This is a genomic window from Bradyrhizobium sp. (assembly GCF_035309285.1).
GTDB lineage: Bacteria > Pseudomonadota > Alphaproteobacteria > Rhizobiales > Xanthobacteraceae > Bradyrhizobium.
Genome location: NZ_DATGFH010000122.1, coordinates 1 through 83,255 on the forward strand (window position 1 = coordinate 1; position 83,255 = coordinate 83,255).

The following is an 83,255-nucleotide window of genomic DNA, read 5'->3' on the forward strand; positions in this document are numbered from 1 at the left end:
GCTCGAGAACATCACGGTCGAGCATCTGGAAGGCGCCGGCTGCTACGGCCATAACCCGGCCGACGACGTCGCCCTCGACGCGGTGCTGCTGGCGAAAGCCGCCGGCGGCAGACCGGTGCGGGTACAATGGTCGCGCGCGGACGAGCTGACGCACGGCCCGTTTGGCGCGGCGATGGCGATCGAGATCGAGGCCGATCTCGATGCGAAGGGCGAGATCGTCGAATGGCGGCATTCGATCTGGAGCAATGGGCATGCGGCGCGCCCGGGCCGCGGCACCAAGCCAACGCTGCTCGCTGGCTACGAGATCGAAAGCCCGTTTCCGATCGCGATCTCGGGCAATCCGCTGCAGGCCAATGGCGGCGGCGGCGACCGCAACTCGGTCCCGCTCTATGACTTCCCGGCTTGGAAAATCGAAAGCCATCGCCTGCTCACCATGCCGGTTCGCACTTCGGCGCTGCGCACGCTCGGCGCGCAGAGCAATGTGTTCGCGATCGAATGCTTTCTCGACGAGATCGCCGCCGGCCTCGGCGAGGACCCCGTCACGTTCCGCTTGCGGCATTTGAAGGACGAGCGCGCTCGCGACGTGATCCGGGCGGTGGCGAGGCGCACGAACTGGAAACCCGCACCGAGGCCCGGCACCGGCTATGGCATCGGCTATTCCCGCTACAAGAACAGCGGCGCCTATTGCGCGGCGATCGCCGAGATCGAGGGCGATGAAGAGATCCGCGTGAAGAAGCTGACGCTCGCGGTCGACGTTGGCGAGGCCATCAATCCCGACGGTGTGATCAACCAGATCGAGGGCGGCGCGATCCAGGCCACAAGCTGGGTGTTGAAGGAGCGCGTGCGGTTCGATCGGGCGCGCATCACCAGCAATAGCTGGACCGAATATCCGATTTTGCGCTTCTCCGAAGTACCGCAGGTCGAGGTCGAGGTGATCCAGCGCTCGGAGATCGACCCGGTTGGCGCGGGCGAAGCCGCGCACGGGCCGGTGACGGCCGCAATCGCAAACGCCGTGTTCGACTGCCTCGGCGTGCGCGTGCGCAGGCTGCCGATCACGCGCGACAGCCTGATCGCGGCGATGGAACAGTCTTCATGAGCCATCTGAATATTCTGAGCGGCGGTGCGGCGCACAGCCTGATCGCAAGCCTCGCGCCCACCTTCAAGGCGAAGACCGGCTTCGAGATCAAGGGCGAGTTCGGCGCCGTCGGCGGCATGGCGGAGAAATTGCGCAGTGGGGTCGCCACCGACATCATCATACTGACGTCGGCGTTGGTAGCGAAGCTCGTCGAGGAGAAGCTGGTGGTCTCCTCCTCGATCAAGGATGTCGGGTTGGTCGAGACCGCGCTCGCGGTGCGGAGCGGCGGTCCCAGAGTGTACGCTCAAAATGCGGATGCCTTGCGCGCCGCATTTTTGGCAGCGGATGCGATCTTCGTGCCCGACACCAAGGCGTCGACCGCCGGCATCCATGTCGCAAAGGTGCTGGCGCAGCTTGGCATCACCGATGAGGTGATTGCGCGGCTGAAGATCTATCCGAACGGAGCGACTGCAATGCGCGAATTGGCGGCTTCCACCGCAAAGCATCCGATCGGCTGCACGCAGTCGACTGAGATCATTTCGACCAGCGGCGTGGAACTCTGCGGCGCACTGCCCAAGGGATGCGAGCTCGCGACCATGTACACGGCAGGCACCACCACCAGCGCCGCGCATGAGCGCGAAGCGCAGGCGCTGATCAATCTGCTCACCAGCGCCGAGGCGCGCGACGCTCGCGCCCTTGCCGGCTTCCTATGATTTGTGGAGCTGCGTGAGTCCGGTCGGAGGCCCGTCGACCGCGGTCCAGCCGCCATCGACAAACAATGTCGAGCCTGAGACGTAGCTTGCTGCATCTGAGGCAAGATAGGCCACTGCCGTCGCAACCTCGTCGGCGCTGCTCCAGCGGTTGAACACGGTGTGTCCAGCATAGAGATTGTAAATATCCGGCCGCCGCTTGAACGGCCCGGTCAGCGCGGTTTCGGCGATGCTCGGCGCGATCGCATTGACACGCACGCCGGCGCGCCCGACTTCGGAGGCAAAGCCCTTCACGAGCAAGCCGATCGCAGCCTTGGTCGAACCATAGACCGCAAGCCCCGGCTCGATTGTCACCGCGCGCACGGAGGAGCAGGCGATCAGGCTCCCGCCCCTTTGCTCGACCATGATGCCGCCGAAGGCCTGGAAAAACCACACCGTGCCCTTGACATTGAGATTCACCACGCGATCGAGGTCTTCCTCGGTGTAGTCGAGGATGGTCTTGCGGATGTTGAGGCCCGGCGTCGTCACCGCGATGTCGATCCGCGGGAATTGCCCGCGCGCGACCTTCGCCAACTCCGCCACGTCGCTGCGGCTTGCGGCGTCGCAGGCGGCCGCGAACGCCGATCCACCCCTCTCGCCGATGCCGGCGGCGGTCGCCTCCGCGCCAGCAGCCTCGCGATCAGCGCAGAGCACGCTGGCGCCGAGCGAAGCCAATGCCTCGGCGGAGGATTTGCCGATCCCGGACGCCGCACCCAGCACCACGGCCGTTTTTCCGGAAAGATCGAACAGTTTGCGATAGTCGGTCACGTCAAAGCTCCTTGCAGACTCTCAAAATAAGTCCGCTTGCCCTCATCTGCTTATTCATATACTAATATATTAGTCTAGGGAGCAAGCATGCGCGCACGCGCGAGCAAAAAAGCCGAGGCCTCGGCGCCCGCGGTCATCGTCCGCCGCAACGGCCGGCCGCGCACGGCGACGGCTGCGTCGCGCATCTACGCGGACTTGCGCGCCGAGCTGGTCTCGCTTGCCCGGCGGCCGGGCGAAGCGATCTCGGAGGGCGAGATCGCGCAATCCTATGGCGTCAGCCGCACGCCGGTTCGCGAAGCGATCCTAAAATTATCGGACGAAGGCTTGATCGAAATCTTCCCGCAGTCCGGCATCAATGTCTCCCGTATTCCGATCAGAGCGCTGCCGGAAGCGATCGTCATCCGCAGGGCGCTCGAGGAAACCACCACGCGGCTGACTGCCGAGCATGCGACCGCGAGCCAGATTCTGGCGTTGCGTTCGATCGTGCAGCGGCAGCGCGAGGCCGATGCCGCGCACGATCGCGAAGCGTTTCACCAGGCCGACGAATTGTTTCATGCCACCATCGCCGAGATCGCGAAATATCCCGGCATCTGGAAGCTGATCCTGCAGGTGAAGGTCCATGTCGATCGATTCCGCCAACTGACGCTGCCGCAGGCGGGACGAATGGCGACCGTCATCGCCGAGCATGAGCGCATCCTGTCCGCAATCGAGGCGCATGATGCCGACGGCGCGGCGAAGGCGATGACCAAACATATCGAGCGCCTGCTTGGCGATATCGAAGGCATCAAGGACATCAATCCGGAGTTTTTTGACGACCGAGCATGAAGACTGAACGGCCGCCGGGCATATGGCCGGCGGCTTGAGACATCAAACAACGATACAAGGGAGGGACTGCACATGAAGCGACGTGATTTTCTCAAACTGAGCGCAAGTGCTGGCGTAGGTCTTGGCGCTGTTGCGACGCTGCCCCCATTCTCGGCCGCATACGCGCAGGCGAAAACCGTGTTCAAGGCCGCCGACGTGCAGCCGGCCGGCTATCCGACGGTGGCGGCGACCGAAAACCTCGGCAAGAAGCTCGACGCCGCGACCAAGGGCCGGCTCACGGTGCAGATGTATCCTTCGGCGCAGCTTGGCGCCGAGAAGGAAACCATCGAGCAGACCCAGATCGGCGCGATCCAGTTGCTGCGCGTCTCGGCCGGCGCGCTGGGGCCGATCGTCGACGACATCAACGTCGTCAACATGCCCTTCGTGTTCAAGAACACGGCGCATGCGCGCAAAATGATGGACGGACCAGTCGGGCAGGCCCTGCTCGACAAGATCACTGCCAACGCCAATGCCGGACTGGTCGGGCTGTGCTGGATGGATGCCGGCGCGCGCAGCGTCTACAACACCAAGAAGACGGTCAAAACCATCGACGACCTCAAAGGGTTGAAGATCCGCGTCATCGGCAATCCGATCTTCATCGACATGATGAACGCGCTCGGCGCCAACGGCATTGCCATGGGCTACGACCAGGTGTTCGGCGCGCTGCAGACCGGCGTGATCGACGGCGCCGAAAACAACCCGCCGAGCTATGTCTTCAGCAATCACTACACCGCAGCCAAGCACTTCTCGCTGACCGAGCACCTCATCATTCCCGAAGTGCTCGCCTTCTCCAAGAAGGCCTGGACGGCGCTCTCGGCCGACGACCAGGCCTTGATCAAGAAGTTCGCGCGCGAAGCGCAGATGGAAGAGCGCGAGCTCTGGAACAAGTACGAGCAGGCCGCGATGGAGAAGGCCAAGGCTGCGGGCTGCGAGATCGTCGAGATTGCCGACAAGGCGCCGTTCCAGGCCGCAGTCAAGCCGGTGTGGGACAAATACGGTCCGAAGTACCAGGACATGATCAAGCGCGTCCAGGAGATCGCCTGAAAGCGCAATCTCTTAATCCTGGAGTCCCGACATGGCCGCGTTGTATCGCCGCATCATGGATTATCTCTATCTGTTGTGCGTGCTCGTCGGCTGCATCGCCCTGGTGTTGATCTCCGCGATCATCCCCTGGGCGGTGTTCACCCGCTACGTGCTCAACAGCGCGGCGTCATGGCCGGAGCCGCTGGCGATCCTGCTCACCATCGTGCTCACCTTCATCGGTGCCGCGGCGGCATACCGGCTCAATCTGCACATGAACATCTCATACTTCGCCGACAAGCTGCCGCCGCTGCCGCGGCGGCTGCTCGATCTCGTGGTGCAGCTGCTGATGGCTGTCATCGCGCTGTTCATGGTGATCTGGGGCGAGAAGCTGGTCGAAGTGACCTGGTACAACACCATCGCCGACTTCCCCTTCCTCTCCGTCGGTATCACGTATATGCCGATTCCGGTCGGCGGCGCGTGCCTCCTGCTCTTCATCATCGAGCGCATTGTCCTGGGCGCCCCACCCGATCCGATCGCCCACCACTCCGAAGCCGCGCCATTCGAATGAGCGGTTGAAAGGCCAATCCATGGACATCCTGATCCTGCTCGGAACGATGGTGGTCTGCTTCCTGATCGGCATGCCGATCGCCTATGCGCTGGCGATGGCGGCGATCGTTGGCGCCATGTGGATCGGGATTCCGCTGGAAGCCTTGATGCTGAAGATCTCCGACGGCGTCAGCAAGGTCGCGATGCTGACCATTCCCTTCTTCGTGCTGGCCGGTGCGATCATGGCCGAAGGTGGCATGGCGCGGCGGCTCGTTGCCTTTGCCGACGTGCTGGTCGGCTTCACCCGTGTGCGCGGCGGCCTCTCGGTGGTCAACGTGCTGGCAACGACCTTCCTGAGCGGCATCTCCGGCTCCGCGGTGGCCGATACCTCGGCGATCGGTTCGGTGATGATCCCGCAGATGGAGAGGACCGGCTATCCGCGCGTGTTCGCGACCAACCTCACCATCTCCTCCTCGGTGCAGGCGCTGCTGGTGCCGCCGAGCCACAACGCGGTGCTGTATTCGCTCGCAACCGGCGGCACGATCTCGATCTCGGCCCTGTTCATGGCCGGCGTCTTCCCCGGCCTGCTGCTCGGCTTCTCCCTCATCATCCTGTGCCTCGTGATCGCCTATCGCGAGGGCCATCCGCAGGGGCAGAGCGTGCCGGTCAAGGACGCGATCAAGATCTCGATCGACGCGGCCTGGGGACTGGTGACGCTCGTCATCATCCTCGGCGGCATCCTGGGCGGCATCTTCACCGCGATCGAAGCGGGCGCCGTCGCCTGCATGTGGGCGTTCTTCGTCACCATGTTCATCTACCGCGACTATCGCTGGCGCGACCTGCCGGTGCTGCTGCATCGTACGCTTCGTACGGTCGCGATGGTGATGACGCTGATCGCCTGCGCCTCCAGCGTCGGCTACATCATGGCGCTGACGCAGATGCCGGCCAAGCTCACGGCGTTCTTCCTGTCGATCTCATCGAACAAATACGTCATCCTGTTCATGATCAACATCCTGCTGCTGTTGCTCGGGACGCTGGTCGACATGGCGCCATCGATCCTGATCGCAACCCCGATCCTGCTGCCGGTGATGCAGAATTTCGGCGTCAATCCGGTGCATTTCGGCATGATCATGCTGCTCAATCTCGGCATCGGGCTTTGCCATCCACCGGTCGGCTCGATCCTGTTCGTCGGCTGCGCGGTAGGCAAGGTCTCCATCGAGGAGGTGATGCGCCGGATCTGGCCGTTCTACGCGGTGATGTTCATCGTGCTGATGTTCGTCACCTACGTTCCTGAAATCTCGCTGTGGCTCCCGGGGCACGTCCTGCGCTAGACTCTCGGCGCAATGTTTCCCCGGAAGGCCCTTCATGAAAATCGTCGACCTCAGTCGCGAGCTTTATCACCGTACCCCGAGCTATCCCGGACATCCGCCCATCATCCACGGCGTGTGGCAGAACCATGCCGATGGGCTTGCCGCCTCCGGCAACGTCTGGGGGCTGGCATCGATGTTCATCTCGATGGCCGATCACGGCGGCACGCATATCGATGCGCCCCGGCATTTCGGTCCGAAGGGCATCTCGATCGACCAATACCCGCTCGAAAAATGCATCGTGCCGGGCATCTGCCTCGATCTGCGCCATATCACGCCGAAGACGGAGATCACGGCTGAAGACCTCGAGGCCGCCGTGAAGAAGGCCGGCGTCGGCGTGCCGAAAGGCGGCACCGTGCTGCTCTGCACCGGCCATCACCAACGCACGTTCCCACGCAAGGAATATTCGACCGACAATCCCGGTGTGAATGTCGCTTCGACCGAATGGCTCGCCAAGCAGGGCATCGTCCATTTCGGCATCGACTCGATGCGGCCCGGAACCGATAGTGCCGAGAATCTCCTGGTGCACAAGACTTGCCTTGAGCTCGATATCACCCATATCGAGAGTCTCTGCAACCTCGAGGCTCTGCTCGGCGAGGGCCAATTCACCTTTATCGGGTTGCCGATGAAGTGGCGTGAGGGTACGGCTTCTCCGATCCGCGCGGTGGCAGTGTTCGGCCTTTGAGACGCGGGCCGCAATTGCGCTAACCTTCATCGAGACAATCGGGAGCAAGCGCAATGGCGCGAAAGCTGATCGACATTTCCGTGCCGTTGCAGAACGACGTGCCGGCCGACCCGCCGGGCAATCATCCGACCATCCAGTATATCGATCACCAGCAGGGGCTGCCGCGCATGCTGCAGTTCTTCGAAGGTTTGAAGAAGGAGGACCTGCCCGATGGTCAGGGCTGGGCGGTCGAGCAGGTGTCGCTCTCCACCCACAACGGCACGCATCTCGATGCGCCCTGGCACTTTCATCCCACGATGAATCGCGGCGAGCGTTCCTGGACCATCGACGAGGTGCCGCTCGAATGGTGCTTTCAGTCCGGCGTGAAGCTCGACTTCCGGCACCTGCCGGACGGCTATGTCGCAACCGCCAGGGACGTCGAGAACGAGCTCAAGCGCATCGCACATACACTCTCGCCGCTGGAGATCGTCGTGGTGAATACCTCGGCCGGCGCCAAATACGGTCGGCCCGACTACGTCAATTCCGGCTGCGGCATGGGCTATGAAGCGACGATGTATCTCTTGGAGCGCGGCGTGCGGTTGACCGGCATCGACGGCTGGAGCTGGGATGCGCCGTTTGTCTACACCGCCAAGAAATATGCCGAGACCAAGGACGCGAGCCTGATCTGGGAGGGCCACAAGGCCGGCCGACATATCGGCTATTGCCACATCGAGAAGCTGCACAATCTCGAACTGTTACCTTCCACCGGCTTCACGGTGTCGTGCTTTCCCGTGAAGATCGAACGCGCGTCCGCCGGCTGGACGCGCGCGGTTGCGATCATCGACGGTTGAGTGTTTGCGGGGCGACCGGTCTATCCGCGCGCGCACGATCCGCGATGAATTTTTCACCGAATGATCAGAAAATCGGCGCGCGCGGGGCGCGCTTCAGTCGTCCGTGCCGGCGCCGGCCTCGGCGAGTTCGCGAAGCGAGGCAGTATCGAGCACGACGATGGCGCCGTGCTCGAGCCGGACCCAGCTCCGTGCCGCCCACGCGCGCAACTGCTTGTTGATGCTCTCACGGGTCATGCCGACCATCTCGCTGATTTCCTGCTGGGTGATGGCGATGGTCTGGCTTGTGGGCTCGAGCTTGCGCTTTTCGGTCAACCCGAGCAGCGCGCTTGCGAGCCGGCCCGGCAGATCCTGCAGGATCACCTGCTCGACCTGGTCGCTGGTCCAGCGCAACCGCGCGCACAGCAGCTCGATGAACTTCATGGAGAGTGCCGACTGGCTGCGCATGAACGGCAGAAAGTCGCGGCGGTCGATGACATAGATCTCGCAATTGGTGTTGGCGATCGCGTCCGCGCTCCGCGTCTGGCCGTCGAGCACGCTCATCTCGCCGAAGGTCTCGCCAGGACCGATCAGATTGAGGATGGCGTTACGGCCGTCTGGCGAAGAGATGCTGATCTTCACCGTCCCCGAGATCACCGCGTACAGGCTGTTGCCCGGATCGCCCTTGGAAAAGATGGTCGCGCCGCGCTTGAGGACTGTGTGCTTGGCGTAGCGCCCGAGCTGCTCGAGCGCCTCGTTATCGAGGTCGCTGAAGATCTCATGCTTGCGCAGCACCGACACTTTGCTGCTCGGTGGGCGGCGAGCATCTCCTGTGTTATCGTGCGGCACGCCGGTTCGAACTCCACAAGGAACGCCAAGTCCGTTCCTTCCGTAGTCAACGGCGGTCGCAATTTCAACCGGAAACCGGTTTTTGAGGCGCAGTCGGGGGCCAGAGGACGGACCAGAAGCCAGCCACCGCACAGCACAATGCCACCCGGGGCAGGCCGACCAGCAAATTCCGTGAGATGGATTTGGAGGCTGCAAAGACAGGGATAGGCTTGCGGGCAGAACGCCCAAGCGCTGGCAAGTCCGGGCCGCCGATGCGGACTTGTGCTGACATGCTGCCGAAACCCCAGCGGCCCCCAAAACCGGGCGGGTCCTGCCGGTTTTGGTACGACAGAGATGTCCGATTATCGACTATTTAAGCGAATTGTTCGGGCAGAGGATATGCATGCCGATATGAACATGGCCCTTGTGGACAAAAGTCCGTATGTGCAGGTCGTGCGTCTTGTCGACATTCTCTCCGACCTTCAGCACCATCGGCAGCGGATGGGCCGACTTGAGGTTTGAGGAGATCACCTCGGTCAGCCGGTTGCGGATGTGCTCGGGAATGTCGCCGGAATGTTTTTCCCAATTCTTGTGTCCGGCGGTCGATCCAGACTCATCCGCCCAGTCATCGGCTTTCGGCACGATGTGTTTGGTGTAGCCTTGGCCGAACTTGTAGGGCCCATGCTGCTTCTCGTATTCGGCAAACTTCTTGGCCGTCTCGCCAATGTTTTTCGGGCTGTATAACTCGTTGATCTTCTTTTCGAACTTGCCGCTATAAACCACTCCAGACATGCTTTGCTCCTGCCACATGCGGCTAAAATCGCCGTGTTCCAAAACACCTTTCAAAACCTCGAAAGGAGACTTCTAGCACTTTCCAGTTGAGCGGTCATTTTTGATCGATCAAAAAGTGCTATGGCCTGGAAAAGCTCCTCCTGAGCCTCAGCCATCCTTCCGGAATCGGCCAACAGGCGGCCGAGCGCGCTCCTTGCAAGCCCAAGCAAGGGCCGCGCTTCGATCCTTGAGGCCAGCTCAATGACCTGCTTGAAGCAGTCGATCGCTTCATCGGCCCCCGCCCCTTTCGCCGCCAAGGCGTTGGCCTCAGCGAGCGCGGCGAGCGCCTCGATGCCGACATAGCCCCTTTGCTTGGCACCTGCACGACAAGCGCGGGCCAACGTGATAGCTCGCAAGCTGTCACCAAGCTGGTTATAGGCCGAACTGAGATAGGCAGGGATCACAACCATGCTGCTCTGGTGGCCTAGGGACTCCGCCTCCTCCTTGGCCTTGAGCAGCAAAGCTTCCGCGCCCGTCGCGTTGCCCATCTGTGTATGGACGTTGGCAAGACTTCCCATCACGAGCGGCAGAAACTGCCGTACCTCATTGTCCTGCGCCAATTTGAGAGCGTGACCAAGCTCCTCTTCCGCTGTCGGCAAGTTGCCTCGCCACAGCTCGAGCACGCCATGGGCGTAGCATGCTGAAATGAGGTCGTATTGTCTGCCTTCGGCCTGCGCCAGTTGGCGCGCATCATCTGCACATTTCTCCGCGCACTCAAATTCGCCAAGCCAGACGTAGACGATCGATTTCATCATGCAACATAGGACAAGCAGATTTGACGCCGTAACTCCGGGCGGCACATCGCCAGGCGCTCCAGCGAAGCGCGTGCTTGCCTTTTCCAACCACCGCTCGGCCTCGCGAAATCTTCCGGCGAGAAAGTGAGATTGTCCCAGGCCAAATTCGACGAAGCCAAGCCAGGTTCTATTTGCCAACTGATTGACAAGCGCAAGGGCCTCCTCTCCTGCAGCAATTCCTTCATAGGGAGTGCCGTAGAAATTCAGCGCCGCGGCCCGCATCGCGATCGACGCCAGCCGACGCCCCTCGTCCTGCATTTTCTCGGAACGTTGTTCGGCTTCGCGGCAAAGGCCGAACCACTCCTCCATCTTGCCGAATGGACCGAACACAACCCGCGACTCGATCCGCAAATCAATCGCCCGTCGCTCGCGAACAGTCGACTCCGGCTGCTTGTCGACCGCATCCATGGCGATCTGGAAGTATTCCGTTGCATCGCGAAAGGCCGAACGGGCGAACGCTTTTTTCGCCGCGAGGTGCCCGTAGCGGTCGGCTTTGGCCCAATCCTGCGCCTTCACCGCGTGTTGGCACAACGCCTCGACGACTTCTTCCTCGCGTCCTGCGGCGCCAGTCTCCATTGCCGCCAGAATGCGCTGGTGCAGTTCGCCCCGTTGTGAGCGCAAGATCGAGTCGTAGGCCACCTGGCGAATGAGATCGTGAGCGAACACATACTCGACCGAAGCCAACCATCGTGACTCTACCAGGAAGTCCAGGATCTCGAGCGACCACAGCCGGCTCTGCAACGGCGCCATCGGCATTCCCGTCACCGCCGCCAGCAATTGCGGCGAAACCAGCGGGCCGACCGCCGAGGCAAGCTGCAGCAAGGTCTTGTCCTCGTTGGGCAGGCGGTCAATGCGGGAGGCGATCACGCCCTGCACCGTGGGAGGAATGCCCAGTGCCTCCCAGGCAGCCTTCGAGAGCGACGCAGCTCCGTTGGCCGGCGGCAGGCCACCCGCAATGAGCTGCCTTGCGACTTCCTCGATGAACAACGGCACCTGTCCGGTGTGACGCAGCACATGTCCCTTGATGTCATCGAGGTGGGCGCCCACGCCAAGCATGCCGTCAAGCAATGCCGTCGCCGCTTCGGTATCGAGTGACCGCAGCCAGATCCGCCGGACGTCAAGCCGCGCCAGCCACCCCGGCGTATTCTCCGTCCGCCAGGTGAGCAGCACCAGAAGCGGGCGGTGTGCGGCGAGCGATAGAACGCCTTCGATGGCGGCTTCGCTTTGTCCGTCGATCCAGTGAAGGTCCTCCAGCAGCAGCACGGTTGGCCGCGTTGCCACGACCTTGTCGATGGCGTTGAGGACGGCGTCGCCGATCACCCGCCGCCGCAGCAAGGGCTCAAGTTCGCCCCAACGCGCATCGGTGACCGATTGATCGAGGATCGCTTGAAGCGCGGCCGGCCAGAGATCGGAGTGCGGCGGCGGCTCTGCGGCCGACACCGTAGCCGCATCGGTCAGCGCAAGATCGCCCGCCGCCAGGGCGCTCTGCAGCAGCTTCTTGAACAGCGCAAAGGGAACGGCCTGCTCGAGCGGATTGCCGTCGGCCTCCAGGACTTGCCAGTTCTGTTGGCGCAGGCCGCCAAGGAATTGATGCGCCATGCGGGATTTGCCGATGCCCGCGGTGCCTACCAGTGCGACGACCCGCCCGGACGCGGCATCGACCTCGCCTGCCGCTCGCTGCAACTGGAGAAGCTCGTCGGCGCGCCCGACAAAGGAGGAGAGTCCTTTGGCCGAGCGGGCATGCCAGCGCGTCAGTCCGCTGATTTCCACAAGTTCGTAGCATGGCACCGGCGCGGGAAATCCTTCCAGCCGCTTTGGCGGCAGGGCATTGAAGACCGCGAGCCCGGATGACAGGTTCTGGCAGGACTCCGACGCGATGATCTGACCGGCCTGGGCGGCGCCTTCGAGCCGCTTGACCAGATGCACCGCGGGCCCGCCCGCTTCGTAGATTGAGGAGAGATCGGCCTCGATGACGTGGGTCACCACGTAGCCAGAGTGAATACCGACCCTGACCTGAAGTGCGGGATCATTCAATAGCTTGATGCGCCGAACGAGCTCCAGGCCGGCCTGGCAGGCCATCACCGCATGATTGTCGTCCGCATGCGGCGCGCCGAACAGGGCAATCAGGCCGTCGCCGCCTTCCTTGCTGACGATGCCCCGGTTGCGGCGAACCGCGACGCGCATGGCGTTGAGCGCAGGCTCAAGCCGCGAGATCGCGGATTCGGGATCAAGCTCCGAAATCAGGTCGGTCGAGCGCTGCAGGTCGGCACAAAGAACGGTGAGATATTTCCGCTCGCCCGCAATCCGAACGTCGGCCCGCGGCCGGGACAGGTGGTCCGGCACGACGGCACCGCAGAACGAACAATAGAGGTCGCCAGCTTTCAGGGTCGATGAACAGACCTGGCAAAACACCCCGAGCTTCCTCCAACCATCCGGGCCAGACTAGCGAAAGATCTTGGTAGAACAAGCGCTTGGGCCTGTGATCTCTGTGGGCTCATCATGCGCAGCGTGCAGGTTGCCACCATGCGAATGATTATCGGTTGAACCGAACCGGATGAGTACAGGGAGACAACGGTAGTACACAACGGTGCATGCACGCTGCGATGTCGGGACGCCCGGCGTCGCCAATGACGCCGTTGCCGCCACACGCGCGGGAGCGATTTCACTTGCTGCTGATTCCCATCTCCCTTGTTACGCGTCCATATTTCGCAAGCTGATCGCGGGTGATCGCACCCAGCTCCTCCGACGAACTGCCGCGCACGACCAAGCCCAATCCATCAAGCTTGCGCCGAACACCGGGTCGCTAAGCACCTTCAGAATCTCGGCATTGAGGCGAGCTACGATCGCCTTTGGCGTTCCGGCGGGTGCGACAATCGCAAACCACGAATTGAAGAACAAGCCAGGCAGCCCGGATTCGTCGATGGTCTGTACGTCGGCAAACTGCGGTAGCCGCTTCGGCGTGCAGACCCCGATCAAGCGAAGCTGACCGCCGCGCACCAGCGGCGCGACGAGCCCCAGCCCCTGGAAGCCGACGGGGACCTGGCCGGCTGAAGCCCGCCCTCGGGCTGACCCGACGGATCATGCGCAAGCGAAGAGCTAATGCGCGATGATGAGTTATCGCGCGGTTGGTCGCTCACAGTAGTTTGCCATCCGGACCGAAGAACGGATGCGGCCCGTCGAATTTCCCGATCGGGACCTGGTGCGTTACCACCTGTCCCAAGCCGTCGTCCTCGAACCATGTGTGGAGGTGGAATGCGGGCTGCTCGATCCGGAATGAAGGCGCGCGCAACTGGGCAAGATCGAGATCGACGGCGTGATTGGGAGCGGGGCATATCGTACAGGGCACGCCCGCAAACATCGTCAACGCGGCGCGATGGATGTGGCCGGTCGCCACGATCTGCACCCGCGGATGGCGCCGGATGATCGCCGCCAGCTTGTTTGCATTGCGCAGATTCTGTCGATCCATATGCCAGATGCCCGCGATGAATGGCGGATGATGCAGGAATAGCAACGCGGGCCGCTCCGGTGACGAGGCGAGCGTTTCGCTGAGCCACTCAAGCGTCGGCGCGTCAAGCTCGCCATGCGGCTTGCCGGGGACGCTGGAATCGAGCAGCACGAGATCGAGCGGGCCTTTCTCGATCTTCTGGTTAAGCGCGCCGGATGCAAAGGCATGGGGAGCGTCTGGGAACGCATTGCGCATCAATTCGCGGCTGTCGTGATTGCCGGGAATAGCGGCAACGGGCAGCTTCAGCGGCGCGAGCAGGCGCTTGAGATGATCATATTCCTCCACGGTTGGCGTGTCGGCCAGATCACCCGAGATCACCAGGAAATCCGGCGCCGGTTCGAACGCATTCAATGTCGCCACACAGCGCTCCAGCGCTTTGGCGGTGTCGACGCGGCCATAGGCGAGCTTGCCCGGCGGCTTGATATGCAGGTCGGAAATCTGGGCAATGCGAAGCTGTTTCGGCATCGGTCAGGTCAATCCTCAAGCGGTAACAGGCGGACAGCTTCCGGCGGGATCGACAGGCCCACGCGGTCCCCGGGTTTGGCCTGCACGGTGTTGGGCGCATCGATCGTCAACGGCTTGTCCGCGGCGCCGCTGACGACGAGGCGCTGACGGTCGCCGTTGAAGGCGACGCTGCTGATCGTGCCCGTCAAGGCCGCGGCGTCCACTTCGGCAAGCCGGATCGATTCCGGGCGGACCATGGCGACCACGACCGCCCGATTGACGTGGCTGGTGATGGGCTGTCGTCCACCCGGCAACAGCAAATGACCGTTCTCGACCGATGCCTCGATGATGTTGGCCGCGCCGATGAACTCGGCCACAAATCGGTTGCGCGGCGTGAAGTAGATCTCGCGCGGCGTACCCACTTGGGCAATTGCGCCCTTGCTCATGACGACAATTCTGTCGCCGAGCTCCATGGCTTCCGACTGATCATGGGTCACGTAGATCGCAGTGATGCCAAGCGCGCGCAATAGCCGATTGAGCTCGCCGCGCAAGCGTTCGCGCAAGGCGGCGTCCAAGGCAGTGAGCGGCTCGTCGAGCAGCAAGACGCCGGGGCGGATCGCAACCGCCCGTGCCAGAGCCACACGTTGCCGCTGGCCGCCGGATAGCTGATCGATCCTGCGGTTCTCGAGACCGGAGATATTGGTCAGCGCGACCAATTCGGCGACGCGCTCGGCGCGCTCCTCTTTGGGTAAGCCGCGCACCTTCAGCCCGTAGCCGATGTTTGCCGCTACGCTCATGTTCGGAAACAGGGCATAGGACTGAAACACCATGCCGACGTTGCGCCTTTCGATCGGCACGGAAGTCATGTCCTTGCCGTCGAACAGCACCCGGCCGCCCTCGTCCGGCACTTCGAGGCCGGCGATGATGCGCAGCATCGTGGTCTTGCCGCAGCCGGAGGGGCCGAGCAGCACCAGCGTTTCGCCGCGCGCGATGTCGAGCGTTGCAGGCAAAAGCGCGCGCGTACCATCGGCAAAGGTTTTGCCACAACCGTCGACGTGCACAGCGACACCGTGTCCGGCTGTCCCGTTCATCGCACGCGCTCCTTCTCGGCGAAGAGCTGCATCGCCACCAATAATGGAATGATCATGATGAAAAAGATCAGCGTATAGGCGGAGGCGACTTCCAGCCGCATTGACGCGTAGCTGTCGGCAAGGCCGATCGGCAGCGTCTTGGTCAGCGGCGTGTGCAGCATCCAGGTCAGGTTGAACTCGCCGAGCGAAAGCGTCACCACCATCAGGCTGCCGGCCAGGATGCCGGGCACGGCATTGGGGATGATGACGTCGCGGAACCGGCGCCAGGGTGAGGCGCCAAGGGAAGCCGCGCCCTCATCCAGCGTCTCAATGTCGACGGCGGCGAACACCGCCATCACCGATCGCACCATGAAGGGCATGGTGAAGACGACATGCCCGACCATGATAAACAGCCAGGAGCGTCGGAATTCGCCGAAGCCACCATAGGTAAGGAGCAGCGCAAGCGCGATCGCGAGCCCAGGGATGGCAAGCGGCAGCGTGATGAGCTCCTCAATGATCCGCGACAGCCGCCCTCCCCGCATATGCAGAGCATAGGCGCCAGGTACGCCGGCCAGCAACGTCACCGCCAGCGTCGCAAAGGCGATGACAAAAGAAAGCAGGATCGTCTCGGCATAGAGGTCCCAGACCTGCGCCACCCATTGCAGGGTGACGCCGGATTGAATGCCGCGGAAATAATTCACGGTGACGCCGGCCATGATTGAGAGCCATGCCGGCACCACCAGGAATGCGGCGACGATCAGGGTGAACAGCAACTGGCCGGCGAAAATCAGACGATCGCGCATGATCTCATCCGGCTGCGGCGACCGCGCTGCCCGAGAACGAACGGGCCAGCGCCAGGAAGAACCAGGTGATGAGGCCGAGCCCGACCGACAGCGCCGCGGAGGTCGCGAAATTCGCAGCCAGCGTGAACTCGGTATAGATCAGCATCGGCAGCACATCGATATTGGTCGCGAGCGTAAACGCGGTGCCGAACGCGCCCATCGCGGTCGCAAAGGCGATCGCGCCGGAGGCAACGAAGGCCGGCGCCAGCGCCGGCAGCACGACATCGCGCTGCACCGCCCAGGGGCCTGCGCCGAGCGAGCGAGCGGCTTCTTCGAGCCCGGCATCGAGCTTCTGCACCGCGGCCATGATGGTGAGGATCACACGCGGAATGGAGAAGTAGAGGTAACCGAGGAAGAGCCCGTAGATCGAATAGGCAAAGACCAGTTTCTCGCCGATCAGATGACTGGATAGGTCGCCGATCATGCCCTGGCGACCGGCGAGCAGGATGATCATGAAGCCGACCACAACGCCTGGAAAAGCGAGCGGAAAGGTCAACATCGCGATCAGCACCGCGCGGCCGGGAAAACGATGCCGCTGCAGGAACATGCCGGCAATGGTGGCCACGATCAGCGTCACTGCGGTGGTCGCAGCCGCCAGCAACACCGTGTTGATCAAGGTCGCGCGGTAGCGCGGCTCCGTCAGGATTGCGAGATACGCGGCAAGCCCCTGCGGTCCTTCCGCGCCGGTCACGACAAGGCGCGCCATCGGCAGCAGGAAAAAGGCCACGGTGACCACCGCGAGCGGCAGCAGGCATAGCCGGATAAAGGACCTATTCGACATCAGCGATGGCGCCCCAAGCCCTTAAAGCACCGAGGGCACCTTACTGCAATCAGTGGACCTCGGCGAGATAACGGTCGACAAAGCCTTTCTCGGTGTTTTCCATCTCGCCCCAATCGACGGCCTTGGCACGGGCGTAGTCGCTGTCGGGCAGGAACTTGCTCTTCACCGCCGCAGGCAGTTCGATCGGGCGCGCGGGGCGCAGATAGGCGTTGGTCCAGATCGCCTGACCCTTGTCGGACAGGAGATAGTCCAAGACCTTCTTGGCCTTGTCCTTGTCGGGCGCGTTCTTCACGAGGCCGACAACATAGGGAAACACCACCGAGCCTTCGCAGGGGATGACGAACTCGAAATTGCCCTTCTCCGAATACTTTGCGCGGTAGGCATTAAAGTCATAGTCGAAGAGGATCGGGATCTCGCCCGAGACCACGCGGGCGTAAGATGTCTGCTTCGGAACGATCGGGTCGTTCTTGTGCAATTCCTTGAAGTAGTTGATCGCGGGATCGAAGTTCTTTGATGAACCGCCGAGGGCGAGGTTGACCGCGACAGCGCCGACATAGCCGACCGCAGCCGAGGTCGGATCGAGATAGCCGACCATGCCCTTGTATTCGGGCTTCAGAAGGTCCTTCCAGCAGGCCGGCACCGGCTTGCCGCCGAGCGCGTCCTTGTTCACGAACAGCCCGAGCGTGCCGGAATGAATCGTGGTCCAGTAGCCGTCCGGGTCCTTCAGGCCCGCCGGTACCTCGTCCCATTTCGCCGGCTTGTAGGGCTCAAGGGCACCTTGTGCTTTCGCCTTGATGCCGAAATTGACTCCGAAATAGCCGATGTCGCCGACCGGATTAGCCTTTTCAGCGAGAATCTGCGCCAGCGCCTGGCCGGAGTTCTTGTTGTCGAGAGGGATGTCGTAATGCAGATCAGCCTTGATAGCCTTGAGCATGGAGGCCCAGTCCGCCCATTCCGGCGGACAGTTGTAACAGATGACGTCAGCCGCTTTGGCGGACTGCCATGGCGCAAGGCAAGCCAGCGCCAGCAGGAGCAAGGCAAAACGGATGGTCTTCATGAGAAAGCTCCGGTTTTTCGGGCAAGATCGCCGATGTTCCACTCCAACTATAGGCCGCGCACGAAGGATTTGCGACGGCGCTGTTTTGCCCTGCAACAAGGCTCGGGGGTGCATACTGGGCCGGACGTGCCTTGCGATGCGACGATAGTTGCAGATATCCTCTCGCCGCAGGGAATGCCGCCAGAAGACGTCCCGTTCAAACGGAGGAAGTTCATGAACCCGCCGGTCAATGCGCCCGCGATCAAGATCGTCAAATCAGTCCGTGAGCAGGTGAGCCCCGAAGAGTGGGACGCCCGCGTCAATCTCGCCGCCGCCTACCGCCTCGTCGCGATGTACGGTTACACAGAGATGATCGCGAACCACATCTCCTGCCGCGTGCCCGGCCATCACGACCAGTTCCTGATCAACCCCTACGGCATGCTCTATGAGGAGATCGACGCGTCCTGCCTGATCAAGGTCGATGTCGAAGGCAACACGCTGTTCAACGTCACCGACTACAATGTCAACGTCGCGGGCTTCGTCATTCACAGCGCCATCCACATGGCGCGTCACGACGTCGATTGCGTTGCGCATACGCACACACCGGCCGGCATGGCCGTGTCGGCGATGGAATGCGGGTTATTGCCGCTGGCGCAGACCTCCATGCGCTTCGTCCATATCGCCTATCACGACTTCGAAGGCATTGCCGACGATATCGGTGAGCGCGAGCGGCTCGTGCGTGACCTCGGCAATCACGAGGCAATGATCCTGCGCAACCACGGTCTGCTGGTGGTCGGCCGCACCATTCCCGCGACGTTCAACCTGCTGTACCGCATGGAGCGGTCGTGCGAGGTGCAGGTGATGGCGCTGTCCTGCAACACCAAGCTCATCATCCCCTCGACCGAGATTCTTGAAAAGACGTTCGACAGGGTGAAGCCGTGGCCGGACAAGCCGAATCGCAACGGCGATCTCGCCTGGCCCGCGCTGCTGCGCAAGCTCAACCGCGTCGACGCCTCATATCGGAATTGATTGACCCACGGGTGGTACAGCTAAAGCGCGATAGCTGCCCGCTATCGCGCTTTAGCTTTTTTGTTTGAGCATGATCTGTTCGGAAAACCGGTGTCCGCCCCGCTTCAAGTGCTGGGCAGGCTTTTCCGGATCATGCTCTAACGCGGCACTACCGCGGTAGCTTCGATCTCGACCCGTGCGGCCCTCTCGACCAAGCGCACGACCTGCACCAGCGCCATCGCGGGATAGTGGCTGCCGAAGATCTCGCGATAGATCTTGCCGAGCTCTTTCAGATTCGACAGATACTCGTCCATATCGACAACATACCAGGTCAGACGCACGAGGTGCTCCGGCCGTGCGCCGCCTTCCGCGAGAATCGCTGCGATGTTGCTGAGCGTCTGATGGACTTGCGCGACAAAGCCGTGCGCGAGCTTCTCCTGTCGGTCCCAGCCGATCACGCCGCCGGTGACCACAATGCGGCCCTCGGCGGCCATGCCGTTGGCGTAGCCCTTCGGCGCGGGCCAGCCGCTCGGCTGCAGGACCTGCGCTGAGGCCGATCTCTCCCCTTTCGCGCTCGTCTCGATCGCGAGGCTGGGCGCTTCCGTCGTATTCACGAAAATCTCCGTTGATCTATTCTGCGGCGACGCCTCGCGACGTCGCCTGGGCCTGCGCCATCTGGCGCAACGCATACCGTTTCAATTTGCCGGTTTCCGTCTTCGGCAACTGGGTCACGAACTCGACAGCGCGCGGATATTTGTAAGGGGCGATCTCGCGCTTGACATGCTCCTGCAAGGCAGTCGCCAGAGCCTCGCCGGCGCTCGCGTTGGCAGCGACCACGACATAAGCCTTGACGATCATGCCGCGGGCTTCGTCCGGCGCCCCGACTACGCCGCATTCGGCGACGGCGGGATGCGAGAGCAACGCCGCTTCCACTTCGGGGCCAGCGATGTTGTAGCCGGAGGAGATGATCATGTCGTCGGCGCGCGCAACAAAGGAGAAACGTCCCTTCTCATCGCGCACGAAAGCATCGCCGGTCAGATTCCAGCCGTCCCGCACGTAATTCGCTTGCCTGTTGTCGGCGAGATAGCGGCAGCCGGTCGGTCCGCGCACGGCAAGCTTGCCGACGGTGCCATTGGGCAATTCCCTCATCTCGTCGTCGACGATCCGGGCCTCGTAGCCGGTGACGGGATGTCCCGTCACACCCGCCGCCGCATCGCCCTCGCGGTTGGTGATGAAGATATGCAACATCTCGGTGCTGCCGATGCCGTCGAGGATGGTCTTGCCGGTCTTGCGGGTCCAGGCCTCGAACACCGGGGCCGGCAAGGTCTCGCCGGCGGAGACCGCCAGCCGCAGTGATGAAAGATCGGCGCCCTTGTCCATAGCCGCCATCATCGCCCGATACGCAGTCGGCGAAGTGAAGCAGATGGTCGCCTTGTAGGTCTCGATGATCTTGACCATCTCTGGCGGCGCTGCATTTTCCAGGAGCGTGGCAGTGGCGCCGAAGCGCAAGGGGAAGATCGCAAGGCCGCCGAGCCCGAAGGTGAAGGCCAGCGGCGGCGAGCCGACAAAGACGTCGTCGGGCGTAACCCTCAGCACTTCTCTCGCATAGCCATCCGCGATCGTCAGGAGATCGCGATGGAAGTGCATGGTCGCTTTCGGCTCACCGGTAGTGCCCGACGTGAAGCCGAGAAGCGCGACATCGTCGCGGCCGGTCTTCACCGCCTCGAACTTGACCGGCTTGTTCAGCGCCACACGGTCAAGCTCGGCGTCATGGTTCGAGGTGCCGTCGAAATTGACGACCTGCTTGAGGAAGCGGCTCGTCTTGGCGCAGGCGACGAGTTCGTCGGCGGTGCGGCTGTCGGTCAGCGCCAGCGCGATCTCGGCCTTGTCGACGATCCTGGCGAGCTCACCCGCACGCAGCATCGGCATGGTATTGACCACCACGGCTCCCGCCTTGGTCGCAGCCAACCATGCCGCCACCAGCGCCGGGTTGTTGCCCGAGCGGATCAGGACGCGATTGCCGGGCTTGACGCCGTAGTTCTCGACCAGTGCATGCGCGAGCCGGTTCGACCAATCCGCCAGCTCCTTGTAGGTACGCTGGCGGCCATTGCCGATCAGCGCGATATTGTCGCCCATCCCGCGCTCGACGATACGATCGGTGAGCTCGACGGCAGCGTTGAGATAATCCGGGTATTGAAACTCCGGCCGATCGCGCAAAAGCTCCGGCCATTGCTCCGGCGGCGGCAGGTTGCGCCGCGCAAAATCGTCGACATGCCCTGAAGGGCCAAGGTTCAAAGTTCTACCCAACATTTGTCCCTCGCTTTCTGAAAGGCCAGGACCAAAGTTCGAAAACGCCCGGCAGGCGCTTTATCCTTAAATATTTTATACTTAAAATATCTGGACGCAAGAGGGCAAATCCGGCTCGTCCAAAGGGGATTTTCGCACCCGACCTAGCGCCGCGCCAGGGCTTTCAGCCGCAACACCATCGGCGAACCCCCTTCCGCCAGCGGCGCAATCGCGGTGAAGTGATTGGCTCCGCCGATCGTTCCCGACCGCGTCGCAATTCCCGCCGCTCCCCAGGACTCGGCGATGGTGCGGCTCTGGCGGTGATATTCCGCGCTCTCCTTTTCGCCGACCACGGCATCGAGGATGCCCTGTGCCGGCGGTCTCCAGAACAGAGGGCTGGCGGCTTTGGCGCTTTCGCCATCGAGCCCAAGCGCCTTGTTGATTGAGGTTTCGACCAGCGGCACCAGGTCGAACAGGCCGGAGATGGCATAGGCCGCAATGACCAATTCCGTCGGCAAGGAGGTGTCGAGCGCAGGCCAATCGGTTGCCAGCATGCAGGCCGCCAGATGCCCACCCGCCGAGTGGCCGCTGATCACCAGCGGCCGACCAAGCCGCGCCAACTCACGTGCCGCGGCGCGCATCTGCTGAATGATGGTATCGATGCTGACCAGCGGACCGAGATCGTAAGTGGGCACCGCAACGTCGATGCCGTGGCTGTTGAGCCCTCTTGCGCAATGGCTGAACGAAGAGCCGTCGAGTGCCTGCCAATAGCCGCCGTGGATGAAAACGACGACCGGCCCCTGGCCATCGCCGGCGAAGAAATCGATGGTGTTGCGGCTGCCCGGTCCGTAGCGCATCGACCGCGGCGCGCGCTGCAGGCGGTAAGCGGCAGCATCCCTCGCCCAGCCGGCCATAAGCGCGGGGTTCTCGGGAACCCGCGCCCGGTTGTTGTATTCGACCTCGTAGTCGATCCCGCTCACGCGACTTACGGTGCTCGGCGGCTGGCGCTCTTCTGCGCCGAGCCCTTGGCTTTTGCCAGCAGTCGCATCAATTCGCGGACATCCTTCGGCGTCAGATCCGCGAAGATATCGGCGATCCACGCTTCGTGCTCGGCAGCCATGCGGCGAAATTCAGCGCGGCCAAGCTTGGTCAAACGGATGACCTGCACGCGGCGGTCAGATTCCGAGGTGCGCCGGTCGAGGTGGCCGGATTCAACCAGGCGCTCCACGAGCCCGGTCACATTACCGTTCGAGACCATCATGCGCTTGGAGACGTCGGAGAGCGTCATGCCCTCGGGCGCTCGGTCGAGCTGGGCCATCAGATCGAACCGCGGCAACGTGACATCGAACCGTTCGCGCAGGCGGCTACGCACGGTGCCCTCAATGAGCGTCGTGCAGGTCAAGAGGCGAAGCCACAACCGGAGCTCGTCGCCATGGTCGTTTTCAACGGCCTTGGTCTCGGAATCAAGGATCATGCTTGCCATTGCTACTACCCGAAAAGCTTTTTGCCAAAAAACGTCACGGCCCGTGCTCGCCCCGGCTTTGGCCATCGTTTTCAGCTTCAAATAATTTGCGGCATATCGCAAGTCAAACGCGGCGTTGCTCGTCATATTTCTTTAGGTTTCAAACAACTGGCCTGCAGCTTGCATGCGACATTCCTCGACCTCTTTCCCGGGGGCAAACTCGATCCCGCCTCGCTTGCAGCGATGACCATCGTCAGAATAAGCTTGGATATGAAGCGTAAGTCAGAGCTGGCTGCGGATATACGTGGCCGCCGGTGAGGAGGGATCAATGAAGCAGCGCTTGGGATTGGCTGGACTCGTGGTCTTGCTGGGATTTGCAAGCGGCTCGGCCGCCGCGCAGGATAAGATCAAAATCGGCGTGATCGTAACGCTGTCGGGACCGGCCGCAGCGCTGGGCCAGCAGGTACGCGATGGCTTTGCGCTCGGAGTGAAGGATCTTGGCGGCAAGATGGCCGGCAGGGACGTCGAGATCATTGCTGTCGACGACGAGTTGAAGCCCGACGCCGCCGTCACCAAGGTCAAGGGTCTGCTCGAACGCGACAAGGTCGATTTTGTCGTCGGGCCGATCTTCTCCAATATCCTGCTGGCGATCCACAAGCCCGTCATCGACACCAGGACGTTCCTGATCAGCCCGAACGCCGGTCCCTCGAGCTATGCCGGCAAGGAGTGCAGCCCGTTCTTCTACGTGACCTCCTACCAGAACGACCAGGTCCACGAGATCCTCGGCAAGGTCGCGCAGGATCGCGGCTACAAGCGCGTCTACCTTCTTGTGCCGAACTATCAGGCGGGCCGGGATTCCGTTTCAGGCTTCAAGCTCGACTACAAGGGCGAGATCGTCGAAGAGTCCTACGTGCCGCTCGGGACGCTGGATTTCCAGCCCGAGCTTACCAAAATCGCTTCGCTGAAGCCCGATGCCGTCTTCACCTTCATGCCGGGCGGCATGGGCGTGAACCTGGTGAAGCAGTATCGCCAGGCCGGTCTAGCCGACAGCATCCCAGTGCTATCGGCGTTCACGGTCGATGAATCGACATTGCCGGCGCAACAGGATGCGGCGCTCGGGATGTTCGGCGGCGCCGATTGGGCGCCCAATCTGGACAACCCGCAGAGCAAGAAGTTTGTCGCCGGTTATGAGGCGGCTTACAAAATCGTGCCGGGCACCTACGCAATGCAGGGTTACGATACGGCGATGCTGATCGACAGCGCCGTGAAGGCCGTCAAGGGTGACCTCGGCAACAAGGACGCCGTGGCGGCCGCATTGAAGAAAGCCGACTTCACCTCGCTGCGCGGCGGCTTCAACTTCAACACCAACGGCTATCCGATCCAGAATTTCTATCTGACCAAGGTGGCCAAGCGTCCGGACGGGAAATTCCAGACCGAGATCGTGCAGACAGTGTTCGAGAACTATGGCGATCGCTATGCCAAGGACTGCACGCCCGGCAAATGAGCGAGGAAGGAAGTACAGTATGAATACCGAAGTCGCCGGCATCACCCGCGCCAACGAAGGCATTCAGGGCATCACCTGGAATATCCTCGGGCAGACCTATGTGCCGAAGAACCGCACCGAGCACAGCTTCTCCTGGCACGCGACGTTTCCGCCCGGCACCTTTGTGCCGCCGCACATCCATCCCGACCAGGATGAATATCTCTACATCCTCGAAGGCCGACTCGACTTTTTTCTCGATGGCGCGGACGAGTTCGCAACCGCCGGCGATACGGTGCGCCTGCCCATGGGCAAGCCGCACGGCATCTTCAACAAGTCACAACAGAATGCGAAGACGCTGTTCTGGGTGTCCCCCACCCGCCGGCTCTACGACCTGTTCTGGGCCATTCACAACATGAAGCAGCAGAACCCCGAGGATGTGGTGAAACTCGCCGCCGAGCACAATATCCACTTCCTGCCGCCGCCTCCCGGCCAATAGGCCAGGCTATCGCGACACCACACGCGCCGCAAAGCCTGCCTTCGCAGCGTAGCCACGTACGATCGCTTCGCGCGCCTCGTAATTCAGGATCGTGTCGACGTCGGTGAAGCCTTGCGGCGCAAGCTGCTCGACCGCATCGATCACGCCCTCCGGCCCGCCGCGGCGGTTGGACGCGACGATGTCCGCGGTCATCGGCAACCGTTGGCGCTCATAGGCCGCCAGCGCCTGGCGGGGATGCTCGGACCGCGCCAGCGCATCGGCAAGGCAGCGTGCGTCGAGGATCGCCTGCGAGGCGCCGTTCGAACCGACCGGATACATGGGATGCGCGGCGTCACCGAGCAGCGTAACCCGGCCGCTCGACCAACAGGGCAAGGGATTGCGGTCGCAGCAGGGATACTCCCAGAACTCCGGCGTGGCGTTCACCAGCGCCGTGAAGTCGACCTGCGGGATCGAGAAGCCGTTGACGTAGGGCATGAGCTCGTCTCGCCGGCCGAGCCGCGACCAGTCTTCCCGGCGCGCCGGCGGCGCAGTGCCGTCGCCGATCCGCACCAGCACCGCCCAATTGGTGAGCCGGCTCGCCGGGCTCGAGCCCTCCGCGATCGGATAGACCACAGCCTTGGCGTTCAGGCCGCCCGCAATGATCATCGAGCGACCGGTAAGGAAGACCGGCCAGTCCGTCGCGCCGCGCCACAGCATCAAGCCGTTCCAGCAAGGCGGCCCCTCCTCCGGAAACAGCGTTTCCCGCACCTTGGAATGAATGCCGTCGGCGCCGATCAAGATGTCGCCGCGCGCGGTGCGGGTATGCGCGCCGCTTCGATCGAAGAAATAGGCGGCGATGCCGCCTTCATCCTGCGTAAATGACCCGAGCCGGCAGCCAGTATGGACGGCATCCGCGCCGAGCCGCTCCATCACGGCCTGATGGATGACGCCCTGCAGGCGGCCACGGTGGATCGAGAACTGCGGCACGTCATGGCCGGCATCCAACCCGCGCTTTTCGTGCCAGACCTGCTGGCCGTGACGGGTCAGATAAAACAGCTCATAGGTGCGGACAGCGACCTGGTCGAGCCGATCCAACAGGCCGATGGCGGCGAGCTCGCGGATCGCATGCGGCAACGTGTTGATGCCGACGCCGAGCTCGCGGATGGAATCCGACTGCTCGAAGAGCTCGCAGTCGATGCCGCGCGCCCGCAGCATGAGCGCGGTGGTGAGGCCGCCGATACCGCCGCCGACGATAATCGCCTTCATGGCCCAAACTCCACTCAACACAAAAAAGGACGCCGCCTAGCGTCGCACGGTCCCTTATTCGGCCGCAAGCGGCTTTGTGGCCGCCGCCTTGAGCTCGGCCCGCGTCTTCGGCTTAGCCTTAATTTTGAGGTCCTCGAAATCCTGGCGATCGCGCAAGCTGTTGCGGAATATCTGCTCCTTCCCTGGAAGGTATTGCGGCGGGCAGAAGATATCGGTTGCGCCGTACCAGGCGGCGGCCTTCATCGTGAATGCAGGATCGACCAGATGCGGCCGGGCGAGCGCTACGAGATCGGCACGGCCGGCAGCGAGGATAGTGTTGACCTGGTCGGCCGTCGTAATGTTGCCGACGCACATGGTGGCGACCCGCGCCTCGTTGCGGACCTGATCCGAAAACGGCGTCTGGAACATGCGGCCATAGACCGGCTGCGCATCGCGCACAGTCTGGCCGGTCGAGACGTCGATGAGATCAACGCCTTGCTCGGCAAAGGCCCGAGCGATCTCGACCGCGTCGTCTCCCGTGATGCCCCCCTCTGCCCAGTCGGTTGCCGAAATGCGCACCGACATCGGCTTGTGCGAAGGCCAGGCTGCGCGCATCGCCTCGAACACGTCCAGTGGAAAGCGCAGACGATTCTGGAGCGAGCCGCCGTATTCGTCGGTCCGCTTGTTGGTCAGCGGCGAGATGAAGCTCGCAAGGAGATAACCGTGAGCGCAGTGAAGCTCGAGCATATCGAAGCCGCAGCGCTCGCCGCGTTCAACTGCGGCCACGAACGCCGCTTTCACCGCATCCATGGCGGCGCGGTCCATCTCGCGCGGCACCTGACTGTCGGGAAAATACGGAATCGGCGAGGCTGAGATCACGTCCCAGCCGCCCTCGTCCAGCGGCCGGTCCATGCCCTCCCACATCAGCTTGGTGGCGCCCTTGCGGCCGGCATGGCCGAGCTGCAGCGCAAATTTCGCCGCCGAATTGGCATGGACGAATTCGACGATACGTTTCCAGGCCGCTTCCTGCTCGTCATTCCACAACCCGGCGCAGCCCGGCGTGATCCGGGCGTCGCGGGCAACACAAGTCATCTCGGTGAAGATCAGGCCGGCACCGCCAATCGCGCGTGAGCCGTAGTGCACCAGATGAAAATCCGTCGGCACCCCCTCCTTTGCCGAGTACATGCACATCGGCGAGACGACCGCACGGTTCTTGATCTCCATCTCGCGCAGCCGCATCGGCTGGAACATCGGCGCGAGCGGCCTTTCGACATTGACATCAAAGCCCTTGGCGCGAACCTGTTTTGCAAAAGCCTTGTCGACATCGGTGACAAAATCCGGCGCTCGAAGCGTCAAATTGTCGTAGGTGATAGCCTTCGACCGCGTCATCACGCCGAACGCAAATTGCACCGGATCGAACTTCCAGAAGCGATCGACATGCTCGAACCAGACGAGGGAAACGTCAGCAGCATGCTGGGTTTTCTCGACCTCCTCGCGGCGCCCTTCCTCGTAAAGCTGCAACGCAGCCCCAATCGTCGGCGCGTGCTCCATAGCCTCCGCTAGCGCGATCGCGTCTTCCATGGCGAGCTTGGTGCCCGAGCCGATCGAGAAATGCGCGGTAGCCTTGGCGTCGCCGAGCAGCACCATGTTGTCCTTGACCCAGCGCTGGCTGCGGATCATCGGAAAATTACGCCACATCGAACGATTGGTCAGAAGCTGATGCCCGCCGAGGAACCAGCCGAAAATCTCCGCCATCCGTTCGGCGGACCGCTTTTCATCCAGGCCCTTCAATCCCGCCCGCTCGAAGGTCGCGGGATCAGTCTCGAAAATCCAGGTCGAGCGGCCTGCCTCATACTGATAGGCATGCGCGATGAACGGGCCCCACTCGGTCTCCTGGAAGATGAAGGTGAAGGCGTCGAGCGGACGGGTCGAACCCATCCACGCGAAATAGTTGGAGCGGACGTCGACCTCGGGCTGGAAATGCGCGACGTGCTTGTCGCGGAAGCGGCTATTGATGCCGTCGGCGAGGACGATCAGGTCGGCATCGGCGAAGCGCTTTTCATCCTCGATCTCGACCTGGAACAGCAGGCTGACGCCGAGCTCGCGCGCGCGCTCCTGCAGAATGAGAAGCAGCTTGCGCCGCGAGCAGCCGCAAAACCCATTGCCGCCAACTCGATGCACCGTGCCGCGGAAATGCACTGCGATATCATCCCAGTAGGCGAACTCCTGGGTAATGCGGCGGTAGCTCGGCGGATCGTATTTCTCGAAGTTGTCGAGGGTGGCATCGGAAAACACCACGCCGAAACCGAACGTGTCGTCGGCGCGGTTGCGCTCGTAGACCACGACCTCGGCCTCTGGCCGCTGCTTTTTCAGCAGGATCGCGGCGTAAAGGCCGGCGGGTCCGCCACCGATGATCGCGATTTTCATGAGCGCCTCCGGGGAAACGGCAATCTGAAATATTTTAAGCTTAAAATATCTATTGGCAAGTCCCCGACCGGCGCATTTTGCTCAATTTCCCTGGAAGACCGGCTTCACCTTGTTGGAGAAGGCGACGAAGGCGCGCTCGAAATCGGCCGTCGTCATGCAAAGCGCCTGCGCCACCGCTTCCGCCTCGATCGCCTCCTCGACCGACATTGCCCATTCCATGGCCAGCATCCGCTTGGTCATGGTGTTGGCGAAGGTCGGACCTTCGGCGACCTGCCGCGCCAACAATTGCACTTCCGGCAAGACACGCTCGGGCGTGACGATGCGGCTGAAAAAGCCCCACCGCTCGCCCTCCTCCGCGGTCATGAAGCGGCCGGTATAGAGCAGCTCCGAGGCGCGTGACTGGCCGATGATACGCGGCAGGATCGCGCAGGCGCCCATGTCGCAGCCGGCGAGCCCGACCTTGTTGAACAGGAACGCGACCTTGGCGCCCGCTGCTGCCAGCCGCATGTCGGATGCCATCGCCACGATCGCGCCTGCGCCGGCACAGATGCCCTCGACGGCAGCTACGATCGGTTGCGGACAAGCCCGCATGGCCTTGACGAGATCGCCAGTCATGCGGGTGAAAGCGGTCAGTCCCTTGGTGTCCATCTTCACCAGTGGGCCGATGATCTCGAAGACGTCGCCGCCGGAGGAAAAGTTACCGCCGGCACCGGTAACCACGATCGCCTTGACCTCGTCATCGAAGGCGCAGGCGCGGAAAAAGTCGGTCAGCTCACGATAGCTCTCAAACGTCAGCGGATTTTTCCGCTCCGGACGATTAAGCGTCACCGTCGCGACGCCTTCCACCACCGCCAGCAGGAAATGCTTCGGTGAGTAATCGGCGAGTGGCACGGTAACGGGGTTAGCGGGTCGGTTCATGGAATCTCCCTTGGACGACTGTCTTGATCTTCAAACCTCGCCGCCGGCAACCGCAATCGCCTGTCCGGTGATAGCGCCGGCGCGCTCGCCGCACAGCCATACCACGGCGTCAGCGACCTCTTCCGGCCTGACCAGACGACCCTGCGGATTGTGCTTGGCGAGCTCAGCCACCGCCTGCCCATGGCTGCGGCCGGTCTTCTTCATGATGTTATCGATGCTGCCGGCGACGAGATCGGTATCGGTGAACCCGGGGCATACGGCATTCACGGTGATTCCCGTATTGGCAAGCTCCAACGCCAACGAGCGAACCAGACCGAGCACGGCATGCTTGGCGGCGCTGTAGGCGCTCACATACGCATATCCCTTCAATCCCGCCGTCGACGCGACCGCGATAATCCGTCCATGCGGCCGATCCCTCATCGAGGGCAGGGCAGCCTGGATCGAATAAACCACGCCCATGAAATTGACGTCCATCATGCGCTGGAACAGCGCTGAATCGGATTTCGCAAAGGGCGCGGATTCGGCAATGCCGGCATTGGCAATCAAGATATCGATGGGCTGCCGTGCCGCGGCTCGGGCGATCGCCGCGCTGATGGCCGGCTGATCGGCGACATCGGCGATGTCAGCGAAATGCGCATCGCCCGCAGCCACCGCCTCATTGAGCACCGCGCTCTGGCGGCCAAGCACCGTGACAGTCGCGCCAGCACGCGTCAGTTGGCCGGCGATGGCCCGGCCGATGCCGCGACCGCCACCCGTAACCAGCGCATGCAGCGAACGCGGTAGTCCGGACATTCGCTTGAACTCCTGATAAAACTCACGGGCATCGAGGTTTCCGCATATATTTTATACTTGAAGCTTTTGCAAGAAAGCGGCAGGCCTGTTAGCATCATCCAATGACGACGCCCATGAAAACGAGGGATGGCCGCTTTGCCTATGAGGCGGCAGGCGATCCCGCCAAAACGCCGCTCGTGTTCCTGCACGGCATTGGCGGCGCCGCGCGGGCCTGGCGCTCGCAAATCTCGGTTTTCAGCGCTCGCTATTATGCGCTCGCCTGGGACATGCCCGGCTACGGCGGCTCGGCGCCGCTTGATGCCGTCAGCATCGCGACGCTGGCCGACGCTTTGCAGGATTTTTTGCAGCAGACCAGTTCATCCCGGCCTGTGCTCGTCGGACATTCCATTGGAGGCATGATCGTCCAACAATGGCTCACCAGGCATCCGCGCAGCGCCGCGGCCATCGTGCTCGCGCAAACCAGCCCGGCCTTCGGCAAGCCCGACGGCGACTGGCAGAAGCAATTCATCGAAGCCCGGCTAGGTCCCCTCGACCGCGGCGAGACCATGAAAACGCTGGCGCCGTCACTGGTGAAGGAACTGGTAGGAGACAATTCCGATGCCGACGGAATGGAGATTGCGCGCGACTGCATGGCGAGCATTCCCGAAGCCAGCTATCGGGCGATGATACTGGCGCTGCTCGGCTTTGACCAGCGCAAGGCGCTCGGCAACATCGCCGTGCCGGCACTGGTGTTATCGGGGTCGAAAGACAAGAATGCGCCGGCACCGATGATGGCGAAGATGGCGACCTATATTCCGTCCGCGTCTTATGTCGAATTGGAGGGCGCCGGCCACCTAGCCAATCTGGAGCAGCCGAGAGCTTTCGATGCAGCACTCGAACAATTTCTTAAGACCGTCGAGGTGACAGCATAAATGACGGCACCGGTCAGCAAGAGTGCAACCGCAATGGCCAAGGTCGCGCTCGACGCGCCGATCTTCGATCCGGGCGCGTTTCGTCTGAGCAATGAGCAGGCTGATATCATCTCGCGGGCGCGCGAACTCGGTCAGAGCGTGTTCGCCGGCCGCGCTGCGGCCTATGATCGCGACGCGGCATTTCCGACTGAGAATTACAGGGATTTGCATCGCGCCGGACTGCTCGGCATCTCTATTCCGAAGAGGTATGGCGGGCTGGGCGCCAACTACCAGACCTATGCCCTCGCCGCCGCCGAGATCGGCCGTTATTGCGGCGCGACCGCGCTCACCTGGAACATGCATGTCTGCTCGACGCTGTGGTCCGGGCCGCTCGCCGACGATCTCGACATGGACGCCGGTATGCGCGCCGAGCACGAGCGCCGCCGCGCGATCCACTACAAGCGTATCGTCGATGACGGCGCGATCTATTCGCAGCCGTTCTCGGAAGGCGGCGCCGCTGCCGCTGGCGGCGTCGCGTTCGGCACGGAAGCACGGCCGGTCAAGGCCGGCTGGGTCGTCAACGGCAAGAAGATCTTTGCATCCCTCTCCGGCCACGCCGACTACTATGGCGTGCTCTGCACCGAGATTGCGGAAGGAGAAAAGGCGTCTCGCCGCAATACGCTGTACCTCGCCGTACCGGCCAAGGCCGACGGCGTCTCCGTCGTCGGCGATTGGGATCCGTTGGGCATGCGCGGAACCGTATCGCGAACGCTGCTATTCAAGGATGTGTTCGTAGAGGAAGATGCGGCGCTGATGCCGCGCGGCGTGTATTTCCAGGCCGCGCAGCGCTGGCCGCACATGTTCCTGACGCTGTCGCCGACCTATATGGGTCTCGCCCAGGCAGCCTACGATTTCACGGTGCGATACCTGCGCGGCGAGATGCCGGGCATGCCACCGGTCAAACGGCGGATGTATCCGACCAAGCAGATCGCGGTCGCGCAGATGCAGATCAAGCTGGAGCAGATCAAGGCGACCTGGTTCCAGGCGGTCACCGAGGCCGGCCCCAATCCGAGCAAAGAGCAGGTGCTGCGCGCCTACGCCGCACAATATTCTGTCATGGAAGGTGCCAACGAAATCGCTACCCTGGCGATCCGTACTTGCGGCGGCCAGGCAATGCTGAAATCGCTGCCGCTGGAGCGGGTCTATCGCGACAGCCGCTGCGGCTCGCTGATGCTGCCCTGGACCGCCGAACTCTGCCTCGATCGCATCGGCCGCGAAGCGCTGTACGAGGCAGGCGAAACGGACGACTGACGGTGGATCTCTCAGGTCTGATCGAGCGCAATGCGGCTTTTGCGCCGGACAAACCCGCGCTGCATTTCGAGGGCGGGACGCTGAGCTATGCGGCGTTCGCGGCAAGGATCGAACAGACCGCACGCGCCTTGAAATCCGAACTCGGCGTAAGCCCGGGCGATCGCATCGCGATCCTGAGCTTGAACCGACCGGACTATTTGGTGTTGCTCTATGCTTGCGCGCGGCTCGGGGCAATCCTTGTACCGCTCAATTGGCGGCTTGCGGTCGCCGAGCAGGAGTTCATTCTTTCCGACGCCGCGGCAAACGTTCTGGTGCTGGAGCAGGCGTTTGCCGCCGTGTTGCCCGCACTCGAGAAGAGCCTGCCCGAAACGGCGGTAGTTGGACTCGATTTCGTACCCGGAAGCGGCACCGCGTTTGATGCACTGCTCGCGCAAGCGAGCGGCGACGGACGCAACCCGCACGTAGACCTCTCCTGTCCGCTCCTCATCGTCTACACTTCCGGTACCACCGGAAGGCCGAAAGGCGCCGTGCTGCGGCAGGAAGCGTTGCTGTGGAACGGCGTGATGAGCCAGCACATGCATGGCCTCACCTCCGATGATCATGTGCTGACCGTGCTGCCTTTCTTCCATGTCGGCGGCCTCAACATCCAGACCACGCCCGCACTACAGCACGGTGCGACGGTCACGATCCACTCTCGCTTCACTCCCGACGCGACGCTCGCGTCCTTCGAGCGCGATCGGCCGACCTTGACCGTGCTGGTGCCCGCCATCATTCAGGCGGTGACCGATCATCCCGGCTGGGCCACGACCGATCTCTCGTCGCTGAAAGCGATGTCGACCGGCTCGACCATCGTGCCGCCGCATCTGATCCAGCGCTTTGTCGCCCGCGGCGTGCCCGTACTGCAGGTCTACGGCTCTACGGAGACCTGCCCGATTGCGGTCTACACGCGGCTTGGCGGCGATTTATCCCGCGAAGGCTCGACTGGTCTTCCCGGCCTTTGCTGCGAGGCCATTATCATCGACGACGTCGGCAATGAATTGCCGCCGGAAGCGGCGGGCGAGATCGCGGTGCGCGGTCCGAACGTGTTCTACGAATATTGGGGGAATGAGGAAGCCACGTGCGAGGCATTGCACGACGGCTGGTTTCGCACCGGAGACATTGGCCGACGGGATGCGGACGGCTATTTCTGGGTGCACGACCGCAAGAAGAACGTGATCATTTCTGGCGGGGAAAACGTCTATCCTGCAGAGGTCGAGCGCGTGCTGCTGGAGCATCCCGACGTTGCGGAATGCGGCGTGATTGGACGCGCCGACGCGCGCTGGGATGAGGTGCCGATCGCCTATGTGATCCGGCAAAAAGGTTGCTCGGTCGATGCGGAAAGCCTGCGAACACACATGCAGACGCAATTGGCGCGGTTCAAGATACCGCGAGAGATCATGTTTGTGGAGGATTTGCCGCGAACCGCGTTGGGGAAGGTCCAGCATTTCATGCTGAAGCAGATCGACGCTAAGACGCCTGAGAGGGGGGACGTCACTTGAAGATCGCGGTTTTGGGCGGGGGAAACGGCTCTTTTGCAGCCGCGGGGGATTTTGCGCTGCAGGGCCATGAGGTGCGGCTGTGGCGGCGAGACGCCGATCAAGTCGCGGCGCAACGGGCTGCGGGCTCCCTTATCCTGGTCAAGGATGTGAATGGCCGACACGATGCAAAGCTGGCGCTGGTAACGACCGATATCTCGGAAGCCGTGCGCGATGCCGAGCTGATCCTGTGCCCTGCTCCGGCTTTCGCGCAAGCAGACATCGCAAAGCAACTCGCGCCGTATCTGAGGGACGGCCAAGTGGTGTTCCTGCCGCCGGCCACCTTTGGCTCGATGATCTTTGCGCGCGCCGCTTACGACGCCGGTAACCGGGCCGACGTGAGCTTTGCCGAAACCGGGACGCTGCCCTGGCTGGCTCGCAAGCATGGCCCGTTTGAAGTGGCCATCACCATCCGCGCCAGGCGGCTTCCGGTTGGGGTATTTCCGCTAGCGAACGCCGATCATGCGCTTGCGGTGATCTCCCGGGCCTTTCCCGGCGTGATCGAGCGCTGCGGCGATGCGCTATCGGGCGCGCTGATGAACGCCGGCCCGATCATTCATCCGCCGCTGATCGTGATGAATGCGGGCCCGATCGAGCATTTCGAGCGCTGGGACATCCACAAGGAAGGCACGCAACGCGCCATCCGCCGGGTCACGGATGCGCTCGATGCCGAACGCATCGCCGTGCGGGAGGCGCTCGGTTATGCCGCACCACATTTTCCGCTGGCACATCACTATGCCAAGGAAGGCGAGATCTGGATGTACGGGCGCGGCTCGCATGACCGGCTCACCGACTCCGGCGACTGGCGCGAGCGGTTGGTCCTGACCGAGCACCGCTACATGCTTGAGGATTTGCGGCTGGGATTGTCACTGCTGGTCTCGGTCGCCGAGCTCGCTGGCGTCGCCACGCCGCTGGCAAGGGCCTTTCTCGCCGTCGGCGGCGCAATCTGCGCCGAGGATTTCATGAAGACTGGCCGCACGCTCGCGAGCCTTGGCTTTGGCGGTCTGCATCACGCCGAATTGCAAACGTTGCTGCACGAAGGATTTGGCGAATGAGAGCCGCACGTCCCGCCATCGCCTGCCTCGGCGCGGGCCGCATGGGCCGCGGCATTGCCGTTGCCTTCGCCTACGCCGGTCACGCCATCGCCATGATCGACGTCAAGGCGGGACGTTCCGTCGAACAATTCGCAGAGCTCGAAGCCGAGGCCTTGGGTGAAGTTAGAAAGACGTTGGCCAGCCTCTCGCGGTTCGGGCTGCTGAAACAAAGCGAAGCGGATTCCATCATGGCGCGTGTCTGCGTGGTTCCAGCGAGCGCCGGCGACGCCGTGCTTGCCGGCGCCGGCATGGTGTTTGAGGGCGTGCCCGAAGTGGCCGAACTGAAGCGCGAAGTATTGGCCGCCGCATCGAGATTGGTCGGTCCCGATATCATTATCGCGTCCACGACATCGACGATCCTGGTCGACGATCTCTCCACCGCGATCGAACACCCCGAACGCTTCCTCAATGTGCACTGGCTAAACCCTGCCTATCTGATTCCGCTCGTCGAGATTTCGCCGGGGAAAACGACTGATCCGAATGTTACTGCTCGCGTGAAGACCTTGCTTGAGAGTATCGGCAAGGTGCCCGTGGTGTGCGCGGCGACGCCGGGCTTTATCGTACCGCGCATCCAGGCGCTCGCCATGAACGAGGCCGCGCGCATGGTCGAAGAAGGCGTTGCGAGCGCCGAAGAGATCGACAGGGCAATCCGCTACGGGTTTGGCTTCCGCTATGCGGTGCTGGGCCTGCTGGAGTTCATCGACTGGGGTGGCGGCGACATCCTTTATTACGCCAGCCGCTATCTCGAGGGCGCGCTCGGCAGCGACCGCTACCGGGCGCCGGATGTGATCTCAAATAACATGCGCGATGGCCGGATTGGCCTCCGTACCGGCGCCGGCTTTCTCGACTATTCGTGTCTCAACGTGGACGAATATCGTGAGATGCGGCTCGCCGAGTTGGTCAATATGCTCCGCCATTTCGGCTTGGCACGGCCGCCGGTCCTTTAACCGTTTTTTGCGCATGATCTTATCGGAAACCGGTGCCCACTTTTACGGATCATGCGCTAGCCGAACACATCTTGCAGGACACCGTCGCGCACAACCGCGATGCCATCCAGCTCGATCGTCGTTCCCATGATGGGCAGGTCGAAATGGCCAGCGGTATAGCGGCCGGCGAATTCATTCGCGCCGGTCGAAAACAGGAAGTTGCCGGACACCGCGCGCAGCTCCGTGCCGTTGGTATCGCGTTGGTCATACATGGAGAGCGCCTCATAACGAGCGCCCGGATTCATACCGAATCCGACATGCGACACCGCATAAGCCTCGCGGTCGCCCCAGGCGGCCAGATACGCCCGCATCATCGCGGCATCAGCGCCCTCGCCTTCGAGATCGGTCACATAATCGTCTTTCAGGGTCATTTTGACCGGAGAGGTCAGATAGCGTTTGAAGGTGAGATTGATATCGCCGGCCGCCATCACGAGTATGCCATTGACGGCGCCGCTTTTCGGAAAACTGACCACGATGCCGCCCGGCCAGTGCGCCAGCGTGCCGGGCTTGTCGGTCCAGCCCCAAACACCGACACTCGAAGCGCCGACCATGTCGACGTCAAGTGCGGTGCCCGCCTTCGATGTCACGCGCATCCGCTTGGTCCCGCGGAGCATCTTGGCCGCCGCACGCACTCGCTTTTCCAGTGCACTGTCCGGCGCCATGCGTTCCAGCGCTTCCGGATGCTCGTTCGAAATGACAAGGATCCGCGCGCCGGCCTTCAGGATATCCGGCGTCTCCGGTGCGTGCATCAGCCCTTCAATGGTGCAATCGACGACGAAGCCCGCCTGCTGCAGCGCCGTCACGACCGGCGCCAGCCGCTGAATTGCTTCACTCGCGCCGGTGGAGCGGATGGGCACGATCTGCTTGTTACGCGGCGTCGGCACCACGACATGAAACGGCCTCGCGCCCATCCGCAGTAGCGCAAGTTCAGCCAGGTGCACGTTGAGCGCACGGGACTGTGTCTCCGACAAGATCGCAGCGGTGTCGCCTGCCTTCACCGCGCAACGTTCGAACACTTCGCAGAACGCGTCGATCCATTTCGCCTCGATGCGGTCCGCGAGCATGTTGTCTTCTCCTAGGCTTCCGGAAATCTACGCAGCAAGCACGATCGGCAATTCGAACAGGTCGTTCAAGGTGAGGCTCAGCAACGCGATCACCGGTGCTTTTCGTCGAACCATGGCCAATCCGCAGCACCATCGTGGGTCACCGCGCCACCAGGCGCCTGCCCCACCAGCTTTGCATATTTTGCGAGCCCGCCCGCCCGGTGCCGCGGCGGCCGCGGTTTCCAGGCCTTGCGCCGCTCGGCAAGCTCGCTCTCTTCGACCAGCAGATCCATGTGCCGCGCCGCCGCGTCGATCCTGATACGGTCGCCGTCACGGACCAGCGCTAGCGGCCCGCCGACAAACGATTCCGGCGAGACGTAGCCGATACACATGCCCCGCGTCGCGCCGGAGAAGCGGCCGTCGGTGATCAGCGCAACCTTTTCTCCCATACCCTGCCCGTAGATCAAGGCGGTGACGCCCAGCATTTCTCGCATGCCGGGACCACCAACGGGGCCTTCATTTCGAATAACAAGCACGTCGCCAGCGGCGTAACGGCGTTGACGAACTGCGTCGACACAGCCCTCCTCATCCTCGAACACGCGCGCCGTGCCTTCGAACAGGAGATTCTTCAAGCCCGCCACCTTGATGACGGCGCCATCAGGACAAAGATTGCCTTTCAGCACAGCAACGCCACCGTCCGGCATGATCGGCTTGCTAGTGGGAAAGATCACCTCGCCATCCGGCGCGTTAGCGCCGCTATATTCCTCGGACAGCGTCCGGCCGGTGACGGTCAGGCAAGTGCCATCGATATGGCCGCTTTCGATCAGCGCACGAATGACTACCGCTGTACCGCCGATATCATAAACATCCTTGGCAGTATATTTTCCGCCCGGACGCAGGTTTCCGATCAACGGCGTACGCGCAAAGACTTCGCCGACATCATCGATGGTGAAAGCGATGCCGGCCTCATTGGCGAGGGCCGGCAAATGCAACGCGGCGTTGGTCGAGCCGCCGGTTGCAGCGACGATCGCAGCACCATTTTCCAGCGCTTTGCGTGTCACGATCTCACGCGGCGCCGGCCCGCCGCGGGCCAGCATCTGCATCACCAGCCGCCCTGCCCGGCGCGCGATTTGCGCGCGCTCCGGATAGACTCCTGGGACCATCGCAACGTTGGGAATCGTGAGTCCCATGGCCTCGGAAACCATGGCCATCGTGTTGGCCGTGAACTGGCCTGCGCAGGCGCCGATCGTCGGCAGGCACGTTCGCTCGATTCCGGTCAGCGTTGTCTGATCAATCTCGCCGGTCATGAAACCGCCAACCGCTTCATAGGAATCGAGCACGGTCAGGGTCTTGCCCTGGAACCGGCCGGGCAGCGCGCTGCCGCCATAGATGAAGATCGAGGGCACGTTGCAGCGGATCATGCCCATCATCACGCCAGGTAACGTCTTGTCGCAGCCGCCAAAGCCGATCAGCGCGTCATACGCAAGGCCGTGGACAACGGCCTCGATCGAGTCTGCAATCAGCTCCCGCGAGAACAGCGAGAACTTCATACCCTCGTGGTTCATGCTGATTCCGTCGGAGACCGAAATCGTGGCGAACTCGCGCGGCGTGCCGCCGGCCTCGGAAATGCCCTCCTTCGCCGCCTCGACCTGGAAATCATGAGTCATGTTGCAGGGCGTCTGCTCGCCCTTCATGCTGACCACTCCGATCATGGGTTTTGCGAGCGCAGCGTCGTCCAGCCCCATTGCGCGCATGAAGGCGCGATGTGGCGCCCGGTCGAGGCCGTCGGTCGTTACCCGGGATCGCCACTTCATCATCCGCAGTGCCTCCCGCAGGCCCGGCGCCTTCCGGTGCCGAACAGGCCCCTCCATCAATTCCTGAAGCACAACCTTTCATGGTTCAAACAATCAGGCAAGCTATTGACGGGCTGCTTGTATTCGCCCGACACCGCAGGAATATTTGGCTGAACGCTTTGGGCCACTAGACCTTCGAATACGGAGAGGCGAATGATCGGAATGGGAGCCGGCGGACGGCAGGACGAAAAACTCGGTTATCTTGGGCTTGGCATGATGGGATTTCCGATGGCCCGGCGCCTGCTCGCTGCCGGTCACGAGGTCACCGTCTGGAACCGTTCAGTCGGCAAGGCCAAGGCGTTGACCGAAGCCGGCGCGAAGCCCGCGGCCAATCCGCGCGAAGTTGCAGCATCTTCTTCCATCATCTTCATGTGTGTGACCGACGCGGCCGCGGTCGAGGATGTGGTGTTCGGCACCGAAGGATTTGCGTCCGTACCAAGCGCCGATAAGCTGGTGGTCGACTTCTCGTCGATCCATCCGGACAAGGCCCGCGCGGTGGCGGTGCGCCTGAACGACGCGAACGGCATGAAGTGGATCGATGCGCCGGTTTCGGGCGGTACCAAGGGCGCGGAGGAAGGTACGCTGGCGGTGATGGCTGGCGGTGACACCGCCGATATCGAGCGCGTGCGGCCCTATGTTCTTACGATGGCGCGGCGGCTCACCCATATGGGTCCGACCGGCGCCGGGCAGATGACGAAGCTCTGCAATCAGGTGATCGTCGGCTGCGCCATGGCGGTGCTAGCGGAAGCCACGCGGCTTGCCGTCAACTCGGGGATCGACGCGGGACGGCTGCCTGAAGCGCTGGCCGGCGGCTTTGCCGATTCCATCCCACTGCAGTTGTTCGTACCGCGAATGGTGCAAGGCATCCACTCGCCGCCGCTTGGCCATATCGCGACCATGCTGAAGGATCTGGATACGGTGGCCGAAGTCGCTCACGACACGTCGACCCCGGTGCCCATGGCTTCGCTTGCCGCGCAACTGTTCAGGTTGGCCAAGGCCGCGCGCGGCGCCGATGTCGACGCACTCGAGATCTACAAGATTTCGGCGTCGCAAAGAGGTTGATGTCCGGCGCGAACTCTTTGCCGCAGAGAAACCGATTGCGCCGCCGCCTGGAGCGACTAGTCTCCAGGCCCAGCCATAGGAAACATTGCCATGTATAGCCCAGCGGGCGTCGAGACATCCCCCGAATTTCCTGTTCCCGAACGGATGAAGGCTTGGGTACTTGGGGGTCCCGATGAGCTATTCCTGCGTGACAAGCCAACGCCAATACCCGGACGCGCCGAGGTTCTGGTCCGCATCGACGCGGTCGCGATTTGCGCCACCGACCTCGAAATCATCCACCGCGGATCGCCGGCAAGCATTCAGGGCGGCCTGCCCTTCAACAAGAACTTCACGCCGGGCCACGAATATATGGGCACGGTCGCAGCTCTCGGGCCACATGTCGACGAATTCGAGATCGGTCAGCGCGTTACGGTTGAAATCCACGCCGGCTGCGGTCAGTGCAAGCGTTGCCGCCAGGGCATGTACACCTCTTGCCTGAACTACGGAAAGCCCGAGAAGGGCCACCGCGCCAACGGCTTCACGACCGATGGCGGCTTCGCCGAATACGCCGTCAATCACATCAACACCATCATCCGTGTGCCGGACAGCATGAGCGACCCGGAAGCCACGCTCGTGGTCACCGCTGGCACGTCGATGTACGGCCTCACCGAGCTCGGAGGGCTGGTCGCGGGCGAGAGCGTGGTGGTGATTGGCCCCGGCCCGATCGGATTGCTTGCAGTGGCCGTGGCGAAAGCACTTGGCGCGAGCCCGGTGGTGCTGACGGGAACGCGTGACCGGCGGCTTGCGATCGGCACGGAACTTGGCGCGGACCGCGTCGTCAATATCGGCAACGAAAATCCGGTCGATATCGTCAAGCAGCTTACGGGCGGGATCGGCGCGGACTACGTGATCGAATGCGCTGGCTCGGAGGCGACCATCGACCAGGCGATTCACATGACCAATCGCGGCGGAAAGATTTGCCTTGCCGCCTTTCCGCATGAACCGGTGATGACCAACATCGCGAACCTTGTCCGCAACAACATCTACGTCTACGGCATCAGGGGCGAAGGCCGCAGCGCGACCCATCGCGCCATGGAGCTAATGGCGGAAAAGCGCTTCGACGCGACAAAGATCCATACGCACACGTTCCCGCTTGCCGATCTGCCGACAGCGCTGCGTTATGCGCGGGACCGGGTCGAGGATGCGATCAAGGTGGTGGTGACCGCCCGGGAAACCAGCGCGATCGCCAGTGCGGCGGAGTAAAGCGATCAGATTCGCCCGAGCACGGTCAGGACAAGCTGCGGCGTCAGCGGAATCTCGGTAGTTGTCACGCCGAACGGCCGCAAGGCGTCATTGACGGCGTTGGCGACCGCGGCCGCGGCACCGGCCGTGCCGGCTTCACCCGCGCCCTTGGCCCCAAGCTCGCTCTCTGCTGTAGGCGAGACCACGTGGCCGACGTCGATGTCGGGCATCTCACCCGGCATCGGAACCAGATAGTCCGCCATGTTGGCATTCGTGAGTTGTCCGCGCTCATCATAGATGCACTTCTCGAATAGCGCCGCGCCCAACCCCTGCACCACCCCACCCCTGATCTGTTCATCAACCAGTTGCGGATTGACGACGGTCCCGCAGTCCTCGACCACCCAATGCTTGAGGAGCTTGATGAAGCCGGTGTGGGTATCGACCTCCAGCCAAGACGCCTGAACACCGTTGGTAAAGGCGAACGGATATTCGCGCGGGACGTAGTGTCGTGTCGCCATCAGCTCCGGCTGGATGCCCGGCGGCAGCGTATCGGGTCGGAAATAAACGATGCGTGCGAGCTCCCGGAGCTCGATCCGCGCCGCCCGATCGTTTGAATTCACGACGACGCCATCGGCTATATCAAGCTCGGTGGGCGCCGATTGCAGGATTGCAGCCGCAACGTCCAAAATGTTCTTCCGCAATATCTTGGTCGCCTGCAGCGCGGCCTCGCCGCCAATCCCAACCCCGCGCGAAGCCCAGGTGCCGCCACCATAGGGCGTGTTGTCGGTATCGCCGAGAATGACACGCACGCGCCTCATCGGGACGCCGAGCACGCTGCCGACGATTTGCGCCGTCATCGACTCCGAGCCCTGCCCTTGCTCGGTGATGCTGGTCTGGCAAATCACCGAGCCCTGAGCGTCCAGCCGAACAGCAACACCGTCCTGCGACGATATCTTTGCACCGCCGACCCCGTAAAATGCAGCACTCGGATTGGTGATCTCGATAAAGCTGGCGATGCCGATGCCCCGATGGATGTTCCGCCTGCGCAGCTCTGCCTGCTCGGCCCGTAAGCGGCCATAGTCCATCATCTGCACCAGCTTTGCGAGCGAGGCGTGATGTGAGAGCTTCTCAAATCGCAAGCCTGTCGGCGACGCGCAGGGATAGGCCTCATCGGCAATCAAATTCCGTCGCCGGATTTCGACCGGATCCATGGCGATCTTCATCGCGGCAAGGTCAACCAGACCTTCCGTCACGGAGCAGGCGATGGGATGGCCTACTGCGCGGTACTGGCACATGACATTCTTGTTTTGGAACACGGCACGAGCGCGCGCTCGATAGTTCTTGGTGACATACGGTCCACCGACAAGGCTGACGACCTGGTTCGCCTCGATCGCACTGGTGCGTGGATACATCGAATAAGGCCCGATACCGGTGAGATCGTCTATCTCGAATGCTGTGATCGTTCCGTCACGCTTAACGCCGATTTTTCCCTTGCAGCGATGGTCGCGGGCGTGGATGTCGGTGTTGAAGCTCTCAACCCGATCGGCGACAAATTTGATCGGCCGGCGCAGCAACTTCGATAACGCATAGGTCGCCATCTCATCGGCATAGATGTGCACCTTGATACCAAAGGAGCCGCCGACATCCTTGCAAACGACGCGCACCTGGCGTTCCTCGAGCCCGAGGTGCAACGCGGCGATGTTCTGCACCATATGCGGCGCCTGGCTGCCCTGATAGATCGTGAGCCGTTCTTCAGCCGAGCTCCAGTCGGCCACGACCGCGCGCGGCTCGAGCGTTACGCCGGTGTGCCGGCCGAAGATGAAATCTGCTTCCACCACCTCGTCCGCGTCGGCGAAAGCCTGATCGACAGCTCCGGCCTCGTGGATGCGCTCGAAGGCTAGATTGTCTCCGAGCTGCAGATGGATAACCGGGGTCTGCGGATCGAGCGCCGTCCGCATCTCCGTTGCGGCCTCAAGCTCCTCGTACGCGACCACGACCGCCTCGGCCGCATCTTCTGCCAGCGCCCGGGTGGTCGCAACGACTGCGGCGACCGCCTCACCCTGCCAACAGACACGATCGATGGCGATCGCATGTTGGGGGGCGGATTTCAGTCCTTTCAGATGTGAGAGCACGCCAACCCAGGGCGTGATGACCGCAGCAAGCTCCTTTCCGGTAACGATCGCGATGACCCCCGGCATTTGCTTTGCAGCGTGCGCATCAAGGCTAATGATCCTTGCATGCGCATGAGGCGAACGCAGGAAGACCACATGGGCCATCCGGGGCAGCACCATGTCGCTAACATATTGGCCTCGCCCCTGCATGAGCCGGTCAAGGTTCGGTCGCGGGACCGTCTTGCCGATATACGAATTCGGCCGATCAAGCACGGAAAGCGATTCCGGCTTTGTTGATGATGCGGTCATGATACCCGCTCCCTCCGCGATCGAGCCGTGGACTCGACAGCGTCGATAATGGCCTGATAACCGGTGCAGCGGCAGTAATTGCCGGACAGATGCTCACGGATTTGCTCGCGGCTTGGATCGGCGTGCTGCGTCAGCAAATCCTGGGCAGCCATCAGCATGCCCGGCGTGCAATAGCCGCATTGCAGGGCGTTGCGATCGCGAAACGCAGCCTGGAGGTCGGCGACCTCGTCGCTGTCCGACAGACCCTCGATGGTCTGCACCGACCCGCCATGTGCCTGCACCGCAAGCATGAGGCAGGCGCGGACGATCTCACCGTCCAGGCGCACCGTGCAGGCACCGCACACGCCGTGCTCGCAACCGACATGCGTACCAGTCAGGTGCAAGTGCTCTCGCAGAAAATCGGCCAGGTTGACGCGTGGCAAGACCTGCACGTCAACCCGTTCGCCGTTCACTTCGAGCGAGATTTGCATCGGCGCGGTCACGCCAGGCCCTCCGCGAGCTCAGGCCGATCGAGCAGCGTTGCTACGCAGCGGCCAAGCAGGACCTTTGCCAGATGCCGACGCATTGCGCTCGAAGCCTGCTGGTCATCCGGCGGATCTAGTTCTTTGCCCAGCGCGACGGACACCTGCGAAATCAACGCGGGCGTGACGAGCGTATTCAAGAGGTGATTTGCCGCTCCGGCCAACACCGGCCGGTCGCCGACGGCGAAGAAGGCAAGCCAAAGAGAGCTCAGGGCGTTGCCTTCGATCACCGCCTGTGCCGCGAGACCGGTGATAGCATAATCGCCATGTCGGCGCGCAAATTCATGGAAGAAGTGGGCTGAATTTTTCTGCGAGACCGGTAGCTCGATGGCGACCAACAGTTCCTCGACCGACAATGCCGTCTGAAAAATCCCCTGGAAAAAGTCGGCCGCGGCAATTCGTCGCTCGCCGTCTCTCCCTCGAACCACGAGGGTAGCGCCTAGGGCGAGCATGCAGGCTGGAAATTCGGAGGCCGGGTCGGCATGCGCAAGGCTGCCTCCAAGCGTTCCGCGGTTGCGTATCGCGGGATGGGCGACGTGTGCGACCGCCTCCGCCAGCAACGGCGCGTGAAGGGCGACTTCGGGGGAACGCTGGAGATCGACATGGCGTGTCAGCGCGCCAATACGAAGGATATCGCCATCGACAGCTATTCCTCGCAGCTCGGCGATCCCAGCGATATCCACGATCAGTTCCGGAGCAATCAGGCGCAGATTCATCGCCGGCATCAGGCTCTGTCCGCCAGAAAGAACTTTCGCCTTATCGCCATGCTCAGCCAGCAATGCCAGCGCATCGTCCACGCTGGTGGCGCGCACATAGCCAAAAGCCGCAGCCTTCATGGACGATGCCTTCCGAAAACGTTTGCGGTTTTCGGATTAGAAGGCCGCAATCCGGCAAAGGTCAAGCTTGTTTATCGACCGATTATTTCGCTACACTCGACCTCGGACCCGTCTTGTCAGACTGAGCGACGTGCGGCCTGGCCAATAGAGGATAAACGCCTGGGGAGGCGCTAATATGAATGTAGGTTTCTTTACGATGCCGATCCACCCGTTGGAAAAGGATTGGCGTGTCTCCCTGAATGAAGACCGCGAAGCGTTCCTACTCGCCGATGAGCTTGGATTTACCGAAGGCTATGTCGGCGAGCACGTCACCGACCAGGCCGAAAACATTACTTCCTGCGTCGCTTTTCTGGCGTGGATCGCGGCGGCAACGAAGCGGATCAAGCTCGGGACCGGCACCATCAACATGCCAAATACGCACCCGGCGACGGTCGCCGCATCGATCGCGATGCTCGACCACATGCTTGAAGGTCGCTTGATTTTCGGGATCAGTCCCGGCGGCCTGCTGTCGGATGCCGAGCTTTTTGAAAACCTGGATGCCGACCGCAACGCGATGTTCCTCGAAGCGATCAACGATGTCCTGAAGATCTGGGAGAGCGAGGCGCCCTACAACATCCAGGGCAAATACTGGAATATCTCGACGGAAAAGACCATGATGAAGGACATCGGTCAGGGGATCATCGCGCGCCCCTTGCAGCGGCCGCACCCGCCGATTGTCGTTACTGCGGTTGCGCCTTTTTCAAAGGGCGTCACGGAGGCCGCCGCGCGTGGTTGGGATCCGATCTCCGCCAACTTCCTGATGCCAGCCTGGGTCAAAAGCCATTGGCCAAGATATGTCGAGGGCTGCGAACGCAGCGGTCGCAGCGCCGATCCTGCCAACTGGCGCGTCGCCAAGAGCGTCTTTGTCGCCGAGGATGCAGCGGTCGCCAAGGCCTATGCCACCGATCCCGACGGGCCCTATGTCTATTACTATCGTTCGCTGTTCGCAAAACTGAAGAAGGGCGGCCGGATCGAGCTGTTCAAGACCCGTCGCGATCAACCCGACGATGAAGTCACACTGGAGTCAATCTGCGAGCGGCTCGTCATCTGGGGCACGCCTGAAAGCGTCGCCGACCAGATGCTGGCTTTCCAGGAGGAAGTGGGTAAGTTCGGAACGCTGCTTTATGCCGGCAAGGATTGGAAGGATCGCGAACTGGGGCGCCAATCCATGATCCTGATGGCCGAAAAGGTCATGCCGCGCATCAACGCTGGCGCATCAGGCCGATCCAAAGCCGCACAATAACTTCGCGGCCAATAGAAGAGGCGCGACGTGGCTCTCAGTGACCGCATTCCCTATCAGGCTCAAGTCGACCGGCCGAAGCTTGAGCTGCCGGGCGGCAAGAAGCTTGCGGTCTGGGTCATTCTCAACGTCGAGGAATGGCGGATCGAGAACGCGATGCCGCGCGTCGTGCTGAGCCCGCCGATGGGACAGCCGCTGTTGCCTGACGTGCCCAACTGGTCGTGGCATGAATATGGGATGCGCGCGGGATTCTGGCGGCAGTTCAAGGCTCTGACTGATCGCAGGATACCGGTGACGCTGGCCCTCAATGCCAATGTCTGCAACACCTATCCGCGCGTCGCATCCGCAGCGCTGGAAGCCGGCTTCGAATTCATGGGGCACGGCTTCGTTCAGGGCCCCATGCACAAGCTTGAAAATCAAGCCGACGCGATCAAGCTCGCTGTCGAGACCATCGCAAAATTCGCCGGCAAGCCGCCCCGGTCCTGGGAGAGCCCGGGCCTGACCGAGACGGACGCAACTCTCGATCTACTGCGCCTCAATGGTATCGAATATGTTGCGGATTGGGTGATCGACGACCTCCCCCAAGACATCGCAACGCCGCATGGCGCCATCACGACCATCCCCTACTCGGTCGAGACCAACGACATTGTCATCCATGCGCTGCAGCATCTGCCGTCCGAGCAATTCCTGAAGCGATGCACGGACCAGTTCGACCGGCTATATCTCGAGGGAGCCGAGAACGCGCGGATCATGGCCATTTCGATCCACCCCTACATCACGGGTGTGCCGCATCGCATCAAATATCTGGAGGCGTTGCTCGACTATGTCATCGGCCATGACGGGGTGGCGCTGATGACGGCAAGCGAAATCGGCGACTGGTATCGCGCAGCGATGAAGGCCTAGCATGACAAGTGCGGTGCCTTAGCCAATGACTTTTACTGGCGCGCGAACAGAGCCGCCTACACGGCCTCTGCCAAACACCCGATCATAGCCGGCGAGGAACGCATCCAGTGCATCGCAGATCATCTGCTCCTTGTTCTCGATCACCTGGGATTCGTAGATGTACTTGCGAACGCCGTAGTAGAAAATGCCGCTGTGAAACACCCAGGCGAGTTCGAGTTCTGGTGCAGTCGGCTTGCCCTCGGCCGGAAGTCCCATTTCGTGACGGCATTCCTTGACGATGCGCGTCAGAATCTGCTCACGCACGACGCCGACATACCAGCGGTTGATGTCGAGCCCCTTCAGCCCCGAATAGAGATAAATGCGCATCCATTTGCGCTTGAAGATGACGTTGGTGTATCCGCGATAGAACTCCAGCAAGCGGTCCCGCAGCGGCCGCGAACGGTCCGTGAGAAGCTTCTCCCAGCCAGTGTCGAGCGGCTCGAGATAGACCGTGCGATATACTTCCTTGATCAGATCATCCTTGCTGGGAAAGTAGCGATAAAGCAGCGGCTGGGTTACGCCGAGCCGGCGCGCGAGGTCGCGCGTACCGCCACCGAATCCCTCTTCCGAGAAAAACTCGGTCGCCTTGGCAACGAACTCCTTGCGGCGATCATCCGGCGAAAGCCGCTTCTGCTTGGGTCGCGCCTGCCCGGGTGAGGCCTTCTTCTTCATGACGTCGTATCGGTTGTGCGGCGATCATCCACCCCTAGGAACCGACCATAGCCGCCGCGAGCAAACAACAGCGGTTCCTTCCGGTTGTAAGAATAGGCCTCGACCGCGCCGAGGAAGATGACGTGGTCGCCGCCGTAATAGCGATCGGCGGCCCGACACTGGAAATTCGCGACACTCCCGGCAAGCAATGGCGCGCCGCCAAGGCCCGGTTTCCAGTCGACACCGGAAAATTTGTCGTCCGAAGATTTGGCAAACCTGTTCGCAAGCGCCTGCTGGCTCACGCCCAGCACGTTGACGGCAAAATGGCTTGCGTTCTGGAACGCATTAAGGCTCGACGAATAGAGGACCAGACTCCAAAGCACCAGTGGAGGATTAAGCGACACCGAAGCGAACGAATTGCAGGTCAACCCATATGGTTTTCCGTCGGCGCCGGCGGCCGTGATGATGGTGACGCCGGTGGCGTAGGCGCCGAGCGCGTTACGAAAGTCTCGCGGGTCGATCGGGGAGTGATCGCTGGCCAATTCGTTTGCAGGATCGGGATTGATCGGGTGCTTCGGCGCGTCGTTCATTCGCTGGCCTCAAAGCGTCAGGTTTTCGGACGGGAGGCCAAGCGCCACGCGGCCGTAGTTTGTCCCGGCCGCATCGAAGTTGAACGCAAGGTGTGAATTGATGGCATGGGCATCACGGAATTGCCGCTGTAACACGCCGGTGATAAACAATCCACGCGCGCCGCTCGCGGAAAACAACAACGACACCGCCTCAGTACAGAGATTGACCGAAAAAGCGCCATCGCGGCGCAGCCGCGTCTTGGCGGTCATGTCCAGAATATAGCCGCGCCTGGCGTCTGCCATCGCCTCAATGCAACTCGATCGCATGATCCGACGGGCTGCATCAATCTTGGCGGACGCTTCCGCAATCTTGATCTGCGTGCTCTGCATATCGGCAAGCCTGGTCCGGTTGTAGGTCGACGCGCGGTGCCGGGAGACTTCGATGTAGTCGTCGAGACACGCCTGGGCGTTGCCGAGCGCCACGCCGGAAAGCACATAGGGAAACAGCGAAAATACCGGCAACGCATAAAGCGCGCTGGGATTGACGGCACTCCCGGGGGTCGGTCCGCCGCCAAGGTCGCTCACCGCAATCGAGAGCGCATCGGGCACGAAAGCGTCGCTGACTTCGACATCATTGGATCCGGTGCCTTGCAGCCCAACCGAATTCCAAGTGTCGACGATCGTGTAGTCGCTCTTGTGGACCAAGAATATCCGATACTCGATTCCGTCGGCTTCATCATCCGATGAAACCACGCTGGCGAGCATATCCCACTCAGAGGAAGCAACCCCCGAGGAAAACGGCCAACGGCCGCGTAGGTGGTACCCGCCGTCGACCTTGCGCGCGCGACCGGCGGGAAAGATGAAGGACGAGGCAATCAGTGCATTCGGGTCCTTGTCCCATACCACGTCCTGGGCGCGCTTCTCGAACAAGCCCAGCATCCAATGATGGCTGGCGAGGTTGGCAAAATTCCAAGCTACGGAAGCGTCGCCCTTCGCCAGTAGTTCGGCGCAATCGACCAACGCAACATAGTCGAATTCAGAGCCGCCAACCCGCTTCGGTTGAACGATTCTGAATAGACCTGCATCATGTAGATCACGCTCGGTCTCGGGCGGAAGTCGCCGCAGTTCTTCGGTGCGCGCAGCCCGATCGCGGAGCCGCGGAATAAGCGCCTTCGCGCGGGCAGTCATCGCCGCATAAGCGCGATCATCCGAGCCCGCTATTGCGTGCTGGCCCGTGACCGACTTCTGACCGACGCCAGCCATTTGGCGTTCCTCGCTTGCTTGCCGCCGGATCACCGCATGATCGACAACTCGAAACGCGCTTGACCGGCCAAAGTTAGTTCGCGATTGTTTATCGCACGATCACCAATTAAGGCGCGGCCGGCGTTGCCCGTCAATCAGAAATCATCGGGTGGAAGCAGGTAACCATGGACAAGACCGTAGGAATTGTAGGCCTCGGCATCATGGGGGGTGCTATCTCACGCAACCTCGTCGAACGCGGATGGCGCGTGATCGGCTTTGACATCGACCCGGCAAGAAATGCCGAGCTCGCCCAAGCGAAGGTAACCATCGCAGGCAGCGTCGCCGAGCTTACTCGCGACGCACCCGTCATCATGACCAGCCTCGCGTCGCCGGCCGCAGTCGAGAGGGTTGCACAGGAAATCGCGGGTTCCGGGCAAGCCTCAAGGATTGTCATCGAGCTCAGCACGCTCAGCCTTGCCGACAAGGTCCGCTTCGAAGCGATGCTCCGGCAGGCAGGACACCTCGCGCTCGATTGCCCACTCAGCGGAACCGGGGCTCAGGCGAAGCTTCGGGATCTCGTGGTCTATGCCAGCGGCGACAGCGAAGCGATCAGGAAGTGTATGGGCTTGTTTGCCGATTTTGCGAAGCAAAGTGCCGATCTCGGGCGCTACGGCAATGGCAGCCGGATGAAGTTTGTTGCCAACCACCTGGTCGCGATCAACAACGTCGCCACCGCGGAAGCGATGTTGCTCGCCGAGCGAGCCGGGCTCGATCCAAGGATGGTGGTCGACGTGGTCGGCCCGGGCGCCGGCGGCTCGCGGATGTTCCAGCTACGCGCTCCAATGATGGTTGAACGCGTCTACGAACCGGCAACCATGAAGGTTTCAGTCTGGAAAAAGGACATGGGGATAATAGCCGAATTCGCGGACGAGGTAGGCTGCGAAACGCCGCTGTTTGCGATGACACAGCCTGTCTACGCCGAAGCGATGGCCATGGGATTGGGTGAGCAGGACACCGCCTCGGTCTTCGAGGTCTTGAAGAAGACGATTGTCAAAAACCGCTAAATCCAGCGCGACGTTGACGGCAAGACCGGGTGTCGCACCGCACCAAAAGGAGCGTCATACCAATTGATGTGGCGAAACGGACGCGCGGGCGTTCTCCGGCGTAGTTATCACTTGATCATTAACGGCTTCCATCGGATAAATTGCGCAATCAATAAAGCTCAGCAGATCGTCATTCGCACCGATCCTAGGGGAGGATTTCATGACGATGTCGCGACGACAGTTTGTCAACGGGGCTGCTGGAGCTGGCACAGCCGGCATGGCTGCTCCCAAGCTTGTTCTCGCCCTAAGCAGCGCCCCAATCCGCGTCGGGCAGCTGCGAGCCAACTATCTTGAGCAATAGATCGGCTTCTCCGGCGGGAAAGATCCCGCAAGCCGCCAAGAACAAGGTTGGCCGACGATGCAGTTTTGGATCATCCAGGGCCTCAACAGTCTCTCACTTGGCGGTTTGCTCTTCCTGCTGTCGTCCGGGTTTTCGCTGATTTTCGGCCTCATGCGCCTCGCCAACCTGACGCACGGCGCCTTCTTCATGCTCGGCACCTATTTCGCCGCGACGGCGCTCCGCTCCTTCCAGGGCTTGGACATCTGGGTGACCGCGCTAGGCGCAGGCGTCCTGGTTGCAGCGATCGGTGGTCTGTTTGAACGGTTGGTACTGACGCGGCTGAGAGGCAATCCGCTTGGGCAGGTGCTGGTCACGCTTGGCATGTCCTTCATTATTTCCGATGCCTGCTTGATGATTTGGGGTGGCGATTCCATTCCCGTTCCGACGCCGCAAAACCTGCAGGCACCGACACGCCTGTTCGGTTTCGTTTTTCCAACCTACCGCCTGGTGCTGGTCGGGCTGGCGATCGTCGCGGCAGTTGCACTGTATCTTCTGCTGGAACGCACAAGATTGGGAGCCATGATCCGTGCAGGCGTCGATGACCGGCAAATGGCGCGAGCGGTCGGCATCCCGGTTGCGAAGCTTTTCACGATCGTGTTCTGCCTCGGCGCAGGCATTGCAGGCGCAGCCGGCGTACTCGGTGGCCCAATCCTTTCAGCTTACCCTGGCCTTGACGCTGATATGCTGCCGCTCGCACTGATCGTCGTCATCCTCGGAGGGATCGGCAGCCTACTCGGCGCATTCATCGGCAGCTTTCTGATCGGCTTCATCTACACTTTCGGCACCGCGCTGTTTCCGGAACTGGCCTACATTATCCTGTTCCTGCCCATGATCTTCGTCCTTGCATTTCGGCCACAAGGGCTCTTTGGGCGCGTCGGTACATGAAGTGGCTAGGCGCAGTCCTGCTCGGCGGATCGCTGCTCCTGCCGCCGTTCCTCGCCGGAGATTTCTATATCAATCTGGCGAGTCAGATCCTGATTGCTGCGATCTTCGCGCTCAGCCTCAATTTGCTGGTCGGCTTTGGCGGCATGACATCGCTGGGACATGCGTCCTATCTTGGTGTCGCCGCCTATATCTCTGCATTGATGACCAGCCGATATGGTTTCGGTCACGCTACTGCCGCGCTTATCTCGATCTCCGGTACAGTTGCGATGGCCGCGGCCTTCGGTGTGATCGCGCTTCGTGCTAGCGGGCTTGGCTTCCTCATGATCACCCTCGCGTTGTCGCAGGTGCTGTGGGGCCTTGCTTACAGAATGTCCGATGTGACCAACGGCGACAATGGCATCACAGGTCTGACCCGACCCGCGCCATTCGGTATCTCGCTCGAAACTCCCTTTGCGTTCTATTGGTTCGCGCTGATTGTGGCTACGATCGCCTTCCTGATGATGACGATCTTCGTCTCGTCGGCGTTTGGGTCTTCGTTGAAAGGAGTGCGCGATCAACCGCGCCGCATGGCAGCGCTCGGTTTCAATCCCTGGCTGATCCGCTGGATCACCTTCATCTATTCCGGCTTCTGGGGCGGCGTCGCCGGTCTGCTGTTCGTCTACTATAACGAGTACATCCATCCGAGCTTGCTCTCGACCACCAGCTCAGCCGAGGCTTTACTTGGCGTGATTGCGGGCGGCTCCGGAACGCTGGGCGGTCCGGCCGTCGGCGCTGCTCTGGTGTTGCTCCTGAAAAACTACGCCTCGGCCTACATCGAACGCTGGAACATGCTTCTCGGCCTCGTGTTTCTTTTCATCGTCCTGGTGATGCCGGCCGGCATCGTTCCGGGCGTTAGCCGCCTGATGTCCGGATTGCGGCGAGGCTCATGATGACCGCGCCTGGATCCGAGTACGCCCTCGAGGTGCTCAACCTGAACAAGGCCTTTGGCGGCCTGGTGGTCACCCGGGATGTGTCTCTCAAAGTTCGGCCAGGCGAACGCCGATTGATCATCGGGCCCAATGGCGCAGGCAAAACCACGTTGTTCAATCAAATCAGTGGGGATTTGCAACCGAATTCTGGATTTGTTCGACTGTTCGGTGCAGATATCACTTACCTTCCTCCGTACAAGCGCGCGCATTGCGGGTTGTCGCGCACCTATCAGATCATCACTCTATTTGCCGGCGATACGTTGGAGCATAACGTCTCGCTTGGCCTGTTGGGGTTGCAGCGGACACGCTGGCAGATGTGGCGGCCAATGTCAGCCTATCGCGATCTTGCAACAGAAGCCCGCCGAACACTTGACACAGTTGGGCTTCTACATCTGGCAGACCATCCGATCTCCGACATTGCCTACGGCGAGAGGCGACGGGTCGAGCTGGCGGTGGCGCTCGCTCAAAAGCCACGCGTATTGCTCCTCGACGAACCGCTCGCCGGACTATCCAACACCGAACGCTCGACAGTCCAATCACTGATTGCATCGATTTCGCGTGAAACGACCGTGATCATGATCGAGCATGATATGGATACCGCGCTCAACCTCGCCGAGACCGTAACTCTGCTTAATTATGGCCGGGTGATTGTAGACGGCGACCGCGACGCCGTGATCACCGATGAACGAACGCGGGAGGTGTACCTTGGCACCTGACGCGCTCAATTTGACCAACGTCCACGCATTCTATGGCGACAGCCATATCCTGCATGGCATCAGCTTCTCCCTAGCTCCCGGTAGCGTACTGGCACTGCTCGGACGAAACGGCGCCGGCAAGACCACTTGTATCTCCACCATCATCGGCCTCCTTCGGCCACGAGAAGGCGAAATCCGGCTGCATGGCGAGCCGATCGCGGGCCTCAGCCCCGAACGTATCGCCCGTCTCGGCATCGGTCTTGTGCCTCAGGGCCGCCGCATCTTCCCCTCGCTCACGGTTCGCGAAAATCTGGTGGTGGCCGCGCAGCGACGCGAGACCGGCACGACACCATGGACTTTGGATCGCATCTACGATCTTTTCCCACGGCTACGCGAGCGACATACGCAGCTTGCCGGAACGCTCTCCGGCGGCGAGCAGCAGATGCTGGCGATTGGCCGGGCCTTGATGGGAAATCCGCGGGTGCTTTTGCTGGATGAGCCGTCGGAAGGTCTCGCGCCACTGATCGTGGCGGAAGTCGGCCGGACCATCAGCCGCTTGAAGACGGAAAGGCAATCCATCGTCCTGGTCGAGCAGAATCTCAAGCTCGCGCTCGACGTCGCCGACTCTGCCGTCATTCTCAACACGGGACGCAGCGTCTTCACGGGCACGACTGGCGAGCTGCAGAAAAATGATGACCTGATCGCGCAGAATTTGGGCATACACCATGCACGCTAATCCGACAGTTCACCTACGAGCGGAGGGCGACCAATGAAAATCGGCGTATGCGGAACAGGACGAATGGGCTCTGCGATCGCGCAGCGACTAATGGCGATTGGACACGAGGTCGGCGTCTGGAACCGCAATCAGGCCAAGACGAAGTCACTGACCAAGGCGGGCGCCAGGGCGTTCCCGACGCCAGCGGCGCTTGTTGAAGGCTGTGACGCGGTCTTCGTCATGCTCCTCAACGATGCGGCCAGCGAAGCGGTCTATCGTGGTCCGGACGGCATTCTGGCGGGAAAGCTGAGCGGCAAGCTTGTGATTGACATGAGCACGGTTCGCCCAGACACCATGCAAGCCATCGGAGCGTCCGTCGGACGGCACGGGGCAACATTTGTCGAGAGTCCTGTAGGTGGCAGTGTCGGCCCTGCAATAGAAGGCAAGCTATTCGCCTTGGTTGGTGGCGAAAAGGGTGATGTCGCCCGCGCGATGCCAGTGCTGGAACAATTGTGCCGTCGCATCGAACACGTCGGCGCGCTCGGCGCCGGTGCGACGGTGAAACTCGCTATCAACCTGCCGCTCTTGGTCTATTGGCAAGCACTCGGCGAATCCTTGACGATCTGCAAGTCACTCAACCTGCCGCCCGACCGCCTCATTGATATCCTGTCCGATACCGCGGGTACGCCAACCGCGATGAAAGGCCGTGGCGCCGTGATCGCGAAAGTATTGGCTGGCGAACCGCTCGGCCCAACAGCCTTCGGCCTCAGCGCCGCCAAAAAGGACCTCGCGACCGCGGTTCAATGCGCGCGCACGCTCCACGCCGAGCTTCCAGTCGCGACGAGTGCCCTCGCCTGCTTCGAGGAAGCCGAAGCAGCTGGTCTAGGCGATGCAGATGCCACAGCAATTTCAAGCCACTGGCCGCAACGGCAGACCGTATCGAAATCGTGATACCCACTAGCTGCCCGCTCAATCCCCAGGAAGCACAGGTCAAACATGATCGACAGCAAGAACCGTTACGGTCGCACCGCTGCCCGCATTCACGATGCCGACAGTCTCGCCCGCCGCCCCTCCTCAACGACGATCGATATCCATGCGCACATCGTGGTTCCGCAGGCCGCTGCAGTGGCGCAGTCGCATGTCGACATAAGCCGGATTCCGCTCGCTTATTTCGCCGACGACGCCACCAAGGAGGTCAACGCGCAGCAGGAGAAGGACCTCCGCGAGGTGATGACCACGATGGATCGAAGATTGAGCCACCTAGACCGGATGGGCATCGACATTCAGGTCGTGGCCCCTGCGCCGGGCCAGTGCTATTACACCGTCGATCCCAGGATTGGAGAAACGGCCCATCGTCTCGCCAATGATGGCGTTGCGGAATATTGCTCTCGCAAGCCCGACCGGTTTGTTGGGCTTGGCGTCGTCACCCTACAAGAGCCTGAGTTGGCGGTGCGTGAGCTCGACTACATCATGGGCACGTTGAAACTGAGGGGTGTCGAGATCCTCACCAACGTTGGCGGCCAGGAGCTATCCGATCCGAAATTCCAGCCATTCTTCGCACGAGCCGAGCAACTCGGCGCCTTCATCATGATGCATCCGAACGGATTCACCCACGGCGAGCGGCTGACCCATTTCTACTTCAGCAATGTTTTGGGGAATCCTCTGGACACGACGCTGGCCCTGCACAACCTCATCTTCTCGGGAACGCTCGCGCGGTTTCCAGAGCTGAAGTTGATGGCCGTCCATGGTGGCGGCTATCTGCCAAGCTACTCCGGGCGCATCGATCACGCCTGGGGCGCGCGGCGGGATTGTCATGCCGAGCTCCCGCTACCTCCAACGACCTATCTGCGCCAAGTCTATCTCGATACCGTCGTCTTCACCTATCACCAGTTGGCTTATTTGATCGACGTCTTTGGTCCCGACCGCATCGTCATGGGTACTGATTATCCGTTCGACATGGCCGAGTACAATCCAATCGGTCATGTCGCGGGCGTCGACGGCATGGACGAGGTCACACTGGCGCAGATCACTGGCGGAAATGCGGCGCGCGTCTTGGGCCTCGATCTCTGATCCCGGCAACAAGCTCAGCGCGCCGCTGCCGCTTTCTTGTAACCGGGCTGTTCGTAGGGATGCGAGCTTGCGAAGGCCGGCAGTGCAAAGCACTGCTCGGCAAGCTTTGCCACGATTGGGAACGTGGCCAGATCAAGCTTGAGAAAATGCGCCCCGATCACCTGGCTGGCGATGCAGATGTCGGCCAGCCCCGGCTCCGAGCCTAACGCGAAGGGTGCCGGAGTCCGGCGTGCCAGCAGCCGTTCGTAGGTTGCAAGTCCCTCTGTCGTCCAATGCTTGCCCCATTGCTCGATCGCATGAGCATCGGCACCGAATGTCTTGGCAAGATGATTGCGTACCCTCGGCACCACGAGGGGATGCGCGTCAGCGACGTTCACCAGCGCCAACGAACGCGCGTATGCCCGTTCCTTCGGATCGACGGGTATCAGCCGCGGTTCGGGCTTGATGTCTTCGATATATTCGATAATGGCGAGCGATTGGAAAACCGAATGGTCCTCATGGACAAAGGTCGGCACTACCCGCTCGGCGTTGACCTTCTCGTAGCCTGGCTCAAACTGCTCACCCGAAAGAATGTCGATCGGCGTCTCTTCGAACGACAGGCCTTTCAGCTTGAGCGCAACCCTCACCCGGAACGTAGCGATCGACCGCCAGAATCCATAGATCTGAATACCCATCGCAGTCCTCGTCCCAGATGCAGACCATTGTGGCAACCCAGGGATCAGGCGCGCTCCCGTTCCTTGCCAGCCACTTTATCGAGCGCACTCAACACCGCGTCGCCCATCTCGAGGGTTGAAAGCTTCTTGGCGCCCGGCTCGGCAATGTCCGCGGTCCGCGCGCCGCCCTCGAGCGCCGTTGCCACAGCCCTTTCGAGCAGATCCGCATCCTCGGGCCGATTCAGCGTCAAGCGCAGCATCATCGCAGCGCTGAGAATGGACCCGAGCGGGTTGGCGATGCCTTTGCCCGCGATGTCGGGCGCGCTGCCGTGGACCGGCTCGTACAGCGCCTTGCGCCGGCCGAAGCGATCGACGGGACCGAGCGAGGCCGAGGGCAGCATGCCAAGCGAGCCTGAAGCCATCGCCGCGCAATCCGAGAGAATGTCGCCAAAAATGTTTCCAGTCACCATCACATCGAACTGCCGCGGCTCCCGCACGATCTGCATGGCCGCGTTGTCGACATAGAGATGGGTGAGCTCGACGTCGGAGAACTCCTCCTTGTGCAGCGCAGTCACCTCCTCGCGCCAGACCACGCTGGTTTCCAGCACATTGGCTTTATCGACTGAACAGAGCCTGCTTCGCCTCGTCCGCGCCAACTCGAAGGCGGCGCGAGCTACGCGGCGAATTTGATTGGTAGTGTATTGCTCGGTATTGAATCCGCGCCGTTGACCATCCGGCAATGTTTCAATGCCGCGCGGCTCGCCGAAATAAATGCCGCTGGTGAGTTCGCGGACGATGACAAAATCGACGCCCTCGAGGATTTCGGCCTTTAGCGGCGCCGAATCCACCAGAGCTTGACTTGCCACAATCGGTCGCAGATTCGCATAGAGATCGTACTTGCTGCGCAGTGACAGCAGGCTGCCGGCCTTGCGGGCGGAAGCCGGTACTTCCTTGGTCTCCGGACCGCCGGTCGCGCCCCACAGAATCGCATCGGCCTCGTCCATCGCCTCGACCGTATCATCCGGCAACACCCTGCCGGTCGAAAGATAGGGGATGAGGCCGTATTGCGCCTCGCGCAGCGTCATCGGCGCGCCTCGCTTGGCGATGAACCAGTTGAGGATACGATGCGACTGCGCGGTAACCTCGGGACCGATACCTTCGCCGCCGACCACCGCGACCTTGACCGTATTGGATCGATTGTTCATGCCGATTTCCTCGCAAAATGGATCCACGGTCGTGCGGCGCGATCAGCCGCCTGAAAAGCCCGAATCTCGCTGTCGCGCTGCAAGGTCAGCGCAACCTCGTCGAAGCCTTGCAGGAGTCCCTCGCGGCGACGCGGATCGATCTCGAAGGTGTACCGCTTACCGGATGGCGAGGCGATCGTCCGCGTCTCGAGATCGATGCTGATCTTCCCTGCCCCTTGCGTCGCTTCAACGTCGGCAGCCAGGGAGTCAACGATCTCTTTGTCAGCGACGATCGGAAGAATGCCGTTCTGAAAACAGTTGGCAAAAAAGATGTCTCCAAAACTGGAGCCGATGATGGCGCGGATGCCCATCTCCTGCAGCGACCAGACCGCTCCTTCGCGGGAGGAGCCACAGCCGAAATTCGGACCTGTGACGAGGATCTCGGCCTGACGATAGGGCTCACGGTTCAGGATGAATGCGGGATTCTCCGAGCCATCCGGCAGATAACGCAGCGAGCCAAACGCCCATTTGCCGAGCGTGCCGCGAACCGAATTTCCGACCAAACGCTCGATCCGAATGATGACGTCCGTATCGATATTGCCGCGCATGATCGGTGCGGCGATCGCGGTCAATTTGTTGAACGGTTTCGGCATGGTCAGCGCCCCAGGCTCCGGACATCGGCAATCGCGCCTGCGATGGCTGCGGCAGCAGCGCTAGCCGGGCTCGCCAAATGGGTGCGCGCCCGGGGCCCCTGCCGGCCGACAAAGTTACGGTTCGACGTCGAGACCGAGCGCTGGCCTGGACCCACGGTCTCGCCATTGGCAGCAAGGCACATCGAACAACCCGGCTCACGCCATTCGAACCCCGCCTCCGTGAAAACCTTGTCGAGCCCTTCGGCAACCGCCTCGCGCTTGACGTTCTCCGAGCCTGGCACGACCCAGGCGCGCACACCTGACGCGACCTTGCGACCGCGCGCGATTTCTGCCGCTGCGCGCAAATCGCTCATCCGGCTGTTGGTGCATGAACCGATGAAGACCCAATCGACGGGTGTGCCCGCGATCGGCGCGCCTCCTTTCAGTCCCATATAGTCGAGGGCCGTCTCCATCGCAGCGCGCCGCGCTGGATCATCAACCGTTTGCGGATCGGGAATGCGTCCATCGACCCCGATGACATGCTCCGGGCTGATGCCCCAGGTAATCTGCGGAATGATCTTCTCGACGTCGATGACGACTTCCTTATCGAAGACCGCATCCGGATCGCTTGGAAGCTGGCGCCAGGCTTCGACAGCCCGCTCCCGCATATCACCTTGCGGCGCATACGGGCGGCCGCGCAAAAACGCGAATGTCTTCTCATCGGGTGCCACCATACCCATCTTGGCCCCGAGCTCGATCGAGAGGTTGCAGATAGTAAGCCGTCCCTCGATCGGCATGTTGCGGATGGCGCTCCCCGCATACTCGACGGCATAACCAGTGCCGCCGGCCGCTCCGACGTGCCCAATCAGTGCCAGGATGAGATCCTTGGCCGTTACACCCAGCGGAATCTTGCCTTCAAACCTTACACGCATGGTTTTGGGCCGGCGCTGGATCAGCGCCTGGGTTGCCAATACATGCGCCAGCTCGCTGGAGCCGATCCCGAAGGCCAGCGCGCCCAGCCCACCATGGGTGCAGGTATGGCTGTCCCCGCAGACGATCGTGCAACCCGGCAGACTCAGGCCGAGCTCGGGTCCGATGACATGGACAATGCCTTGTCCGGGTTCGTCGATGTCGAATAACTGAATGCCGCTGGCCGAAGTTTCCACCCGCAGCGCCGCCAATAGCTCCTGCCCGATCTTGCTGGTGCCGGCACGGCCAATCGCGGTCGAAATGGCATGATCCGGGGTCGCAAAAGTCAATTCCGGGCTGTGGACCTTGAGACCTCTGTTCTTGATATCGAGCAGCCCGCGCGATCCGCCGAGATCGTGCAAAAGATGCCGATCGATGTGCAGAAGGTCCGTATCTTCGCTGACCCGCGCGATGACGTGCTGGTCCCAGATCTTGGCCAGCATGGTACGGCCAGATGTTCCCAAGGCAGTCCTCCCTTCGGCTTCTTGAGGCCGGCGGCAATAATCGCTAATCGCCGCTTTTGCGGCTTGCGTTTAAGGCATCAAACCGTGGCCATCAAAGCACGGGATGCGGCGGCCCCGCTAGCTAGAGCGTACGGGAAGCGAGTACGCATGAGGCCAATGCAGCTCTGCTTGGGTCGCTGCCCGAGCCGTGAGGAACAGCCCAATTCCGCCTACTTGCCCGGACTGTGCGGTTTTCCGAATGCTCCTGCTTCAGCCAGTGCGGCAATGCGTTGATCGTCATAGCCCAGCGTCTTGCGAAGGATTTCGTTGGTGTGCTGGCCCAATAGCGGCGCCGCCGTCGGATCAATGGCTGGAGTGAGCCCCATATTGAGCGGCGTCTCGATATTGGGGACCATGCCGGCCGTCGGATGCGGGATTCGGCTAAGACGATGTCTCTCGCGCGCTTCCGGCGCGCTGAACCCCTGCTCCACGGTTCGGAGATAGCCGACCGGAATGTTGGCCTTCTTCATCTTCGCCATCCAATTTTCCAGTTTGTCGGTGGCAAAGACACCGGCAATGATCGCGCGCAGCTTCTCCTTGTTTGCCGATCTTACCCTGCGGTTGACAAACAGCGGATCGGTAATGAGGTCAGGCCGTTCAAGCACCTCCGTCACCAGCCGGCGATACAGTCGATCATTGGCACAGGCCATGTAGAGCGGCCCGTCCGCTGCCTCATAGAGACCAACGGTGGGAGAGCCGTTTGGTGAGTTTCCGAAGCGCCCTGGATTCGTGCCGTTGATCAGATAGGCCATGCCGTAAAAGGCGGTCATAGACATAGCGATGTCGAACAACGCGACCTCGACATGCTGCCCCTTGCCGATCCGATCACGCGCAATCAATGCGAGCAAAATCGCATTGCAAGCCGACATGCCCGTCGCCAGGTCGACGATCGGCGGCCCGGTCCGCACCGGCGGGCCGTCGGGAAATCCGTTCAGCGACATGAAACCGCTCTCGGCCTGCGTGATCGGATCGAATCCCGGCCGCGAGGCGAACGGACCATTGCGTCCATACGCAGAAATCGAACAATAGACGAGGCGCGGATTGGAAGGCGCGACCGACGGATAATCGAGCCCGAACTTTTCCATCACGCTGGCGGAGAAATTTTCGACAACCACATCGGCCCGCGAGATCAATTCTCGTGCAACATCGCGTGCCGCAGCCACCGTCAAGTCGAGCGCGATGTCGTGCTTATTTCGATTGAGGCTCAGGAACGCTGCGCTCTCGCCGGCGATCTCGGCATGTTCATAGGCACGGCTGTCGTCGCCGCCCTCGGGGTTCTCGATCTTGATGACCTCGGCACCAAAATCAGCGAGCGTCTGCGTACAGGCCGGTCCCGCGACGACACGCGTGAAATCCACGACCAGCAGGCCATCCAGCGCAGTCGGCGCGCCCTTTGGGCGCGGTAAGCGGTCGGGCAGCGGCACTGCAGCAGTCATGGTCAGGCGTTCCTCTGTCTATCGATATTTTCAAAAGACTTTAGGGTCTATCCTCGATAGAGCACAAGGGGCGCCATCCGCCACCCGTTCGACGCAGATCTCCATTGCAAAGCCGGGAGTATCTCCTGGCCAGAAATGCAAAAAGGCCCGGTGGCAGATAGCCACCGGGCCGGATGTCGCTCCCATGCCTGCATGCGGGCGATCTGAGGGATGTGGACCTTGATGATTTCAGGCGGGATCCCTCGCTTCGATGGATTTTCGCCAGTACAGCGTGTGCGGCCAGCCCCAGGGATATCGCGGCTGATAGAGCCTGTAGCCCGCTTTGATGAAGTTATTGGCCGAGACGATATTGTCCGTCGTGTCAGAAACGATCGCGCGCCACCCGCTCGCGCGGGCCCGGGCCTCGGTCGCCCGCATCAGGCGGAGTTGCAGCGCCCTCCCCCAATGCTCGCGCAACACGCCAACCCGGCAGAAATAGCCGGCGCTTTCGGCGTGCGTGGATGGGACCAAATCAGCGAAGGCGACCGGGTCGCGCCTGTGAAACACAAGCCACCAATATCCGAAATCGAATCTGGGAAGGGGTGCGCTCCCAAAGAATGTGAGACGATGAAGGTCGGTGAGAACATCCGAAATCTCGTCATCCTCCCCGTCTACGGCCCGTATCTGATACACCGCGCGGATCTCTCGATCATTTACCCAGCATGACCTTCACACCAAGCCAAACCGCTCCGACCAACCCCGCGACAATCACGGTGATCACAGCTTTGAAGGTGTAACTTTGCGCCTGCTCGACGCTCTTTCGCCAACGCCGGAGGTGCTGGAGGTCCGCCCGTAGCTCTCGACGGTCATCCTCGTCGATCCCGAAGGAGGTCAGCGTCGTTGCAACCGCTTTCAACGCAATGGCGTCGATATCATCGCGATGCAGCCCCTGCTGTTCGGCGAGCGTTTGCAGCACGATCGCCCTGATATCCTCGTCGCGCAACGCACTCATCGCCTGATGATTCTCGCTACGTTCTCGAAACCGCGTTTGCCGCCGGAGCCGAGCGCGACGTTGATGGTCATATCGTCGCGCGTCTTCCAGCCGCGCGGATCGATGTTGATCCAGGTATTGCGCAGCCTAACGGTCTGGAGCTGCTGGCCGTGCTTGCGGATGGTGCCGTGCAACAGCGAGAAGATGTCGCGCACGCCTTCGGCCATGATCCGCGCGATCAGCTTGATGCGCATCTGCGAAGCCGAAAATACCTGCGCCACCGCCGTCGCCGATTGGTTCTGCAGCGCGTCAGCATCGATGCCCTGCGTCTGCTTGGCGAGCCCCGTGCGCATCTCAAGCTCGGCATCGAGATATTGCAGCATCGGATAGATCGACGTGGTGATGTCGGGCACCACCTGCCAATTGAGCCCGCCCGGCGTCTTGGTCCGCACCACCCCGCCCGGCCGCGAGACCAGGAGGTCGTCGAGCGTGCTCGGCCCGGCATTGCTTTCGGCGACCTCGACGCGCGGGTTGTTGGACAGATAGAGATTGTCGAGCGCGCCGCGCTTGAGCGCTGTCTTCTCCCGCTGCAGCGGCATCACGAGATCCGCGATCGAGCGCCCGAAGAAGCGATGCGTCACCGGCACCGGCGTGGTCGCGGCAAAAGGCATCATGTCGAACGGCGTGATGCACTCCTTGCCGCCCTTGCGCAGGATCTCGCATTGCTCGCCACCGGTGATGACCTGATAGAGGCTGGGCCGCCCGTTGCCCTCGTAATCCATGCGCACATAGTGCTCGGTGATGCGCACCAGCCGCGCCGCGGAATTGAGCCCACCGGAATTGAACACGAAATGCTCGTCGACGGTGTCGCGCGCGAGCGTCTCGATCTCGGTCGTGCCGGTATAGTCGTTGAGCGATTGGATCTGCTCTTGGTCAAAGCCTTCGGCGATCAGTTGCGCCGCGGTCCTGGTGACGACTTCGTGGAAGCAGTAGTTGCAATCAGGAATCGAGCGCGCGCCGCGCTCGATGCCGAACTCTTCCGGCGGCACGCCCATCACCCTCGCCTGCGCGAGTTTTCGCGTGGTGACGATGGTAACGTCGTGGGAAACGGGGAGCGGCGCCGGCGCGGGCGGCGCCAGCGGCATAGGAATAGCCATGTTCATGAGACTCGCGAGAAAAGGCGGGTGAGACGTTGCGCGCGGTGGCAAGATCAGGGCGCGGAGCCGCCGTCCGGATTGTTGCGCATCCAGTCGCGGATCAGGCGGAGCAGGCCGCCGGGCGGCGGCTCATCCGGATTGGATGGATCGAAGAGGCCGCCCTGAGCCATCAGCCCGGGGATGCCGCCGGGTGCATCTTGCGTCGGCGGTGGAGCCGAACGAAAAGGCAGCGGCATCGTCCAATCATCCATGGCGCGGTTGCGATCGGGTGCAAGTAGCGCCTCGGGCAGAGACCACACCGGTGGAAGTGATGGAAGCGAAGGCGTGCCGCCGGCGATCGCAGGTGATGGGTCGGACACGCGCGGCGGTGAGTTCGGATCGACTGCGACGATGCCCAGCATGGGAGAGCTGAGCCTGCGAACCGAGGCCGGATTGATGTTCGAAGCCGGTGGAGCAATACTTTTCCACCAATCGCCGACGCCATTGCCATCGCCGATCTGGCCTGCATTTCCAGGCACTACCGGCGATGCCGCGGGCGCCGATGCGCCAGGCGCGCCGAAAGCCGGCGGCGGCAAGACCGGCGCGTTGTTCGCCGCCGCGCCCGACGCGGCACCAGACCCGCCCAAAACGTCGGGCCGGAATGGCCCGGGGACCGCGAACGGACCAAAGTTCTGTGGCGCATCCGGCGCAAAGTGCAGCGGCGGCAGCGTTGGATCGGCAGGCGGCTTCAGACTCGGAGAGGCCTGCAAGCGCGAGCGCGCAGGAGGCACCAAGGGTGCCGGACCATTCGGCCCCCCAATCGACGTCGGAAATTCGGCGCCGGGAATAGGCATGCCGGGCGAAGGCTGCAGCATAGGTCCCGATTGTGGGTTGCCTGGCTGCGGTACGCTGCCTGGAAGAGATGGTTGGATCTGTGGGGAGCGAGGCGACGACGTGGTTGGACCAGGTTGAGGCAGCGGCTTGGGCTCGTGGTTCTCGAACGGGAAGACCGGATGATTGATGTCGAACGTGTCCGGATCAGCCTTGTAGGTTATGTCGCTGGAATTAACTCCGAACCTTCCGTCTGGATTCAACGGCGCGTTGCCGGAAATGATCTCCCGATGCAGATGCGGACCGCTGGTGATGCCTCCCATCCGCTGAACATACTCCTTGGTGCCGATCACCGCGCCCGGGATCGGCTGATCCGCAGTCACCGGGGTGCCCGGGGCCGGCAATGGGCCAGGGCCCAAATGACCATAAAGCTGATAGAACTTGGTTCCGTCCGGCGCGGTTGATTTCACAACGACAGCCATGCCATAGCCATGGATGAGGCCGCTCCTGAATATCTCACCACCGTATTGAGCATAGACCGGTGTCCGCGGCGCAGCCGCATTATCAGCCCCACCATGATAGCCGCCCACCGAGTCGGGACGGCTCTCCAGGAAGCCATGCGATGTCGGCGCATAGCCCGGATATTTAGCATAGCCCCGATATTTATATGACATCTTCAGCTCCAATTATTGGCACCGCAGAGTTTGGACGTGCAGAAGCTGCACCAGAGTGGATCAACTGGATCAACACGTAACAGCCGTCCTTGCTGAAGTGGACGGGTCCAGCAGGACGGCTTCGGCATACGGAAATGAGAACGTTTGCAACCCGTTTACGTCGAGACGCGCCAGGCCGACGGTGGTTGCCAATAGCAAAGAGCACGAAGCAGCGGGTATGCGCCTGCTCCGTTATTGTTTCCGGTCGGAGTTGGAGACATCAATTCCGGGCCGTCCCCGCATAGCCGGATCATTCAATTGTTCATTTTCCGACAATCGGATTCGAGCGCCATGGCGTTTCCAAAACCAACATCGTCGTCGCAAGCCGATCTGTCGCCAAATGTGCCCATAAAATCGCAACTTTGCCGCAAGGCGGAAGCGCAGCGACTTGGAAAAGTCGTTCAGTCCACCTCATCACTGCAGCGATAGGACCTGACCTTAAAGCGATGCCGGAAGATCTTTTCGACCGCTGCTCGGGCCGAGAAAACCTCCCGCCTCTCGGCTCCTTTCACATATGAAATCGAGCACGCCTGCCAGCCGTCGACCAGGACATCGCGCTTGATTGCCTCTTCCGTGTTCTGATCTTTCTCTCCAGAAACGACGTTGGCCTTGCAGGTTTCCAGATCACCCGTGATCCGACACTGGGTATCAATGGCTTCGCGCCATACGGTCCGTATGTCGGTCTTCCCCTCCAACGCATCGATGTAGCGCGAACATTTTGCGGCTGATGGCGTGTACTCACGAAGCGCCGCCGGATCGCCCGAGGCCGCACGGGTCTCAACCGTGTTGAATTTGCACCAATCTTCCAGTTCCTCAAGACTCAGCTTTCGGTAGATCTCCATTCCTGGAAGCTCAATCACCGGAAGATTGGCTATTCTGTCTTTTGTCGACTCACATTGCCGCTGAAACTCGGCGGTGTTCGACGTGAGACGACCATGCGGGCCCGACCCCAACGCAATGAGGGGGGAGAATGGCTCGTAGAAACCGTCAACGAAGATCACGTTGATCGTATTCTTGAACTTTTCCTTTTCATATTTCGCCGGATCGAACCTGGTCTTGAATCGGCAACCGGCACCGTTTTCCCATTCAAGGGTTGCCTCAGCGCCGAATGAGTTGGCGGTGGAAATCGACAGCGCCAGAGCCGCGAGGCAGATGCAACCAAACCGCTTCATCGAAGAAAACTCCCGTCACCACTGTGTTCGCATCGGGATGCACTCGTTAGAACAAACAGGGAACCATGTCAATTCTCCCTCAAGTTGCGTCGCGTCTCGAGATCGCGGTGCGGCATCATCGGCAATGTGAGGGATCACTACGTCGACGTATGCAAGCACCGATGCATCCTGGCCCATTGCATCGCCGATGGCTTCCTTGTTTTGATATTTTTCTTCGGCCCAAACGCATGCTGGAAGAACCCGGGCTATAATTCCGCAACCATCCGACCGTCCAATACTCAATGCAAGCTGGTCAGCTCGTCGCCTCCGTCTTCTCCGGTGCCGCGGCGGGATCATGCACCGTGTGCGCCACGATCTTCATCGCGCCGCCAGACTCCATCACCGCCTGCGCGAGCAGCGCGAACTGGTCGTCGGTGAGGTCGTAATACGTCTCGCGGCTCTCCTCCTCGCGCTCCTCCCACCACACTTTCACGATGCCGACCTTGGAGAGCAGCGCGTCCTTGACGAAGGAATAGAGGATCATGAAGCCGGGGTTCTGCTGCATGAAGACGTGATTGACGTAATCGGTCTCCTGCTGCGCAGCGGCTTCGTCCTCGGGGCCGACCGGCTCGAAGCGCACGACCTCGTCGGAGCCGGCGAAGATATCCATCAGGTGCGGCATCAAGCCTTCGATGGTGTCGGCGACGTCGGTCGAGACCGCGCGCGAGCGGCCGTCCTGCGCCGGCATGTCCTTGCGCATGTCGCCGAGATAATAGTCCATCGCATCGGCCCGCTCCTCGGCGAGCCGTGCGGCCGAGATCGCCGCGAGCGCGTTGGCTTTTTCCGAAGCCAGCATGGCCTTCAGATCGGAGGTCGACATTTTTGGCATGATGTTACTCTTGGTGAGTGGCGTGGTGTGTCGGCGTCTTCCAATGCTGCCCCACGGCGATGGAGCGCGCCCGCACCTTTGGTGCGCGGGTCGCACATGGTCATACTTTTTTTCGGTGTTCGTAGGTGGAAGTAGTCAGATCGCAGCGCGGATCAGCAGGCCGCCTGCAAACAAAGCGATGAGAAGGACGATAAGTCCTACGAAACCTGCATCGCCGCACCCCGCCCCTGGTTCTTCACCGGCGGCTCGACCGCAAATCCGGCGTCGCGCAGATGATCCTCGTAGCGCTTGCCGGTGACGTTGTCCTAGCCGCGTGAGCGCGGCCAATTGATGAAAGGGTGGGCCGTTCGACGGCCGCTATCAGCGCGAATTCGCTTACCAGTTCGGCCTTTGCTCTAACGAAAGAGGCCGCCATTTCGGGCGGCCTCTTTTGTCGGTCTAAGCTCTGCCCGACAACATTCTCCGCTGGAGCGGAGTCAATTTCTTTCGATCAGGCGGCTCATGTGCCTTGCCTTTCCTGGCCGCAAAGAAGGCGTCCCGCGCCTCCTTGCCTTCTTTGGAGGGCGTGCCCTTGGTGAACTTCTTGTCACCGCCCTTGGATTTCTTTCGAAGCCATCCAAATGCCATCAAAAACCCCTGTAAGAACAACGGCAAGACCATACTTGCTCGTCGGGTTTCGTAGTTCGTCACGCAGCGTACTCTTCCAGTTCGATAACGACAACGTCATCATCGCGTTCCATAAAGGTAACTCTATACCTTGTCCCTGAAGGGAACAAAATCTCACGTTCTGATGGCTTATCGGCATATAGCCCCAGAATCCGGCCAGAGTAGGAGCGAATGGTAAAAAGGACGTTCCCCGGAAATGCCTCCTCGCGAACCGCGGACGTGCTGGTAAACCCCGGCCATCGTACGACGATGCCCACGTCGTAGGTTTCGCAAAACTCGTCCAAGTCCGCTGCATAATAGCCCCGATGCACAATCCCATCATGGGTAGGGAGCTTTCGCAATGCGACGTTCAGAATTTCGGAGAACTGTTGCACTTCGGTCGAGCACGACGGTGACCACAACTCGCCATTGATTCGCTCGTACCAGTGCTGATCTGTGCTGGAATAGATCCATATTGCAAGCCGCTCGGCGCTCGAAAGTCCATTTGGCTCGGCAGGATCGTCGTCAATCCGACTGCTTACGCAGCAATCTTCATAAAGCGCTCGGCCGCCCAAGAAGCGGACAAAAAGATCATCCAAGGCACGGTCGCCGTCGATTGGAAATGCAATAGGCAAACAAAAACCCCAAGTTGCGCAATTAACAGCACGCGCCGCCTGGGATGACAATGCTGAAAACGTCGGCATAAACATGCGTTGTCGATCTTTTCCCAACAGAGATCGACAACCAACCTAACCTGGGTCCAACGCATCAACTTGACGTAGATCACAGTCGAAAAGGACCAATCCCGATCCGCAATGCTTACACCCATCCCCGATCCGCATACTTGATCGGCCGGTTGAAGCTCGCCGCTCTGCCCGGCGCTTCGTAACAGACCGCCATCAGCCCGAGCGCGTCGGCGGCGTGTGACGACCAGTCGTGCTCGGGGCCGAGGCCGATATTGCGAACGTCGTCCTTGCGCTCGTGATAGAAGCCGAGCGCGTCGCGGCCGGCTTCGGTGGTCGCCTCGTTGAACCAGAGCTGGGGCCCGAGCCGCCGCAGCGCCTCGATCCGCATCATCGCGGCCCCCCGCCCCTGGTTCTTCACCGGCGGCTCGACCGCAAATCCGGCGTCGCGCAGGTGATCCTCATAACGCTTGCCGGTGACGTTGTTGGTGGCGACGCCATCATGCGGCAGATAGAGGATCGCGTCCTTGTAGCCGCGTGAGCGCAGCCAGTTGACATGAAACGCCAGCACCTGGCCCGCGGATTCATAATGGTCGAGCACGCGGATTTCGTTGCCGACCCACTGCACGATCCAGATCGTGAAGGCATCGGCAGTCGCACCGGCGCCGCCGATATCGATGAAGGCGCGGAGCGGCAGCAGCGGATCGGCCGAGACCCTGCCGATGCGCCCTTCCCGCTGCGCCGCCGCCAAAAGCTCGGCGAAATACGCGCCCTCGAAGGCTTTCACATAGTCTCCTTCCCAGATGTGGTGATAGCGATCGGGATAAAGCGAAAGATCCAGCTTTCGCTCCTCCTCCAGCACTGCCGGAAACCAGGGATTGTCGCGCCAGCTCGCCTTCACGATGAGTGCGCCGTCGGGCTTGCGCGCGCGCAGGAAGTCGTCAACCGCGTCCGACTTGCGGCGCGGATTCCATGACGCCCATAGCTCGGAATTATTGGCGCGAATGGTCGGCCGCAACAGCGCAAGGCTGCGTGCGCTCAATGTCTGTGCCTCGTCGATCCACGCGATGCGAAATCCCTCGAGCGACTTGATGGACTCGGCGGTGTGATCCTGCATGCCGCGGAAGATGATGAGGCCGTCGCCCGGCGTGTCGATCTTGTCGTTGTAGACCTTGAAGCCGTGGCCAAGGCCGAGCGAGGCGATCTTGCTCTCGATCAGCCGCTTGGAGGATTGCGCGAGCGTGCGCTGCGCCTCGCGAATGCAGACCGCGAGCGTGCCGCGCTCGGCCTGGCAGGTCTCCACCAGGAGCTCGCCGAAGAAGTGCGATTTGCCGGAGCCGCGGCCGCCAAAAGCGCCTTTGTAGCGGGCGGGCGCGAGCAGCGGCTCAAACACCCGCGCTGTCGGAATTTTGAGGGTGCACGATGACACGCTCGATTTTCTGGATGAGCTCAAGCGCGCCATTGTCGCCATTCTCCAGCGCCTGCACAGGTTTGCCCCAGCCGCGATCGAGGATCGCTGTCGCGGCCGAGACACGCGCGGCAGGGGTCGCGTCCTTGGCTTTCATGACGCCGACCAGGGTATTGATGGCGGTGCGGGTGTGACTCCGCGCGATCGAGCGGATTTCGGTGAGGGTTTTGGGCATGTCTTGTGATGTGCACTTCTCTTCAAAATGAAAATGCGCGGCATGGTCGCGGGTGGTCGACGCGATCATTTCGGGCGCGAACCCTATCCCCTGGGAGCAAGGGGGCCGCGGGCGCGCGCGGACGGCGCGCTGCCAGCCGGCGCGTTCGCGCACGCCGGCCAATAGTGTGAGATCAGTAAGGGCTCGGATGGCGGCGCGTGCGACGACGCAAGGTGCGTGTGAGTGTGGCGTGCTCGCAAGGGCGCCGCCGTCCGATTTCAGGACACGAAAAAGCCCGCCGCCGTTGCCGGCGGGCTTCGAGACTTTCGCGATGATGTTACTGTGCCGGTGATTTGCCCGACGAGTCAAACTTGTTGAGATTGCGGCGAGAGAACAGTTCGTAACGGCAACAGAACCGCGCGATGAAGCGAACCGCTTCCGCGCTCATGACATTGCGTCGATCACGGCGATCGCGATCAGGAAAGTGAGCGCGAGCGAAATCAGGTAAGCGGTCATGCATCGGGCTTCCTTTTCGAAACAAAAAAATGCGCGGCTTGATCGCGGGTGGTCGACGCGATCATTTCGGGCGCGAACCCTATCCCCCGGGAGCAAGGAGGCCGCGGGCGCGCGCGGACAGCGCGCTGCCAACCGGCGTGTTCGCGCGCGCCGGCCAATGTAGTCTGAGTTCAGTGAGCGCTCGGACGGCGGCGCGTGCGACGACGCAAGGTGCGTGTGAGTGTCGCGTGCTCGCAAGGGCGCCGCCGTCCGATTTCAGGAAATGAAAAAACCCGCCGCCGTTGCCGGCGCGGGCTTTGAGACTTTCGCGATGATGTCACTGTGCCAGTGATTTGCCCGACGAGTCAAATTTGTTAAAAATGCGACAAACAAATTTCGATAAACCGTAACAGCATTGCTGCATACTGTGAAATGGCCCTGCGCCGGTCTTGGGCGCGGGCAATGAACGGATGACAGGGAGATCGACGATGTATCTGGTCGCCGGTGTTTTGGTTGTCCTGTCCGGGATCTTTTATGCCGCGGGCAATCATGAGCTCGGCTCGCTCAGCAGCGACGTGTGCCGCTATGGCAGCATGTTCTGCGACAGTCCGCACTATGTGTTGACCGCTGCCGGATTGGCGGCGGTCTGGGGGGCGTTCGTCAGCGTGAAGTGACCCATCCTGGCAAAAAGCCCGCGACCGATTGGGGCGGGCTTTTGAGGCCTGTTGCGACAATGGCAATCGAGCACCTGATTTGCCCGACGAGTCAACCGGGCGCGTCCGCCTGACGGAAGACGCCCGGCCGCCACCGTGGTTTTGACCGGATATTTGCCGATATTCGGGTTCTGGACAGGACGTGTCCCCGGGCCCATCATTGTGGCCGCGCGGGAGGGGAGACTGGCAGCGATGGACGTCGGGACGTGGCTTGGCCGTCTCGGCCTCGACCAATACGAAGCCGTATTTCGACAGCACCGGATCGAGGCGGACGCGCTTTCGGAGCTGAGCGAACATATGCTTCGCGACATCGGCGTCCCGCTGGGTCATCGTCTACGCATCCTGCGCGCCGTCCGCGAACTTGGCGGCCAGAGGCCGATTGAGATCCAGCCTGCGCCGGAAACGGCTGCGCGCGACGGCGCCGAGCGCCGGCATATGACGGTCATGTTCTGCGACCTCATCGGCCTGGCCGCCCTCACCGCGAGGCTCGATCCGGAAGATATGGCCGACCTCCTCCGCGCGGTGCAGGGCGCGATCGCGGCGGCCGTCGCGCGCTTCGACGGCCACGTTGCGAAATGGGTCGGCGATGGCGCCACCATCTATTTCGGCTATCCGCGCGCGCACGAGGACGACGCCGAGCGGGCGGCGCGCGCCGGCCTCGCGCTGATCGATGCGATTGCAAACCTCGGTCTTGCTCACGACGCACCGCTGGACGTTCGCATCGGCATCTCCAGCGGGCTGGTCGTCGTCGGCGAGTTGATCGGCGAAGGCGAAGCACGCGAGCGGGGCGTCGTGGGCGATACAGCCAATCTCGCGGCGCGGCTGCGCTCGGAGGCGGCGCCCGGCACCATCCTGGTCTCGGAAGCGACGCGGCGGCTGCTGGGCAAAGCGTTCGAAATGGAGCGGCTCGGACCGCACGCCTTGAAGGGCTTCCGCTCGCCGGTCGTCACGTGGCGCGTGATCCGCGAACAGGAGAATTTCAGCCGCTTCGACGCCGCGCGATCCGAAGCGCTCACCCCCCTCGTCGGGCGCGAAGACGAGATCGCATTTCTGTGCGAGCGCTGGCGGCAGGCAGTCCAAGGCGAAGGCCAGGTCGTGCTGCTATCGGGCGAGGCCGGCATCGGCAAGTCGCGCATGGTAGCAACGTTACGCGATCGGCTCGATGACAAGCATCACATCGTCATGCGCTATCAATGCTCGCCGCACCACCTCAACGACGCCTTCTACCCCGTGATCGGACAAATCCGGCACGCCGCGAATTTTGTCAACGGCGAGCCGGCCGGAGCGCGGCTCGACAAGATGGAGAAAATCATCGAGGCGACCGGACTGCCGTGCAAGGAGGTCGCACCTTCGCTTGCCGCCCTGCTCGGCATCCCGACCGACGATCGCTATCCGCCGCTCGAGATGGCGCCGGCGGAGCTCAAGGAGCGGACGTTCTCCGCGCTGCTCGGGATGACGGCCGGGCTCAGCAGGCAGACGCCGATCCTGATGCTGCTCGAGGATGTCCACTGGGTTGATCCCAGCACGCTCGATCTGACCAATCGCGTGGTGGAATTGGCCCGTCACCTGCCTATCCTGCTCGTTATCACTTACCGGCCGGAGTTCTCCCCGCCCTGGTCGGGCAGCCACGTGACGCTGCTGCCGCTCAACCGCCTCGGTCGCCTGCACGCGTTCAGGATGATCGATGGCGTGGCCGCGCGAAAGAAACTGCCGGAGGAGGTTATCGATGAGATCGTGGCAAAGACCGACGGCGTGCCGCTGTTCATGGAAGAGTTGACCAAGAGCGTGCTGGAATCGGAATTGTTGCGCGAGGAAGAAAACTCCTATGTCCTCGCCTCCACGCTGACGCCGCTCGCGATCCCCTCGACCCTGCACGACTCCCTAACCGCGCGGCTCGACCGGCTGTCGCCGATCAAGGAGATCGCGCAGATTGGTGCTGCGATCGGTCGCGAATTCCCGCACGCGTTGCTCGAGGCGGTGTCGCCCATCAAGAGCGAAGCGTTGCGCGGCGTGCTGCGCCAGCTCATGGAATCCGAGTTGATCCATTGCCGCGGCACGCCGCCGCGAGCGAGCTACGTCTTCAAGCATGCCCTGGTCCAGGACGCCGCCTATGGTTCGCTGCTGCGTAGCCGGCGCCAGGGCATCCATGCTCGGATCGCCTGGGCACTGCAGGAACATGTCACCGACGAGGAATACCCGCCGGCAACCATCGCGCATCACTTCACCGAAGCCGGCCTCGCTTCGCCCGCCGCCTCGGCCTGGCTCGGCGCGGCGGAGCTCGCGCTCTCGCAGTCGGCGCCGGTTGAAGCCGAGCGCCATGCCGGCAAGGGATTATCGCTGATCCCGGCCATTCCCGAAGGGCGCGAGCGCGACGCGCTTGAGCTGTCCCTTCTGGTTGCACGTGCCTACGCGCTCGTGCCGCTCAAGAGCATTACCGCACCCGAAACGTTCGAGGTGATGAGCGCAGCCAAGAGGCTGCTCGATCGAGGCGTCGGCACCGATCTGCAGCGTGTCTCGGTTCTGTTCGGGCTCTGCTCGGAGGCGACGCTTAAGGCAAGAATGCAGCCTGCGCTCGACTTTGCTCATGAGATCATCGAGGTCGCGGAGCGACAGAACGATCCAACCTATCGCCTGGTTGCCTATCGGATGCTCGCCACGAACCAGTTCTATGCCGGACAGAGCCGCCTTGCGCTCGACAGCCTGCTGCGCGCCAGGCAATACGTCGATCCGACCCGGCAGCGGGCGCTGAGCCACCGCTTCGGATGGGACCCCAGCATCGCGCTGCTTGCTTTCGAGGTGCTGGTTCGGCTCTCGCTCGGGCTCATCGACAGCGCGGCCGAAATCAGCGAGCAGGTGCAGGCCGAGATCGTGAGCCACACCCATGCGACCACGATCGCAAGCGCAAAATTCTGCGCCGTCACCTGGCCAAGGGCGATCCTGGGCGATCTCGCCGCGCTCGAATCCGGCAGTGCCGAGCTGGTGACTTATTGCACCGAGAAACGCGCCGAGCAGATCCGCCTGCTCGCCACCATGCATTGCGCCTACGCCCGCGCGATGCGCCAGCCGGTTGCAGACAACCTCACCGGATTTCGTTCGGCATTTGATCAGATGCGATCGGCCGGCGGCTTCACCGGAAGCTCCATGATCCTGTCTCACCTTGCCGAAGCGGCCATGCTGGCCGGTGAGCTCAAACAGGCGGCGGCCAGCCTCGAGCAGGGCTTTGCCTTTGTCGAGCAGTCCGGCGAACGGTTCTGGCTCGCGGAGCTGCACCGGCTCAGCGGTCAGCTCGTGCTCCGGCAGCCAGAGCCTGATCGGCCGCGAGCGCAGGCCTGCTTCAGGAACGCAATGGAAATCGCGCATAGCCAGCAGGGCCGCCTGCTTGAGTTGCGCGCGGCAAACGACCTCGCCCGGCTCTGGTGCGATGGCCAATCCAACAACGACGTGCGTATGCTGCTGGAGCCGATCCTGGCCGCCATCGAAGGCGGCGCGACCTCACGGGATGTGCGCAACGCGCGCGAGCTCCTGGCGGCGCTCGCCTGAGACTCGGCGCGGGAGCCGCCATCTATATTGCAAAAATCAATCTTAGATTGCACAATGGTTTCTGCCTGGCACGATAGCCACGTGCTAATGATCTCACGATCGGCGCGACAAAGACTTTTGCACGAATATTGCGATAACCTCACAGGAGATTTTGATGTCGGCAGATTTTGATCAATTGGGCAAGGAAGCGAGAACGGTTGCCGGAGGCGCCAGCGCCATGTGGGGACTGGTGCTCGACCACCTCGTCGACAAGCACGCGCAATCGGTCGCGGCGACGCGGGTCAATCCAGAGGGGGGCGTGGCACGTACGCGTGACGGCATTGTGGTGACCAGCAAGGAGCTGTATCTGCAGGTGCTCCTCAACGCCGACGACAACTACACCAATGCAGGCTATCAGCAGCGGATGTCGCAGAGCTTTGGTCCGATCTTTCTCGGCATGGACTGGGGCGCTGAATACGAAAAGGAATCGACGCCGACCAACGCCGCAATCGGAAAGGTCACCCGGCGCGAGGCTTTCGAGATCACCCTGAAGGAAACACGCGCAGCGCTGCCGAGCGTGCCTGCGCCCGGCGGCATCGTCGATATCCAGGCGCTTTCCGACACCGTGCTGGCAAAAGTCTGCAGCCATTATTTCGACATTCCCGACGGCACCTACGTGAAGGCCGGCGGATTTGGCATATCCAACCTCGTGCCGCCCGGCGTATGCCCGGCGGACTATACCTTTCCCTCCGCCTACATCTTCCACCCGGACCCCGATGCGTTCCTGACCTTCATCGGCAAGCGGACCGGGCAGATCCTGCGGGAATCCGTCGGGAAATATGTGGCCGACAAGCACGCATCGGGGCAGCTTCCGACCGCGCCGTTGACGCGCGCCTTGTTCGAGCAATTTCCCGATCCGAACGACAATGACCTGCTCGCGCGAACCATCATCGGCGTCATGACGGGCGCGCTGCCGACCATCAACGGCAATCTCGTCACGACCGTCAAAACCTGGCAGCGCACCGCAACCATGATGGCGCTGCAGGCGCAGCTCAAGGCGAACACGCAAACCGACGAGTTCGCCAAGGCCCATGAGGTGATCGAACTGCCGATGCGCCAGGCCATGCAGATGCAACCGACGCCGGACTTCATCTGGCGCACCGCGAAGAAGGATCACACCCTCGGCAGCAAGAACCCGGTTGAGGTGAAGGCCGGCGACAAGATCTATCTCAGCATCATCCAGGCAACGCAGAGCGATCTGAGCAGCGGCAGCGACGACGTCTGCCCGATCTTCGGCGGCGACCGCAGCAAGAACCCGCACCCTATCCATGCCTGCCCCGGTTTCGAGATGGGCTTTGGCATTCTTCTCGGCATCGTTTACGGCGTGGTGGATCATCAGGCCAAAGTCGGCTAGGCGCTGCCTGTTCTCCGCACACGCATTGGAAAGCCTGCGCCCGTGCCAGGCGCAGGCTTTCTTTTCGCGGATGTCTCGGGCCTGATGTCGGATGCTGGTACCTTTCCTTCAAGGGCGATTTGATCGATAGTCGGTCAATCGGGACAGTCTGCGGCAACAAGGCATTTGATGAACGGCAGCAAGCGACCCGGGTCCAGAAAGCCGCGCATGATGCTGTTCCGGCTGCTCGGTCCGGGCCTGGTCACCGGCGCGGCCGATGACGATCCGTCGGGAATTGCAACCTACTCGCAGGCCGGCGCCCAATTCGGCTACGGGCTGTTGTGGACGGTTTTTCTCACCCTCCCCTTCATGATCGCGATCCAGCTCGTCAGCGCGCAGATCGGGAGGGTCACCGGCAAGGGCCTTGCCGCCAACGTCATGGAGGTGACCCCGCGCTGGCTGGTACTGGCGCTGGTCTTCCTCCTGGTCGCAGCCAACACCTTCAATATCGCAGCCGACATTGCCGCGATGGCGGAAGCGCTCTCGCTGGTCATCGGCGGCCTCAACCATGAACATGCGTTGATCTTCGCCGCGACATCGACCCTGCTTCAGGCATTCGTGCCCTACCACCGCTACGCGCCGGTGCTGAAGCTTCTGACCCTCACGCTGTTCGCCTATGTCGCGACCGCCTTCACCGTGGAGATCCCGTGGAGCAAGGCCTTGCTGGCCAGCGTCTGGCCAAAGGCGCACGTCAGCGCCGGCTACCTCCTGATGGTTGTCGCCGTGTTCGGCACCACCATCAGCCCGTATCTGTTCTTCTGGCAGGCTTCGCAAGAGGTCGAGGAGATGAAGCGCAAGGCGCGCCGTCCGCTTCGAGAGCTCTCCCGAGGCGGTGATCCCGAGCTCGACCGCATCAAGGTCGACACCACCGTCGGGATGATCTTTTCCAATGCCATCGCGTTCTTCATCATCCTGACGACTGCATCCGTTCTGAACGCCAATGGTGTCACCAGCATTGATTCCGCGACCCAGGCGGCTGAGGCACTGCGGCCGCTCGCCGGCGAGTTCACATTTGCGCTGTTCGCGCTCGGCATCATTGGCACCGGTTTGTTGGCGATCCCGGTTCTGGCGGGATCGGCGGCCTACGGTGTGTCCGAAGTGTTCGGCTGGCAATCGAGCCTTCAGGACAAGGCGACGGACGCAGTGGAATTCTACAGCATCATCGCGGCCGCGACCGTCATCGGCTTTGCGTTGGGCTTCACGGGGATCGACGCCATCCGCATGCTGGTGTGGAGCGCCGTGCTCAACGGCATCGTCGCCGTTCCGATCATGGCGATGATGATGGTGATCGTCTCCAACGCGCGATTGATGGGGCGCTTCAAGGCGCGACGCTGGCTGGTTGCGCTCGGCTGGCTCGGCACCGCCGTCATGGCAGTAGCCGTCGTCGCGCTGCTCTGGTCGTCGATGACGAGGAGCTGACGCCGCGACGACCATCCGACGGGCTGGAGCTTTGAGCCCACAGTAAGCCGATTCTATCGACTTCGGTTGCCGCAACACCATTCTCCGCGCGTGTTTTTGAAGACGCCGCCGCATCATTGATGCGCTGCGGCATAAATTTCATGTGCTAGTATGAGCATGTTGTGCCACCAAGAGCAGACGCAACGACAACGAAAAAGACGACATTGGGGAAACGCCTTGATGAAACCCGACCGGATGAGCGCCCATTCGACACCTGCTTATTCACCCCACGGACTTGCGCTGCTGCGCGACCCACTGCTCAACAAGGGCATCGCCTTCACCGAGGAAGAGCGCGATGCGCTCGGACTGCGCGGCTTCCTGCCGGCCGCAGTGATGTCGATGGAGGCGCAGGTCGAGCGCTTCCTGACCAATTTGCGCGGCCTGCCGAGCGATCTCGAAAAATATGTCGCGCTCAATTCGCTGCACGACCGCAACGAGGCGCTGTTCTTTCGCATCGTCTGCGACCACATCGATGAAATCCAGCCGTTGATCTATACGCCGACCGTTGGCCTTGCGTGCCAGAAATACGGGCTGATCTTCCAGCGGCCGCGCGGCCTCTTCATCTCCTACAATGACCGCGGACGCATCGCCGAAATCCTCTCCAACTGGCCGTACCGCACCAAGCTCATCGTCGTGACCGACGGCGAGCGCATTCTCGGCCTTGGCGATCTCGGCGCCAACGGCATGGGCATTCCCGTCGGCAAGCTCTCGCTCTACACGGCCTGCGCCGGCGTGCATCCCGAGCAATGCCTGCCGGTCATGCTCGACGTCGGCACCAACAACGAGGAGTTTCTCAACGACCCCTATTACATCGGCCTGCGCCAGAAGCGCGTCACGGGTGCGGCCTATGACGCGTTCGTCGACGAGTTCATGACCGCGGCGCGCGCGGCCTTCCCGGGCGTGCTGATCCAGTTCGAGGATTTCGCCAATCACTCGGCCTTTCGCCTGCTGCACAAATATCGCAGTGACGCCTGCGTCTTCAACGACGACATCCAGGGCACGGCAGCGGTCGCGCTGGCCGGCCTGTTCTCCGCGCTGCGCGTGAAGGGCGGCAAGCTCGGCGAGCAGACCCTGCTCTTCCTCGGCGCCGGCGAAGCCGCAACCGGCATCGCCGATCTCGTGGTCTCGGCCATGATGGCCGAAGGCATGTCGGAGGCCGAGGCGCTGCGTCGCAACTGGCTGGTGGATTCCCGCGGCCTGGTGGTGAAGGGCCGTGCCGGCTTGAGCGGACACAAGCTGCGTTTCGCGCACGATCAGGCGCACATCGGCGATTTCCTCACCGCGATCGAGACGCTCAAACCGACAGCTATCATCGGCGTCGCCGCCGTCGGCGGCGCCTTCACGCCTCAAGTGCTTCAGGCCATGGCCAAGCTCAACGAGCAGCCGATCATCTTCGCGCTGTCCAATCCCACCTCGAAGGCCGAATGCTCGGCCGAGGAGGCGTATCGCCACACGAACGGCCGCGCGCTGTTCGCCTGCGGCAGCCCGTTCGATCCCGTGAAGCTCAATGGCAAGAGCTTCGTGCCGCGCCAGGGCAACAATTCCTACATCTTCCCGGGCGTCGGCCTCGGTGCGATCGCAAGCGGCACCAGGCTCGTGACCGACGAGATGTTCATGGCGGCGGCGCATACGCTCGCGAATTCCGTCAGCGAAGCCGATCGCAAGCAGGGCAGTCTCTATCCCGCGCTGCCGCGGATCCGCGAAGTGTCGGCGCAAATCGGCGCAGCCGTTGCCGACGTCGCCTACCAGAACGGCCTCGCCGCCGGCCCGCCGCCCAATGATCTGATCGGCTTCATCCAGTCGCAGATGTACGACGCGCATTATTGAGGCTCCGTAGGGTGGGCAAGGGCGCGCATCCGCCTTCGCTCTTCCGCCTACGCTCTTTGGGCTACGGCGGACAAGTCGAGCTACGGCGGACAAGGCGCCGTGCCCACCATCCAGCGTCCGCATCGTCGTGAATGATGGGCACGCCGTTGTTTCCTCGTCATTCCGGGGCGCGCAACGCGCGAGCCCGGAATCCATAACCACCGGCGGCAATATGAGAGCTTGCTGGGCGAGAGACCGTTCAAATCACAATCACCTGTGGTTATGGATTCCGGGCTCAGCCCTTGCGGGCTGCCCCGGAATGACGACGAAAACATTTTGCGACATGACTCAGCATTCCCGCGGCACGCCATGCCCGAGTGATGCATCGTTCGTCGCCCTCGAAATCAAGGGCGCAGGGAATGCCGGATGCAGGCCGCACCCGCGAGCCTTGCGTGCAAAGAAAGTGCACTTGCGCACGCAAGCAACAACAGGGCAGCCAAATCAACCGGCATTCCCTGCGCGATGGTTTACGGCTTATACATGGTCTCCTCGGAGTACCGGGCTTGTTAGCCTCCGTCGCTTCTCGCAGAGCGTCTCGCGAGAAACTTGACGCCAGCGTCGGGGCGTCGGGACCGCACGATTTCGCTCGTCCGCGAGAGATGCTTTCGTCGGCGCGCAAAGCACGCTGAGCACCCTCACGTCCACCGCATCCCGCTTCCAACGTCCGTGACGATCGCGATACGTCCCCTCTTGGTGGAAGCGGATGCGCAGAGACAATCATGAATTTTCGAAAATCGGAAACAAAATATTTTTCATGCGAGGGCTGGACAGGCCAAATCAGATTGAAACCGCTCGCGAAATTAGTTTTTGCACGCAACGATTTTCTGAGTCTGCTCCGCTGCCGTAGGGCGGATTAGCGTAGCGTAATCCGCTATTCCGGCTCAGTCGCCATCATCGCCGTTCGCCAAATTCTCCGCTCATCTCGACCTCGCCGCCCCAATCGAGCGGGACCAATCCCGCGCGGACATCGCGATGGAACGATGAATGCGGCCAATCCCGCACCCGCGTGACGAGGCCATGCTTGAGCGGATTGATCCAGCAATATTCGACATGGCGCGCATAATCGGCCTCGTCGCGGATCAGGTGCTCCCAGAAACGCCGCTGCCAGATGCCGCGCTCGTTGCGCGCGACACGAACTTTGCTGCGCCGCTCCTGTTTCGGCAAGGCCTTCGCGAAGCGGGTCTTGATCAGCCGCCAGCGCGTCGAGAAGTCACTGTCGGCAGGCGGCAGCGTCAACACCGCGTGCAGGTGATCGGGCAGGACGACGAATGCGTCGATGTCGAAGTGAAGAGTTTGCCGCGTCGCCGCGATCGCTTCGCGCAAGGATGTGATATGATCCACGAGGAAACTCTCGCGCCGCTCGAGCAGATTGACCGTGAAGAACCAGCATCCACCTGGAATGAGCGCACGGCGATAGTTCGGCATGGCGCACAGTGTAGCATATCCGACAGTCGTGCTGCAGCATAACGGCGGATTACGCTGCGCTAATCCGCCCTACGAAGCGGACGTCACCCCCGCTGCAGCAGCTTCCGCAGCCCCCGAATATCAGCCTGCTTCTCCAGATCGAAGACCGTGTCGATCAGGTGCATGGCTGTGTCGCGCCCGAGTACCGGCGAGATCAGGTCGCGCGCCTTGTCGGTCACCTCGTCGCGGCTCATCGGATTGCGCGGCGTCCCGCGCACTGCCGACACGCGCTCCGAAAGTTTCGTGCCGTCGTTGAGCTCGATGTCGACGACGGTCTCGCGCGACGGTAAGAGCTTCGCGAGCTCCTCGTCGCGCACCAAGTCGACTTTGGCGCGCTGCTTCAGCACATTCGCATCCTTCATGCGCGGCTTGTCATGCGCCGCCTGGAACGAGACGGTCTTGTCAAGCAGCATCACGGCGATCATGTGCTGCAGGCAGATGTCGGGGATGTCCCTGTTGTCGACGACATCAGCTACCGATGGCGCAAGGTGCACGGTGACCTTCTTGACCTGATCGGCCTCGAACGGCGTCTTGCCGCGGATCGCCTCGACGGCGTCGAGCGGCCCCTGGATCGGCGAGCCGACGCTCCATTTCTTGATGTCGGTCTCACTGATCTCGTAGCGCGCGCCGAGCTTCTCGATCAAGCGGTCGGGCTGCGCTTTGGGCGCGTAGGCGGCAAAGAAATTGTCGGGACCGGAAAAGATATCATCGACACCGTTCCAGCCGGATTGGACGAGCAGCGCCGCGGTGACGCCATCGCGCGCGGGCTTGCCTGCGAACACGAACGCCTTCTCGATATGGTCGGTGTCGCGCCGCCAGGCCGTGATGCCGGACGACTGCTGCGCCGCATAGTCGAGCGCCCATCGCATCCGCCGGGTATCGAGGCCGACCGCACAAGAGGCAGCGGCGGCAGCGCCGAAGGTGCCCGCGATGCTGTGGGTCGACAGGCTGCTCTCATAGCTGAAGGCGGCGCCGCCCATGGCCATGACGACGCGCGTGCCGATGTCGTAGCCGAGCACGACCGACCGCAACAGGCCGGTGCCGTCGATCCCGGAAATCTCGCCGGCCGCGAGCGCGGCCGGCACCACCGCACAGCCGGGATGCGAGCGGGATGCGTTGTGGGAATCGTCGGTCTCGTCGGCATGCGCCATCATGCCATTGGCAAGCGCGGCATCGATCGGCGGCGCGGTCAAGGCCGTGCCCACGACCGTCGCCGTGCCGGTGCCGCCATGCTCCCTGATGTGGCGCTGCGCAGCCTGGCCCGGCGGCAGTTCCGACCCCGAAACCATCGCCGCCACCGTATCGAGCAGATGATATTTGACCTGCTCTATGACGTCTTCCGGCAGCGCGCGCGTTCGTGCCGCGCTCATATAGGTGGCAAGCGTGGTCATCATGGGGCTCACCGTGGGACTCGGGGTCGGACTCGGCTTTTGCGCGAAGGCGGGCAAGGGCGACAACCCAATCGCCGCCGTCGCCGCCGACTTGAGAAAACCGCGCCGCGTCGTCCTGGTCAATGATCAGCTCCCTTCGCCGATCGATGCCGAAGCGGCGTTCCCTGGAGCCTCTTTAAGTGATGCCTTCCGAAAGTCCAGTAGCAAACGGATCGTGGATCGTAGGGCGGATTAGCGAAAGCGTAATCCGCCATCACGGAGAATGTTCACGACCGAACGCGCGGCTTTCGTTTGGCATAAGGCCCAGTCTTTCACATCTGACGGTTGTGCCGCAGCATAACGGCGGATTACGCTTTCGCTAATCCTACTGAGTCATTCGGTCGCGTCCACGGGTGCCAAGGAATCAAGTAATTGAAGAGATTCATAATTTGGCAGGCGGAGGGCCGGATGGATCTCAGGGAAGGTGGGGATAGCGAAAGGCGGTTTGAGGCGTATGTAG

Annotated in this window: 76 protein-coding genes and 2 pseudogenes; 34 read left to right on the plus strand and 44 right to left on the minus strand. The window is 62.0% G+C overall.

What is annotated here, in order from left to right; genetic code table 11:
• On the plus strand, positions 1–1,096 hold a 1,096-nt coding region (locus VKR55_RS22970), incomplete at its 5' end, for a molybdopterin cofactor-binding domain-containing protein (protein WP_324406904.1).
• Positions 1,093–1,788 (plus strand): molybdate ABC transporter substrate-binding protein, encoded by a 696-nt coding sequence (locus tag VKR55_RS22975; protein ID WP_324406905.1) that lies wholly within the window; start codon positions 1,093–1,095, stop codon positions 1,786–1,788. The genes VKR55_RS22970 and VKR55_RS22975, both read left to right, overlap by 4 nt.
• Here the strand turns inward: VKR55_RS22975 and VKR55_RS22980 are convergent.
• Complete coding sequence (locus VKR55_RS22980) at positions 1,783–2,592, minus strand: SDR family NAD(P)-dependent oxidoreductase (protein ID WP_324406906.1); 810 nt, start codon at positions 2,590–2,592, stop codon at positions 1,783–1,785. The two genes, VKR55_RS22975 and VKR55_RS22980, sit on opposite strands and share 6 nt — an antisense overlap.
• 87 nt (positions 2,593–2,679) lie before the next feature.
• Between VKR55_RS22980 and VKR55_RS22985 the strand changes: the two genes are divergently transcribed.
• The 6 genes from VKR55_RS22985 to VKR55_RS23010 all read left to right on the plus strand — a co-directional run bounded on the left by VKR55_RS22985 (position 2,680) and on the right by VKR55_RS23010 (position 7,907).
• The gene (locus tag VKR55_RS22985) at positions 2,680–3,417 is read left to right on the plus strand and encodes a GntR family transcriptional regulator (protein WP_324406907.1); all 738 of its coding nucleotides are present in this window, start codon (positions 2,680–2,682) and stop codon (positions 3,415–3,417) included.
• Positions 3,418–3,489: 72 nt separating this feature from the next.
• Positions 3,490–4,500 carry a TRAP transporter substrate-binding protein gene (locus VKR55_RS22990; protein ID WP_324406908.1) on the plus strand — a complete coding sequence of 337 codons (1,011 nt, stop codon included), beginning with the start codon at positions 3,490–3,492 and terminating at the stop codon, positions 4,498–4,500.
• Positions 4,501–4,531: 31 nt separating this feature from the next.
• Positions 4,532–5,047, plus strand: a complete 516-nt coding sequence (locus VKR55_RS22995; RefSeq protein ID WP_324406910.1) for a TRAP transporter small permease — start codon at positions 4,532–4,534, stop codon at positions 5,045–5,047.
• Between the two features lie 19 nt (positions 5,048–5,066).
• Positions 5,067–6,356, plus strand: a complete 1,290-nt coding sequence (locus VKR55_RS23000) for a TRAP transporter large permease (protein ID WP_324406911.1) — start codon at positions 5,067–5,069, stop codon at positions 6,354–6,356.
• 34 nt (positions 6,357–6,390) lie between these two features.
• Positions 6,391–7,077: a cyclase family protein gene (locus VKR55_RS23005; protein ID WP_324406912.1), complete on the plus strand. Its 687-nt coding sequence runs from the start codon at positions 6,391–6,393 to the stop codon at positions 7,075–7,077.
• 53 nt (positions 7,078–7,130) lie between these two features.
• Positions 7,131–7,907, plus strand: coding sequence for a cyclase family protein (locus VKR55_RS23010; RefSeq protein WP_324406913.1), 777 nt, complete (start codon positions 7,131–7,133; stop codon positions 7,905–7,907).
• Between the two features lie 93 nt (positions 7,908–8,000).
• Here VKR55_RS23010 and VKR55_RS23015 read toward each other — a convergent pair whose 3' ends face one another.
• The 3 genes from VKR55_RS23015 to VKR55_RS23025 all read right to left on the minus strand — a co-directional run bounded on the left by VKR55_RS23015 (position 8,001) and on the right by VKR55_RS23025 (position 12,019).
• Positions 8,001–8,732 carry a Crp/Fnr family transcriptional regulator gene (locus tag VKR55_RS23015; RefSeq protein WP_324406915.1) on the minus strand — a complete coding sequence of 244 codons (732 nt, stop codon included), beginning with the start codon at positions 8,730–8,732 and terminating at the stop codon, positions 8,001–8,003.
• A gap of 348 nt (positions 8,733–9,080) precedes the next feature.
• Positions 9,081–9,545 carry a hypothetical protein gene (locus VKR55_RS23020; RefSeq protein WP_324406917.1) on the minus strand — a complete coding sequence of 155 codons (465 nt, stop codon included), beginning with the start codon at positions 9,543–9,545 and terminating at the stop codon, positions 9,081–9,083.
• Between the two features lie 8 nt (positions 9,546–9,553).
• Entirely contained in the window at positions 9,554–12,019 is a 2,466-nt protein-coding gene (locus VKR55_RS23025) for an ATP-binding protein (RefSeq protein WP_324407014.1), read from the minus strand.
• Between VKR55_RS23025 and VKR55_RS23030 the strand changes: the two genes are divergently transcribed.
• On the plus strand, positions 11,903–12,187 hold the full coding sequence (locus tag VKR55_RS23030) for a hypothetical protein (protein ID WP_324407022.1): 285 nt from the start codon (positions 11,903–11,905) through the stop codon (positions 12,185–12,187). The two genes, VKR55_RS23025 and VKR55_RS23030, sit on opposite strands and share 117 nt — an antisense overlap.
• 60 nt (positions 12,188–12,247) lie before the next feature.
• On the opposite strand, the pseudogene VKR55_RS33110 reads toward VKR55_RS23030, so the two are convergent.
• The 7 genes and pseudogenes from VKR55_RS33110 to VKR55_RS23060 form a co-directional block, all read right to left on the minus strand.
• A pseudogene (locus VKR55_RS33110) lies at positions 12,248–12,748 on the minus strand (adenylate/guanylate cyclase domain-containing protein); the annotation flags it as partial.
• 279 nt (positions 12,749–13,027) lie between these two features.
• A pseudogene (locus VKR55_RS33115) lies at positions 13,028–13,372 on the minus strand (tripartite tricarboxylate transporter substrate-binding protein); the annotation flags it as partial.
• Positions 13,373–13,469: 97 nt separating this feature from the next.
• Positions 13,470–14,306, minus strand: a complete 837-nt coding sequence (locus VKR55_RS23040; protein WP_324406919.1) for a phosphodiesterase — start codon at positions 14,304–14,306, stop codon at positions 13,470–13,472.
• 8 nt (positions 14,307–14,314) lie between these two features.
• Complete coding sequence (locus tag VKR55_RS23045) at positions 14,315–15,376, minus strand: ABC transporter ATP-binding protein (protein ID WP_324406920.1); 1,062 nt, start codon at positions 15,374–15,376, stop codon at positions 14,315–14,317.
• On the minus strand, positions 15,373–16,158 hold the full coding sequence (locus VKR55_RS23050) for an ABC transporter permease (protein WP_324406921.1): 786 nt from the start codon (positions 16,156–16,158) through the stop codon (positions 15,373–15,375). Before VKR55_RS23050 ends, VKR55_RS23045 begins: the two co-directional genes overlap by 4 nt.
• Positions 16,159–16,162: 4 nt before the next feature.
• On the minus strand, positions 16,163–16,978 hold the full coding sequence (locus VKR55_RS23055) for an ABC transporter permease (RefSeq protein ID WP_324406923.1): 816 nt from the start codon (positions 16,976–16,978) through the stop codon (positions 16,163–16,165).
• A 49-nt stretch (positions 16,979–17,027) separates the two neighbouring features.
• Positions 17,028–18,035: an ABC transporter substrate-binding protein gene (locus VKR55_RS23060; RefSeq protein WP_324406925.1), complete on the minus strand. Its 1,008-nt coding sequence runs from the start codon at positions 18,033–18,035 to the stop codon at positions 17,028–17,030.
• Between the two features lie 213 nt (positions 18,036–18,248).
• Between VKR55_RS23060 and VKR55_RS23065 the strand changes: the two genes are divergently transcribed.
• Positions 18,249–19,043 carry a class II aldolase/adducin family protein gene (locus tag VKR55_RS23065; RefSeq protein WP_324406927.1) on the plus strand — a complete coding sequence of 265 codons (795 nt, stop codon included), beginning with the start codon at positions 18,249–18,251 and terminating at the stop codon, positions 19,041–19,043.
• Positions 19,044–19,180: 137 nt separating this feature from the next.
• Here the strand turns inward: VKR55_RS23065 and VKR55_RS23070 are convergent, their stop codons facing one another.
• The 4 genes from VKR55_RS23070 to VKR55_RS23085 all read right to left on the minus strand — a co-directional run bounded on the left by VKR55_RS23070 (position 19,181) and on the right by VKR55_RS23085 (position 22,782).
• Complete coding sequence (locus VKR55_RS23070) at positions 19,181–19,636, minus strand: RidA family protein (protein WP_324406930.1); 456 nt, start codon at positions 19,634–19,636, stop codon at positions 19,181–19,183.
• Between the two features lie 16 nt (positions 19,637–19,652).
• Entirely contained in the window at positions 19,653–21,332 is a 1,680-nt protein-coding gene (locus tag VKR55_RS23075) for a benzoate-CoA ligase family protein (RefSeq protein WP_324406931.1), read from the minus strand.
• Positions 21,333–21,472: 140 nt separating this feature from the next.
• Positions 21,473–22,288 (minus strand): alpha/beta hydrolase, encoded by an 816-nt coding sequence (locus tag VKR55_RS23080; RefSeq protein ID WP_324406932.1) that lies wholly within the window; start codon positions 22,286–22,288, stop codon positions 21,473–21,475.
• A gap of 5 nt (positions 22,289–22,293) precedes the next feature.
• The gene (locus VKR55_RS23085) at positions 22,294–22,782 is read right to left on the minus strand and encodes a MarR family winged helix-turn-helix transcriptional regulator (protein WP_324407015.1); all 489 of its coding nucleotides are present in this window, start codon (positions 22,780–22,782) and stop codon (positions 22,294–22,296) included.
• A 316-nt stretch (positions 22,783–23,098) separates the two neighbouring features.
• Between VKR55_RS23085 and VKR55_RS23090 the strand changes: the two genes are divergently transcribed.
• A complete protein-coding gene (locus VKR55_RS23090) occupies positions 23,099–24,274 on the plus strand; it encodes an ABC transporter substrate-binding protein (protein WP_324406933.1) in 1,176 nt (391 codons plus the stop codon).
• A gap of 19 nt (positions 24,275–24,293) precedes the next feature.
• Positions 24,294–24,749 carry a cupin domain-containing protein gene (locus VKR55_RS23095; RefSeq protein WP_324406935.1) on the plus strand — a complete coding sequence of 152 codons (456 nt, stop codon included), beginning with the start codon at positions 24,294–24,296 and terminating at the stop codon, positions 24,747–24,749.
• Between the two features lie 6 nt (positions 24,750–24,755).
• Here VKR55_RS23095 and VKR55_RS23100 read toward each other — a convergent pair whose 3' ends face one another.
• From VKR55_RS23100 to VKR55_RS23115, 4 genes are all read right to left on the minus strand, one after another.
• On the minus strand, positions 24,756–25,994 hold the full coding sequence (locus tag VKR55_RS23100; RefSeq protein ID WP_324406937.1) for a flavin-dependent oxidoreductase: 1,239 nt from the start codon (positions 25,992–25,994) through the stop codon (positions 24,756–24,758).
• Between the two features lie 54 nt (positions 25,995–26,048).
• Entirely contained in the window at positions 26,049–28,400 is a 2,352-nt protein-coding gene (locus tag VKR55_RS23105) for a bifunctional salicylyl-CoA 5-hydroxylase/oxidoreductase (RefSeq protein WP_324406939.1), read from the minus strand.
• An 81-nt stretch (positions 28,401–28,481) separates the two neighbouring features.
• The gene (locus tag VKR55_RS23110) at positions 28,482–29,318 is read right to left on the minus strand and encodes an enoyl-CoA hydratase family protein (RefSeq protein WP_324406940.1); all 837 of its coding nucleotides are present in this window, start codon (positions 29,316–29,318) and stop codon (positions 28,482–28,484) included.
• A 30-nt stretch (positions 29,319–29,348) separates the two neighbouring features.
• Positions 29,349–30,110, minus strand: a complete 762-nt coding sequence (locus VKR55_RS23115; RefSeq protein ID WP_324406942.1) for an SDR family NAD(P)-dependent oxidoreductase — start codon at positions 30,108–30,110, stop codon at positions 29,349–29,351.
• Positions 30,111–30,223: 113 nt separating this feature from the next.
• Between VKR55_RS23115 and VKR55_RS23120 the strand changes: the two genes are divergently transcribed.
• Genes VKR55_RS23120 through VKR55_RS23140 form a run of 5 tightly spaced genes read left to right on the plus strand, consistent with a single transcriptional unit; the run spans position 30,224 to position 35,926 of the window.
• Positions 30,224–31,021, plus strand: a complete 798-nt coding sequence (locus VKR55_RS23120) for an alpha/beta fold hydrolase (RefSeq protein ID WP_324406944.1) — start codon at positions 30,224–30,226, stop codon at positions 31,019–31,021.
• Positions 31,022–32,311, plus strand: a complete 1,290-nt coding sequence (locus VKR55_RS23125) for an acyl-CoA dehydrogenase family protein (RefSeq protein WP_324406946.1) — start codon at positions 31,022–31,024, stop codon at positions 32,309–32,311.
• Positions 32,312–32,313: 2 nt separating this feature from the next.
• Positions 32,314–33,849, plus strand: a complete 1,536-nt coding sequence (locus tag VKR55_RS23130; protein ID WP_324406947.1) for a class I adenylate-forming enzyme family protein — start codon at positions 32,314–32,316, stop codon at positions 33,847–33,849.
• Entirely contained in the window at positions 33,846–34,940 is a 1,095-nt protein-coding gene (locus VKR55_RS23135; RefSeq protein WP_324406949.1) for an NAD/NADP-dependent octopine/nopaline dehydrogenase family protein, read from the plus strand. Before VKR55_RS23130 ends, VKR55_RS23135 begins: the two co-directional genes overlap by 4 nt.
• Positions 34,937–35,926 carry a 3-hydroxybutyryl-CoA dehydrogenase gene (locus tag VKR55_RS23140; protein ID WP_324406950.1) on the plus strand — a complete coding sequence of 330 codons (990 nt, stop codon included), beginning with the start codon at positions 34,937–34,939 and terminating at the stop codon, positions 35,924–35,926. Before VKR55_RS23135 ends, VKR55_RS23140 begins: the two co-directional genes overlap by 4 nt.
• Positions 35,927–35,982: 56 nt before the next feature.
• On the opposite strand, the gene VKR55_RS23145 is transcribed toward VKR55_RS23140, so the two are convergent.
• Both VKR55_RS23145 and ilvD read right to left on the minus strand, forming a co-directional pair.
• Complete coding sequence (locus VKR55_RS23145) at positions 35,983–37,029, minus strand: 2,5-dihydroxypyridine 5,6-dioxygenase NicX family protein (protein WP_324406951.1); 1,047 nt, start codon at positions 37,027–37,029, stop codon at positions 35,983–35,985.
• A gap of 89 nt (positions 37,030–37,118) precedes the next feature.
• Complete coding sequence (ilvD, locus tag VKR55_RS23150; RefSeq protein ID WP_324406952.1) at positions 37,119–38,825, minus strand: dihydroxy-acid dehydratase; 1,707 nt, start codon at positions 38,823–38,825, stop codon at positions 37,119–37,121.
• 189 nt (positions 38,826–39,014) lie between these two features.
• Between ilvD and VKR55_RS23155 the strand changes: the two genes are divergently transcribed.
• Together VKR55_RS23155 and VKR55_RS23160 are read left to right on the plus strand one after the other, a co-directional pair.
• The gene (locus VKR55_RS23155) at positions 39,015–39,923 is read left to right on the plus strand and encodes an NAD(P)-dependent oxidoreductase (RefSeq protein ID WP_324406953.1); all 909 of its coding nucleotides are present in this window, start codon (positions 39,015–39,017) and stop codon (positions 39,921–39,923) included.
• 90 nt (positions 39,924–40,013) lie between these two features.
• Positions 40,014–41,165 (plus strand): zinc-dependent alcohol dehydrogenase, encoded by a 1,152-nt coding sequence (locus VKR55_RS23160; protein WP_324406955.1) that lies wholly within the window; start codon positions 40,014–40,016, stop codon positions 41,163–41,165.
• Positions 41,166–41,170: 5 nt separating this feature from the next.
• On the opposite strand, the gene VKR55_RS23165 is transcribed toward VKR55_RS23160, so the two are convergent.
• The 3 genes from VKR55_RS23165 to VKR55_RS23175 are packed head-to-tail and all read right to left on the minus strand — an operon-like array spanning position 41,171 to position 44,921.
• Complete coding sequence (locus VKR55_RS23165) at positions 41,171–43,564, minus strand: xanthine dehydrogenase family protein molybdopterin-binding subunit (protein ID WP_324406957.1); 2,394 nt, start codon at positions 43,562–43,564, stop codon at positions 41,171–41,173.
• The gene (locus tag VKR55_RS23170) at positions 43,561–44,034 is read right to left on the minus strand and encodes a (2Fe-2S)-binding protein (RefSeq protein ID WP_414642424.1); all 474 of its coding nucleotides are present in this window, start codon (positions 44,032–44,034) and stop codon (positions 43,561–43,563) included. The genes VKR55_RS23165 and VKR55_RS23170 overlap by 4 nt, the downstream gene beginning before the upstream one ends.
• A gap of 8 nt (positions 44,035–44,042) precedes the next feature.
• On the minus strand, positions 44,043–44,921 hold the full coding sequence (locus VKR55_RS23175; RefSeq protein ID WP_324406959.1) for an FAD binding domain-containing protein: 879 nt from the start codon (positions 44,919–44,921) through the stop codon (positions 44,043–44,045).
• Between the two features lie 175 nt (positions 44,922–45,096).
• Here VKR55_RS23175 and VKR55_RS23180 point away from each other — a divergent pair, with 175 nt between their 5' ends.
• Together VKR55_RS23180 and VKR55_RS23185 are read left to right on the plus strand one after the other, a co-directional pair.
• Positions 45,097–46,203, plus strand: coding sequence for an LLM class flavin-dependent oxidoreductase (locus tag VKR55_RS23180; RefSeq protein WP_324406961.1), 1,107 nt, complete (start codon positions 45,097–45,099; stop codon positions 46,201–46,203).
• Between the two features lie 27 nt (positions 46,204–46,230).
• Entirely contained in the window at positions 46,231–47,103 is an 873-nt protein-coding gene (locus VKR55_RS23185; protein ID WP_324406962.1) for a polysaccharide deacetylase family protein, read from the plus strand.
• 18 nt (positions 47,104–47,121) lie between these two features.
• On the opposite strand, the gene VKR55_RS23190 is transcribed toward VKR55_RS23185, so the two are convergent.
• Genes VKR55_RS23190 through VKR55_RS23200 form a run of 3 tightly spaced genes read right to left on the minus strand, consistent with a single transcriptional unit; the run spans position 47,122 to position 49,625 of the window.
• Positions 47,122–47,814 carry a TetR/AcrR family transcriptional regulator gene (locus tag VKR55_RS23190; RefSeq protein ID WP_324406964.1) on the minus strand — a complete coding sequence of 231 codons (693 nt, stop codon included), beginning with the start codon at positions 47,812–47,814 and terminating at the stop codon, positions 47,122–47,124.
• Entirely contained in the window at positions 47,811–48,383 is a 573-nt protein-coding gene (locus tag VKR55_RS23195; protein ID WP_324406966.1) for a flavin reductase family protein, read from the minus strand. Before VKR55_RS23195 ends, VKR55_RS23190 begins: the two co-directional genes overlap by 4 nt.
• Before the next feature lie 9 nt (positions 48,384–48,392).
• Positions 48,393–49,625 (minus strand): acyl-CoA dehydrogenase family protein, encoded by a 1,233-nt coding sequence (locus VKR55_RS23200; RefSeq protein ID WP_414642421.1) that lies wholly within the window; start codon positions 49,623–49,625, stop codon positions 48,393–48,395.
• Between the two features lie 164 nt (positions 49,626–49,789).
• Between VKR55_RS23200 and VKR55_RS23205 the strand changes: the two genes are divergently transcribed.
• The 7 genes from VKR55_RS23205 to VKR55_RS23235 all read left to right on the plus strand — a co-directional run bounded on the left by VKR55_RS23205 (position 49,790) and on the right by VKR55_RS23235 (position 56,380).
• The gene (locus VKR55_RS23205; RefSeq protein WP_324406967.1) at positions 49,790–50,668 is read left to right on the plus strand and encodes an NAD(P)-dependent oxidoreductase; all 879 of its coding nucleotides are present in this window, start codon (positions 49,790–49,792) and stop codon (positions 50,666–50,668) included.
• A 397-nt stretch (positions 50,669–51,065) separates the two neighbouring features.
• Complete coding sequence (locus VKR55_RS23210) at positions 51,066–51,932, plus strand: branched-chain amino acid ABC transporter permease (RefSeq protein WP_324406969.1); 867 nt, start codon at positions 51,066–51,068, stop codon at positions 51,930–51,932.
• Positions 51,929–52,861, plus strand: a complete 933-nt coding sequence (locus VKR55_RS23215) for a branched-chain amino acid ABC transporter permease (RefSeq protein WP_324406971.1) — start codon at positions 51,929–51,931, stop codon at positions 52,859–52,861. Before VKR55_RS23210 ends, VKR55_RS23215 begins: the two co-directional genes overlap by 4 nt.
• On the plus strand, positions 52,858–53,616 hold the full coding sequence (locus tag VKR55_RS23220) for an ABC transporter ATP-binding protein (protein ID WP_324406973.1): 759 nt from the start codon (positions 52,858–52,860) through the stop codon (positions 53,614–53,616). Before VKR55_RS23215 ends, VKR55_RS23220 begins: the two co-directional genes overlap by 4 nt.
• Positions 53,606–54,331 carry an ABC transporter ATP-binding protein gene (locus VKR55_RS23225; protein WP_324406975.1) on the plus strand — a complete coding sequence of 242 codons (726 nt, stop codon included), beginning with the start codon at positions 53,606–53,608 and terminating at the stop codon, positions 54,329–54,331. The genes VKR55_RS23220 and VKR55_RS23225 overlap by 11 nt, the downstream gene beginning before the upstream one ends.
• A gap of 33 nt (positions 54,332–54,364) precedes the next feature.
• Positions 54,365–55,261 carry an NAD(P)-dependent oxidoreductase gene (locus tag VKR55_RS23230; protein ID WP_324406977.1) on the plus strand — a complete coding sequence of 299 codons (897 nt, stop codon included), beginning with the start codon at positions 54,365–54,367 and terminating at the stop codon, positions 55,259–55,261.
• 45 nt (positions 55,262–55,306) lie between these two features.
• The gene (locus VKR55_RS23235) at positions 55,307–56,380 is read left to right on the plus strand and encodes an amidohydrolase family protein (RefSeq protein WP_324406979.1); all 1,074 of its coding nucleotides are present in this window, start codon (positions 55,307–55,309) and stop codon (positions 56,378–56,380) included.
• Between the two features lie 14 nt (positions 56,381–56,394).
• On the opposite strand, the gene maiA is transcribed toward VKR55_RS23235, so the two are convergent.
• From maiA to VKR55_RS23310, 15 genes are all read right to left on the minus strand, one after another.
• On the minus strand, positions 56,395–57,054 hold the full coding sequence (gene maiA / locus VKR55_RS23240; protein WP_324406981.1) for a maleylacetoacetate isomerase: 660 nt from the start codon (positions 57,052–57,054) through the stop codon (positions 56,395–56,397).
• 44 nt (positions 57,055–57,098) lie between these two features.
• On the minus strand, positions 57,099–58,238 hold the full coding sequence (leuB, locus tag VKR55_RS23245; RefSeq protein ID WP_324406983.1) for a 3-isopropylmalate dehydrogenase: 1,140 nt from the start codon (positions 58,236–58,238) through the stop codon (positions 57,099–57,101).
• A complete protein-coding gene (gene leuD, locus VKR55_RS23250) occupies positions 58,235–58,870 on the minus strand; it encodes a 3-isopropylmalate dehydratase small subunit (RefSeq protein ID WP_324406985.1) in 636 nt (211 codons plus the stop codon). Before leuD ends, leuB begins: the two co-directional genes overlap by 4 nt.
• Before the next feature lie 2 nt (positions 58,871–58,872).
• Positions 58,873–60,261 (minus strand): 3-isopropylmalate dehydratase large subunit, encoded by a 1,389-nt coding sequence (gene leuC / locus VKR55_RS23255; protein WP_324406987.1) that lies wholly within the window; start codon positions 60,259–60,261, stop codon positions 58,873–58,875.
• A gap of 230 nt (positions 60,262–60,491) precedes the next feature.
• Positions 60,492–61,757 carry a CaiB/BaiF CoA transferase family protein gene (locus VKR55_RS23260; RefSeq protein WP_324406989.1) on the minus strand — a complete coding sequence of 422 codons (1,266 nt, stop codon included), beginning with the start codon at positions 61,755–61,757 and terminating at the stop codon, positions 60,492–60,494.
• Positions 61,758–61,985: 228 nt separating this feature from the next.
• On the minus strand, positions 61,986–62,429 hold the full coding sequence (locus VKR55_RS23265) for a GNAT family N-acetyltransferase (RefSeq protein ID WP_324406992.1): 444 nt from the start codon (positions 62,427–62,429) through the stop codon (positions 61,986–61,988).
• Between the two features lie 16 nt (positions 62,430–62,445).
• A complete protein-coding gene (locus VKR55_RS23270) occupies positions 62,446–62,748 on the minus strand; it encodes a hypothetical protein (RefSeq protein WP_324406993.1) in 303 nt (100 codons plus the stop codon).
• Positions 62,745–63,884: a portal protein gene (locus VKR55_RS23275; RefSeq protein WP_324406995.1), complete on the minus strand. Its 1,140-nt coding sequence runs from the start codon at positions 63,882–63,884 to the stop codon at positions 62,745–62,747. The genes VKR55_RS23270 and VKR55_RS23275 overlap by 4 nt, the downstream gene beginning before the upstream one ends.
• Before the next feature lie 53 nt (positions 63,885–63,937).
• Complete coding sequence (locus tag VKR55_RS23280; protein ID WP_324406997.1) at positions 63,938–65,380, minus strand: M23 family metallopeptidase; 1,443 nt, start codon at positions 65,378–65,380, stop codon at positions 63,938–63,940.
• 428 nt (positions 65,381–65,808) lie between these two features.
• Positions 65,809–66,579 carry a hypothetical protein gene (locus tag VKR55_RS23285; protein WP_324406998.1) on the minus strand — a complete coding sequence of 257 codons (771 nt, stop codon included), beginning with the start codon at positions 66,577–66,579 and terminating at the stop codon, positions 65,809–65,811.
• 292 nt (positions 66,580–66,871) lie between these two features.
• Positions 66,872–67,447 (minus strand): portal protein, encoded by a 576-nt coding sequence (locus VKR55_RS23290; RefSeq protein WP_324407000.1) that lies wholly within the window; start codon positions 67,445–67,447, stop codon positions 66,872–66,874.
• A 438-nt stretch (positions 67,448–67,885) separates the two neighbouring features.
• Positions 67,886–68,137 carry a hypothetical protein gene (locus VKR55_RS23295; RefSeq protein ID WP_324407002.1) on the minus strand — a complete coding sequence of 84 codons (252 nt, stop codon included), beginning with the start codon at positions 68,135–68,137 and terminating at the stop codon, positions 67,886–67,888.
• On the minus strand, positions 68,134–68,802 hold the full coding sequence (locus VKR55_RS23300) for an ADP-ribosyltransferase domain-containing protein (protein WP_324407004.1): 669 nt from the start codon (positions 68,800–68,802) through the stop codon (positions 68,134–68,136). The genes VKR55_RS23295 and VKR55_RS23300 overlap by 4 nt, the downstream gene beginning before the upstream one ends.
• A 109-nt stretch (positions 68,803–68,911) precedes the next feature.
• A complete protein-coding gene (locus VKR55_RS23305; RefSeq protein ID WP_414642422.1) occupies positions 68,912–70,204 on the minus strand; it encodes a PBSX family phage terminase large subunit in 1,293 nt (430 codons plus the stop codon).
• The gene (locus tag VKR55_RS23310; RefSeq protein WP_324407017.1) at positions 70,161–70,418 is read right to left on the minus strand and encodes a hypothetical protein; all 258 of its coding nucleotides are present in this window, start codon (positions 70,416–70,418) and stop codon (positions 70,161–70,163) included. Before VKR55_RS23310 ends, VKR55_RS23305 begins: the two co-directional genes overlap by 44 nt.
• 962 nt (positions 70,419–71,380) lie before the next feature.
• Between VKR55_RS23310 and VKR55_RS23315 the strand changes: the two genes are divergently transcribed.
• The 5 genes from VKR55_RS23315 (at position 71,381) to VKR55_RS23335 (ending at position 79,862) form a co-directional block, all read left to right on the plus strand.
• On the plus strand, positions 71,381–71,566 hold the full coding sequence (locus VKR55_RS23315; protein ID WP_324407007.1) for a hypothetical protein: 186 nt from the start codon (positions 71,381–71,383) through the stop codon (positions 71,564–71,566).
• 231 nt (positions 71,567–71,797) lie between these two features.
• Positions 71,798–75,145: an AAA family ATPase gene (locus VKR55_RS23320; RefSeq protein WP_324407008.1), complete on the plus strand. Its 3,348-nt coding sequence runs from the start codon at positions 71,798–71,800 to the stop codon at positions 75,143–75,145.
• Between the two features lie 154 nt (positions 75,146–75,299).
• Positions 75,300–76,538, plus strand: coding sequence for a hypothetical protein (locus VKR55_RS23325; RefSeq protein WP_324407009.1), 1,239 nt, complete (start codon positions 75,300–75,302; stop codon positions 76,536–76,538).
• 210 nt (positions 76,539–76,748) lie between these two features.
• On the plus strand, positions 76,749–77,996 hold the full coding sequence (locus VKR55_RS23330; RefSeq protein ID WP_324407018.1) for an NRAMP family divalent metal transporter: 1,248 nt from the start codon (positions 76,749–76,751) through the stop codon (positions 77,994–77,996).
• Positions 77,997–78,215: 219 nt separating this feature from the next.
• Positions 78,216–79,862: an NAD-dependent malic enzyme gene (locus tag VKR55_RS23335; protein ID WP_414642423.1), complete on the plus strand. Its 1,647-nt coding sequence runs from the start codon at positions 78,216–78,218 to the stop codon at positions 79,860–79,862.
• Between the two features lie 930 nt (positions 79,863–80,792).
• On the opposite strand, the gene VKR55_RS23340 is transcribed toward VKR55_RS23335, so the two are convergent.
• Together VKR55_RS23340 and VKR55_RS23345 are read right to left on the minus strand one after the other, a co-directional pair.
• Positions 80,793–81,326: an REP-associated tyrosine transposase gene (locus VKR55_RS23340; RefSeq protein ID WP_324407010.1), complete on the minus strand. Its 534-nt coding sequence runs from the start codon at positions 81,324–81,326 to the stop codon at positions 80,793–80,795.
• Positions 81,327–81,409: 83 nt separating this feature from the next.
• The gene (locus VKR55_RS23345; protein WP_324407012.1) at positions 81,410–82,756 is read right to left on the minus strand and encodes an MmgE/PrpD family protein; all 1,347 of its coding nucleotides are present in this window, start codon (positions 82,754–82,756) and stop codon (positions 81,410–81,412) included.
• On the opposite strand from VKR55_RS23345, the gene VKR55_RS23350 reads away from it, so the two are divergent.
• Positions 82,749–82,991, plus strand: a complete 243-nt coding sequence (locus VKR55_RS23350; protein WP_324407013.1) for a hypothetical protein — start codon at positions 82,749–82,751, stop codon at positions 82,989–82,991. The genes VKR55_RS23345 and VKR55_RS23350 overlap by 8 nt on opposite strands.
• Positions 82,992–83,255: the final 264 nt, after the last annotated feature.

Coding starts and splice junctions, on each gene's coding strand:
- VKR55_RS23195 (WP_324406966.1), bottom strand. CDS start 48,383: ATGAACGACGCGCCGAAGCACCCGATCAATCCCGATCCTGCAAACGAA.
- VKR55_RS23260 (WP_324406989.1), bottom strand. CDS start 61,757: ATGACTGCTGCAGTGCCGCTGCCCGACCGCTTACCGCGCCCAAAGGGC.
- VKR55_RS23055 (WP_324406923.1), bottom strand. CDS start 16,978: ATGTCGAATAGGTCCTTTATCCGGCTATGCCTGCTGCCGCTCGCGGTG.
- VKR55_RS23120 (WP_324406944.1), top strand. CDS start 30,224: ATGAAAACGAGGGATGGCCGCTTTGCCTATGAGGCGGCAGGCGATCCC.
- VKR55_RS23005 (WP_324406912.1), top strand. CDS start 6,391: ATGAAAATCGTCGACCTCAGTCGCGAGCTTTATCACCGTACCCCGAGC.
- VKR55_RS22985 (WP_324406907.1), top strand. CDS start 2,680: ATGCGCGCACGCGCGAGCAAAAAAGCCGAGGCCTCGGCGCCCGCGGTC.
- VKR55_RS23175 (WP_324406959.1), bottom strand. CDS start 44,921: ATGAAGGCTGCGGCTTTTGGCTATGTGCGCGCCACCAGCGTGGACGAT.
- VKR55_RS23235 (WP_324406979.1), top strand. CDS start 55,307: ATGATCGACAGCAAGAACCGTTACGGTCGCACCGCTGCCCGCATTCAC.
- VKR55_RS23090 (WP_324406933.1), top strand. CDS start 23,099: ATGAAGCAGCGCTTGGGATTGGCTGGACTCGTGGTCTTGCTGGGATTT.
- VKR55_RS23095 (WP_324406935.1), top strand. CDS start 24,294: ATGAATACCGAAGTCGCCGGCATCACCCGCGCCAACGAAGGCATTCAG.
- VKR55_RS23085 (WP_324407015.1), bottom strand. CDS start 22,782: ATGATCCTTGATTCCGAGACCAAGGCCGTTGAAAACGACCATGGCGAC.
- VKR55_RS23215 (WP_324406971.1), top strand. CDS start 51,929: ATGAAGTGGCTAGGCGCAGTCCTGCTCGGCGGATCGCTGCTCCTGCCG.
- VKR55_RS23145 (WP_324406951.1), bottom strand. CDS start 37,029: ATGCTCGCGGACCGCATCGAGGCGAAATGGATCGACGCGTTCTGCGAA.
- leuD (WP_324406985.1), bottom strand. CDS start 58,870: ATGCCGAAACCGTTCAACAAATTGACCGCGATCGCCGCACCGATCATG.
- VKR55_RS23040 (WP_324406919.1), bottom strand. CDS start 14,306: ATGCCGAAACAGCTTCGCATTGCCCAGATTTCCGACCTGCATATCAAG.
- VKR55_RS23045 (WP_324406920.1), bottom strand. CDS start 15,376: ATGAACGGGACAGCCGGACACGGTGTCGCTGTGCACGTCGACGGTTGT.
- VKR55_RS23310 (WP_324407017.1), bottom strand. CDS start 70,418: ATGCCCAAAACCCTCACCGAAATCCGCTCGATCGCGCGGAGTCACACC.
- VKR55_RS23050 (WP_324406921.1), bottom strand. CDS start 16,158: ATGCGCGATCGTCTGATTTTCGCCGGCCAGTTGCTGTTCACCCTGATC.
- VKR55_RS23180 (WP_324406961.1), top strand. CDS start 45,097: ATGAATGTAGGTTTCTTTACGATGCCGATCCACCCGTTGGAAAAGGAT.
- VKR55_RS23335 (WP_414642423.1), top strand. CDS start 78,216: ATGAAACCCGACCGGATGAGCGCCCATTCGACACCTGCTTATTCACCC.
- VKR55_RS23290 (WP_324407000.1), bottom strand. CDS start 67,447: ATGCCAAAAATGTCGACCTCCGATCTGAAGGCCATGCTGGCTTCGGAA.
- leuC (WP_324406987.1), bottom strand. CDS start 60,261: ATGCTGGCCAAGATCTGGGACCAGCACGTCATCGCGCGGGTCAGCGAA.
- VKR55_RS23065 (WP_324406927.1), top strand. CDS start 18,249: ATGAACCCGCCGGTCAATGCGCCCGCGATCAAGATCGTCAAATCAGTC.
- VKR55_RS23270 (WP_324406993.1), bottom strand. CDS start 62,748: ATGAGTGCGTTGCGCGACGAGGATATCAGGGCGATCGTGCTGCAAACG.
- VKR55_RS23300 (WP_324407004.1), bottom strand. CDS start 68,802: ATGTTTATGCCGACGTTTTCAGCATTGTCATCCCAGGCGGCGCGTGCT.
- VKR55_RS23155 (WP_324406953.1), top strand. CDS start 39,015: ATGATCGGAATGGGAGCCGGCGGACGGCAGGACGAAAAACTCGGTTAT.
- VKR55_RS23160 (WP_324406955.1), top strand. CDS start 40,014: ATGTATAGCCCAGCGGGCGTCGAGACATCCCCCGAATTTCCTGTTCCC.
- VKR55_RS22995 (WP_324406910.1), top strand. CDS start 4,532: ATGGCCGCGTTGTATCGCCGCATCATGGATTATCTCTATCTGTTGTGC.
- ilvD (WP_324406952.1), bottom strand. CDS start 38,825: ATGATGAAGTGGCGATCCCGGGTAACGACCGACGGCCTCGACCGGGCG.
- VKR55_RS23200 (WP_414642421.1), bottom strand. CDS start 49,625: ATGGCTGGCGTCGGTCAGAAGTCGGTCACGGGCCAGCACGCAATAGCG.
- VKR55_RS23115 (WP_324406942.1), bottom strand. CDS start 30,110: ATGTCCGGACTACCGCGTTCGCTGCATGCGCTGGTTACGGGTGGCGGT.
- VKR55_RS23230 (WP_324406977.1), top strand. CDS start 54,365: ATGAAAATCGGCGTATGCGGAACAGGACGAATGGGCTCTGCGATCGCG.
- VKR55_RS23210 (WP_324406969.1), top strand. CDS start 51,066: ATGCAGTTTTGGATCATCCAGGGCCTCAACAGTCTCTCACTTGGCGGT.
- VKR55_RS23170 (WP_414642424.1), bottom strand. CDS start 44,034: ATGCAAATCTCGCTCGAAGTGAACGGCGAACGGGTTGACGTGCAGGTC.
- VKR55_RS23010 (WP_324406913.1), top strand. CDS start 7,131: ATGGCGCGAAAGCTGATCGACATTTCCGTGCCGTTGCAGAACGACGTG.
- VKR55_RS23205 (WP_324406967.1), top strand. CDS start 49,790: ATGGACAAGACCGTAGGAATTGTAGGCCTCGGCATCATGGGGGGTGCT.
- VKR55_RS23340 (WP_324407010.1), bottom strand. CDS start 81,326: ATGCCGAACTATCGCCGTGCGCTCATTCCAGGTGGATGCTGGTTCTTC.
- VKR55_RS23345 (WP_324407012.1), bottom strand. CDS start 82,756: ATGACCACGCTTGCCACCTATATGAGCGCGGCACGAACGCGCGCGCTG.
- VKR55_RS23125 (WP_324406946.1), top strand. CDS start 31,022: ATGACGGCACCGGTCAGCAAGAGTGCAACCGCAATGGCCAAGGTCGCG.
- VKR55_RS23075 (WP_324406931.1), bottom strand. CDS start 21,332: ATGTTGGGTAGAACTTTGAACCTTGGCCCTTCAGGGCATGTCGACGAT.
- VKR55_RS23275 (WP_324406995.1), bottom strand. CDS start 63,884: ATGGCTATTCCTATGCCGCTGGCGCCGCCCGCGCCGGCGCCGCTCCCC.
- VKR55_RS23105 (WP_324406939.1), bottom strand. CDS start 28,400: ATGAAAATCGCGATCATCGGTGGCGGACCCGCCGGCCTTTACGCCGCG.
- VKR55_RS23320 (WP_324407008.1), top strand. CDS start 71,798: ATGGACGTCGGGACGTGGCTTGGCCGTCTCGGCCTCGACCAATACGAA.
- VKR55_RS22990 (WP_324406908.1), top strand. CDS start 3,490: ATGAAGCGACGTGATTTTCTCAAACTGAGCGCAAGTGCTGGCGTAGGT.
- VKR55_RS23190 (WP_324406964.1), bottom strand. CDS start 47,814: ATGAAGAAGAAGGCCTCACCCGGGCAGGCGCGACCCAAGCAGAAGCGG.
- VKR55_RS23000 (WP_324406911.1), top strand. CDS start 5,067: ATGGACATCCTGATCCTGCTCGGAACGATGGTGGTCTGCTTCCTGATC.
- VKR55_RS23330 (WP_324407018.1), top strand. CDS start 76,749: ATGCTGTTCCGGCTGCTCGGTCCGGGCCTGGTCACCGGCGCGGCCGAT.
- VKR55_RS23285 (WP_324406998.1), bottom strand. CDS start 66,579: ATGAAGCGGTTTGGTTGCATCTGCCTCGCGGCTCTGGCGCTGTCGATT.
- VKR55_RS22975 (WP_324406905.1), top strand. CDS start 1,093: ATGAGCCATCTGAATATTCTGAGCGGCGGTGCGGCGCACAGCCTGATC.
- VKR55_RS23315 (WP_324407007.1), top strand. CDS start 71,381: ATGTATCTGGTCGCCGGTGTTTTGGTTGTCCTGTCCGGGATCTTTTAT.
- VKR55_RS23165 (WP_324406957.1), bottom strand. CDS start 43,564: ATGACCGCATCATCAACAAAGCCGGAATCGCTTTCCGTGCTTGATCGG.
- leuB (WP_324406983.1), bottom strand. CDS start 58,238: ATGAACAATCGATCCAATACGGTCAAGGTCGCGGTGGTCGGCGGCGAA.
- VKR55_RS23100 (WP_324406937.1), bottom strand. CDS start 25,994: ATGAAGGCGATTATCGTCGGCGGCGGTATCGGCGGCCTCACCACCGCG.
- VKR55_RS23220 (WP_324406973.1), top strand. CDS start 52,858: ATGATGACCGCGCCTGGATCCGAGTACGCCCTCGAGGTGCTCAACCTG.
- VKR55_RS23325 (WP_324407009.1), top strand. CDS start 75,300: ATGTCGGCAGATTTTGATCAATTGGGCAAGGAAGCGAGAACGGTTGCC.
- VKR55_RS23140 (WP_324406950.1), top strand. CDS start 34,937: ATGAGAGCCGCACGTCCCGCCATCGCCTGCCTCGGCGCGGGCCGCATG.
- VKR55_RS23060 (WP_324406925.1), bottom strand. CDS start 18,035: ATGAAGACCATCCGTTTTGCCTTGCTCCTGCTGGCGCTGGCTTGCCTT.
- VKR55_RS23110 (WP_324406940.1), bottom strand. CDS start 29,318: ATGAACCGACCCGCTAACCCCGTTACCGTGCCACTCGCCGATTACTCA.
- maiA (WP_324406981.1), bottom strand. CDS start 57,054: ATGGGTATTCAGATCTATGGATTCTGGCGGTCGATCGCTACGTTCCGG.